The sequence below is a fragment of the uncultured Cocleimonas sp. genome, from assembly GCF_947495625.1.
GTDB lineage: Bacteria > Pseudomonadota > Gammaproteobacteria > Thiotrichales > Thiotrichaceae > Cocleimonas.
The window spans coordinates 1-115,343 of record NZ_CANLZW010000004.1 but is presented as its reverse complement, the minus strand read 5'-3'; the positions used below and the strand labels follow the sequence as shown (position 1 = coordinate 115,343).

Genomic DNA, 115,343 nt, shown 5'->3' with positions numbered 1-115,343 from the left:
TCCAGAATATTCTGTTTTCCAGACATGCCTGTTAACAGTATGAAATAGATATAGTTTTTGAATTTAGCTTTTCTGACTTTTTTACAAAGCTCTAAACCATTCATGATTGGCATTTTCCAATCACTAATAATGACTTGATACTCATTTTTTGTTATTTTCTCCCAAGCTTCGCCACCATCGACTGCTAAATCGACATTATGATCAAACTTGGTAAGATAATGTTTGATGATTAAACGTATTTCAGTTGAATCATCAACGACGAGTATATTCATATTTTTGTTTATTATTTTATTAAAAGTATACTTTGGTGCTCAATCATATAAACACTGTGTTATATGTAAAACTACTCAATATTTAAGAGATTGATATGAAAGATATAAATTTTAATAAAAGCGAATTCTTTAGCCTGGCAGAAAGTATGGATGAAGTATTTCCTGAACTTGTTGAAGTTTTCTTTCAGGAAACCGAATCATCTATTGATAACATGAAAAATCATATTCAAGATAAGGATTGGGCGTCTGTTAAAGATATTGGCCATTCCCTTAAATCCAGTTCGAGGACTTTTGGTGCTATCGGTTTATCTGATATCAGTTTTAAGATTGAACGTTCTGAGCATAGTTCTGAAGATGAAGTAAATTCATTATTCCAGGATTTTGTTTCAGAATATGAAGAAGTCAAAAAGCTGATTCTTCAATTACAATCTGAGTCTAATTAATTCGCATTACTCCTTTTGTTATTTATATTTTAAAAACTAATGTAATTAAAATGTTGTTTTAAAAAAACCGCCCAAAAGTAGGGGGGTGACCTTTTCATTTATTTCTGTTAGTTAAAGTTAGTTAAAGTTTGTTAAAGCTACTTTAATTTGTATTTATACGTTAAAGAGAAGAACCCTTTTCTAAAGTTAGTTTCACTGGTTGGATTGGATTCATAGTTCGTATATTCAAAACCAAACGTTCCTGGATGCCAGTCGTCATAACCGAATAAATAGTTCCAATAGGGTTTTCCATTCTCCAGCGGCATAATCAAAATACCTTTAATAAACCAGTATTTTTTTGGTGCCCATTGTAAAGATGTAGAAAGCTTGGTATCGCCATCAGTTCGCTTACTCAATGTGATTGTAGATTTCATATTGAGTTTTTGTAATTGTTCGATTTTGGTTTTGTACCCAACACTCACAATAGCGCTATCCAGGTTTAGACCACCTTCTCCGATTTTTAAACTATCATAATTATTAATCTGTACAGTCCAGGTGCCTTCATGCCAATCATCATAACCAAGGCCATAATTGTAGGTAAAACCTTCATCGCCTTTATCAAAATTATGTTTGGCCGTACCTTTAATATACCAATAGTCTTTCGAATCTGGCTTCCAGGTAGCGCTTCCACTAAAGCTTACTTTACTGTCGTGAATTCTATCTTTTAATGTTAACTGTCCACCAAGGCTGTATTTGGTTTTCTTCTTGGTTTCAACGCTAACTTTCTTTTTTACTTTTGGCGCATAAAAGCTGGTTTCAGCTACTGCCGTTTGTTGAAACGAAGCCAACATACAAAACGCTAAAAGTGTTATTGATTTTCTATACATGTTTAGTTTGACTCACACAGGTTTTTATTTTCATTATTAGCAGCCAACAGTTTTGATTTAGCGCTAGGTCGACATTTCTGGCAAATTTGATGCATTGAACCGTATTTTTTATAAAGTAGCGCACTTAAAATAACGCCATTGGTATTCGCCGTTGTCGAAGAATTATATCCTTCCCCGTTTTCATAAATACCTGAATACCAACCCTTTTTAGGATCGTAGGCACTTTTTACTTTATTGAATAACACTTCACTGTAGTTATCATCTGGGTACAGTAAAGACATCGCGATAGCGGCTTTATTAGAAACCGTTTTATGCTCTGTCAGGATAGCGCCTTTTGACGATTTAGCGACCCAGGTTTTTCCACCAGAAAAGATCGTGTTATAAACAAAGTAGGGCTTTTTATTGATATTGTCTTCCGAAACCGCTGTAACAATGCCTGTCTCTTCCCATCTTTTCTTTTGTACCTGGTAGATATTATTGATCAGAGGTGTATTTTCATCATCATAGCCATTTTCGATGGCATCCATGATGTATGACTCAGAAACAACAGAGTTATTAGAATGGTATTCTTCAGGTGTACGGTTATCAGTAGCAACAGTAATGCCATAGATATCGATATCTTTTCTGTCTACATTATTATAAGTAGAGGAGACATTTAAATTATGGCCTTCACGCTCTAAAATTTTAGCCGCATACTGTTCATAACCTAATCGTCCTTCCTGGAATGATTTAATCTCCCCCGTTTCTGGATAGCGTTTGAGACTTTGCATTCTTCCATCTTTAATTAAGGTATCAAAATTCCAACGCTTTAATGCTAAATCAATCTGATGTGAAAACTTGGGATGTTTACACGATAATGTTCGAAGCCACGAAACCAAACGCGCTAAATCCAATACTGAAACACCAACACCATCAGGAGTAACTTTATTAGCATAGGTAACCATCTTCATGGTTTTAGTGTTGTAAACCTTATTCGGTGCTATTCCTTTGAATAAATCCATAGTAATTAAGGTTTTAATCAACGCGGTGATTTTGTCATCAAATTCTTTATCATCAATAATGCCAAAATCTTCTGCTGCGATTGTTGCCGCCAATGCAGAACCTGTATCCCACATCGTGGTAGAAGGGTATTGGTTGGCGGCGTTGAATAAGCCCGTTTTTTCCTGGTAATTGTTTTCGTAATAAGTCCAGGCTGTTTTAGCGATGTGCTCATCGATTTCAGTTAACTCTTTTTTCGGAACAAAACAGGAGCCTAGATTGACTTTGTTGTTAGATTCAGCGATTTCCATGTTCTCTTTTTTTATTATTTTTGCTTCTTCTTTGTTAGGTAATAAGAGACTTCCTAATAGTTCACTTTTTGCCTTATCTTCCAGACTAACGTTTTTATTCGTTTGTGAAATTACAAAGATTGATGATCCAGCTAATACTGCACCCAAAGATAAAGGTACGACCAATCCAGTAAGAAGGCGTTTTGACATCGTTTCTTTTACTACTTTATTGCTCATTTTGATGCCTCCTTTTTGCTAAAAAATGTTTTAAATTTCTCATTCACTTTTGATAAGTCGTACGTTAATTCTTTTTCATTCCATTTCTTTAAGGTGTAATCAATTGAAGAAATAATGGATAAAACAGTTTCTTTTGTGACCCTTTCATCTTTTCTGTTTTTCCAGATAAGTCCTTTGAATTCTGTTAGCGCTGTTGAAGCTGCTTCAATAGAACCCTGCTTATGTAACTCATTTACACTATTCAGTTTTTTTGTTAATTCCAGTTCTGCGTCAGCATTATCAGGCTTTTTAGGCATAGTTTTTTGTGGTGCTTCCGCTTTCTGCTTAGCAGGTGGTTTTGGTTTAGCAGGAGCTTTTGGCTTAGCCGCTGGTTTAGGTTTAGCACTTGGTTTTTTCTTTGCAGCAGGTTTTTTTGTAGCGATTGTTTTTTTCAATTTATCTACAGCGACTTCCACTTTTGATATTTTGTCTGCTACAGACTTAATCGCTGATTCAGAAGCTTTGTTATTAGTAACTAATAACTTCATTTGTTTGTCAGCATTTTGAATGATGGTCTCTTGTTGCTTTTTTAGCTCACCCTGCAATTCAATTAATTTTGTATTTTGCGCCATAATATATTGGTTCTTGTTAGTGAGTACATAAGTACTCCAAGCCAGTAATATAAAAGTGCCAATCAGTAATATTTTTGTAAGCATATAAAGTTTTTTCAGTTAGTTATCAGTAATTAGTTTGTTGTAGCTACTTTGGGTTTATCAGTAACTTCATTCGTTGTTAGTTTTCCTGACGTTCTATCAGCAAAAGGTAAAGGTCCCAATCCAATAGTCCATGCAAGCAATGGAATCTTGCTGATCAGAATAGACAGCGCTAGAACAACACTTAACGTCAATGTGTATTTAAATAAAACAAGTTGATAAGGTGCCATCTCCACACCTTTCAGGAATATATCTATAATATCTATGACAGCAGGGTGCATAAGGTAGGTGCCAAAAGTGAATTTTGAGAAATCACTTATCTTTTCTGGCCAATTGAAATGTTGAGTACCCAGGAATAACAGAATGACACCTATAGGGAGTAAATTATGCGCATAGTAAATGGCACCCATTTTCGGAACAAACGATCCTGCTTCAATACTTAAAGCCGCATGTGTCAGTTTTATAATAAAGAAAATACTGACTGCCAATAAGCCGAACATGAATATCTTTTTAGAGAGTTCTTTATCGAATTTTTGCTGCCAAAGGCCCAGAATGCTATAAGCCGCGAAACCGTAACCAATATATGAAAGTACTTTTATTCCACGAATCAAATATTCGAGTGTGTTTCTATCGTTAACATTTCCCCAGATCCAGGTGCTCATACTCAAGTTAAATGCCAGGAATGGAACCACCAGCAAACCCAGAATAGGGGCTTTCAATGCTAATTTGAATACAGGGTGAAATAAAAATATTAAGAATATGGTGGGAATGAAGTGCATGTGATACTGCGATTTACCCAATAAGAAATAGCTAGCCCAGGTTTCAGGTTGAGTTAATTTCTCTAGCATCGGATCAAGGTAGCCAAATGCATTGGCTTTAATCAGTACAAAAAATGCATAAAAGAATGTCCAGAATACGAACGGAACCAGTAGTCGACGCATCTGCAACTTCATTGTTGCGCCATACGGCATTGGTTTTCTTTCTAACTTAAATGCCAATAAAAATAGGGAAACCAGAATGAAGAATTCAGTACTGGCTAATTCAGCTGTGGTTCGCATCAATACAGGGAAAACTCTTTCACTGATATCATAATCAATGAATGCCTTTCCCTTAGGATCGGTAGTCGTGTGGATTCCAATAATACTGAAAGCTGCGGCTAGTCTTGAAATATCTAGCCAGTTCATTCTCATCGAACTCATTGTTTTTGCACCCTTAAATTCGCTACCACATGATCTATTTTGAGGTCTCGAATTCCCGGATATTGTCCCGTTTCACGTGCTTTTTTGAACCAGTTTTCAATGGTGCTAGATAATTTTTCATCAGCCATAATTACCTGAAAAGAGGAAAAAGTATTCTTTTTCGCTCTGTTTGATAATTCTTTAGTCCATGTGTTTTCTTTGTTACCGAGAGAATATTTCGGCCAATAATTTTTTTCACGATATTCTAGTAAGTAATAGGAATGCTTTTCTAATGGTGTACTTAGAGTTCCTGTGATTTTGAATTTCTTACCCACAGCAGATTGATTCTTAGGTGTGATAATTTCGGCATACTCTGTTTTTACTCCAACGGTATTAAAATTAATGTCACTAATTAGCACCACTAACAAAAAAACGAATGAAGATAAAACAATAGGAAATAAAAAAATGCTTAATAATAATAAGCCGCGCTTTATAGAATTATTTCTATTCTCCATAAATGCCATTGGATCGGATGTTATTGGTAAAGTCATAATTATTAGTTACTTGCGTTTATATTAGGAAAGCACTTTATTTATATTTTTTATACATTGAGGTGCTTTATTAATACTAATTCTTGTATACAAACTAGTTTACACGATTAGTATGAATCGTGACTTAACTGATGCTGTTTTATGATATTTATATTAAATTATTATTTGGTCGATATTTCTTTATTATTTTTATAAAACCAGATGGTTATTCTAATTGAAATTAGATGATAGCCATTTTAGTATTCTTTCATCTGCCCAATAGTTTGCAGCCCAGGGGTATTTTCCCGATATAAAACCAACATGCCCCCCCGACTTGGAAAGCTCAAAACTTATATTCACTGAAATCTCATCAGCTGTAGGTGGTGAACTTTTCCACATAAAGGGATCATCCTCTGCATGTAGAATCAAGGTCGGTTTTTCGATAGCTGATAAGTACTGATGACTGCTAGATTGCGTATAATAATCATCTGCATCTTTGAAGCCATGAAGTGGCGCAGTGATCTTGTCATCAAATTCAAAAAAAGTCTTTACGCTTTCGATATCTTTTACTAAATCCAAATTAAATTTAGCATCTTTTTGTTTGTACTTGGTTTGACAACTATTGATTAGATGCTTCTGGTATACGCGTGAAAAACTTTTTTCTAATCTATCTGCCGCGTCTCTTAATTTGAACGGTACTGAAACAGCAACAGCAGTGGTTGTACTGGCATTCTGCTTTTGTTCGCCAAGCCATTTGAGTAAAACATTTCCGCCTAATGAAAAGCCAATGATGGCAAAAGGTATTTGCTGGTACTTTGTTTTAATATGCTCGATAACCGTTTGTAAATCTGCGCTATCTCCGCTGTGATAACTTCTTTTTAAACGATTAATTTCCCCACTACAGCCTCTGAAATGCATGAAGCAAACACCATAACCATTTTCATCGAGAAGTTTGATGAGTGGTTTTGCATAATGTGATTCTAATGTGCCTTCTAACCCATGCAATATAAGAACAATAGGTTTTTGCTGGATGTCCTTAGTTGATGAAATATCAATAAAATCACCATCGACCAGTTCAAGTCGATCTGAATTTAAGTCGAGTTCAGGTCTTTGTTTAAAAAAAGTAGACCAAAGCGTTTGTAGATGTGGGTTATGTAACCACCACGCAGGTTTAAAGTCACTTTTAACGATTGGCATTTATCTTTCTGCTTATTAAAAAATATCTACTTATATAAAGAATTACTATGAATCAAATTCGAAGGTATAAATATTAATATCATAATCATCTTTAGAAGCACTCTTTTTAAAGCCTAAAGATGCCATCAAATTATCCATAGAGGTATTGTTTTTAAGCACTGTGCCTTCGATTATTTTTAAATCACGATCTTTAACGTGCTCGATAAGAATTAACATTAACTGTCTTGCTAATCCAAGTCCCTGGTATTTATCTGCTATACCAATGGCAAATTCACAACTTTGTTTATCAGGATTAATCGCATAACGACTAACGCCTAATAATTTGTCTTTATTCTTTTTCTGTATAAAAGCGCCAAAAGCCATTTCACGATCGTAATCTAGCTTGGTAAATCTGGATAACATTTCAGGTGTAAGATCGTTGACAGCATGCATAAACCTAAAATATTTTGATTTGCTCGACATGCTATCTATTAGCTCTATTTCAGCTTGCGCATCTTCACTACGAATAGGACGTAACTCAACTTTCTTATTACCTTTTATCGTAATACATCGTCGCCAATCTGAAGGATAAGGGTGTATGGCTAAATGACTAAAATGTTTAGCATCACTGTTAGATTTCTGTACGACTATTTGAAGATCATTAACAATAGCTTCATTTTCATCGAGTATTAACGGGTTAAGTACTAATTCGAAGATTTGAGGTAGGTGTATTGCCATCTCGGAAACTCTAATAAGCACCTCACGTAATTTGTCTTTATTAGCTGCAGGCAAATTGCGATATTTATCTAATATAAGACTGACTTGAGTATTATTAATTAAATCTTCAGCCAGTCTTCTATTGAGTGGTGGTAATTGAATAGCTCGATCTCTAATAGCGGGTGATTGAGTGCCACCGGGACCAAAACTGATGACAGGTCCAAAGGCAGGATCATTTAAAATACTGATATTTAATAATCGCCCTGAAGAGGGAGCATGCATTCTCTCAACGATGATGCCATCAATGATAATGTTTGAACGTAATTTAGAAAGGCTCGTTTTTATCTGTAAAAATGCTTTTTTAAGCATTTTGGAATCTTGTATATTGAGTTTTACACCCTCGACATCAGATTTATAAGTAATATGTTGAGAATCAATTTTCAAAGCAACGGGGTAACCAATATTTTTGGCGATTTTTAACGCTTCTTCAACGGTTTCTGCATGCAATGATGGATTACATTTAATATGAAACGCTTCTACCAGTAAGATAGAGTCTTTTCTTGAAAGTACATTACGTCTTTGCTGAAGGTTCCTATCAATAATTTCTTTTGCTACGTCTATATTTGGCGGTATTGATTTGTTGAGTGGGAAAGGTACTTGTAACAAACGTTTTCTATTTGCCAAGTGATTGCATAAGAAGCTGAACCCATCCATTGCCGCTTCAGGAGATCGATAATTAGAGACATTATTTTCTGTAAATATGCGACGACCTTGTCCGCCAGATGCCGTACCTAACCATATAGCAGGGCTTGGTTTCTTGGCATTTTTAACAACATTTGATATTTCAGTCGCTAGTTTTTTGCTATCTATCATCGCATCAGGTGCGAAAATAATACCTATGCCGTCAACCTCTTTACTAGCCAATAAAATTTTAATATTTTCAGCATATAATTCTGCGGTATTTTTTCTGTCAGAAATGACAATAGCATTTTCACAACTATATATATTTTTTGAAGTGCTCTTGAGCTCTCCTATAAGTTCTTTACTTAAAATAGTTGCTTTAAAACCGAGATCTCTGAGTCTGTCATTGGCCAACATAATTGGCCCGTAACCATTAGAAATAAGGGCTAAATTATTGCCTTTGGTTCGTCTATTATTCGCTAAAATTTTAGCAGCGGTATATAAATGAGATAAGGTAGTTACATGGTCTGCACCTGCTCGCAAGACTGCGGCATGGAAAACATCATCCATGGCTCTAACATCTTTGGTTTTCGCGATAGCGTCACTGTAACTTCCATTGTCATGAGAAGATTTCAAGATAACCACGGGTTTACGCATGGCCGCAGCTTTCAAAGCACCCATGAAAGCCCTTGAGTGGGTTACCTGATTTATATGAATGATGATGCTACTGGTTTTGTGATCGTTCGCCAGAAAATCAAGAATATCTGAGAATTCGAGATCGATACCAGAACCCCGAGAAATAATTGAAGAGAAACCAACTTGTTCAGTTTCAGCCCAATCAATAATGCTGCTACATATCGTTCTGGAACGCGCTACAACTGCCAATTTCCCCGGTAGAATTTTATTGTCGGTAATACTCGCATTGAAGTTAGTTGATGGTCTAATGAGAGCTGCAGCATTGGGTCCTAGTATTCTTACATTAGCTTCTTTGGCAACATTTAATAATGACTTCATTGCAGAAGTAATTTCTGATTTGTAAGTATTAGGATACTTAGTCATCACAAATGCATTGCCGATTCCTTGTTTGCCGCATTCGCGTATGACTTTTTCTACCGTTCTTAATGGGCTAACAATGATTGCAAGATCAATAGGTTCTTCAATGGCTGTAACTTTTTTAAAGCACTCGGTTTCTAATAACTCCTTATGTTTCGGATTAACGAAATAGAGTTTGCCGGTAAATTGATTATGTAATTTACTGGTGATTAATGCGGCTAGAGTGTCTTCAGTTTCACTGGCTCCAATAATTGCTATTGAAGTGGGATCAAATAATCCTTTGAGGTAATGACCAGGCATAATTTTATCGTCGTTTTTATAAGGAATAAAGCATACCAAATTTAATGAAAATTAAATGTAGTACTTGCAACGTTTTATGTGAGTTTTATATGACAATAATCAAATCTTATACACTTATTTAATTTGCACAGTAAATATCTCTTAAGGAAGTTGGCAAAAAACAAAAATAGCGACTAGTCTCTAGTATAAATAAGAACAAGAATAACTATTAAACAAAAATTACAGCCTAAAATAGCGAAGGAGAAAATATTTTATGCCAACGGCTTATATCACGCATCCTGATTGTTTGAGACATGAGATGGTTGAATTTCACCCTGAATGTCCTCAACGCCTAACGGCAATTGAAGATCAATTATCCGCTAAGGGATTGATGGATTTTTTACGATATTACGAAGCACCGAATGCAACTATTGAACAATTGGAAAGAGCGCACGATAATAAATACGTAGAAGAAATTTATAATCATTCACCGCTCGAGGGTTTGCGTCACGTTGATCCTGATACCTGTATGAATCCGTTTACTCTGGAAGCAGCTCAACGTTCTGCTGGAGCCGGTATTTTAGCCACCGATTTAGCCGTATCAGGTGATGCCAAAAGAGCTTTTTGCAATGTTCGACCTCCAGGACATCATGCTGAAAAAGATGCTGCGATGGGGTTTTGTTTCTTCAATAATGTCGCTATAGCGGCATTGCACGCGATTGAGCACCATAAATTGAAGCGTGTAGCTATTGTCGATTTTGATGTGCATCATGGCAATGGCACTGAAGATATTTTATCGCATAATCCTCATGCTTTGTTTTGTTCAACTTACCAACACCCTTTTTATCCGGGGTATGCCGGTAAGACCATGGAAGAATTAATGGTCAATGTGCCTTTGCCAGCAGGCACCAAAGGCGCTGATTACAGGAAAGCTGTAGAAGAAACATGGATACCCGCTTTAAGAAAATTCAAACCGGAAATCATTTATATTTCAGCGGGCTTCGATGCGCATATTGATGATGAAATGGGTGGATTTAGTCTGATGGATAGCGACTACATCTGGGTTACTGATCAGATTTGCAAAGTAGCCGATGAGTTTTCGCAAGGCAGAGTTATTTCAATGCTCGAAGGTGGTTATGATTTAGTTTCATTAGGGCGTTGTGCAACAGAACATGTGCGTGTTCTTATGGGGCTTCATCATATCTAGAAAAAAGTGCCTAAAAGTAGGGGGGTGACCTAAATAGGGTACCTGCTTGCTGTAATGATTCTATGATGGCTATTTACCAGCTATCTTCAGGTTCACCCAGATCACATTTTACACAATTTAGCGCATGACCTAATTTGCTATTTCTTCCAGTCTCAGAAACCACCCAGGGTCTATTAATAAAGGGTGGTTTGTGGCGCACATGCTGTCCGTGATGGCACTCAAGTTCTGCAACCCAGTCATTGTCTTCATCTAAGTGAAAACCTCTGATTTGTTTTTTCATAATTTGAAGGTTAGTCTCAATAACTTAAAGTGTGTGAGTTGTTAATAAGTGGCATGCATTTTAAAAAAATAATTGTGCCTTTTTTAGAACGCTAAATCCAATTAGACTACCTTTTCTAGTTAAGTCAGGAATGGAGTTGTTATGTCAGCGAATCTAAAAGAAGAATCAAACTATCAAGCACCCAGCGTGTGTCCTTTAGATTGTCCTGATGCCTGTAGCTTCAATGTAGAAGTTAAAGACGGCAAACTCCTGAAAATTAAGGGCTCTACTGCCAACCCTATGACTAAGGGTGTTATCTGCGGCAAGGTCACAAAATTCTATCCTGATTTTGTTCACGGCAAACGTCGCTTGAGTAAACCGTTAAAAAGAGTAGGCGCTAAAGGTAACAATAAATTCGAACCAATCTCCTGGGATGAAGCAATTGACCTTTGCTACGAAGGTATTCAAAAAGGTATTAAAGAATACGGCACGGAATCGGTAATGCCATTGAACTACGCCGGTCCACATGGGCAATTATCCGGTGGATCAATGGATATGCGCTTCTTTTATAAGTTAGGCGCAACACAACTCGATAGACCTCCTTTATGTGCTGGCGTTCGTGGACTTTCCTACAAGTCATTGTTTGGCTTGCACGTGTCTATGTCACAAGAACAGGCTGAACATTCTGACTTGATCGTCCTATGGGGTACCAATACCAGTACCACTTATCTTCATTTGATGAAAATCATCAAGAAAGCCCGTGATAAAGGCGCGAAAGTTATCGTAATCAACCCAGAGAGAATCAAGGTTGCAGAGAGCGCAGATTTATTTCTACAGATTACCCCATCTTCCGACGCCTATTTTGCGTTAGCGATGGCAGCTGAATTCAATAAACTAGGAATGATCGATAAAACTCAATTAGTAGATAAAGTTTCAGGCGTTGAAGAATATCTGCAGGCTGCTACTCAATATTCTTTAGCATCAATATCCGAAATTTGTGGAATCGATCATTCACAAGTCACTGCATTCATCGATTTATTTAGAAATGCCAAAAGAATCTCGATGCAAACCGGAGTAGGGCTTGAGCGTTCTAAAAATGGCGGTTCTGCGATTCGTTCTGCAATGACTCTACCTGTGTTATTAGGACAGTTTGGGCAGCTAGGGCAAGGGCAGATTGGCTATCACTCCCCAGCTTATCCCAAGACCACAAATAAATTACAACGACCTGATTTATTAGAAAAACCAACGCGTACATTTAATATTGTTGATTCTGCCGATCATATACTGGATAAAACTTGCTCTGGAAGTAGTGAGGTGCCTATTAAGTCAGTATTTATCTACAATCATAACCCTGTTGCAATGCACCCCGATCAAAACAAGATGATAAAGGCGTTGAGTCAGGAAGATGTTTTTGTGATTGGTTGTGATATCAATATGACCGATAGCATGAAGTTTGCTGACGTAATACTACCGGCGTGCAGTAGTTTTGAGCATAATGATGTTTATCTGGGGTATGGTCATAACTACGCACAACGTGCCGAGCCCGCCATTCAGCCTATTGGTGAGGCATTACCTAACACCGAGATATTTAGACGTCTTAGCAAGCGCTTTGGCTTTGATGAAGCGGCTTTCACTGATACTGATGCTGAGCTACAAGAGCAGGCTCTGGATTTATCATCAGACACTTATGCTGTGAATTCGATGTCAGATGTGTCTACACAATCTGCGTTAAGTACTATCGATAAAGATCACATCTGGCTCTCAGACATGTCTGATGATGAGAAGATCACACTTTATAATGAAGAGCTGGAAAATGAGTTTGGTTATGGTTTGCCACGTTATGAGCCTATTGATAAAGATAGACCATTCACTTTGGTAACAGCTGCAGCTTTCAATCGTTCTAACTCAACTTTTGGTGGAAGCGATACCGAACTGGAAAAAGTATCGATCAACCCCATCGATGCTTCAAATCTAAAAATACAAACAGGCGATCAAGTTAAACTCCACAATAATAAAGGTGAAGTGATCCTGCTTGCTAATGTAACTGATAAAGTCGCTTCGGGCGTTTTATTCAGTCCCAAAGGCGCATGGTGCGAAAGTAGCCCTACAGGGCAAACGGTTAATGCTTTGATTGATAGTCACTGTAAAACGGATATTGGGAACGGTGCGGCATTCTATGATACTTACGTTGATGTTAGCGTGATTTGACTGTCATTTAACTCTGATTCGACATTGATTTTGTTTTGATTTAGTTTTGAATTGATTCAGCTTTGTCAGATGCAAAAACCGCATATAAGTAGGGGGGTGTATTTATAATAAAAATAAACCACTTACGTGGGTTTAAAACCACGTATTTCAGTACTATTTCTGTGTCATTCTGATATACTCGCCAGCAGTTTTTTAAGAAGCATATTTCTTCTTAAAATAAGCAACCAAAATCGTACAAAATACTCAAAAAAGAACTCCAAATAATATGGCTGAATTCGCGAAAGAAATTATCCCGATTAATCTTGAAGATGAGATGCGTAAATCCTATCTAGAATACGCGATGAGCGTAATCGTAGGGCGTGCATTACCCGATGTTCGAGATGGTTTAAAACCTGTTCATCGTCGTGTGTTATTTGCGATGGGCGAGCTTCGCAACGACTTCAACAAGCCTTATAAAAAATCAGCACGTATCGTCGGTGATGTTATCGGTAAATATCACCCGCATGGTGATACTGCTGTTTACGACACCATGGTTAGAATGGCACAGCCATTTTCAATGCGCTACATGCTCATTGATGGTCAGGGTAACTTTGGTTCTGTCGACGGTGATTCGCCTGCTGCGATGCGTTATACGGAAGTCCGTATGTCGAAGATCGCTCATGAGTTAATGGCCGATCTGGAAAAAGAAACGGTTGATTTCCAGGGCAACTACGACGAATCTGAATTCGAGCCAGTGGTTTTTCCTACTCGCTTACCTAATCTACTATTAAATGGCTCTTCTGGTATCGCTGTAGGTATGGCGACCAATATTCCGCCACACAATATCACAGAAGTAATCAATGCCTGTGTAGCTCTGATTGATGATTCAACACTCAGTATTGACGATTTGATGCAGTACTTACCAGGCCCAGATTTTCCAACGGCTGGTGTCATTAACGGTGCACATGGCATCAAACAGGCCTATCACACCGGTAAAGGCAGTGTAAAAATTCGCGCTGTAGCGGATTTCGAAACCGATAAGAAAGGCCGTGAAAAAATTGTTGTTACACAGCTTCCTTATCAGGTTAACAAAGCACGTCTTATCGAGAAAATTGCTGAACTCGTAAAAGAGAAGAAGATAGAAGGAATTTCAGAACTACGCGACGAGTCTGACAAAGACGGTATGCGCATGGTTATCGAGCTTAAGCGGGGTGAAGTCGCTGAAGTTATCTTGAATAACCTCTACAAACAAACACAGATGCAGAATAGTTTCGGCATCAATATGGTAGCGTTGATTGATGGCGCACCAAAGCTTTTCAACTTAAAAGAAATCATCGAAGCCTTTATTCGTCATCGTCGCGAAGTGGTTACACGTCGTACCATTTTCTTATTAAGAAAAGCACGCGAACGCGCACATATCTTAGAAGGTCTGGCTGTTGCCTTAGGCAATATCGATGAAGTCATCGCATTGATCAGAGCATCGGCAAACCCTGCTGAAGCGCGTGAAGCGCTACTTAGTCGTTCATGGAAAGCTGATATCGTTTTAGAAATGCTGGAACGCGGCGATTCAAGTGTGGCACGTCCTGAAAACCTTGATCCTCGATATGGTCTTAAAGATGATGGTTACTGGTTAACCGATGTTCAAGTAAAAGCAATTTTAGATTTACAACTACATCGTTTAACAGGTCTTGAAAAAGACAAGATACTGGGCGAATACAAAGAGTTACTCGCAACGATTGTTGACTTGCTTGATATCTTGGCGAGTCCAGAGCGTTTAATGCGCGTTATTCGTGAAGAACTTATTGAAATGCTTGAAAAGTACGGCGATGAACGTCTTACTAAAATCAATGCTGTTGGTGAAGATCTGGGTGATATTGATCTGATTCCAGAAGAAGATGTTGTTGTAACGTTGTCTCATGAAGGCTATGCAAAAGCACAACCCATTGATACTTATCGTGCACAACGTCGTGGTGGACGCGGTAAATCAGCCACCAAAATGAAAGATGAAGATTTCATTGAGAAACTCTTCGTCGCAAGTACTCATGACACAGTTTTATGTTTCTCATCCAAAGGTAAAGTCTACTGGTTAATGGTGTATCAATTACCCATGGCGAGTAGAACCTCTCGTGGTCGACCCATTGTTAATTTATTACCACTTGATGAAGATGAAAGCATCCAGGCCATTTTGCCTATACGTGAATATGAAGATGACAAGTACATCTTTATGGCCACTGAAAACGGCACAGTCAAGAAAACAGATTTGAAAGCATTCTCTAATCAACGTGCTTCAGGCATCATCGCCATCGATTTGCGCGATGGTAATAAGCTGGTTGATGTTGCTCTCACAGAAAAAGATGATGAAGCGATGCTATTTACCTCACAAGGTAAAGCCATTCGCTTTAAAGAATCTGATGTACGTGGCATGGGTAGAACTGCTGCTGGTGTACGTGGTATCAAGATGCCTGAAGGTCACAAAGTAAATGCCTTAATCGTTCTTCGTGAAGGTCGCCTATTAATGGCCACTGAAAACGGCTACGGTAAACGTACTGAAGTCGAAGAATTCTCTGCGCAGAATCGTGGCGGTAGCGGTGTTATTGCAATCCAGACTTCTGAGAGAAATGGTGCAGCGATTGGCGCAGTTCAAGTAACCGATGATAACGAAATCATGTTGATCACTAACGGTGGTATTCTGGTTCGAACTTCAGTGGTTGATGTGTCTGTCGTTGGCAGAAATACTCAAGGTGTTCGTCTGATTAAACTGGGTAAAGGTGAAAAACTAACTCAGTTGGAACGCATTGAAAGCATGGATGATGATGCTGAAGATTTGGATGAAGCTATAGATAGTTCTGCTGATGATATTGATAATGAGTCTGATGTTATCACTAGTGATAGCGCTGTAGATGCAGATGTTGATGTGGATTCTGACGATACAAATGATAGCGACGAGACTAACGACGAATCTCCTGAATAAAAAAAGCCTAGCGCCGCGTAAATATCATTCAGCAAAGCATAAGTTCCTTTGGTCATTTTAAACAACAAAATGAAAAGTCACTTAAAAGTAGGGGGGTGACTTCCAATTTAATTGGATCACCCCTAATTCATTTATGGATAATAGTGTCGATAAGACTATCGAATATATTAATCAAGTAGACGCATTTGGTTATCTGCTGATTGGCGTTAATTTACTTTTGCTGATCTTCGCAAAGGTCATTCTGAAGGCTGTTTATCATCAGCCAGAAAAAGCTGATAATATTTCACGTAAAGTCATGATTTTCAGGGCTTTAAACCTGTTAATTATTCTTGCCTATGGCTATTTTCGATTCTTTCAAGACAAACAAAACAAAGATTTTCTGATTCATATCATCGCTGTTCTGGCGGTTATTTATTTCTCATATTTAGCGATGCATATCGCGCATGGTTTTCTGGTTCGATATTACGGTAAGGAGCGAGAAATTAATGGCGTAAAACGTTTTTCATCTACTTATCAAACACGCCTATTAAGCATATTCACCAGTCTTTTCATTGCGGTTATTGCGCTGATTAGCATCATACGTTTACTGGGTTTTGATTCAGTATTAGAAGCGGGCGGTGTCATTGGAATAATAGGTGTTTTCCTCGCTTTAACATCAAGCATCTGGGCACCTGATATTTTTCATGGTCTGATTATTTTGAATAGCGACATGTTAACCGAAGGTGACGTTATACAGTTTAATGATAGTGATACCGTTTACGGGCTAGTCTATAAAACAAAAGTTTTTCATACGGTAATATTGAACATCCCAAATAATCATAGAATCATGATTCGTAACTCCAAATTAAGGGATTTCACGGTACATAATTTATCCAAGTTTGCATCAGCTCGAGGTTTACGTGAAAGCCTGACGTTTAAAATTTCATACGATACATCAATAGAAGCAGTGGAAGATTTGTTTTCAAGCGTATACGATGCTGCCAAGACGGATAACGGTATCTTCATAGAGCCACAATATGATATAGAATTTGGTGTTAAAGAAACCGGAGACCATGCCGTTGAGTGGATATTTTATTACTTCACCAAAGAAGTTGATAAACTATTATTAACGAAACAACGCTTATTACAATTGATGCTAAAAACATCTATTGAAAAAGGTATTTCTTTATCGACTCCCATTACTATTAGCAATGTAAATGATGTATCTGAAATGGTCAGAAATAATGTTACAGATTAAACTTTAGTAATCAAAGAACAAATACTTAACAACGCTCTTATGAAATAATCCTAGAGCAAATACATAATTAGAAATTTAGAGAATAAGGATTAAGCCATGACTCGTAAATACAATTTTAGTGCTGGGCCAGCAATGCTCCCACAAGTAGTTTTAGAGCAAGCTCAGGCTGAACTTCTGGATTGGGAAGGTACTGGTCAATCGGTGATGGAGATGAGTCATCGAGGCAAAGAATTCATGAGTATCGCTGAAACCGCAGAAGCGGATCTTCGCCAAGTCATGAAAATTCCAGATAATTATAAAGTGTTATTTTTGCAAGGTGGTGCAACTTCACAATTTGCTGCAATTCCTCTCAATTTATTGCGCGGTAATGAAGGCGCTGATTACGTGAATACCGGTATTTGGTCGACTAAAGCGATAACAGAAGCAAGTCGCTACTGTTCTGTTAATGTCGTCTCCAATTCAGAAACAACAAATTATACTTCAATACAGCCTTATGAAAGCTGGAATACCAATTCTGATGCTGCATACCTTCACTACACAATCAATGAAACAATTGCGGGTGTTGAGTTTCCATGGATACCTGATACAGGTGATGTTCCTTTAGTTGCAGATATGTCGTCTACCATATTGTCACGTCCGGTAGATGTCAGTAAATTTGGTCTTATTTATGCCGGCGCGCAAAAAAATATCGGACCCGCTGGTTTAACTATAGTCATTGTTAGAGAGGACCTTATTGGTGATGCGATGGATATCACACCTACCATGCTGAATTATGAAGTTCATGCCAAAAATGGCTCTATGTATAACACACCATCTACTTATGCCTGGTACTTAGCAGGATTGGTATTTAAATGGTTAAAAGATCAGGGTGGACTTGATTATATGGAAACTGTAAATCGTCGCAAAGCTGAACGACTTTATAATTGTATTGATAACAGTGATTTTTATACAAATCCGGTAGATAAAGAATATCGATCTTTGATGAATGTGCCCTTTACTTTAGCTAATTCTGAATTAAATGATAAATTTCTTGATGCCGCAGCAGCTCGTAATTTAATCTATCTAAAAGGCCACAAGTCTGTTGGTGGCATGCGCGCCAGTATCTATAACGCGATGCCAGAACAAGGGGTTATCGAGTTAGTGGATATGATGCAGACGTTTGAAGCAGAGTTCGGTTAATTTCCTAATTATGATTATGATAAATATCAAAACAAGCCAACTAGCCTTATAGAAGAATCACTAGACGCTTATAATAATACTTTGTATTTTATTGGGTAAATTATAAAAAGATGGAAGATTCAGATGTAATGTTTAATTTGGTTTTTGGTTGGGGCATGGTGGTTTTAGCTGTTTTACTTGTAGCTGTTCTTGTTGTTTATATCAAAAGTTTATTAGTGTTTAAAAATGCAAAGGTAATCAAAGGCAAGGTTATTGATTTAATGGATATTGGTGAATTGAATTTACCAACAATTGAATATCAATTAGATGGGGAAACATTGCATTTTCGATCAAAAACAGCCATAAAGAACCTTGTTGTTGATGAAGATGTAGATATAGAAATTGGTGTTGCTAATGAGCCTAGAATTTACGAAAAAAACAGCACTATAAAATTACCAATGGTTATCTATGTGATCTTTGCTTTGGTAATTATATTTGGTATTAAAGCGGTTGCATTTTTACAATCTCTTGCAGCTTAAATTTGACACATAAAAAATATATAATTTTTGTTTTTACTTGGATATTGAATGGATAATAACGACGAAAAAATATCATCTGATAAGTTGATAGATAAAGCAGATGATGCAAACGCAAACATCAATAAAAAGTTATTAGAAATTCGTGATTCAATCGATGCTATTGATGATCAGTTTTTAGAGTTACTCTCTCAACGTGCTGAGTGCGCAGAAAAAGTTGCGCAGATAAAACGCGAAGCAGGTGAAGTTGATCTCTGGTTCTACCGACCAGAAAGAGAAGCTCAAATCTTAAATCGTATGAGTGAGAATAATCGTGGTCCTCTTAAAAATGAGAGAATCACTGCGATTTATCGTGAGATTATATCTTCCTGTTTGGCATTAGAACAAAGCATCAAAGTTGCTTTTCTTGGCCCTAATGGCACATTCTCTCAAGAAGCGTCGAAAAAGCATTTCGGTCATGCCGTTGAAACTGTCCCAATGGGATCAATAGGCCAGGTTTTTAAAGAAGTAGAAAATGGTACTGTGGATTACGGTGTTGTGCCGATAGAAAATTCTACAGAAGGTGTAATTTCATATACCTTAGATGTATTCATGCATTCACCCTTAAAAATTAGTGGTGAAGTTACCCTGCGAATCCATCAAAATTTAATGACAGTTAACAAAAACTGGCAAACCATTAAACGCGTTTACTCACACCCGCAATCATTGGCACAATGCCGCCAGTGGTTAAACGACAATCTACCAAATATTGAACAAATTCCCGTTTCGAGTAATACAGAAGCAGCCAGAAGAGCAACAGAAGACCCAGACTCAGGGGCAATTGCAGGTGCTTTGGCAGCCAAAATCTATAAGCTGGATATAGCGCACAGCAATATCGAAGACAGTAAAGACAACACCACCCGTTTCCTGGTGATTGGTAAACAGGACGTACCAGTTTCTGGCAAAGATAAAACAACCTTGATGATTTCAGCAAAGAATCGTTCTGGAGCGCTTTATCATTTGTTAGCACCATTAGCAGCTCACGGTTTGGATATGACACGTATCGAATCGAGGCCATCAAGAAATGCAAATTGGGAATATTATTTCTTCATGGATATCGATGGTCATTCAAGCGAACCTAATGTGGCGAAAGCACTGGAAGAGTTAGCAGAGGAGTCTGAACTCATCAGGGTTCTTGGATCCTACCCAAAAGCCATTCTTTAATGTATTTAATCTAATTTAGATAACGCAAATATGACTATTAATTTTAAATCACTGGCGGTCAGTGGTGTTCAAAATCTACAACCTTACTTACCTGGTAAACCTATTGATGAATTAGAAAGAGAATTAGGTGTAACTAATACACTTAAACTTGCTTCTAATGAAAATCCTATGGGGCCAAGCCCGTTAGTGATAGCTGCGTTAAACAAAACTCAGGAAAATATCGCCTTATATCCTGATGGTAATGGTTTTATTTTGAAACAAAAGCTGTCAGAAATTCTCAAAGTTAATCAACAACAAATTACGCTGGGTAATGGTTCTAATGACGTTTTGGATATGGTTGCCAGAGCTTTCTTGTGTGAAGGCCGTGAAGCCATTTATTCACAGTATGCTTTTGCGGTTTACCCAATCAGTATTCAATCTGTAAATGCGACTGGTAAGGCCGCTGAGGCTTTACCGGTAGATCACGAAACCAATCCTTACGGTCATGATTTGACAGCAATGAAGGGATTAATTACTGATAAAACGCGTGTCATATTTATAGCCAATCCGAATAACCCAACCGGCACCTGGTTAAAGTCAGATGAATTACATGAATTTATCGCTGATGTACCTAAGGATATTGTCGTAGTGGTTGATGAAGCCTATTTTGAATATGTAAAAGAGGACGAATATCCTGATACAGTGCAATGGCTAGAAGAATTCCCTAACTTAATCGTTACCCGCACCTTCTCAAAAATCTATGCTTTAGCAGGACTACGTGTTGGATACGCTATTTGCAGTGAAGAAATTGCGGATTTATTAAATCGTGTAAGACATCCATTTAATGTAAATTCCATGGCAATAGACGCAGCGACGGCAGCCTTAAATGACCAGGCTCATCTTGAGAATTGTGTAGATATCAATACCAAAGGGATTAAGTTCTGGCGAGCTGCTTGTCAATACCGCGGGTTAGATTATATTCCAACGGTGGGGAATTTTATTACCATAGATATGGAACAGAATGCAGTCCCTCTTTATGAAGCAATGCTAAGAGAAGCAGTTATTGTTCGTCCGATTCCTAATTATGGTTTGCCTAATCATCTACGTATAACGATTTCTACTGCTGAAGAAAATCAACGTTGTCTTGATGCTTTAGATGTTGCCTTGGAACAATACCCTATCCCGGATTAGTGCTACACCTTCGTTATAAAATCATATCAATAAGACACCTATAAAATAAGGAATGTAGATAAGGAATGAGCACAGCATGATTAAAAAGTTAACCATATTTGGTGTTGGACTCATTGGTGGTTCACTTGCATTAGCGCTTAAAAAAGCAGGCTATTGTGAAAAAATTGTAGGCTGTAGTCGTAGTGAAGATCATCTGAAAAGAGCGATAGAACTGGGTGTTATAGATGAATATACACTAGACCCAGTAGCAGCAGTGGAAGGTGCGGATATTGTATTACTTGCAGTTCCTATTCGTGCAATACCACATATCCTTAAAACTATTGTTCCTCATCTTGAAATTAATACAATTGTCACAGATGCAGGAAGCGCTAAAGGAAGTGTATTAGCTGCAGCAAAAGAAGCTTATGGCGGAACACTTCCCGCTAACTTTGTAGCAGGACATCCGATCGCAGGTCGGGAAAAGAGCAGTGTAGAAGCTGCGATTGATGACTTATATATCGATCATAAAGTTATCCTAACCCCAACCAGCGAAACCAGCAGTGAAGCCGTATTAACTATAAAAGAAATGTGGCAAGTCACTGGTGCGACAGTTGAAACACTGGATGTAAAACAACACGATGATGTTTTAGCTGCTACCAGTCATTTACCTCATGTTCTGGCGTTTTCATTTGTAAATGCCTTATCCAAATCTGAATACGGTGATGCTGTTTTTGATTACACAGCAGGTGGATTTGAGAGTTTTTCTCGAACAGCTTCTAGTGATCCTGTAATGTGGCGAGATATTTGTTTAGACAATAAAACTTCTATTCTTGCAGCATTAGATAACTTTCAACAAGACTTAGCTGGTCTTCGTGACTCTATTCAAGATGACAACGCAGAAGAAATTGAATCACTTTTTCTCCATGCAAAAACTACTCGAGATCGGATAATCAAAAAATCTTAATGATAAATTTTGAGGGAGTTTAAGGAAGTTGTTTCTGCAAAGTTAAATTGTGGGCAAATGTAAAATTGAATCCAGTACTTTCTTAGGCTTATCTTTCTATAATCGACTCAAATAGGTCAAAATAGGTCGGAAAAGTCTTTGCTGTACAACCCGGGTCGTTAATCGTTATTGGGCTTGTACCTAATGCCGCGAGAGATAAGCACATTGCCATACGATGATCGTCATAGGTATCAATGGTCGCCGATGATATTTCGATAGGTGGCTCGATCACAATATAATCATCACCCTCAATGATAGTTGCCCCGACTTTGCGCAATTCAGTTGCCATCGCGCTTAATCTATCAGTTTCTTTTACGCGCCAGTTGTAAATATTGCGAATAGTCGTCGTTCCTTCCGCGAATAATGCCGCCGCCGCAATTGTCATCGCTGCATCTGGGATGTGGTTTAAATCCACATCGATCGCTTTCAGCTTACCTGCGTTTGAAACGGTAATGGATTCTTCTTCCCATTCTACTGTTGCTCCCATCGTCTCAAGTACGTTGGCGAATTTCACATCTCCCTGAACAGATGAAGTTCCTACGCCATTGACTTTAACCGTGCCGCCTTTAATCGCCGCCGCCGCCAAAAAATACGATGCAGAAGATGCATCACCCTCGACCATTATACGTCCTGGTGATTGATATGTTTGACCGCCTTTAACTTTAAACGATTCGAAGTTATTGTTTTCAACTTCAACACCAAAGACTCTCATTAAATGTAGCGTGATCTCAATGTAAGGTTTAGAGACAAGCTCGTCAATCACAACGATTTCCATATCACCTTTAGCGAGGGGAGCTGCCATCAGTAAAGCGGTTAAAAACTGACTGGAAATACTGCCTTGTATCTCAATACGGCTACCTTGTAAGCCATTGCTATGTATTGCTAGAGGTGGGTAACCTTCGTCTTGCAAATATTCAATATCCGCACCTGCTTGGCGAAGAGCATTGACAAGGTGAGCGATGGGACGCTCAAACATGCGTGGTTCGCCTGTCAAAGTGAAATTACCCTGCCCAAGGCATAAAGCCGCTGTGAGAGGGCGCATTGCTGTTCCCGCATTTCCTAAGAATAATTCAATAACATCGTTGTTTGAATTAATTGGACCACCCAGACCTTGGACGGTACACAAGCTTTTATCTGCTGAAAGTTCAAAACTAACACCCATTTTTTTTAAGGCAGTAAGCATAAAATTGATATCGTCACTATCAAGGAGATTGCTTATTTCGGTTTCTCCTTTCGCGAGTGTGGCGAGTAATAAAATACGATTCGATAAGCTTTTTGAGCCAGGAATAGTGACTTCGCCGTTGACGCGAGTGATGGGTTTTATTGTGAGACTATCCATGAATACTTAGGTACTTTTTGAGTTAGCTAGATCGAGAATTTATTATAACGTGGTGCGAGTACAAATCTACCTAGTATTTATATATAACAGTTTTAAATAGAAGTGGTTAAAGCTGGTGGTGAGTACTGTTTGATAAAATTTAATACAACGGTGGCTCTAATCAATCATACTAATAGTGATATTAGTTGTTAATTTTAAAAAATAGCCTAAAAGTAGGGGGGTGTCTTTGTAAAAAGACCCTCCTACTTATTTTATTTCTTCATGGAAACGTTTCTAAAAGCTAAACAGAGCGCCAGACAACTGCAATCTCATTGATCTGCACATCCGTTTTTCTTGGTTTTATGCTGTAATCTTCGATTTCAACTTCGTCGATAGAATATTCTTCAGCAAGATCATCAATCTTATCTTCCAGTTCTTCTTCAAGATCTCTCAAATCTTCTTCAACGTTAGCGACTTTTTCTTTAGCGCGCCCAACATCACCTCTTTCTTTAAGAACACGTGATCCAGCTCTGCCAATCGAAGCTTTAGATTTTCCGAATAGGGCACCTAAAACAGTAATACCCACGTTTAAAAATGAACTCGTAGTATCTGATTCTTCTTTTTCGAGACTCATGGCATAACGATCTAACCGATCTGTTAATACCTTTTCTTTTTTGGCGTAACGCTCCTGCAATACTTCAATCGCTTGTTCTTTTTCATCATTTAAAATATCGGCCACACGTACTTTGAAATCACCTAATGATTCATAAGGTTTAGATAAAAGCTTAGGTGAGTCGCATTGATAGAGTTCTAATACGTGCTCGTAATACAACCAGTCAGATAATGATTTTGTCGCTTTACGAAGTTGTTTGTCTTTAGAGATGAAGTCAGGAACTACTGCGTAATGTGCTTCTTGTGGTGCTTTACTTGGGAGTTTTGCAAAGCAGTTTTCTACGCCTTCTTCACTCATGGCATGATCCCAATCAGCAGAAGAATCATTTTCTGATAACTCTAAAGTGAGACAGTAATTTTCTTCTTCATCTATACCTTTAGATTGATTAAAAAAGTTAAGCGTACAATCTGCCATTAAACTTGGAATATATTGCTTAGATCCCGTTAGGTCTGGCATATAATACTGAGGAATACTGTTATCAAGCGTTGTGTAACTATCAAAACCTTCTGGAATTATAGGTACACTCACTTTTTCTTCTTGTTGTTCCTGTTTCTTTTCAGAAAAGGCTTTTTGGTCATGCATCAATGAAGAAATTTCATCGCGCTTTAATGGTCCTTTAAGATAACTAAGTACCCAGCGTGTACTGAACAATCGAATATCATCAAGATGCGCGCTCTTGAGGAAGAAAGTACGTTTCTTTAAATTTGCTAATAAGGCGCGTATTTCATCTTTATTGAAACTGGAACCCACTTTTCCGCCCAGACCATCAATCACTCGATCAATATCCTGCGTGGTTTGTAAACGACCGATAAACCAGGTTCCCATATTCGACAGACCTTTATAATCAAGGTCGACAGGGTTTTGTGTACTCAATACAACACCGACACCATAGGCTCTGGCTTGTTTGAGTAATATCAGCATCGGTTCTTTACTGGGTGGATTTTTAGTTGGTGGGAAGAAGCCGTATATTTCGTCCATATATAGCAATGTTTTTAATGCAGATGTACCGCTTTGGCGTCTCATCCAGGCGACAAATTTATTCAATAGTAATGTCACAAAGAACATGCGTTCTTCATCACTTAAATGAGATATGGAGAATATTGCTATCTTGGCTTTGCCATTTTCATCATAAAGTAATTTCTGTATATCCAGTGTTTCACCTTCTAACCAGCTTTTAAACGTCGGTGAGGCAATTATTGAATTGAATTTTGTGGCAAATTTAAAACGTTCTGATTGAGGATAAAAAGCATCTAAGGGTAATACACCAATCTTTTTAAATGGTGGGCTGATAATTCGACCGACCAAATCTTCTAGACTCAGATCATTGCCATCCATCCATGAATGAGAGATTAGCTGGGCGAGCAAAATGTATTCTTTCGATTCAACCGGGTCAGCTTCTATCCCTATTAAAGATAGCAAACTACTAACGGTAGAGTTGATATAGGATGAAAAGGAATCAGTATCATCTATCACTTCTGAAGGAGGGGTTTCCAGTGAACTTAGAACATTAACACTTATTCCGGAACTACTACCGGGTGTGTAGATTGTTTTCTTAACATCGGTAAATTTAGCAACTCGTTTACTGTCCTGATGATGACTTTCAATGCCTTCTTTCCACATCTTGGAAATCTTTTCGGCATACTCATTAACATCTTGCTCTTTATTTTTAGCTTCATCTGCTACCCAGGGGGCAAAAGAACTCGGAGAAAACTCAGGATCAGTTAAACAAAGATTACCCATGTCACCTTTAGGATCGATAACAATAGACGGAATATTATCAATCGCGGCTTCTTCAATAATGCCAACGCCTAAACCCGTTTTACCGCTTCCGGTCATACCAATAATGGTGGCATGCGTGGTGAAATTCTTATTTTTTAATAAAGTAAGGGCTTCGGTAGCTTCCTGAGTGGTTTTATCAATATCTTGACCTAGATAAAAAAGACCCAGTTTTTCGTATGTTTCTACCATTCTATGTATTCCTTACACTTGTTTATGATTAGGTTTATTAGTGCAACAATAACCCATCATACGTTCAAATTAAAGACACAAAAAAGCCCGCTAAAAGCAGGCTTTTTTGTTAACTGTTTTGCAATAAATATTACAAAGCAATTTACCAATTTAAATCAATTAGCGAACAAGACCTAAAGCGCGGAAAGTATCTTTAGAAAGAACGCCTACTGGTAAACCACGTGAACTCTGGAATGCCTTCAAAGCTGCTGCTGTGCTTGGCCCCATTTTTCCGTCTAGCTTGCCGGGGTTGTAACCTTTTGACTTAAGTGCAGCTTGAATACCATAAACGATATTCTTCTTAATTGCTGTTTTGCTCGGCTTTTCCGTAGTACCTGCTGCTTTAGCTGGCGCTTTTGCAACTGGTTTAGCCATTGTTGCTTCTTGTTTCGTGACAGCCTTTACTTCTGGCTTTGTGACTGCTTTAGTCATTGGAGCCGTTTCTACCTTCTTTGATATAACCTTTTTAGGCATACTCTTTTTAGGTGCTGCTTTTGCTTTGCTTTTGCTCGGCATTGGCGCATTCATTACTTTTAGGTATTGCTGATGAGTGATGCCTTGAGCTGGGCGTCTGTATTGAGTCTTATGCATTGCTTTAGAGCGAACAACTGCTTTACGCTTAACTGCAGCATGACGGTAGTTCTTAGGTGCATTTGTTTTACAAAGAATTGGGCGCCATACATATCGTGCACCAGCTACTTTTACACGGTAATTTTGTGTTGTGTAACGAGCAGGGCGGTTTACTGTCTTGTACAAAGCTCCAGAAACACGTTGCTTTTGTTTAACTGTTTTGTAAACAGCAGGAATCATTTTTCTGATATTTTGTGCTTTTCTAACTAATACACGCTGAGATACAGTTTTGTATTGAGCAGGGATCGTTACTCGACACATGATTTGACCTGTCATATTGTCGATACGTGTAATCGCACCATGGCCTTTACGCCATGTGTTATAAGCTGGCTTAACCATGACACGTTTATTTTGTGTGCGGTATTGAGCAGGTATATGACGATTCTGGTAAGTCGCTTTTCTTACGAGTACTCGCTTGTTAACCCAACGATACTGAGGGGCTCTTACTAATACGCGCTTAGATGTGGCTTTTTGAATAAGAACTTTACGTTGCTTAGTTATGTATTTTGCTGGATTCTTAACTTTAGCAAAACATTGACCTGGCTTTGCTGGTGGTAAACCCATTCCAGAGCGTTTAACTGAATGTGCTGGACGAGGCATAGGACCACGAGAATAAACTCTTCGAGGAGCAGGTCGTTTTGGTTGATAAACTCTAGCAGGTGCCCTTTTAACTGCAGCTTGCATGGGTTGCGCCATGACAACTGGAGTAGCAGCTTCAACTTGCTGTTGTGATCCGCCGGCTTGTGAACTACCAGCTACCTGTGAACTTCCACCAGCTTGTTGTGAACTTCCGTTTACAACTTGCGAACCACCAATCACTTGCTGTTGGCTACATCCTGATAATACGGCAGCGAGTATTACACTCGATACAGATAGTTGCGTAGTCATTCTCATGTAAATTTCCTTTAATTTCTTTAATGTCGAATTATATGTCTTGTCATCTAAGTAAGTGCTTATAGCTAATAAGCCATTTAAAATGAAGCTTTTAACTTATAAGTAATCTAATAACAATGAAATAAACAACGAATCCCCAGCAAACCCACTAAATTGCATATCAAGTGATTCGTATACTTGATGTCAGTATATGTCGATATGGTGGTCCTAAATATATAGCTAATAGAATAAACGGTAGTCTTTTTCTGTTGAGCATCATTAGATCACCCTTAGTCAAAGCGATCTTAAATAGATCATCACTAAACATATGTGAATAGTCAAAATTGTCATCCATCTATTTCTTTCATCTAATTGTTTCTAAAGACACTTACTTAAAACTTACATAAACCTGTAGGGAACGTTATTATTGTTTGATGAGAATAAATCCAGACCAACTAAGTTCATTTCTACAGCAAAAAAGAGAAAATCAGAGTGTGTTCCTGCTTTCTGGGGATGAACCTTACCAACTTATGGAAGCGGCTGATTCTGTCCGACAATTTGCCAAGCAGCAAGGCTTCAGCGAACGTGATATTTTGCACGCAGATGGTCAGTTTGATTGGGGAAGCTTACTAGGTTCATCCAATAGTCTTTCATTGTTCAGTGAACGTAAACTAATCGATTTACGTGTCGAAACTAAAGGACCTGGTAAAGCAGGAAGTCAGGCTATTCGAGATTATATGGATAATCCGCCAGATGATAAAATCCTGTTGATTCAAATGCCAAAACTGGTAGGCAATGCCAGAAACGCGGCGTGGGTGAAAGCCATCGACAAACAAGGTGTGGTGATACAGATCTGGGATTTATCTGCACCGCAGACCATGGCATGGATTAATAAACAGATGCGCGAGAAAGGCATGCGAGCGACCTCTGATGCCGTGCGATTATTAACAGAGCGTGTTGAAGGTAACTTGTTAGCGGCAGCACAGGAAATTAATAAACTTAAATTACTCTATCAAGAAAACGATCAACAGCAAGTTGAGATAGATGAAGAGCAAGTGCTCGCAGCGGTCAGTGATAGCTCGCGCTTCTCAATATTTGATCTTTCCAATGCAGTAATGCTTGGAGATTTACGTCGAATACAGCATATACACCACAACTTGAAGGAAGAAGGTGTACCTGTTCAACTTATTTTGTGGACGTTATCTGACTTAACCCGACAACTTTATACAGCAGTGCACAGTTTAAATAGCGGTATGCAGATGTCACAGGTGATGAATAAAATCCCAAGACCAAGACAAAAGCCTTTTCAACAGGCATTACAACGCATGCAAAGAGCGGACTGGTCCGATATTATTAAGATGAATGGCAATATAGATCGTTTATCAAAAGGTCAGGGAGATATTGCCACTAAAGGTTTAGGTAGAGTGTGGTTAGAGTTGTTAGAATTGGCTTTAACTTTAGCGGGTAATAAAGCGATTAAAACGTAAAGCCTTTATAATTCGTACATAATTAAACGTGTATTTACATAAAATATGTCTAAAGAAAGTATGCCTAAATATATTTATAAGGCCACCCCCCTACTTATGGGCACTTTTTTATTAATAGGCACTTTTTAAGATTACGATAAAACAATTATTTAGAAAAACTAATAACCAAGAAAGACTATGAAACAAGATATTAATGTCTACATGCAAGAATTAGGAATCAAAGCGCGCAAAGCGGGTGCGATTCTTTCTGCTGTAGAGTCAAAGACAAAGAATGATGCATTACATGCGATTGCAGATAAGTTAATCGAACAGACAGAATTGCTTAAAACTGAAAATGCAAAAGACCTGGAAGCCGGTAAAGCGAAAGGACTGGACAATGCCATGTTAGATAGATTGGCATTAACTGATGCAGGTATTCAGCAGATGGCGGAAGGTTTACGCCAAATTGCAGCATTGGCAGATCCCGTAGGTGAAATATCTGATTTAAAGTATATGCCGTCAGGTATTCAAGTGGGCCAAATGCGTGTGCCTTTAGGTGTTATCGGCATTATTTATGAGTCTCGCCCGAATGTAACAGCAGATGCTGCAGCACTTTGTTTAAAATCAGGCAATGCCACTATTTTACGCGGTGGATCTGAAGCGATTCATTCGAATAAAGCCGTGGCTCAATGTATTCAAGACGGACTAAAAGAAGCTGGTTTACCGTCTGAATGTGTACAAGTCGTTGAAGTAACGGATAGAGAAGCCGTTGGTGAATTACTGCGCTTAAAAGAATATGTTGATGTCATTATTCCACGCGGTGGTAAAGGTCTTATTGAACGCGTCAGCAATGATTCACTGATCCCCGTGATCAAACATCTGGATGGTATCTGTCATGTGTACATTGATGATGACGCCGACAAAGAAAAAGCATTAAAAGTCACCTTCAATTCCAAAAGTCATCGTTACGGAACCTGTAACACTTTAGAAACATTACTTGTTGCAAAGTCACGCGCTGCTGAGATCCTGCCTGAATTAAATACGCTTTTTGTTTTAGAAGGCGTTGAACTTCGTGGCTGTGAGCAGACACAAGAAATTATCGATTGTAATCCTGCACAAGAAGAAGACTGGACGACTGAATACCTTGCACCCATTTTAGCGATCAGAGTCGTCGATAATCTGGACCAAGCCATCCGTCACATCAATACTTACAGCTCGCAACATACTGAAAGTATCATCACCCAAGATATCACCAAGACACGACGCTTTATGCGAGAAGTGGATTCTGCCTCGGTGATGGTAAACGCCTCAACCCGTTTTGCAGATGGTTTTGAATATGGTTTGGGCGCTGAAATTGGTATCAGTACCGATAAACTACATGCACGCGGACCTGTTGGTTTAATAGGTTTAACCTCGTTAAAGTATGTGGTTTTTGGTGATGGCCATATTCGTCAGTAAAGGACATTCAGAATGAGTAATGTACTTTGATTGCAATTATAGGTGGTACTTTTGATCCCATTCATTTTGGCCACTTACGTCCTGCGTTAGATATCGCTGAAAAACTGTCTTTAACGGAAGTTAGATTTATTCCTAGTGCAACGCCGCCGCATCGCTGGCAGCCTGAAGCCAGCGCTGAAGATAGAATCAATATGGTTAAATTGTCTATAGAAGGCACAAAACCTTTTATTCTTGATGATCGTGAGTATCATCGCGAAGGCGCTTCATATACCATAGACACTTTGAAATCTATCCGATCTGAAATTGGCAATGATCAATCTTTTTCAATGATATTGGGGCTCGATGCGTTTCAATCTTTTACCAGTTGGAAAGACTGGAAAGACATTGTGGAAACCTGCCATATTGTGATTGCTGCGCGACCGGGCTATCAAATTGATGCGACGCTTGATGAGTATTTGGCAAAGCGCGTGACTGACAATATTGATGACTTGAAATCATTGGCCGCGGGAAAAATCTATTTTTGTGATGTAACGCAATTAGATATTTCTGCCACCATGATCAGGGATAAATTAAAAAACCAACAATCATGTGATTACTTAACACCTGCAAAGGTCTGTGATTATATTGAATCAAACAAATTATATGGGTCTGATAAGTAGTTATTCTAGATAACCATCTAGATAATGAGTACACACTTAGATCTTAACCAAAGTAGATAAAATATGAAATTAAATGAAATAAGCGATCTGGTACAAAACGCGCTTGAAGACATGAAAGCTGTAGATATTGTTTCCGTAGACGTTACTGGCAAATCTTCAATGACAGACAAATTGTATATCGCCACAGGTAATTCAACCCGTCACGTAAAATCTATCGCAGAGAATGTTGTGATAGAAGCTAAAAAAGCCAACCTTGATGTTATCGGCACTGAAGGCAAAGGATCATCAGAATGGGTGCTTGTTGACCTTAATGATGTGATTGTTCATGTGATGCTGGAAAATACGCGTGACTTCTATCAATTAGAGAAATTGTGGTCTGCTGATGATGCAAACGACAAAAGTGTCGAACAAGCAGTCGCTGACAAAAACGCCTAGTCATATCCAAAGCACTTCTCGCACAGATGAATATCTTCCTGCTTGCTGTTGGAACCAAAATGCCAGACTGGGTAACTCAAGGTTATAATGAGTACGCCCAGCGCTTACCAGCAAAGTGCGCTTTAGTCCTTAAAGAAATACCCGCCGAAAAACGACTAAAGAACAGTAATATAAATGCGATTACTGAGAAAGAATCCGAAAAAATCAAAGCAGCTATTCCTAATAATTGCCGACTGGTTGTGCTCGATGTAAAAGGAAAATCGTGGAGTACCGAACAGCTGGCGACTCGTATGCAAGACTGGATGATGGGTGGTCAGGATGTCGCGCTGGTAATTGGTGGTCCGGATGGCCTGAGCAAGGATATTCTATCAATGGCTCAAGAAAAATGGTCATTGTCTGCACTCACGTTTCCCCATCCATTAGTCAGAGTGATCCTCGCAGAGCAGATATATCGTGCGTATACAGTCACAGAAAATCATCCTTACCATCGTGCTGGATAAGCGGTAATTAACACTATGAGCCAGATTATCCTTGCTTCTGCATCTCCCCGACGCGCCGAATTACTCGATCAGGTTTGCATCACTTACGATATTCAAAGTGTCGATATCGATGAAAGCATTAAACCCAATGAATCAGCAGAAGACTTGGTGCAACGTTTAGCTATCGAAAAATCACAAGCTGTAACAAATACAGATAAACCTGTTCTTGGTTCTGACACCTTAGGTTTAATAAATGATCATATCCTAGTTAAACCGACTGATTTGGATCATTCCATCAAAATGTTATCGGATATGTCAGGAAACTGGCATGAAATTTTATCGGCAGTAGCGATCAGTTATAACGGAAATACCCACGTAAAACTAAATCGTAACCGCGTATTATTTCGTGAAATAAGTCAGGATGAGATGATACGATATTGGAAAACAGGAGAACCTCAGGATAAAGCAGGTTCTTATGCTATTCAAGGAATCGCTGCGATGTTTATTCAGCGAATCGAAGGTTCATATTCTGGCATAATGGGCTTGCCTTTATTTGAGACAATGCAATTGCTTAATGACTTGGGTATCAGTAATCTAGAAACAAACGAATAAAACGAACATCAAAATAACAAACAACTTTCAGGTTAATCGATGAGCACAGAAATACTAATAAATGTAACACCACAAGAATCACGAGTCGCATTGGTTGAAAACGGTATTCTGCAAGAATTGATGATCGAACGAAGCTCTAATCAGGGTATCGTGGGTAATATTTACAAAGGAAAAGTGAGTCGTGTACTTCCCGGAATGGAAGCGGCTTTCATTGATATCGGACAGGAAAAAGCAGCATTTTTACATGCTTCTGATCTACGCTTTCCTAAAGCGCAAATTTTTAATGGTGACTCGCCAGATGAAGACATCCAGCTTCCTCCCATTTCAGAATTACTCCACGAAGGTAAATACGTTTTAGTACAGGTCATCAAAGACCCGTTAGGCACTAAAGGCGCGCGTTTAACCATGCATGTGACGATACCTTCGCGTTATGTGGTACTTATGCCAGATACCAATACCATTGGCGTATCCAGCAAAATAGAAGATGAAGAAGAGCGTAAACGTTTAAAAAACATTATTTCAGAATCTCGTGAGTCTGTTGATGTTGATAATACTGACCTCGATTTAATCAAAGAACAAAAATTCGGCTATATTGCCCGAACTGCTGCTGAAGGCATTGAAGAAGATGCAATTGCAGCTGATATCCTATTCCTGAATAAACTCTGGAAGAAAGTAAATGATGCTTCTGGGCAAAAGTCTGAAACGAGAAAAATATATTCTGATTTGCCGCTAGTACAACGCGCGCTTCGTGACTTGGTTGCTGAGGATATAGAGTCCATCAAAGTTGATTCACGAGAGACTTTTAACAATTTAATTGAATTTTCCAAAATTTATATTCCGGAACTATCAGATAAAATCGAATATTACATCGGTAAGCGTCCAATATTCGATCTGCATTCTGTAGAAGATGAAATACAAAAATCTTTGAAACGCAAAGTAAGTTTAAAGTCTGGTGGTTATCTGATTGTTGATCAAACAGAAGCGATGACTACCATCGATGTAAATACTGGCGGGTTTGTCGGACATCGAAATCTGGAAGAGACTATCTTCAAAACCAATCTTGAAGCTGCCCAAACACTGGCCAGACAATTACGTTTAAGAAATCTTGGCGGTATCATTATTCTTGATTTCATCGATATGCAGCAAGAAGATCACAAAGAACAGGTACTCGCAGCATTAGAAAAAGCATTAGAGAATGATAGTGCTAAAACATCGGTAACTTCCTTATCAAGCCTAGGCCTGGTAGAAATGACACGTAAACGCACCAGAGAATCTCTTGAACATATCTTATGTGAATCTTGTTCAACCTGTGAAGGTCGTGGCTATATCAAAACAGCAACGACAGTATGCTATGAGATTTTTAGAGAAATCCTCAGAGAAGCCAGACAATTTGATGCGCGCGAATTATTGGTATTAGCATCGCTCGATGTAACTGATTTATTACTCGATGAAGAATCTGACAGTCTGGCTGAACTTCAAGAATTCATCGGTGTACCTATCCGTTTTCAGGCGGAATCTCTGTATACGCAAGAACAGTTTGATGTGGTTTTGTTGTAAGTTTAAAATTATTTACAGTTTAACTTAAGTAGAATTTTACAAAACTACATATAGAAAACCGCCTAAAAGCAGGGGGTGACTAAATAAACTATTACTGCGATAGTTAATAGTCTGTTACCTAGTCACCCATCTTTATTTGTTAATTAATCAACTTCTAAGGGATCAATTTCGTTAACAATTTCCTGACGTTCTGTTTTTCCGGTATAACGACTAATTGCGAAGTTATCACTCAAAATTTCCGGATCTTTTCCGCATACGATATCCGTTGAAACACGCGCCGAACCAAAACTCATAGTCCATCCTAAAGTACCATGACCGGTATTTAAAAATAGATTACTGATTTCAGTCTTTCCGATAATAGGTGTTCCATCAGGTGTCATAGGACGCAGACCACACCAGAAATTATCTTCGGTAAGATTCGTACCATTCGGGAATAAATTCGAAATAACATAACGCATCGTTCTGCGTTGTCTATCGCCTAAACTCAAGTCGTAACCTGTAAGTTCTGCAATCCCCGCAATTCTAATGCGATTACCTAAACGCGTTATTGCCACTTTATAGGTTTCATCCATAATAGTAGAAACGGGTGAAGCATCTTCATTGGTAACCGGAATGGTTAAGGAATAACCTTTAACAGGATATACAGGGCTATCAATGCCAACGTCTTTTAATAATGCGGTTGAATAGCAACCCAGCGCCATAATATATTTATCAGCCGTTAAATCGCCTGCACTTGTAGAAACCGAAGTGATTTTGCCGTCGCTCATATTAAGCTTGTCGATTGAAGTATCGAACTTGAATTCGACACCCATTTCACGACATTTTTCCATTAGTTGAGTAGTGAGTTTGAAACAGTCACCCGTCATGTCATTGACCAGACGTAAACCACCCACGATATCTTTTTTAACATCTGCAAGACCTGGCTCAACTGCTACACACCCATCAGCATCGAGTAATTCATAAGGTACATTAATTTCTTCGAGCACTGCAATGTCTTTAGCCGACGCTTTTAATTGCGCCTGTGTTCTGAATATTTGTAATGTACCTTTGCGTTCATGGTTGTAATCAAACTCTAATTCATTATCCAGCTCTAGCAAACAAAGTCTGCTGTATTCAGCGAGGCGCACCATGCGATCTTTATTGATGCCATAAGCAGTTGTTGTACAGTTGGACAACATGCGTGAAATGAATTTTATTTTATCCCACTCAGGTTTGAAATTGACAATCAATGGTGCGTATTTACTCAAGATCCATTTGAAAGATTTCTTTGGCACACCAGGAGCCGCCCAGGGGGCAGAATAGCCGGGTGAAATCTGCCCTGCATTTGCAAAACTGGTTTCAAGACCCGCACTCGATTGGCGATCAACCACCGTTACTTGATGGCCTTCTTTTGCCAAGTAATAAGCGTTTGTTACACCGATAACACCACTGCCAAGAATAAGAACGTGCATAACTACATAACCTGAATATAAGTATTAAAAAGTTACATAAGAATAGTTAAGTTTTTAAAATATATTCTACTGAATTTCGTTTAATACCAGAAAATTATGCGTAAAAAGTAATTTGCTCAGTAATTGTTATGGTTAAGAGATAAATCGACATTCAACTCCAGATTAGATATATGTCTAAATACAGTAAGTCCTGTCAAAAATATTCAAAAAACCCCTTAAAGTAGGGGGGTGTGAAATTTAAAGTTTAAAAGGTAATAGTGAATAAACCGTCAAGAATTGCCCTGCTAAACGAATGTAATAAAGGTAGCCCTAAATATGTATAATTGTTATGTATCAAAAACTAATTGTTTCTGCCAAATCCTGTTCTGATATGTCCGTATCCGTATATACGACTAGGGTCAACAGTCACTTTATGTTGCCCTTTACCACGTAATTCCTGAACTTTTTCACCCAGAGATTCAACAACGTGTCCTGGCAGTGATTTAAGCTGATCTAACTTTCCCTTGACTGCCCAATTTTCAGTAGCGATTCCTTTGGCCTTTTCCATATTAGCGATTTCGAAGCGTGACTCTTGAATGTAGGTTCGTGATCGTTCTAAAACAGGTCGAACTTTATTGATCAATTTCTCTGAGTCGAAAACAAACTGCGGACTTCCATAATCTGCGACTGCCATATTAATGATAGTGCTATGATCCTGGATAACAAGGTAGTAGCAGCCAAGTATGGGGCAGACTCTGAATAGATCTAAATTTAGATAACCGATACGTAGTAGTTCGTTAGCACGATCTACTTCAAGAAGATCCCTTACATATTCTACTATTGTTTGAATAATTTCAGCGAGAAGCTCCAACAAGCCGACAACAGGTCCAGTTACCGCACCTGCATCACAAAAAAAGCCTAGTGTCTTACCAGTGAATGCAACGGTAGATTTACTGGCCGCGACAGTTTTAGATGCAATTTCACGATTTAACAGTGTCAGTATGGCATCGAAGGCTGCAGATGGATCTTCAGGGGCAAAGGCATAGCGAGAATCTGTCATTCCTTTCTTGTCATAGACTGTTTTGGCAACTCCTATCCAACCTATCACTGCTTTTCCACCACTCGTTACCAAACCTACCACTGGCATTACTTCGGCGGTAAATTTGCTGGTGCCTCCCAGCCCGAGACCCTTGAGTACTTTATCAGGATCTTTACCTGGACAAAGATTCTTGAGTAAGTTCTCTATATTCTTCTTCATTTTCGCGGCGTCAGCAGCATTGCTGGCAATCTTTCCCCCATTGCCTGCAACATCAACTAGACCTGAGATGTTTTCTAAAGTACTTTTGGTCGTAGTGCCTACTGTCTTTGCCCCTGAAAGACCTAATTTCAGAGTGTCCATTTTGTTCTTTGCACGTTGTTGGTACATGCCCACTAGATTGTTGCTTTTAAAACTTAATTTTTTACCTTCAAATTGTTTACAAAGAGCAAGTTTCTGTTGTCGGCCAATATAGTCCATTGCTTCAATTTCTTCCTTGCTGAGATTTCGATTATCATAAACAGCTCGGTAAAGTTCCGTAACAGCACCTTTAGAATTACGAACGCTTTCACGCCAGTCTTTCGCTTTACTTTTTTGGTCGAAGATCCAGCGATCAAGAGCGACCTTTACATTTTCCTTAATTTGCGGTGCTTTCAGAGAATCATCGAGAGCCACAAGAAATTCGCTCCGCTTGCGCGTGCGGGAATAAGTCGATGCCATCCACTGATCATAAGAAGGTAACTGAGTCATGCTGTTCTCCGTTTATTGAAGGGTAATTCAAACTTAAATTTCAAATTAAATACACTAGCCACTTTGAACATGCCACAATAAAGTTTTAGAGGCGAGGTATTCCTATCCTATGTTTCTGCCACAGTAAACTAAATTGATGAGTATACGTATCATATATTTCCATTGAAGCCGACGAGAGAAATCCCCAAATTAGCATCACTTCGGGAGTCTTTAACCCATTTCCCAGCATTAACTGAAGACTTAAACTATCTAAATGATAGTAATCCACTCACGATTTTTTGTGTTTGCCTAAACAGCACAAATGTTCGTAATGCAACAGTAAGCCATTAAGACTTATTGGTAAAATATTCCTGTTTAATATACGGAGGGCATGTTTGCAGCCGACTTGATTTATAGCCATACTTAGTTTGTGAAGTGTTTAATGTCATTAAAGAACAGTTCTTCGGATAATTTTATAAACAGCAAACGATCATAATCATTCAAAATGCAATCTAAAGCTTTTCTTGGTACAGATCGGTGATTTCTATCCAGTGCTGTTCGCAATAACCTAATGCAATGCCATTAGTCGTAAAAGACAGCGCAAAGTTGTTGACGAGATAACATTCTGAATTAAAAAATGAACGCCACACTAAAAGCTTCTTTTAAAAAGAAATAACAACCTATAAACAAGGTAAAATCTTGATTTATAGGTGCGAACAAACCATTTATGAAATAAACGAGTCACCTTATTTAATAATTAGTCTTTATAATTTTTACTTAATATAGAAAAGTAGAGAGTATTTTGTATATAGTAAATTAGTACTAATTTGTAATTTTTTAAAGTTACTTTTACAGTTATTTTTACTAGGCTTTCTTGTCATCTACTCAGTCAGATCACATAATAATCATACTCATAACATTGGATGTTATATGCAGCTTTCTAATTTTTCGTTTTCTTCATTTCGATTACTTTTAATTCTGGTTTTATTGTCACTTAGCCCATTATTAATTGCTGAAATAAACTCCTCAATAGATAAATTACAGGGCCGTAATAAAAGCAGTGTCACTGATGAAATCAAAAAGAAAATAGAAGCTGATCAAGAAGCTACTGAAACAGTTGATAATAAAGCTAGTAATAAGACTGATAGTGATACTGTTGATACAGCAAAAGAGAGACCTGAGCCTGTTCTGGGTATCAACACAGCAGATGTAAGAGAAGACACATCAAGCGTGCAGTTTCTCGATCTGTTTAAATCCTCTATTCCGTTTAAGGAAACAGTTCCATGGGGAAGCAGTAAAGGCCTTGAATACGATAAGAATGGTTGGCCAACTGACTTAAAAGAGGGGCAGGCTGGTACCAAATTTTTAAATAGATTACCTGAAGAAACGGTTGAAGATGGTTTCTTTACGGTGCTATATGATGGTGAAGGAACAATTTTTTACGGTAACGATGCGCGTTTAATAGTGCACCGACCTAATAAAGACATCATCGAAATTAAAGCAGGCAAAGATAAGATTTTAAATGCCTCTTTGTTTATTAAAAAATCTAACCCTGATGATTACATCCGTAATATTCGAATATTGCCTGAAGGTGGTATTTGTAAAGGTGTGCCACACATTCGTGTTAAATCAGATTTAGATTGTGATAAGGGTAAATATCTTTCTTTTGAAGACAATCATTTAAACCCATTAGCGACAGAACAACGTAGTGATCAGTTAAAAGAAGAAACAGATGAAAAATCAATGGTTGAAAAGTCATCTAATACAAAAGGTTCTAATGACACTTCAAAAGAATCGGTAAAGGCTAAGCCTGATGATGAAAAGGAAAAATCAGTAGTTATAAATAAACAAGATAATGATGACGATAAGAATAATAAAGAAACTAAAACTATAGAAAACACAGTTACTGATACTACGAAACACAAAACCAATAAACCTGAAATAAAAGGTTATTCAGACGTTGATAAAGCAATCGTTTTTAACCCTGATTATCTGGATTTCATGAAAGACTTTCAGGTGGTTCGTTTTATGAATATGTCTGGAATGACACGTAACCCTGTAGAAAAATGGGAAGATAGAAATACCCTTAGAAAAGCGAGTTGGGGTGGCAAGTATGGTTCTCGTGGTGCACCCGTTGAGGTAATGGTAGCTTTATCTAACAGGAATAAAGCTGATCCCTGGTTTTCAATGCCGTACAAGGCTAGCGATGAGTACATTAGAGAATTCGGTGAGTACGTAAATACTCATTTGGATAAAGACTTAAAAGCCTACATTGAATACAGCAATGAGGTTTGGAACCCGATTTTCACACATCACGATTATGCGATTGCCGAAGGCATGAAACTAAAACTGGATGAAAAAAAATCCATTGCGGGCTACAAATGGTATTCATTACGCAGCGTTGAAACCTTCAAGATATGGGAGAAGATCTTCGGTGGTACCGATAGGTTAGTGCGAGTATTGGGAAGCTGGGCGAGCAACCAAACCATGTCGAGCACAATTCTTTCCTACAAAGATGCGTTCAAACATACCGATGCAATCGCGATTGGTCCGTATTTTTCTGCGCATCCCAGAGTGCTAAGGCGTGCCAAGACTGTTGATGATGTTTTTAAAGCGATGCTGGATAAAACCACAAAATGGGGGATGGATTCGACCTTAAACTACATCAAAAAACAGGCCAATGTTGCCAAATCTTATGGCGTTGATTTAGTTGCCTATGAAGGTGGTCAGCACCTGGTAGATTGGAATACACGTAAGGTAGATGAGCATCCTAACAAACTCCTATATGCCGCCAATCGTGATCCTAGAATGGGAATCTTATATGATGAGTTAATGGAAGGATGGCAGCGTAATGGTGGTAAATTATTTGTTGCCTTTAGTGCGCCCAGAATCTATAGCTGGTATGGAAGTTGGGGACTTAAAGAGCATATACGACAACCACGAAGCGAAGCGCCAAAATATGACTCCTTGCTACGCTATTTAAATGCGCGTTTGTATCCTGAAGAACAGCCGGACACAATCGATTCATCTTCCATGAAATCCCTAAATGGTGAAATCCCTGAGATCCCCGTCATTTACGCCAAAGCACCTAACGATATTTGGAGTTTGAAGAATCCGCATATTATTAAATCAACCCTCAAAGATAATAGTAAACGTGATATTTCTGCTAGCTGGCAAGCGAGTTGGGATACAAAACACCTGTATATTAGTCTCGCTGTCAATGATGACGATTTAGAGACAGGTGATAGTGTCAGACTAACTCTGGACACTACAACCGATGAACAAATCAAAGCTAAGAAAATAGCTCAGGAAAAAATAGATATACAAACAGAGAAAAAACTATTAGCGAAAAAGAAAGAAGAACAAGCTGCGCGAAAGAAAGTCTATGAAGCTAGAGCTAAGGCTCAAGCTAAAAAAGAGCAGGAGAAAAAAGGCAGAGAACAAGAAAAAGAAAAGAACAAATTGGAAGATACGAAAACAGATACTAACAATACAGATTCTTATCCAGTTAAAGAAGAAAAAAGTAATACCTCGATAACAAAAGAAAAAAAGGATGAAGAATCTGCAAACAAAACTAAAGAAACTTCAACTAAGTCAGTGGATGAACCTGAAAAAACTGTAGTTAAGAAAGAGAAAGAAAAGCTTGAAGTAATCAATGATAAGGTTGAGGCTACATCCGAAAAAACTATCTCAGCAACTGAAATAGCAACACAAAAAATCGAGAAAGAAATAAAAGAATCTTTAGAGACAAACAATGTGGCTAGTAAATTTACTAGTAAAGAAAAGGAATTAGATTCTAAAGACAAAACAGTTTCAAAAGAGAATTCCGAGTCTTCGAAAACAGAAAAAGTTATATTTAAAGAAGAAATTGAATCGAAAATAGTAGAACCTAAAACAAAAGACTCGAAAACAAACAGTTCAAACATAGATAAGGCTGAAAAAACTGATTTAAAAGATCAAGAAAGCACTGAATCAAATAATGACCAAGAAACTGTCAAATCAACCAACGAAGAAGCGAATAATGAATCACCAAAAGTAATTAGCAAAGAAAACGCTATAAGCTTTATCTTTACACCATTTGATGATGCAACATCTCAAGCAAGGACTATCAAAACTGATGCAGGATATTTATTAAATCTGGCAATACCTTGGAATCAAATCTATTCGAATAATGACTCATACGAAATTGAAGACAAAGAAGTTGATGGCATTAAAGATAAAGATCAGAATAAAGACAAATCGGAGAAAATTACTGAAGTATTTCAAGCAAAGCCTGGTGATAAATTAGGTATCAATTTTGTAATATCAGACGTTGATATTGACGAGAAAGGTAGCAAAGAATTACGTTCGGCAGATACTAATCTTCCTTTACCGAAGATAGTACTGAAGAACTCGTTAGTAGAATAAGACTAAGACTGCTTTATATATAGCAAAGTAATTTAGTTTTAGAATATTTGTACTGCTTTAATCATTTGAGGAGCTAAAGTGACAACTTATAGAGGACAATGTCTGTGCGGATCGATCAAATATGAAGTGTCAAAGATTGAACCAAAAATGGGACATTGCCATTGTTCAATGTGTCGTAAATTTCATGGTTCTGCTTTTGCAACTTTTGGTGAGGCTAAGAGTGAAAACTTTAAATGGGTTTCTGGTGAGACACAAATACAGAGTTTTACTGCCGAAAATGGCACAATCCGCAAATTTTGTCCCAAATGTGGTTCCAGTCTTATTTTTCAGGATTCTTTAGATACTACTGATGTTGTTGAATTTGCACTCGGTACACTGGATAGTGATATAGAGATTAAACCCGATGTGCATATATTCGTGTCCTCAAAAGCTAACTGGCTGGATATTCGTGATGATTTGCCGCAGTTTTCCAGTCATCGCAGCAGTAAACAATTAAACGATAACTGAAAGCTTATTTAAACTTAAGGTTTCACACTTAATAAAAAGTGCCCAAAAGTAGGGGGGTGACTTAATTTTTAAAATCTAGTGTTTTCATCATCTCAATAATCCTTCTTTTTCCAAAAAAGATAACATTTAAAACATTATTCAAATCTGCACTGTTAATTATGAAATAAGTAACAATATTGAACTTATGAATGTTTTTGAGTACTTAATAAGTATCAGATTATTTAGTAAGTACTAATATTCTTAAGTATCATTAGAATTCAAATGAATTATTTGGTCTAAGTTACTTTTAATTAAAGAGAAAAACTCTATAATCCGCTCAATTTAATTTTACATATTTAATAATAGTTTAATAAAGGACTTAGTTTAATGAAATTTTCATACGGTGTGGTTTGTTTAGTAATGGCATTAGGTTTATCTGCTTGTTCGGATGATAAAAACGATAAATCTTCAGAAGCGACAGACACGGCTACAAGCGTCGTTGATAAAGCGAAAGAAGCAACAACTAAAGCTGCGGACGCAACCAAAGATGCAGCTGGTTCGGTTGCAGATAAAGCAAAAGAAGTGACAGATTCAGCGGTAGATAGCGTTTCTAACGCAGCTGATACTGCAGTAGATAAAGTAAAAGAGACCGTAACTGAGACAACTGAAGCCGTTAAAGAAAAAGCTGCTGAAATGAAGACAGAAGCTGTAGAAAAAGCAACTGAAATGAAAGACAGCGCGGTAGAAGCAACTAAAGAGAAAACTCAGGAAGTTATGGATGCTGCAAAAAGTACTGGTACTGCAGCGATGGACAAAGCGTCTTCTATGACTGAAAGTGCTAAAGAAGCAGTTACAAATACAACTGATAAGGTGATGGATAAAGCTAAAGCAGCTGGTAGTTCTGTTATGGAAAAAGCGGCAGAAATGAAAGATTCAGCGGGTAATCTTATCAAAAGTGATGAAGCTGCTCCTGTTACAAGTGACTAAAAATCATTAATTTATGATAGTTTTTTTAAATACCGGCTTTATGTCGGTATTTTTTTTACTAAAAAAATACTGCCTAGCTCTGCATAAATTCTATTTACGTTTATAAAAAAACATAAACGTAATATCATTCAAAGTAGGGGGGTGACTTATACTTTATTCAAGATACCTAGCAAGATTCTAATATCACCAAGGATTGATACATGCTTGAACTACGACCTAGTTGTGAAAACTGCAATATATCGCTTCCAGCAGACTCTGAAGCGGCAATGATCTGCACCTATGAATGTACGTTCTGCAAAAGTTGTGTTGATGAAGTATTGAAAGGTGTTTGCCCGAATTGTGGTGGAAACTTTTGCCAAAGGCCTGTTCGCCCAAAGGATATGTTGATTAAGCATCCGGCTAGCAAGAAGGTAGTGTTTAAACCTGTAATCAATAAATAAGTGCTTCAACACATTAGTGTTTTTTAATATTTGGTCACCCCCCTAGTTTAAGTCACTTTTTTATTTCTAAATAGCTATAGCGATACACGCTCTTTAATCGTGTTTGATATATCGATAAACTCCCTCATAGTAATACATTCAAAATGACTAACTCAAACTGTCACTCTTATTATCATCAAAGGAAACAAACATAATGATTTCTGGTTTTTTACAGGGAATGAAATATGCGTTTAGCGGATTTTCACTGATTACCAAGAAAGGAATTCGTCCTTTTGTATTGATCCCTTTGATTATCAATATCGCCGTTTTTTCATTAGCGATCTGGTTAGCGTCATCTCAATTTGAATCGTTAATGAATTATTTAACAGGCTGGTTGCCAAGCTGGATGCCTGATTTCATTAGGACTGGGTTAGAGTGGATACTCTGGCCATTGTTTGCCATTCTCATTCTGATTGCGGTTTATTACACCTTTACCATCATAGCCAATCTGATTGCAGCTCCATTCAATTCTATACTTGCCGAGCGGGTTGAACAAAAGCTCAAAGGTTTACCCATTACTGAACAGAAAGGCTTTAAAGCCATGATGGCGACCTTAGGTAAAACCATGGGCAGTGAAGTGCGAAAAGTAGTGTATATGTTGAAATGGGTGCCACTGCTATTGTTGATTAGCATTATTCCGGTGATAAATTTTATATCGCCATTCGCCTGGGCTATTTATGGTGCCTGGATGTTATCGCTGCAATACACTGATTTTGCTATGGGAAATCATCAACTCTTCATCAAGGAAGAATTGCCACTACTGCGCAAAAATCGGTCGATGGCTCTAGGTTTTGGCGGTGTGTTAACGGTGTTAATGATGATTCCGTTCGTTAATTTCTTCGTGATGCCCGTGGGTGTTGCGGGTGGAACACGATACTGGGTTGAATCACTTTCAAAGCATTAGTGTATAATTTATCTAAGTTACATTCATGCTTACTACATCCACACTTACAAAAAAGCCTGCAATGATGCAGGCTTTTTTGATGGTGAAATAAATAAGTGTCTAAGAAATGACTGTTACATTTCCACACTATGATAAACATTCTGCACGTCATCATTGTCATTGAGTAAGTCGAGCAACTGTCCAAACTGCTCTAGATCGTCTCCCGTTAAAGGAGCCATATTTTGAGCAAGATATTGAATTTCATCGACTTCAAATTCATCAACTAAGGGCTCTAGTGCCTGTTTAGCTTTGAAGTATTCTGTATTTGGTGCAAAAACAGAAATCATTCCGTCTTCATTTTCGATATCAGAAACATCCACATCCGCTTCCATCAGTGCATCAAGTGCAGCTTCTTCATCATCTCCCTTAAATACAAAAATAGCAGAATGATCGAACATATGACTAACGGTACCAGGTGTTCCTATTTTACTTTTAGTCTTGGTGAAGCACTGACGAACATCACCAAATGTACGGTTAGGATTATCGGTAAGACATTCAACCAACACCATGCTGCCAGCAGGGCCGAAGCCTTCATAAAGTGCAGGAGAGAAGTCTTCTCCGCCGCCACCTTGTGCTTTATCGATTGCTTTATCAATGACGTGAGTAGGTACCTGATCTTTCTTCGCGCGATCAATCAAACTGCGTAACGACAGATTGCCATCAGGGTCAGGACCGCCAGCTTTTGCACAAACGTAAATCTCACGTCCATATTTGCTGTAAACCTTTGCCTTCATGTCTGAAGTTTTGGCCATTGATTCTTTACGGTTCTGGTAGGCTCTGCCCATTACAATCTCTCTGTTAAATTATTAGAAATAAAAAAATGCAAAGCTTACAGATAACTCGGCATCTTGTGAAGGGTCACGTGGAATTTGAATATGGATAAAAAAGTCATGCCTAGGTTCAATCGAGGTCATGTTGAGCTTTTTGACGATAACCCACGGGTATGGTTTTTATTCAATCATGAAAAAACCTGCTAAAAGTAGGGGGGTGACTTTATGAAATCTCTAAAAGCCAGAAATTACTAGTTAAATAAATAGGCTATTTACGATTCAAACTACAAAAAGCGATACTCTAAAAAAGCAATATTCTATTAAAGCTCATCTCAAATTCTGCATAAATTTTAATCAGTCGAGTTCTTTAGTTGTGTCGTACACATGTTGCTGTAACTTCGGATTGCGCTCCAGTAAACGTCGAAACTTTTTTTCGTCCAGAACCAGCAGCGTTGATGGAACAATAGTACGAACCTTAATACGTCGATGCTTGCCGGGTAAAAATGTCATAACGCCGAATATTTCTCCGCGTCCAAGTCGAGTTAGTCGACCCGCAGACTCTATTTCGACTGCCCCTGATGCAATGAAATAGACTTCCTTTACAACAGTATTTTTATTGATGATCACTGTATCAGTGTTGATATAGCGTGATTGCAAATTGCGCGCAAGCTTTTGTAAGCTTGTATCATCGAGATCGGCAAACAAAGGATACTGTTTGATCAGTTCAGCTCGTTGAAAAGAAAGATCAATCGATAGCCGCTGTTCTGCGATTGCACGACGTGAGGCGATGTCTTGAATCAGAGTAATATGTAGTTCCTCACCCACGAGGCTTTGTTCCAGTAACGAATTGTACTCTTGCTCTTCAAGACGCAATGCGGTTCGCTGAATAATATTTCGACCAAGTTCTTCAGCATATCCAGGGAATTGCAGGCGTAACCCTTCAAGCGCTGTTTCTACCATAGTCTTGCGACGTTCAAGCAACTCATGCAGCAGTTCCGCCACGCGTCGACCATGCAAACGCTTGATTCGCGCATTTATGAAGCCTTCCAGATCACCAAATATAACGCTCTGCGATACTAATACCTCAAAACGCTCTTCAATGATGCGTGCCAGCGGTGCTGACCATCGTAAACGGTTGTGCAGAAACAATGCCACCCGGTAAAAACGTCGATAATCGACACTTTTCTTCGCAGCGCGTTGATAACCCGTGCGACCTGAACTTCGAGCCCCATCAATGAGTCGATCCGCATCTGCCACGGCTCGTTCAGCAAGACGTAACGGAAACGTCCGTTCCCTTACTCTTTCCAGAACTGCGTTACGCTCTGCTACTGCCAATGCAACCAATCCGAGTGTAATACGGTCACGCGCACTGACGCCTTTATCTCCCTCTGCCAGATGTACGGCCTGATCCAGCCTCAATGCGAACCTCTTGGCTTCACTACGCACTGTTTCGTGGGGCAGTTCGAACACCTTGGTTCGTTCAACCATGTCTTCGCGAACAGTTTGTAATGCCACTGCCACCACCTGATTGGATAATGCCGAATCAACAGGCGATAAGCGATCGAGTTTTAGCAGGCTGATAACCCAACGGAGTGTTGTGCCCTGAACTAGCAGTGTGAACACGGTAAAGCCAGTTGCCAGAATTCCGACAAGACGCTTGATTTCAATTGGCACTGCCTGACTTTCGGTGACCGCCAGCGCAAGAGCCAGGGTCACAGCTCCTCGTAATCCTCCCCACAGAATTGCTGCGCGATAGGGCAATTCAACAGTAGGAGAAAGACGCAGGCTGGACATTAAAGGCATCAGGCCAAACAGAATGGCTGCTCGCGCCAAAATAGCCGCTGCGATAACCACCATCACCAAAAAGATATCATCCAGACGTACAGCTTCGAGCATTCTAGGAATCAGCAATGCTGCGAGTATAAAGATCAACGCGCCAGCCCAATGTGCCAACAGGTCCCAGGTTTCACGCAGGTTGGTCCAGGTAAAAGGTGATACCCGACTAGGTCCCACAAGCTTCAAAGTAAGTCCGGCAGTAACTACGGCAATAACACCCGAAGCGCCAATGGTCTGCTCTGCGCCTATATAAGCCATGTAGGGAAGAGCAACTGATACAGAAATAATTGCGCGATCATACTGCGCGAACAAAGTCATTATCCAAAGTGCCACATACGTTGCTACCAAGCCTGTCAAAACTCCGCCTAAGATCAAAACCGGGAAGTGTGACAGGGCACTCGTCATGGTGGGGTTTGGTAAGTTAACTGTCACATAGGTGAGAAACACACCAGATAGAGCGATAGCAGCTGCATCGTTTAATAAACTTTCACCTTCGATGATGCGTGCCAGTCTTTTGGGCGCCGCGATCGAACGAAAGATACTTATCACGGCCGAAGGATCCGTGGTGGAGACAATAGCACCAATCAACAAACAAGCCATCAACGGTAACGGACTGGCCCAGGCTAATGCGTAACCAACCGAGAAGGTTGCCACGACCACCGCTACAATAGCTAACACCAGAATCGGTACCCAGTCATCCAGCATGCGACGCAGATTCATCCCAAGAGTGGCCTGGAACAGCAGTGTCGGTAGGAATACATATAAGAATATGTTTGAGCGTATGGGAAAGTTAAGTATTGCTTCTGCAACCGGATTCAGGGCATCAGTTAGCTCGGTATTAAGAAAGAACGTCGCGCCAACACCAATGAGAATGCCAAGTACGGCCAGAATTGCAGTGTAGGGCAGACGTAAACGTGCAGCTAGCGGTTCAGCAGCTGCAATGACCAGAAATAAAGAACTGATAATGGTGGTTACAACGACTATATCCATAGGTGTTCTAAATCTATCCCAGAATTTTTAAGAGAATTAAATATATTCGACCCATTGATACAATGAGAATTTAATAAAAACAGTTTGTAGAAAATAAAGCAGGCTTGCCAAACATTGTCTTTGTTATAACGTGGCTTGGTACTTTTTTGGCTTTTTCTTTGTAGCTACATAATACCCGCTGTAACTCACTTTTTAGAATGTCTAAGCTTCGACAAGTTCAGCATAACTATCACTATTTAAAAGCAACTTCTCGTAGTTGACTGATTTGGTCACGCACTGCGGCTGCTTCTTCAAATTCAAGATCTTTTGCATGTTGGAACATTTTCTTTTCTAGTTTTATGACTTCTTTCGCTGCTTTGTCAGGTGAAAGCGCAGCATAATTAGCTGACTTATCTGCAACTTTATCTAGTTTCTTGCTCGCACGTCCACGCATCGAACTGCCGTAGGCGCCTTCCATAATATCCGAAACTTTCTTCGCGATACTGGTTGGCGTAATACCATGTTCTGTATTGTGTTCAATCTGCTTGCTGCGACGTCTATCTGTTTCGTCAATTGCAGCTTGCATCGATTTAGTAATCGTATCTCCATAGAGGATGGCTTTACCGGATGAGTTACGTGCTGCACGGCCTATTGTCTGTATCAACGAACGCTCTGAGCGTAAGAAACCTTCTTTATCTGCATCTAAAATCGCTACCAGACTGACTTCTGGCATATCTAATCCTTCCCGCAATAAGTTGATACCGACCAATGCATCAAATTCACCCAAACGTAAATCACGAATGATTTCGACGCGCTCTACGGTATCAATATCTGAATGCAAATAACGTACACGTTTCCCGTGGTCAATTAAGTAGTCAGTTAAATCCTCAGCCATGCGTTTAGTTAAAGTTGTAATTAATACGCGTTCGTTTTTAGCCGCACGATCAGAGATCTCTGACATCACATCATCGACCTGAGTAAGTACCGGTCTGATTTCTATGGTTGGATCGAGTAAACCCGTTGGGCGAACTACTTGCTCTGCGACATTATCACTGTGCTCATTTTCATAGTTACCGGGGGTTGCAGAAACATGAATGACTTGTGGAACGAGTTTTTCAAATTCATCAAAACGTAATGGGCGATTATCTAATGCAGACGGTAATCTGAAGCCATATTCAACCAGATTTGTTTTACGCGAGAAATCTCCTTTGTACATGGCACCTATTTGGGGAATAGTGGCATGAGATTCATCGATAATTACTAATGCTTCATCAGGTAAATAATCGAGTAAACACGGAGGTGGAGCTCCCGGAGGTCTGCCCGATAAATAACGCGAGTAGTTTTCTATACCAGAGCAATAACCCACCTCTACGATCATTTCGATATCGTATTGTGTACGTTCTTTTAAACGCTGTGCTTCTACTAAGCGATTTGCATCATAGAGCACTTCTAGTCGTTCTTTTAATTCTACTTTTATTTTTTCTACAGCCGCCAGCATGATTTCTCTTGGTGTTACATAGTGGCTTTTTGGGTAAACAGTGAGTCTCGGCACTTTACGTAATACTTCGCCGGTTAATGGATCAAAGTAGCTCAGTGTTTCAACTTCATCATCAAATAATTCAACACGTACCGCTTCAATATCAGAATCAGCCGGGTAGATATCAATAACATCACCACGAACTCGATAGGTACCGCGAGAAAGTTCTAGATCATTACGGGTGTATTGTATTTCTGTCAGTCGATGCAGTATGGCTCGCTGATCTGTTTTGTCTCCACGATCAAGATGCAACATCATCTTCATATACGATTCTGGATCACCCAAACCGTAAATAGCAGACACTGTCGCAACGATGATGGTGTCTTTTCTTTCCAGCATTGCTTTAGTTGCAGATAAACGCATTTGCTCGATGTGCTCGTTTATCGATGCATCTTTCTCGATGTATATATCAGAGGCAGGCACATAGGCTTCTGGTTGATAATAATCGTAGTAAGAAACGAAATACTCGACAGAGTTTTCAGGGAAGAATTCTTTCATCTCTCCATACAATTGCGCAGCGAGTGTTTTATTATGCGCCATGATGATAGTTGGCCGCTGTGTTTGCGCAATAATATTTGCCATGGTAAAGGTTTTACCAGAGCCAGTTACACCGAGCAGAGTTTGATGCATCAGGCCATCATTGAGTCCATCGACTAATGATTTTATTGCGGTAGGTTGATCGCCAGCAGGCTCAAACTTGGTTTCTAAATTAAAAGTGGATTGCATACAGATTCTTGTTTACTCATTGGTAGGATAGAGTATATTTCAAACTATTCTTGTTTCGGAAATTTTTTATGGCTATTCAATTGTCCGACCGCGTACAGCGAGTCAAACCTTCTCCTACTTTAGCAATGAGCGCACTGGCTCAAAAGATGAAAGCAGAAGGTAAAGATGTTATTAATCTAGGTGTTGGTGAACCTGACTTTGCTACCCCAGAACACATAAAAGCGGCTGGTATAGCCGCAATCAATAATAATAAAACAGGTTACACCGCTGTTGATGGTATTGCCGAATTAAAAACAGCTATTATCAATAAATTCAAGAATGACAATCAGCTTGAATATAATGCTGATCAAATCCTTGTTTCCTGTGGTGGTAAGCAGAGCTTTTCTAATCTTTGCCAGGCATTATTAAACGATGGCGATGAAGTAATCATCCCCGCACCTTACTGGGTTTCATACCCAGATATGGTTTTACTCGCTGGTGGTAAACCTGTGATTGTAGAAGCAGACCAGAAACATCACTTTAAACTGACGCCTGAATTACTTGAAAGTTCAATTACAGATAAAACTCGTCTGTTTGTGATTAATAGTCCTTCAAATCCTACGGGTGTTAATTATTCTTTTGATGAATTAGCTGCTTTGGGAAAAGTACTTTTAAAATACCCAGATATCATTGTTGCTACCGATGATATGTACGAACATATTCTTTTTAATAACGCTGAATTTTCTAATATTTTGAATGCAACACCCGAGTTATATGATCGTTGTATTGTTCTAAATGGTGTTTCAAAAGCTTATGCCATGACAGGTTGGAGAATAGGCTACGCTGCAGGGCCTGCTGATCTGATTAAAGGCATGAAGAAGGTTCAAAGCCAAAGTACATCTAACCCTACATCAATTTCTCAATATGCATCTGTTGTTGCCTTAAATAGCGATCAAGATTGTATTATTCCGATGCTAGTTGAATTTAAAAAACGCCATGACTATGTGGTAAGTTCTCTAAATGCTATTGAAGGTATCGAGTGCCTAGAGTCCGATGGAACATTTTATAGCTTTCCTGATGTTAGTGGCTTAATTGATCGTATAGATGGCGTGTCAAATTCTGCTGAATTATCCGAGCGTTTATTAAGTGAAAAAGGAGTCGCTCTAGTTCCTGGAAGTGCATTTGGCCTTGAAGGTCATATCAGATTATCATTTGCAACAAGTATGGAAAATCTTGAAAAGGCAATTGAACGTATCGCCTCTTTATAAGTTCGTAACAGTTCTTAATCGGCATTACTAAATAAGAAAAACCCCTCTAAAGTAGGGGGGTGACTTATTCATTTCTGTATCTGCTTATGCTTAATAAGAAAGCTGATTACTCGTTGCTTGTATTCAAATTATTTCGTAACACCATATTTAATTCGATAGTTACTTATTTTCTCTAATAAAGCCTCATCATCTGCGCTTTCCTGTATATGCTGAATCACATTATCCAAACCAATAATATTGATTACTTTGATGCCATAACTCTTTTCAACTTCCTGTACTGCAGATAATTCACCGGTGCCGCGCTCTTGTCGGTCCAATGAGATACAGATTCCTGCTAGTTCAGCGTTATGGGTTTCAACAATATCAGCTGCTTCTCTACAAGCTGTTCCTGCACTAATGACATCATCAACAATGAGCACTTTTCCTGATAAAGGTGCGCCAACAATATCTCCGCCTTCGCCATGATCTTTTACTTCTTTGCGGTTATAAGCATAGGGAAGGTCAATTCCGTGTTTTTCATAAAGCGTTGCGCTGACTACCGCTACCAGAGGAATACCTTTATATGCCGGACCAAAAAGCATATCAAACTCAACACCTGAATCGACTATAGCCTGTGCATAATAATCACCAAGTTTTGCAAGTGAAGAACCCGTTTGAAATAAACCAAAGTTAAAGAAATAAGGACTTAAGCGACCAGATTTAAGTGTGAATTCACCGAATTTAAGGACGTCATTGGCAATAGCAAATTCAAGGAATTCTTGTTGATATGTTTTCATGATAGTAAAAGAGTCTGTAATAAAACGTTAGTATAGCGAAGCTTTACTGTTTAGCGAATGTTTCGTTCGTCGGGAATTTATCTCATTAATTCAAGGTTATGATAAAGTGTCTATATATAATTAAAATAAACATTAGAAAGTTAAAAGGTAAGAAAAAAGATGAAAAAGATAGTTGTACTAGGTTCTGTTCTATTAATTGCATTATCTGCACAAGCGGGTCTATACCGCTGGGTTGATGACGCGGGCAATGTCCATTTCTCAGACAAAGTGCCAGCAGCAGCATCTAAAAAATCCCATTCAGAACTTAATAAAACGGGTGATGTAACTAAAACTGTCGATCCTTCTTCGCTTCAAAATGAAAAAGAGTTGGAAGAAATAGCAGCTAATGAAAAAGCTAAACAAGAAGAAATCAGACGAATTAAACAAGAAGCTATGGACATTGTTTATAAGAGAGATGATTACCTGCTAGCGACTTATGAAAACGAAGATGAAATAAAACATTCTTTTGAAAGTAAAATTAAAATGCTGAAGGGCAATTCAAGAATCCTTGAAGCTCAAAATAATGTGCTAAGCAAAAAAATTGTTAAGTTAGAAAAGAAAGTATCGACAGTTAAACACAAAGATACCTTACTTTCATTATCGGGCAAAATTGTCAATATTAACAAAACGATTGTGCAATATAAGCAGGCATTAGAAGAAAACGAAACTCAAATCGCCAAATTAAGCGCTAATTACAAGATAGATTTAGAAAGATTTATAGAGCTTACTAAGTAAGTTTTTCTTTAAAAAACAATAATAATGAGAAATTTTAAACACAAATATTTAATAGCGTTTTTATGCTTATATTTACCCGTAGAAGCAGCATATTACCGCTGGACAGATGATAATGGTAAAACCCATTACTCATATAGTGTGCCTGCTTCAAAATCTCAATTAGGTCATGTTGTGATTAGCAAACAAGGCATTGAAACTGAAAAAGTTATCTCTGCAAAAAAGAAAAGGCAATTAAAAGAACTTGCAGATTTGCGAGCGTTGAAAAAGCAAGAGGCCGACAAAGAAAATAAAATTAAAGAATTTCAAGAGGCTGAAGATAACTTATTACTTTCTGTTTTCAGTTCTAAAAAAGAATTAATAAAAGCATACGATAGTAAATTGCAACTTGCCCAAGTCACCATTGATTTGTTAAAAGGTAGACACAAAAAACAATCCATCAAATTAGAAGTATTAGAACAAAAGCACGAGAGAATGGTGGACATCAAGCATAAGCAAGCTTTAGAAAAGCAAATTGATGTTGTCCTTGATAATCTTAAAATATACCAACAGGCTATTACTGAAAATCTGATTGAAAAAGATAAAGTTAAGGGTGAGTTTGAAATAACCTTAGCTAGATTTCAGAAGCTAATGGTTAAATCAGCTTCTGAATAATCGAGACTGTAACTAATTCTGTGTAACTGCCCGTTTTAAGTATTTATAATAAGATTTTAAGAAAGACTATTTCGAGTCTTTCTTTGGCTCATCTTTAGCTGATTTAGTCTCTGAACTGTCTTTACCTGTTAATTGACGTAATTGCAGTTTTTGGCCCATTACACGCACGCCTTGTAGATGTTTTTCAATCTCTTTAGGCATTCCTTCAGGAAGATCTACAGTTGAATAATCACCACTGATGTCTATGTTCTGAATATACTGACTTTCTACACCTGCTTCATTAGCAATAGCGCCTACGATGTGTCTTGGCTCGGTTCCATGGCTTTTACCAACATCCAGGCGGTAAGTAACCATTCCTGCCTGTGTTGGACCACGTTTACGTTTTGATCCTTGTGATCTTTCGCGATTTTCACGGGTACGATCGCCCTTTTCACGACGATTACTGTTACGGTCATTGCGGTCGTTACGATCTCCACGATCATTTCTGTCACGGCCTTCACCTAATTTTCCATCAGGAATTTTACTTTGTGGTGTAACTAATAACGGACGGTCTTGTTGTACTAGAAACGCTAATGTAGCTGCGATCTGTGAAAGTGTTAGCTTATTTTCTTCTTCAAGATCAGCAATGATTTTTTCGTAGAAGTCTAGTTTCTGTGATTCTGCCGTTTCATTGACCATTTCTTTGAAACGATTAATGCGAGCTTCACTGATATCTTGTGGAGAAGGAAGTACTAAAGGCTCGATTGTTTGTCCAGTTGCACGCTCGATGCCTTGTAACTGTCGACGACCGTTAGGTGGAATAAACAGTATCGCAGTACCTTTACGTCCCGCGCGTCCCGTACGACCAATACGGTGTACGTATGATTCATTATCTGCGGGCATATCGTAATTGATAACGTGAGTTATGCGTTCAACATCTAAACCACGTGCAACAACATCGGTAGCCACGATGATATCGATAGTGCCTTTCTTCAAACGATTGATGACTTTCTCACGCATTGACTGCTGAATGTCGCCATTCAAAGGAACCGAAGCATAACCGCGTGCTGATAACTTTTCAGATAATTCAGTGGTCATATTTTTAGTACGAACAAATATGATAATGCCACCGGTTTCTTCCGCTTCTAGATATCGGGTTAAAGCATCTAATTTGAAAGATGTTTTACCTGACCAGTAATACTGGGTAATTGTTGAAACTGTTGATGTTTCTGTTTTTACCTTGATATCAATTGGATTGTTTAAATATTTTTGTGTAATGCGTTTTATAACGCTCGGCATGGTTGCTGAGAATAAAACAGTCTGACGCGAATCTGGCGTTTCTTTTAAAATAGTTTCGACATCATCGATAAAGCCCATGCGCAGCATTTCGTCGGCTTCGTCTAATACTAGTGCTTTTAAATTACCTAATTTCAGTGTTTTACGGCGTAAATGATCCATAACACGACCAGGTGTTCCAACAACAACATGCACACCACGTCTTAATTGTCGTAATTGGATATCAATGCTTTGACCACCGTAAATAGGCATTACGTGGAAACCTTTGAGGTGTCTTGCATAACTTTGCATTGCTTCAGCTACTTGAATAGCAAGCTCGCGAGTTGGTGCAAGTACAAGAATTTGAGTGTCTTTAGAGTTCAGATCTAGTCGGCTTAATAACGGTAAAGAGAAAGCAGCAGTCTTGCCTGTTCCTGTTTGCGCCTGTCCAATTAGGTCTTTTCCTTCCAGTAAATGGGGGATGGTTTCAGCTTGTATGGCTGATGGGGCTTCGTATCCGGCTTCTTCGACCGATTTGAGGACGAGTTCATTCAGATCAAGGTCTGAGAACTTAATGTTTGATTCGTTTGACATAATATAGTACGGAGTAATTCGAAGAAGGTCGCGCAGTATATGCTTATTCTGACCTTTGTGTAGTTATTTTAGCATTTCTTTCAGGTGTAACAACGCCTAATGACATAACAAGTTTTAATGCATCTTCAACATCCATGTCCATTTTCTTCACTTCATCCTTAGGGACGAACAAAATAAAACCAGAAGTTGGGTTAGGAGTAGTAGGTACAAATACAGTAATTAAGTCCTGTCCGGTTGCATCACTAAATATTTTTGGACTGTCATTTGTTTTAAAACAAATAGTCCAAACACCTGTCCTGGGATATTGTATTAAAAGTACTTCATTGAAAGTGTTGTTGTCAGATGAAAGAAGTGTGGAAGTAACTTGTTTGACTGATGAGTAAATGCTTCTTACTAAAGGGATGCGATCTAATAGGTTTTCCCAAAAGTTAATTATTCTGCGGCCAGCTAAGTTGGTTAGGAAGAAGCCCGTTATAAAAATAATCATCGCGCTAATGACTATCCCAAGGCCAGGTATATTAAAGCCAAATAATGCTTCTGGGCGCCACGCTGGTGGCAGTAACACAATGGTATTATCCATTAGGTTGACCAATAATTTGATCACAAAAATGGTTATCCCCAATGGTATCCATATGAGTAGCCCAGTAATAATATATTTTCTAAGTTTACCGAGCATCGGGTGAGTTAAAGTCCTTAATGTGTTGTTTTTACCAAGCGGAAGTAAATTAAATGGTTTTAAAAGTTAAAACCATTTTAAACGAAATTTATTTTTCGGTTTTAGCTGGCTTTTTTTCAGGAGCTTTTTCTTTAGAAACCTTATCTGTAGAAGCTTTTTCTGGTTTTTTATCTGCAGAAGATTTATCGCCTTCAGTTAAATTCTTTTTATTTCCAGATTTAAAATCAGTTTCATACCAGCCTGAGCCGCTTAGACGAAATGCAGCAGCAGAAACTTTCTTTTTCATATCTGACTTACCACAAGCACTGCATTCAGTAATATGTGGATCACTGATTTTCTGGATAACTTCTATCTCATTGCCACAAGACTGACATTGGTATTCGTATATTGGCATAACTGATTCCGCTAAACTTTTAGTAGTATATTAATTTGAATTAATGAATGGTTTTATCTCGATTAAAGACAAGATTTAGTCTTAACAAATATGGGGATATAGATAACTATTTACAAGAATAAAAAATGATTAAATTATTAAAAAACTATTAATAAATAATTTTGTGATTATTACCATTGATATATCTTTAAACTAAAGGTTATCGCATAAACAATTGAAGAGGAATTTTTAGCTTGGTTCTACCTTGTCGTAATACTTCTAGCATAACCGTATCATTGATTTGGTGTTGTTCAATGATATCGAGAAAATCATTTAAATCTTCTACTGTTTTTCCATTAACAGCTTGCACAACATCACCCAATATCAGATCACCATTAACCAATTTAGAGTCAATTAAACCTGCTTTATCAGCTGGCGAATCTCTTTCTACTTCCAGAATTAATAAACCTTTAATGCCGAGTTCTTTAATCAGAAGTTTATTGGCAGTGTCGTTAGCTGTGATTCCAACATGCGGTCGTATATAACGTCCATGTTTTATCAGATTGGGTACCACTCTGTTTACCTTGTCTACAGGAATAGCAAAACCTATGCCTGCAGAGGCACCTGAAGGACTGTAAATAGCGACATTCATACCAATTAATCGTCCAGCGCTATCTAATAGTGGCCCACCTGAGTTTCCCGGGTTGATAGCTGCATCAGTCTGAATCAAGTCATCCATATTAAGTGTGCTATTTTTTATGGTTCGGCCTAATGCTGAGATGATTCCGGTGGTGAGTGTATGGTCGAGTCCAAAGGGATTACCAATAGCGTATACTTTTTGGCCTACGATCAATGATTTGCTTGATCCTGGCTGGATGGGTCGCGGCAGGTCTTTAATGCCTTCTAATTTAAGTACGGCAATATCATGACGTTTTGATCGACCAATAATACGAGCGGTATAAGTTTTTTTATTATTTAACCGTACTCTGGCCGTCTTGTTCTGCTCAACAACATGATAATTGGTAATGATGTGTCCTTTTTTATCCCACAAGAAACCAGTTCCGGTGCCGCTGGGAACTTCTGCAATATCTCGGGTCCAGACATTTATAACTCGTTTTACCGTAGAAATGTAAACCACGGAGGGATTGTTATGCCTGAATATGGCTATCGTGCCTTTTTCTTCAGGAGTTAAATCAGCTCTACGAGCAATGTTTGCAGGGATAGACTCTGCTTCTAAAGTGTTGTTACTAAGGCTTGGGACAATAGATGAAATAAATAGCGCTATAATAGCTAACAAAGCAAAGCTAATAATGATGGTTTTTGATGTTTTAATTGATTTCTGTGTCATCTAATACACCCCTGAAACTTATATTTAGCAACGATTTAAACGAATATAACTTATTTATTACACTCTATACTGTTTTCTTTCAGGATAGTTGCAAAAATTTAGATATCAAGTATAAAGCACCCATGAAATTTATCCCTACAAATATTCCAGATGTCATTTTGATTGAACCGACTGTGTTTGGCGATCATCGTGGCTTTTTTATGGAAACCTGGCAGCGTAAGACCAGTGCAGAGAATGGCATTGATTATGACTTTGTTCAGGACAATCACAGTAAATCAGCACAAGGCATACTACGTGGTTTGCATTATCAAATAGAACAAACACAAGGTAAGTTAGTTCGTGTTGTTCAAGGTTCTGTATATGATGTTGCCGTTGATATGCGCAAAAGTTCTCCAACATTTGGCGAGTCAGTCGGCCTTGAATTATCCGAAGAAAATAAAAAAATGCTTTGGGTTCCACCAGGGTTCGCACATGGCTTTTATGTGATCAGCGAAACGGCAGAATTTGTCTACAAATGTACCGATTATTATGCCCCAGAACATGAAAGAAGCCTTTTGTGGAATGATAAGCAGCTCAATATAGCTTGGCCACTGGTCGATGGAAAAGAACCAATTCTTTCTGATAAAGATGCGGCTGCTCCAGGGTTTGCTGATGCAGAAACTTTTGCTTAATTTTTTCATCATCTAACTATCACTAGAGACTTATTTAAATGAAAAAAGTACTGATTACTGGAGCAGATGGTCAATTAGGTTTCGAATTACAAAGAAGTTTACCTGATGGATTCGAATGTTTAGCTACGGATAAAGATGCTTTAGACATCACTGATGCTCAAGCGGTGAACGCATATATTCAGCAACAAAAGCCTGATGTGATTATTAATTCCGCTGCTTACACGGCTGTCGATAAAGCAGAAGAAGAAACCGACCTAGCAATAGCAATCAATACCACGGGTGCCAAAAATCTGGCGCAAGCAGCGAAAGATAATCATATAAAACTCGTACAGATTTCAACTGACTTTGTCTTTGATGGGAAAGCCTGTTCACCTTATAAGGTTGATGCAGTTACCGATCCAGATGGTTATTATGGCAAAACCAAACGCGATGGAGATAATCTGGTTGCAGAAATACTGGGTGATGATGCTTTGATCATTAGAACATCCTGGTTGTATTCATCCCATGGCAGTAACTTTGTTAAAACCATGTTGCGCTTTATGCAAGAAAGAGAAGAGCTTGGCATTATTGCAGATCAAATAGGTACACCTACCTGGGCAAACTCTTTAGCAAATGCGGTATGGAAAGCAATAGAGTTAGACACAACAGGATTCCACCATTGGTCTGATGCCGGCGTGGCTAGTTGGTACGATTTTGCCTATGCCATTATGGAAGAGGGCGTATCACTAGGTCTATTGGATAAAGAGATCACTATCAACCCCATTACAACAGCTGATTATCCAACGCCAGCAAGTCGACCTTGTTACAGCGTATTAGATAAAACAGTGACATGGAAAGAGCTTCGGCTAAAGAGTGATCATTGGCGGGTAGCGTTACGCAATATGATGAAAGAGTTAAAAGCTAATTAGTTATTTGTTGATAAGTGCTAGAAAAGGCTTAAAAGAGAGAATATAAGAATGAGAAGATTATTAGTCACAGGTGGCGCTGGTTTTATTGGTGCAAACTTTGTTTATTACTGGATGAGAAATTATCCTGAAGATCATATGGTCGTATTGGATGCGCTTACTTATGCAGGTAATGAACCTAGCTTAGATGCCTTAAAAGACAAACCTAATTTTAAATTTGTAGAAGGCAGTATTGCGGATCAGGCTTTGGTTGAAAAACTATTAGTAGAAGAAGATCTGGATACGATTGTAAACTTTGCTGCGGAAAGTCATGTGGATCGCTCTATCTCAGGTCCTGATATCTTCCTTGAAACCAATGTCATCGGTACGCACAATATCTTGAAAGCTGCACGTAGAGTGTGGATTGAGAACGAAGACACGGCTAAACCCAATCATCGTTTTCATCATGTATCCACAGATGAAGTGTATGGCGAATTAGACGATGATTCCCCAGGTTTTACTGAAGAGCATGTATATGCGCCAAATTCTCCGTATTCAGCGAGTAAAGCGTCATCAGACCATATTGTACGTGCATATCACCATACCTTTGGATTGAATGTCAGTACTACAAACTGTTCAAATAACTATGGCCCTTATCAATACCCTGAAAAATTGATTCCACTATTTTTGACTAATATTCTGCGTAATAAAAACTTACCGGTATATGGTACTGGCAAGAACGTACGTGACTGGTTGTACGTAGACGATCATGCAAAAGGAATTGATCTCATCTTAGCCAGCGATAAAGTTGGCGATATCTACAATATCGGTGGTAACAATGAGTGGAATAATATGGATATTATTCATCTGCTTTGTGAATCGATGGATAAACGTTTTGCCGAGAATCCTGAACTGGCAAAACGATACCCGGAAGCAGCTCCGGCAAATGGTAAAAAATCAGCCGATTTAATTACCTTTGTAGAAGATAGAGCAGGGCATGACTGGCGTTATGCAATTGATGCCAGCAAGTTCAAGAAAGAACTGGGCTATGAGCCTGATGAAACGTTTGAAACCGGAATTCAAAAAACCATTGACTGGTATCTTGATAATGAAGAATGGTGGAGACCTTTGCTTGTTAGCTGAGCCTAGCTAACATCTGTAAGCTAGTTAAGTAAGTAAATTATTATAAAATGACACCCCCCTACTTTTAGGGGGTTTTTGTTATCTAACTAAACCACATGTGTTTTAAATTAACCCAAAACAGATATTATTCTATAAATATTAATTGATATAAGTCGCTAATATTACGAGTTTAGAAGCAAGTTACTCTAAAGTAAGCTATTAATAAGACATACAAACTCATTGAGAGATGAGGAATCGTATTTGATACATATATTTAATATTTTTTAGGAGTTAAACCATGTACGACAATATTCTAGTTCCCGCAGATTTTGCCCATGATCAGCAAACTATAGAATCTTTACAAAAAGCAGAAAAACTTCTAAGTAATGGCAAAATTACTTTATTGCACGTGCTAGATGATATTCCTGCATATGCATTGATTGAACTACCGGATGATATCGAAGTTGATCACATTGCTTCGGCTAAAGCAGACCTACAAGCGATTGCTGATAAAGCAGGTGTTAAAGCTGAAATAGAAGTGCGTAAAGGCGGTTCTTACGCAAACATTATTGAGTCTGCAGAAGAAAACGAAGCAGGCCTAATCATTATAAATTCACATCGCCCGGGTCTTAAAGATTACTTACTTGGCTCGACTGCGGCGAAAGTGGTTCGTCATGCACAATGTCCAGTATTAGTAGAACGTTAGAATTTTATTCTGGGTTTACTTACTCTGAAGATATGCGAGTAAGAGAAGCATAGTTTACAGATTTAGGTTAAGTCCGCATAATGTTGGCAAATGACCGCCAAAAAGAAACTATTGATTGTTGCACATATGCCTTCGGCTAATACTCAGTTATTAGCCGAAGCTGCTTTACGCGGAGCATCACATCCCGACTTTGATTCCGTTCAAGTAAAACTCACTCAACCTCTAAAAACCACTGCAGATGATGTTCTTGACTGCGACGCCATTCTATTAGGAACCACCGAAAATTTCGGCTATATGAGTGGTGCGATGAAAGATTTTTTTGATCGTATTTATTACCCTTGTCTGGAACATACCGAAGCGCTTCCTTACAGTATTTTTATCCGGGCAGGCATAGATGGTTCGGGCACAAAACAGGCTATGGAAAAAATCATTACAGGATTACGCTGGAAAGCTGTTCATCAAACTGTAATTCTGCAAGGGGATTACCAATCTTCGTTTTTACAAGAGGTAGAAGAACTGGGAATGACGATGGCGGCAGGTCTGGATGCTGGTATATTTTAGTATCTGTGTTTTAAGATTTGAATTATAAATTAAGTCACCTCCCCACTTTTAGGCGTTTTTTTTATAAATGAGATAAAAAGTGCCTTAAAGTGTGGGGGTGACATTCTAATGTTATTTTCTAAGAGTAATAAATATTAATCGCTCGACCTATTTTTTCTAATGTTTTAGTAAAAATCTCATCGTTTTCCTGAAGCAGGGTCATGCGGAAACCATTTCTATCAGAACTAAAGCCTGTTAATGGCACTACGCAGATACCTTCTGAACCCATAAGCTCATAAGCAAATTGAAAATCTGTATTTTTAGAAAGGCTTTCAGGCGTCTGTTCAAGATCATCAAGAAACAATCGAACTTGCTTATTTACTGAATCCAGTGTGTTTCGCGGTAAATTTAGTAGCTCCACCACTAAGTAGAAAACACCTTTGGGCTTATTTACGCGAACATGCGGAATGTGGCTGAAAAACTCACAGGCTTCATTGGCACGCTCTTCATATTTTCGGATGCGGCCTTGCAAATAACACTCATACTCGGGGTGTTCATATAAATGCGGTAAAACAATTTGCGGTAAGGTGGTTGAGCAAACTTCAAGCATTTTGGTAAGCAGTATAATTTCGATAAAGCCTTTGAAATTTATATCTTTTTCAGCGTTATAGACTTCAATCCAGCCACAGCGAGAACCGGGCCAGGGAATGTCTTTACTGATTCCTTTCATGCTTATGCCAGGAACATCCTGAACGATTTCATGTAAAAGCGTGGTTTTAACGCCATCAAATATCATGTGATGATAGATTTCATCAAAGATCAGAAAACAATCGTATTTTTTGGCAATCGCGACAATTTTTTCCAGTGTTTCACGTTTGTAAACACTGCCTGTTGGATTGTTTGGATTAATTACCAGAATACCAACGACATTGTCATTATATTTAACCTTATTTTCTATTTCTTCGACATCAGGTTCCCAATTATTTTCAGGGTCCAGCGAATAGCTGAGAAAGGCACAACCGGCATGCATAGATTCTGCAGTAGCGTGCGATGGGTAAGTGGGTGAGGGCACCAGTACGCGTGTTTCTTTGGGTAGATTGTTCATCACCTTATTAATCGCTTCACCCAAGCCATTAAAAAATAGAATATCTTCGACGGTGCATTTCTTTTTATCAGAGAAGTGTTCCAGCACGTATTCGCGAGCGGCCAAAGCGCCTTTGGTTTCGGTGTAGGCAAAGCTTCTATCGGTAGCGACTTGTTCCTGAATCACATCGTGCATCCAGGCAGGTACGGGTTCGCCGGCAGCTACAGGGTCTCCGATATTTTCCCAGATCATGGAAAAATCTCCGAGTTTTTCGAGTTGTTTCCCGATAATGACAACTTCACGAATGGGATAACTTAAAAGAGCGCTGTCAGCGCGTAATAGATTCTGTCGCACGATAGTTTAGTTTGGGAAGTTAATAAATAGGATGAAGATCATAGCAAATTCTCAACTGCTGTTGATTAGTTTTAGTCGGTAGTTGCTGTCTATTTTGGGATATGTCTGAGAATCAAACAGTTACGATGATTCTGTTCAGCGTGTATTCGTTTAACCTTGGTTACAATTATCCAGAATTGACCGTAAATAATTAAAATAAAACCCAAAACAGAACTTAAAAAAAGAATCATAGAAATCAATGTCAGAACTATCAAAACCCACATATAAAATTTTAAGCTTCTCGGTTAAATTATTTGCTGCGTTATTCGTTTTTGCACTTTGTATATTTATGTTTCCCGAAATAGCACATCATTTGATTCTAATGATTGGCGCTGCAATGGTGTTTTACTCATTACGAATTTTAAAACGATATGGTGATCTACAGAGTTGGAATCTGGAAAAAGCAAAAATTGAGTCAATTCGTGAAGTTACTGATGAGCAAACAGAAGGCACTTCAGGTTCGGTAAAGTACTTTTATCCCGAGATTAAATATCACTACATAGTCAACGACAATACCTATGCCAGTAAAACCGTTTCATTAGAAAAACAAAATATCTGGTGTGCTGAATCCAATATCTGGGGAGAGACCCTTACAGAAAACGAAAAATGGTGGTCGGCGTTAAAGGTGGGCTATGAATTATCGGCTTATATCAATCCGAAAGATCCGGAAGAATCTGTATTAATCAGAAATTTAAGGAATTCACGTCGATCCCATCATTTAGCAATTCTGTCTGGCGGCATATTAATTTGTTTTTTATGGTTATTGGTGGTTTTACTTAACTTCTAGCTCCTTGCAATTTATTAACGTGTTAACTCAGAATATTGATCTCAGTTATAAATTTTTATTTTATTAAAAAATACTGTATCTCGCTTGTAAACTGAACTAATCAGCCATATATACTCTCTAGATAAGTAACGCTTAGTTATTATTAATCACACAATTAATCACATAATTAAAATTTACCCGGTTTTTTTATTTTTATAGAAACCGACTTTTTACTAAAGAGAGACACGAACACTATGAAACGAGTATTTTTACTACTAGCCACTAACTTCGCAATCATTGCGGTGTTGGGACTTGTTTGGAATATTCTAGATGCCACTTTTGGTATTTCAGGAAAGTTGGCAGAAATGGGCTTGCCGGCACAGTTTGGCTATATCGCCGTTATGTCTATTGTTTTAGGCTTTGCTGGTTCTTTTATCAGTTTGTTGATGTCAAAAGGCTCAGCAATAAAAAGCATGGGTGTTCAATTAATCGAAAATCCAACATCAAGACAAGAACGCTGGTTGTTTGATGTGGTTAAACGTCAGGCAGACAAAGTAGGTATTGATATGCCGGATGTGGGAATTTTTCACGCTAACGAACCGAATGCGTTCGCTACAGGCGCTCGCAAAAATAACGCGCTAGTAGCCGTTAGTACCGGTTTGCTAGAACATATGACTGCTGATGAAGTAGAGGCTGTGCTGGGTCATGAAATGGCTCACGTAGCGAATGGCGATATGGTGACACAGACCTTATTACAAGGTGTGATGAATACCTTTGTTATTTTCTTCTCCCGTGTGATTGCTCACCTGGTTAACTCAGCACTCAATCGCGGTAGCCAGAACAGCGGTTCAAGCTATGGCGCAACTTACTTCATTGTATCAATGGTCGCTCAAGTATTACTTGGTTTCCTCGCGAGCATGGTGGTGATGTGGTTCTCACGTTATAGAGAATTCCATGCTGATAAAGGTGGTGCAGAATTAGCCGGCCGTGAAAAAATGATTGCGGCATTACGCAAACTTCAGCAAGTTAATCAGCCACATGATCTACCCGGTGAAATGGCTGCGTTTGGTATTGCTGGAGGCATGGGTGATGGCTTGAAAAAATTATTCATGACGCATCCACCACTAGAAGAGCGTATTGCTGCACTAGAAAATACCAAGTACTAATCAAGGTTCTAATTTGAAGTACTCATTGTAAATGCAAAAACAATTTATTTAATCATTTTTAGTCACCCCCCTACATTTGGGCAGTTTTTTAAGATCTAAAAAAAACATGCTAATAGTAGGGGGGGGACAAAAAAATAACCTTAAATTTAAAGTCACGTTATACTCCGTTCCCTATGACGAAAAATCCCGCTAAAACATCTGCTTGGCCAACACATGTAGATTCTGAGAAAACTCAGGATTTATTTAATAAAGGTGATGGTTACGACTATGCCGGCACACATCTATTATTGGATTGCTGGGATGCTTCACAATTAGATGACTTGCAACATATAGAGCAAGCTTTGCGTGATGCTGTTGCTATCAGTGGTGCGACGTTATTACACATTCATTTGCATCACTTTACACCCAATGGTGGTGTTTCTGGTGTGGCAGTATTAGCCGAATCGCATATCAGCATCCATACGTGGCCAGAGCGAGATTACGCCGCTCTAGATGTATTTATGTGCGGTGATACAGAACCTCAAAAAACCATTGGTGTTTTTGCCAAGGCATTTAATACCGATAATATTGAAGTGACTGAGCACCTACGCGGTCGAGTTAACGACAAGCTTAAGCAAAAAGAGATAAAAGACTAACTATGCAGGATTCTCCAGACAGCACATTCGCAGGTTCTTTCAAACTATTAAGAGAGATGGAAACCTCCGATATTGGCAAGGTTTTTAAAATCATTGAATCTCACGAAGAAGATGATGCGGAAGAAGCAGTAGCAGGCTATCAGGAAATTGGTGGCGTGATGGATCAATATGTTTTGGAGCATGAAGGAAAGATAATTGGTGTCACTGGTTATATGTCACCACCAGCATGCGATCAAACGCATTGGTTGTCATGGACTTATATCGACGAAGATCATGTCAATCAAGGGCATGGTCGTAAAATGCTGCAAGAACTCATTTCTCATCTAAAAGCGATTGGTGGCAGAAAGCTTTTTGTTAAAGTCAGTGACTATGTGGATGATGAAGATGGTGCAATCTACGCAGCAGCTTTACATCTTTATCAGTCAATGGGATTCAAACTCGAAATCACGCATAAAGATTATTATGATGATGGCGAATCTCAGCTGATTCTGGGGTTGCGTTTAAAAGACAAAGAGCCGGGTGCAGTATCGGCGCCAATGGAAGATCGTAATGTTAAATTCAATGCGGTCTATGAGGTAGCAGAAACAGATGATACTTACAGTTTTGGATGGACCGATGAGGGTGAAGAACCATTGACGGTAGAAGATGTCGAAATTGGTCTGGATCATGTGAGACAGAATGAAGGGAGAGCGGTATTCCTTTCTTTTCCAAGTAATTACAGCGGTGTGAGTGAAACAATACTCGCAGCAGGATTTACCAATGCTGGCGTTTTAGATGACTATTTTGAAGATGGTCTTCACGAACAGCATTTTAGTTATCGTTTTTAAAAATAAACGTTTTATATAAAACTAACAACACTAAAGTATTAATAACATTACACAATATAGTCTAATTGACAATTTAGATAAAACATAGATAAATAGAATCAATCAAGGATTAAGGGACAAATTATGAAATTAGCAAAAATCGGAACGTTCGCTGCAACGACAATCATTTGTAGCACCGTGTTACTGGCAGGTTGTGATCAAACGAAATCAGCGACTGCAGATTTAGATCGTGTATTAGGTGTAGCATCTGACTCTATGACTAAATTTGAAGGTACTGAAGATGTTAATAAAGATAATGTTATGGAGAAGTTTTCAAGCACTTATCAAAGCAACCTGAATTCAGCACAACCACCATTACTTCCTGGAACGATTGGTGTAACGCCTGCAAAAGATGGTTCTTTACTGAGTTTTGAAGATAAAAACAATAACAATATCCAGGATGAAGGTGAACCGGATCTGTTTAAACTTGAAGTTGATTCAGAGAATAATCGTCTGGTTGCATCTTCTCAGGAAGAAGTTAGAGAATCAGGTTTTTCTGGAACTGGCTTATTGATGGGTATGTTGATTGGTAATATGTTGAGCCGTCAGCGTGCAACGGGTGCTAATCCTGCTGCGAAACGTGCGACACCTCGTAAAGCAGCTCCAAGTGCAAAATCACGAGCTGGTTCTGGAAGTCACTCTCGCGGAAAATAAAAACAAAACGAGTAAATAATTTATTTACAATTGCTCTATGACGCCTTTTTATTACTCTGAATATATAATTTAGAGTGTAAAAAGGCGTTATTTGTTTAAGCTATTGCTGTTTTACAATACAAATGATTCGTGATTTCGAGGCTTAGTCACAGAGTTATAAACTAACACTCCATTCCAGCGGTTACCATCTTGCATATCTACTCAAAAATATCCAAACAACAAGTCGCTATTCTGCTGTTTTCGATTTTAATCGTTGCGCTTTGTGGTATTGCTTATCAACTAATCATTAGTACGGTTTCTAGTTATCTATTAGGTAACAGTGTTTATCAGTTTTCATTGACGATTGGCTTGTTCATGTTTTCCATGGGTGTCGGCTCGTATTTATCGAAACTGCTCGGTGATAATGCAATACAGAACTTTATCAGCGTTGAAATTGCCATCTCTCTATTTGGTGGAATCAGTAGTTTATTGTTGTTGATGTCATTTCCCTATGTTCGGGCTTTATATGATACGGTAATGTTCGGCCTGATATTTATCATCGGCGCCTTGGTGGGAATGGAAATACCGATTCTTACCGGTATTTTAGCGAAGAAACAAAGCATGCGTGATTCGATTGCCAATGTAATGTCATTAGACTATGTGGGTGGACTCATTGGTGCTGTTGCATTTCCACTGTTATTGTTGCCACATCTTGGTTTATTGAAATCATCGTTTGCAATTGGGCTGGTAAATATCATTACCGCTTTGATTAATATTCATTTTTTCCGTGATTATCTTTCTCGACCTAGGTTGATGACAGCTATTAGTTTTGCGGTATTGATCATGCTCACAGCCTTTACTGTATATGGCACGAGAATCAGTAGCTTCGCAGAAAAGCATTTGTACTTTGATCAGATCATTTATAAAAAACAAACGCCTTACCAACGCATTGTGGTGACACAATCCGAGTCTAATAAAGAAAATCGTTTGTATATCGACGGTCATATCCAGTTCTCATCACGTGATGAATACCGTTATCACGAGTCTTTAGTGCATCCTTTAATGAGCATTGCTGGCAGCAGAGATAATGTATTAATTCTCGGTGGTGGTGATGGTTTGGCAATTCGTGAAGTGCTAAAATACGATGACGTAAAGTTGATTCACTTGGTCGATATTGATCCTGAAATGACCGATATAAGTTCGACACTGCCTATATTAACCAAGCTCAATGAAAACAGTTTTAAACATGAGAAAGTCACTGTTTATAACGAAGATGCATTCAGTTTTATCAATCAGGCTGGAATTTTATACGATAGAGTCATTATCGATATGCCAGATCCGCACAATGAGGCGATCAACAAATTATACTCGCGTGAATTTTACAGAATGATTCGTAAGCGTATGTCTGATCAGGGCTTTGTTGTATCTCAAAGCTCTTCGCCATATTTCACCCATAAAACCTTCTGGGGTATCGAAAAGACCTTGGATTCTGTGTTTGATACTACGCTAAGCTACCACGTAACCATTCCATCTTTCGGTATCTGGGGATTTAATCTCGCTAGTGCGGGAACTTCTATCCCTGAAAGTTTTCAATTCAATGTGGATACACGATTTATTAATCAAGAGACTATGCAGGCAGCGATGGTATTTCCGAAAGATACTCAGAAAATTGATGTTCCTGTGAATTCGATAATGGAACCTAAACTTTATCAGCTTTATTTAGAAGACCTTAAAATTTAGAAGAACTTAAAATCTAGCTGAGATACCAATCACATATCTTAATGATATAATTAACAAATGATCAAAAGAATCTTTCATTATCTTGTACTCGCTAGCCTTATTTTTGGTGTGAGCTACATCAGTGCGGCTGATACGAGCAATGCATCTAAAAAGCTAGAGCATAAGCAGGTCGTTGATTATTTAACCGGTAAATTCCAACCTTCCAAGCATCCAGCTTTTTCCCGTGTTCCCAAGAAATATGCGAATCGTTCAGGTTTTTATTTAAGAACAGAAACGTTTAATGCTTTTCGTAAAATGCATGCTGCAGCGAAAAAACAAGGCATTAACATAGTGATTAGATCGGCGACTCGTAATTTTACCAACCAGCACTATATCTGGGAAAGAAAGTGGAAATCTAAAAGTCGAGCAAATTTAAATGCATCAGCACGTGCTTTAAATATTCTTAAGTTTAGCTCTATGCCTGGTACGTCAAGGCACCATTGGGGTACTGAGATAGATATAAACTCCTTCAATAATAGCTGGTTTACCTACGGTGAAGGTTTGCGTTTGTTCAAATGGATGAATAAGAATGCCGCTAAATATGGTTTTAAAAGACCTTATACGGCTAAGAACCAAAACCGACCCAACGGATATAATGAAGAAAAATGGCATTGGTCATACACACCACTCTCTATTCCAATGTTACGCGATGCTACGAATGCACTCACAAATAATGATATCAGAGGCTTTTCAGGTAGTTCCACTGCAGCCAAAATTAACATTAAAGATAACTATATTCTTGGTGTTGATAAAAGTTGCCGTTAATTTTAACTTATTCTTTAGTTTGTCCTGAATAACGCCATCCATACGCACTCAAAAAATGGTCTAAATTCAGTAAGATAGCTTGATTGATATTCACTTGTCAGAATTTCTTTTATCCTGAATAAGACTACTTTAAACTTGTCATCTCTAGTCCAATAAAAGCTCATTGCTAATGTATAAGCTGATCCGAAAGATCCTTTTTCTATTTTCTCCCGAAGTCGCTCATGATTTAAGTCTTCCCGCATTATCTCTAGTGAACAAATTCGGTTTACTTACTTTGTTCAAATCAAGCGCAAAGACTAAACCCGTAAAGGTCATGGGTATAGAATTTCCAAGCAGAGTCGGTTTAGCAGCGGGATTAGATAAAAATGGTGATTATATTCAAGCTTTATCAAATTTAGGTTTCGGCTTTATTGAAATCGGTACCGTTACGCCGCTGGCCCAACCCGGTAATGATAAACCGCGAATTTTTCGTATTCCGCAAGCCAATGCGATTATCAATAGAATGGGTTTCAATAATGACGGTATCGATCAATTAATTGAAAATGTGAATACCGCCAGAGGTAAAGGTTTTGATGGCGTTCTTGGTATTAATATTGGTAAAAATCTCAAAACCAAAGTTGAAAATGCCACCAAAGATTATCTGATTGGTTTGAGACAAGCTTATTACTACGCTGATTACATTACCGTTAATATTTCATCACCCAATACCCCAGGGCTAAGAACATTACAATACGGCGATGAGCTCAATGGATTATTGTCGGCGATAAAAAATGAGCAGATGAAACTGGCTTTAGAGCACAAAAAATATGTGCCAGTAGCGATCAAAGTTGCCCCCGACCTGACTGAAAAAGAAGTTGAAGCAGTGGCTGAATCTATCTTAGCTAATAATATGGACGGTTTAATAGCAACTAATACGACTCTGTCACGTGAAGCGGTTAAAGGATTGGCTCATGGGAATGAAGCAGGCGGATTAAGTGGTGATCCTGTTAAAGTACAATCTACGAAAATCATTGCAGAATTTCACAAGTATTTAAAAGGGCAGGTGCCCATTATCGGTGTTGGTGGAATTTCTTCCGCTAAAGATGCGGAAGATAAATTAAATGCTGGCGCATCTTTGGTTCAAATTTACACAGGTTTTATCTACGAAGGACCGGGATTAATTCGAGAGATTCTTGAATCAGATGCTATTAATAATCACAAATATAATGAGAATAAGGCAGAGGCAGAAACAGAGCCAGAGCCTAAAACATAAAAAAAGCCCCATAAAAAAAGCCCTAAAAGTAGGGGGGTGTCTTAACGATTAATCTATCTATGATTATTCAATAGAGACTAATTAATTTCTCTGCATGCGTTGTTTCAAACGCTGTTTTTGTCTTTCTTTTAATTGCTCGCGAAATGACATCAATTGGCTGTATTGTTGTTGATCTAAAACGGCTTCAATTTTCATACGCATCTCGCCACTTTCTACAACCATTTGTTCAACACGTTTAGCATTCACATCTGCTAAAGCAAAGATGTCGGCTTTATAACTCGGAGAGCGTGAGTCCATTGTGTTTAATTGCTGGTTGAACTCCAAAACCTCTTCACGCAGCGGTTGCATGATCACTTCTTTTTCTACAATTAGTTCTTTTATTTTAGTAATTTGCTCGTCACTTAGTTTTAATTGATATAACTGTGGTGGAGGTAATCTCAAATGACGGGCTAAAGTTCTGAGTTCTATTTGCGCTGATTGTTGGTTTGCTTTATTACTATTGTTACTAGCTTTTTCTTTAGTATTTTGCTGATTGCCATTGCCTTGATTATCACCATGCATTTGCTGGTAATGCGCTTGATAGCCTTCAGGTGCTTCGAGTTTTCCATCGAATATATATGCCGCAATACTTTTTGCGTCTTCTTTGGGTACTGAAATTGGAGGCATCAAATTAAAATGTCTAATCGCCCCCGGCATCAGGCTTTTACTAGCATCAGGTTTTTCTAACCAGGTGGTCACTGCATTTACAAATGAGTCTCTGTCTTTATGTACGCTGAGATAATGCATTCTAACCCCAGCTATTGGCGGAGCAATTCTTTTTTCCATATTCATACCACCTGTTAAGCCATGACAGACCTTACAGTGTTGATCGAATAGTTTTGATGCTTTAGTTAACGATGATGATGCTTGTTTAGTTTGGTCATTTTCGTCGGCGAAAATAGTAACCGCAAAGAATATGACAGTTACGGCAATGAAAGTCTTCAGTACATACATTTAAATCTATCCCAACTCAGTGATCGATTACTTATTTATAGACTAAATAGTATATGACTGCTGTGATAAATGTTGATTTGAAATGATTAATATAAACACAAAAAAAAACCCCCTAAAAGTAGGGGGGTGACTTAATTTCTTATAATTTTCTATCGTTATACTTTTTCTTTTTCTTTCTCTTTTGCTTCACTAGGAACAAAACAGTCATTCATAATATCGATAAAGCGCTCAGCAGGAGTAGACAGGAATTTGCCTTTGCGAGTCACGATACCGTAGCTACGCTTAGGGAAATATTTATCCAGTGGCAATACAGTAAGATCTTTTCTATCCTCTGCTGTTAAGCAAACATCAGTAACAATAGAAACGCCCATTCCAATTTTTACATACTGCTTGATGACTTCCCATCCGCCAGCTTCAAGGCTCACTTTGTAATTAGTATTGTTTTGCGCGAATACCATTTTAACAATACGCCAGGTACTTAAATGACGTGGAGGTAATATCAATCCGTAAGGGCTGATATCTGAAAGAGCCAGTGTTTTTAATTTTGATAAAGGGTGATCTTTTGGTGCGATTAATACAGGGTTGTACGAAACAATCGGCTTGTATTCGATATCATCTGGTATTTCAAGCATAGAACCAATAGCGATATCTATGTCGTTGTTTCTAAGCATTTCCAGACCATCACGACCTGTTTCATTTGCTAAACGTAATTTAATACCAGGGTATTCTGTAGTAAATTTTTGAACTGGTTCTGGTAATACATAGAGTATTGTAGACTCTCCAGCTGCAATAGATAATTCGCCCGTACTTAAATTGCCACAATGCGCACTAAACGTTTCATGGAGATGATCAACATTCTGTACCAATGGTTCAGCAAGATCGTAAAGGATTTTACCTTCAACGGTCAGCATTATTTGTGGTCCGTTACGCTCAAACAGAGATACTTCCATCTCTCTTTCTAGCGCTTGAATCTGTAGCGATACTGTTGGTTGGCTGGCGAATAATTTTTCAGCAGCTTTTGTTACACTGCCATGTTTCGCCACCTGACAGAAGGCACGTAATTTTTTAAGCCTATTTTGCTTATAGTATATAGTGGTCATGTATATCTCTTCTTAGCGGGAACTTAATATTAAACACGTAAATGATTAAAATGTCCAATTATTAGTTTTTGGTATGTTGAAAATGGTTTTTATCACTCCTTTTAAATAATAAGTAAATCCTAATATAAGAATTTAAAATTCAAAGGTCACAAGTGATATTCCGCCTGTACTTCGACTGTATATTCTTAATGCTTATCAGTTTATAATCTGTCATCAAAACTTCATGGGACATCTACTTGATGCTTAGACTTGTTGCTTATAAATGGAAAAGTAAATGATAAATAGTCGTCAGCGATCTGTTTTTATCGTCTCAGAAAGTACCGGTATTACCGCTGAGACAATGGCGCACAGCTTACTTTCACAATTCCCACATTTAGAGTTTACCTATCATCAACGTTCGTTTGTAGATAGTGAAGATAAAGCGCGCGAACTCGCAGATGAAATCTATGAAGTCGGAGAAGCACAAGGCTTTAAACCGCTGGTTTTTGCAACCATGCCAGAAACCAATGTAAATAATATTCTCGCATCAGCGAACTGTCATTATTACGAAATATTCGAAAGCTTCCTGGATAAAATAGGCCACGATTTGCATACTGAGCCTACCCGTGAATCGGGTTTAAGCCACGGCATGATCAATCATAAAACCTATGATGCACGAATCGACGCACTAAATTTCACCTTAAAACACGATGATGCAATGGTGTTAAAAACCATCGATCAGGCAGATATCATTATCATCGGCGTTTCAAGATCGGGCAAAACGCCCACGTCACTGTATTTAGCATTAAAATTTGGTATTAAAGTAGCCAATTATCCAATTACCGAAGATGACTTTGAAAGAAACGAGTTACCTCAGATATTACTGGATAATAAGCACAAGATATTTGCAACCTCAATAAAAGCAAAACGACTGAAGCAGATAAGAGAAAAGAGAATACCAAACAGTGATTATTCATCACTAAAAACCTGTAAAGAAGAAATTGCTAAAGCCACCAAACTTTATAAAAAGTATGGCTTTGAGCCTATGGACGTTACCAAACGATCTATAGAAGAATTAGCTGCCCAAATCATTAAAACGTTTAAGGGTAAACAAAAAATTACATTACACCCCTCGAAGGATATATAGAGTTTAATTAAGGAATACTAAAGATGAATACCTACAATGTGATCTGGTTAGATCAACTTGGCATAAATGATATTGACAGAGTAGGGGGCAAGAATGCCTCTCTCGGAGAGATGATACAAAACCTTGGTAATTTAGGCGTAAATGTACCAGGTGGATTTGCAACAACAGCAGATGCCTATCGAGGGTTTCTTGAGCATGAAGATCTTGGCAATAGAATCAATGCTTTATTGGATGAACTTGATGTAGATAATCTTGAAGATTTAGCTAGAACCGGTAAACAGATTCGTGACTGGATTATGGAAATCCCATTACAGGACGATCTGGAAAAAGACATTAACGAAGCATATGAAAAACTCGTTGGGCAATACGGTGAAGAAGTTTCATGGGCGGTACGTTCATCAGCAACCGCTGAAGATTTGCCAGATGCATCATTTGCAGGACAACAAGAAACGTTCTTAAATGTTTCTGGAATTGACGATATCAAAGTGGCGATTCGTAAAGTATTCGCTTCATTATTTACAGATCGCGCTATCTCATACCGTGTTCATCAGAACTTTGATCATGCAGGTGTAGCTTTATCTGCGGGCATCCAGAAGATGGTACGTTCGGATATTGCAGCCAGTGGCGTGATGTTTACACTGGATACTGAATCTGGTTGCGACAAAGTTGTGTTTGTAACGGGTAGTTATGGTTTGGGTGAAATGGTCGTGCAGGGCGCTGTAAACCCTGATGAATTCTACGTTTACAAACAGAACCTAACAGACAATAAACCGGCAGTTCTTGGTCGTACCTTAGGTAGTAAAAAAATAGAAATGATCTATGACATCGGTGGCGAAGAGCCGGTCAAGATTATCGATGTTGAAGAATCAAAACAGACAAAATATTGTATTACAGATGCTCAGGTAGAGGAACTGGCACGCCAGGCAATGACTATCGAAAAACACTATAAACGTCCAATGGATATAGAGTGGGCATTAGATGGCAATGACGGTGGTTTGTATATCGTGCAGGCACGTCCAGAAACAGTACAAAGCCAGGCAACCAATGTGGTTGAAAGATTCGCATTAAATAAAGCAAGTAGAGATGCGGCAGAGATTATTGCTGAAGGCCGTTCTATTGGTTCTCGCGTCGGTGCGGGTAAAGCTAAAATTATCATGAGTCTGGACGATATGGATCAGATTCAACCGGGTGATGTGTTAGTCACTGATATGACGGATCCCGACTGGGAACCAATCATGAAACGCGCATCAGCGATTGTGACTAATCGTGGTGGTCGTACCTGTCATGCAGCAATTATCGCTCGCGAGCTAGGTGTTCCAGCCGTTGTAGGTTGCGGTGATGCGACTAAAACAATCACTGACAATACCGATGTTACGGTTTCCTGTGCGGAAGGCGACACGGGTTATACCTATCAAGGCTTAGTGGATTTCGAAGTGACTAAAACCGAAATCAATACGATGCCTGAACTTGATTTGAAAGTCATGATGAATGTGGGTAATCCAGAACGTGCATTCGATTTCTGCCAGCTGCCGAATGAGGGTATTGGTCTGGCTCGTATGGAATTCATTATCAATAATATGATCGGTATTCATCCGCGTGCTTTACTTGAATATGATCAGCAATCTGAAGAACTTAAAGCAATTATCGCACCTAAAATCGTGGCTTATGAAAGCCCAAGAGATTTCTTTGTGCAAAAAATAATCGAAGGTGTTTCAACACTTGCAGCGGCGTTTGCGCCAAAGCCTGTGATTCTTCGAATGTCAGACTTTAAATCGAATGAGTACGCCAACTTAATTGGTGGCACAGACTACGAGCCACACGAAGAAAATCCAATGATTGGTTTCCGTGGTGCGGCGCGCTATATCGATGAAACGTTCCGACCATGTTTTGAAATGGAATGTGAAGCGATTAAGTATGTCCGTGATGTGATGGGGCTGACCAATATCGAAGTAATGATTCCATTTGTACGTACTCTGGAAGAAGCGAAAAGTGTCACAGAGTTGCTTGCAGCGAATGGCTTAGGTCGTGGTGAAAATGGTTTACGTCATATTATGATGTGTGAATTACCCTCGAATGCAGTGCTAGCCAAACAATTCCTTGAGTATTTCGATGGTTTCTCCATTGGATCTAATGATATGACCCAGCTTACTTTGGGATTAGATCGTGATTCTGGTCTGGTTGCAGAAAGCTTCGATGAGCGTAATCCTGCCGTCAAGAAGATGCTGAAGATGGCTATCAAAGCGGCAAAGAAACAAGGTAAATACGTAGGTATTTGTGGTCAGGGACCATCAGATCATCCTGATCTAGCAGAATGGTTAATGAAGAAAGGCATTGACAGTGTTTCGTTAAATCCTGATACCGTTATTGAAACCTGGAAGCGTTTAGCTGCTAAATAGCAGTATCTACCAACAGGTTGGCCCAATATAATTAACTAAATAAACAGACAGTCACACACCCTCTTACTTTAATAAAAAAGTGCCAAGCCGAGTGTAACGAGACAATGTTGGAGAGTAGCGACGACTACCCGAAGGGCGCGGCGAAAACCGCGTAAAAGTAGGGGGGTGTGTTATCAGTTAATAGACTACCCATAGCATTTAATTCTTTGGTAATAACAATCTCTGTTCATAAGCAGTGTTATTTCATTCAGTATCCAGATCAATAGATTCTGCCTGTTGCATATGCTTGATAACTTCATCGAGCTCTAATTGGGTTTGATTTTTTGTGTTGTATTTTCTAAGCGTTTCAAATAATTCTTTTTGTTCAAGAATATATTTCTCCCCAGTTTTTAACTGGATAAAAGCTGCCCATGGAATGAATTTAGTAAGCACATAATCTTGATTCATTTCTGGAGATATATCGACATTTAACCCAGATATATAAAGTAGATTTCGACCCTGATATGCAGGTTCTTGTGAAATACTCCTGAAAGCGCGGTCAAACTCAGCTTCTGTGTTAGCTTGTGCTGCAGTCAACATGGGATTCATCGACGTTACTATCCACGGCATTGCGCGTAATATATTTTGCTCTATTTGATGCAAACCTTCGTAGTCTGTATTCAATTCTTTCTTGTAAGTAAAATATTCGGGAAGTAAAGCATCGCCTATGGGTTGTTTTCCAGAGTTTTTTTCAAAAAACCAGTTCATATGTTTAAACAGCGATTTTGTGCCCATGAAGGTTCTGGAAGTGCTCTGGATGGAAATTGGTATATATTCACCTTCACTATTATCATCATCGAAATGCATTTCAATCATTTTCTCAAGTGCTAACATCAAGGTCAGTTCACGACTTAAAGAGAGATATTGGTTATCTATCGTAATTAAGCAATGATCGCTTTGCATATCAATAAATATATGATTTTTTGCGAATTCATACTCTTTTAAGTACCAATCAAGAACGCCAAAAATTTTACCGCAATTACTTGAATACTGATCAGTGCCACTATGAATACGACGATATTTACCATAGGTTTTGCTTGATGGGTCATAACCCACATGACTGGCGTGTAAAATGACCAAATCTTTACCGTGATTCGAGTGTGGACCATGCCTTTCACAAGACATAATGCCACCCACCTGACCATGATTAAAAGGAAAAGCACCAAAATGTTTGGCTAGTAATATTATGGGATAACCTTGACTCTCATCCGAGCAAAATGCGCGGGAAGGCATTATTTTTCCCTTCTCGAAACCTAGATCTAATACCCAATTGTAGAGACGTGGAATGAAATTACTGTATCTGAACCAATAATGGTCCATTCGGAAATTGCCGATACGGGCTTGAACATTATCGCGTACGTTATACATAATCAGTTTTTACCCGTTAAATAGTAATCTAGTAAATCGACAAATATAGTATTCGTACTTTAACAATATTTTGATAGCTTAAATAGAATAAATACATTATTAATTATCAGAATTATTAAATAGATAGGGCTGTTAATTCGAAAAAATTCTTGATTCTGTTAAATCTGCTTAATTGAGTGTTAACTATCTAGTTTTTTTAGATTTATTTTTATAGATGACAATCTGTATTCTATAGTTTTATGTTGTTTTTTTCCTATAGATTTCTAATTTATTATTCGTTTCTTCACGTAAAGTTCTTGTACCGTCATCAAGTAAAAATTCAAGGAATTTTTGCGCTGTTCGGGATAGTTTTTTCTCCTTGAGGTGAACGGCATACCACTTTCTTTTGATGGGAAATTGCTCAACATCTAACACTGTTAATAAACCTGCTTCAAGCTCAAGTTGTAAATTATGTAGGGATAGAACAGAGATTCCTAAACCAGCCATTACAGCTTGTTTGATCGCTTCTGCGCTTCCCAATTCCATGTAGGTGTTAGCTTTCAAGCCACTTTCTTTAAATAAGTGAGTTCTAAAAGCTCTTGTTCCTGAGCCCTGTTCTCTAGAAATGAAACGCTCTTTAGCAATGGTAGACAAGGGAATATTTTTTTCATTAGCTAATGGATGATCGACTGGTGCGACAAGTACCAAAGGATTATCTAAAAAATATTCTGCCTGAAGTTCAATGTTTAAAGGAAATGTACCCATGATGAAAATATCATCTAAATTTTCAACTAATCGTTGGGTAACTTTTGTCTGATTTGTAATCGTTAGTGAAGGTTCTACATCAGGGTAGGTCTTCAAAAAACGACCGAGTAAATGTGGCATGAAATATTTAGAGGTTGTTATGCCAGAGATCCTTAAAGGGCCTTTGATGTTTTCCCCCATGTCTTGTATATCACTGTTGAGTAAATCGAGTCTATTTAATATGTCATCTGTGGCGGCATATAATTCTTTTCCTGCATCAGTTAAATAAATCTTTTTACCAATCTTTTCAATCAATGGAATCCCCACACTTTCTGCTAGTCTTTTAATCTGAATTGAGACACCTGATTGTGAAAGATGTAATTCTTTTGCGACCGCAGTAAATGATAAATGAGTTGCAAGGCTGTGAAAAAGGCGCATTTGATGGATCGTAATATGTTTAATATTCATAGGTTTAAGTATCAATTTGTATATTAGTAATATCTAATATTAACTATAGTTAATGGGAGCTATGATATCTATTAACTTTTAGTTTTCCAAACTTTTTTCTATTATCTCCTCCACCGAAACAAGCCTCGTTGAGGCACATATACCTAACTGAATAGAAGGAAGGAGAAAAAAATGGCGAAACAATACAACGCTGGTGTTCAGGATTACCGGCAAACATACTGGCAGCCAGATTATGTCCCACTAGATACTGATTTGCTAGCCTGTTTCAAAATCACTCCACAAGCAGGGATTGACCGTGAAGAAGCAGCAGCAGCGGTTGCAGCTGAATCATCAACAGGAACCTGGACTACTGTATGGACTGATCTATTGACTGATATGGATTACTACCGCGGACGTTGTTACAGAATTGAAGACGTACCAGGTGATGACTCATGTTATTACGCATTTATCGCGTACCCAATTGATCTTTTCGAGGAAGGTTCTGTTGTAAACGTCTTTACTTCATTAGTAGGTAATGTTTTCGGATTTAAAGCGGTTCGCGCACTTCGCCTTGAAGATGTTCGTTTCCCGATTGCATACGTTAAAACCTGTAATGGACCACCGCATGGTATCCAGGTTGAACGCGATCACATGAATAAATATGGTCGTCCGATGTTGGGTTGTACTATCAAGCCAAAGTTGGGTTTATCTGCAAAGAACTACGGTAGAGCTGTATATGAAGTTTTACGTGGTGGTTTAGATTTCTCAAAAGATGATGAAAACATCAATTCGCAGCCATTCATGCGCTGGAGAGATCGTTTCTTATTTGTACAAGATGCAATTGAAACAGCTGAAGCACATACAGGTGAGCGTAAAGGTCACTATCTTAATGTTACTGCACCTTCTCCAGAAGAAATGTATGAACGTGCCGAGTTTGCAAAAGAGATTGGCTCTCCAATCATTATGCATGACTTCTTAACAGGGGGTTTAACCGCAAATACAGGTCTTGCTCGCTGGTGTCGTAAAAACGGTATGTTGTTACATATTCACCGTGCAATGCACGCTGTACTCGATCGTAATCCACACCATGGTATTCATTTCCGTGTATTAACTAAAGCACTTCGTTTGTCAGGTGGTGATCATCTTCATACAGGTACGGTAGTTGGTAAGTTGGAAGGTGACCGTGAATCAACGCTAGGTTGGATTGATTTGTTACGTGAATCATATGTTCCTGAAGATCGTTCTCGCGGTATTTTCTTCGATCAGGATTGGGGATCTATGCCAGGCGTTTTCGCAGTCGCATCCGGTGGTATCCATGTATGGCATATGCCTGCTTTGGTTAACATATTTGGTGATGATTCTGTACTTCAGTTTGGTGGTGGTACCTTAGGTCATCCATGGGGTAATGCAGCAGGTGCTGCTGCTAATCGTGTTGCACTAGAAGCCTGTGTTGAAGCACGTAACCGCGGTGTTGAACTAGAAAAGCAAGGTAAAGAGATTCTTACTAAAGCCGCTCAATCAAGCCCTGAACTTAAAATAGCCATGGAGACATGGAAAGAAATCAAATTTGAATTTGACACTGTCGACAAACTCGATGTTCAAAATCGTTAATTATTAAGGAGTTAAATCATGTCATCTGTAGCAGATTTTAAACAGGAACAGCAGTTTGAGACTTTTTCTTACCTGCCCGCATTAACCTCGGATGAGATACGCGCGCAAATTCAATACATTATCTCTCAGGGATGGAACCCTGCAGTGGAGCATGTAGAGCCAGAAGGTGCTGGTCGTAATTACTGGTTTATGTGGAAGCTTCCATTCTTTGGTGAGCAGAGCGTTGATACCGTTTTATCAGAAGTAGAGGCTTGTCATCGTGAATACCCAGATCACCATATCCGTTTGATTGGATATGATAATTACACCCAGAGTCAAGGAACGTCCTTCGTAGTTTACAGAGGGTAATTTTATTCACCTAAGTGAGGATTACTATGCCTGCACAATCAACAACAAGTGCTAACAAGAAGCAACAGGCTCAACAGGCCAGGCGCAAAGCTGCACTAAACAGTGCCAGTAATCGCCGTGGGCGGCAGAAGCTATCAACTGCTCCTGCTATTGAGTCCAATAATGTTTCTGCGTCTGTCTCTGATTCGAATATTGTTTCCTCTGTTCCTGAAAAGGAATTAGAGGATCACTTCCTATCACCTGATACCGCTACTGTGAATAAATCAGAATCTGTAGCTGAAGCAATCTCTAATAGTATTAGTAGTGATGATTCTTTAAGTGAAGAGATTGACGCTATTTGTGAGATCGCTGAATCAAACCCTGGAGTGCTTGGATCTGATCTCAATAATGTTCGTCAGCTTTGCCGTAATCGACGCAAGGCTATGTCATCACGGGGTAAGGCTGCTGTTCCAGGTAAGAACAGTGCTTCCAGAAATGGTGGAAATGCTGCAAGGGCTATGGCTTATGCAGCAGGCCAAATAAATGGTAGAGATCTGGCGAAATTAAGACGTCAGGAAATGGCGAATAAAGGACGCGGTGATTCACCTGCTACTCGCCCCAGTGGACGTGTTAGACCGAAATCAGCTCCACCAAAGGTGGAGACGGGTACAACGCTCTCTGGACAGGAAGTTACTGGAACACAGGTTGAACGTATAACGTCAGTTACTGGTAATGAATCCGGTACGTGTCGATCAATTACTGGAACTGAATATGTAGGTAGTGAGCAGTTTGCAACATTCTGTGGCGTTCAACCAGAACCTAATCCTCCTAAAGTTGGAATCAGTGTAACTGGAGCAGGTGAGCCTATTAGTGGTACTGAAGTTGGGAGATCAGAAAAAGTAACTGGAGACGAATCAGGAAGTTGCGCTAGTGTAACTGGCTCTGAATATATCGGTGCTGATAGTTTGGCGAATTTCTGTGGAACTAAACCATCCGCAAAGCCAGCCAAGGTAATGAGTAGCCGCACTGAACAGAAAGCTATCCCTGTGACCGGTGCTGACGAAGCTCGCATGAATGCAACTACTGGTAATGAAGCTGGATCACAGCAGAAAGTTACGGGTTCTCAATATGCTGATACAGGTGCAGCCAAGATGACTATTAATGGCCCTTCGAAGGTAGCACTCACCCATACCATTGCTGGTCAGTCTATAACAGGTACCGAAGTGGGTAGATCTGCAAAAGTCACTGGTGATGAATATGGTAGTTGTCGTCCAGTTACAGGTACAGAATATATTTCCAACGAGCAGTTTGCATCTGTTTGTGGAACCATTGCTGTACCACATCCTGCTAAAGTTGGTGTGGATAATAGTCAACAAGGGCAACGTATAACCGGTGCTTTGGTTGACCGTACCGATAAGGTTACAGGTAATGAGCCTGGTTCGTGTTCTCACCTTACCGGTTCACAGTATGGTGAAAGCAAGATTTGTGGTGGCGTAGCTCCTAAAGTAAACAATATGCATACCTTAAGTGGTAATAATCTCACGGGAAACAGTATTGATCTTTCCCCAAAGATGACAGGTGACGAGCAAGGGGGGTGTTTGCCCGTCACCGGAACAGAATATTATGGACAAGAGCAGTTTGCTCAATGTTCTAATGCCCCACAAGCAGCACCTGCCAAAGTAGGTATCGACCATACACCAAAAGGTGAACATGTGTCGGGAACTATGATTGGTGCTGTTGGTAATGTAACAGGTAATGAACATGGTGTTCAGCTTCCGGTAAGTGGTACACCATATGCAGGTGCTCAGGTGCCACATAATCATGGGGCTTGTTGTGATGGTTGTGCAGTTCGTGATGCAGCAGAAGCAGCTGGTCTGGTAGCATCGTCTAACGTAGCACAAGCTCATGCTCCGCAAGCCCATGTTGCACATCACATGGCAGCACCAGCTCATCACTATCCAGTTCAACAAGCTGTTCCAATGGCTCCACCAGTGTCGCCTGAAGATTTCAGTATTGTTTCTCCAGCGCGTGCTGCACAGGTTACTGGAAATAATTATGGTGGTAACAGAGTAACTGGTCCTGGAGACTTAGCTACAAACCGTGTTTCAGGAACGCCAGAATTTCGTTATCCGGAAACACGTCAAATGGCAGCGCCTGCACCTGCTCCAATAATGGTAGCTCCTGCACCGCAAGCAACATTTGCACCAGCAGAACCGGCTCCTTTTGCACAACAAGCACAAGCAATGGAATCAGTTGCAATGCATTCGCAACGAATTACTGGAGAAGGGCGTGAAGATGGCTTTTCTGTTTCAGGTGATAACTGGAGTCGTACTCCTGGCATGACAGGTACTGAAGGTCATGTAGCTCAAGGCCGCAATCCAACTTTACGAATGGGGGAAATGCAACAGCCTATAAATAATGCTCACCATAATAAAGGGATGGAGCGTCCAGATGTACCAGCGGCAAGAGTAACAGGAAGCAGTGGCAATACACATGAAGGTGCTGTTATTACAGTATCTGGTGGGGCCCGAGGCTAAAATCTATGAATACTCGTGGTGCATACAATATTCGAGCAAAGTCGTCGGCAGATCGACGCAGCGGTAATAGTCAATCACGTGGTGGCTATGTGGCTCCTGCAAGTCTGGCAAACCCTATGTTTATCCCGGAAAAGAAAACTGTTAAAGCAGCATCATCAGCTTCAGCAGCAGAACAATTCCATAATAATCGTAGGATGCCAGCAAAAAGTAGTCAACATCCATTAACAGATGGTTATACCAATGCTCGTTTGGCGCACTGTGAAGATTCAGTAAAGGGTAGGTTTGATGCAATTGTGCCGACTCTAAAAGAAATTGCTGGTTTACCTTATGGTTCTGATTTTGTTGTACAAGCCAAGAAGATTGCTGCAAAGTCCCTAGAATTCGATCTGCCTGAAAATCTTCTGGATAATGCCTGGATAGGTGGACCAGACATGAAAGCATTGTATGCACATTGTTCGTTTTCTGCTCTTAAGGGGGCTACCGAAAAGTTTGTGAATGACCTTAATCAGCAGGTTGAGATAGTTCAGGATACCAAGAACTTCTTTCTAGATTGTGGTTTTCATGCGGTTAATATTAGCCCTTGCTCCGATGGTCGTCTCAAAGGATTGACGCGCTATATACTCAGATTGCCATTGTCTTCCTTCATGCGTCGTTCTTCATATGCTGGTACTTTGTTTGATGTTGAAGCAGATGTTCATCACTGGGAAGAAGTAGAATTGCGCCGCTTTCGTGAGGGTGTACCAACAACTATAGATTCTGGTACCCGCTACCTGAAAATTGCGGTTTATCACACGAGTTCTAGCGATCCAGATCATCAAGGATGTGCTGCTCATTGTAACAATGAACATAAGGCACTTGATGCAGCGCTGGAACGGCTTTATCAGTTCCGTGACGCAATAGAAAATTCATTTTGCTGTGGCGCCAGTACTGATATTTTATTAATTGGTGTAGATACTGATACAGATGCGGTCAAGATTCATATTCCAGATAGTAAGGGTGACTTATCACAACATCGCTTAGTTGATAACGCACAATTGTACAAAAGCACAGTAAATATGACAGAAGATCAGGCACGAGTTGCTGTTTACGAAGCAATAGGTAATCCGAATCAGGAATCTCCAGGATGGGGCGCAGGTGAAGGTCAACCTCACGAAGGAATGAGAAAGCTAATTGCAAATCTGTTGATTAACAATTTATCCCAAATTGAGTATGTAGCAGATTTGTATGACGGGTGTTATCCCGATATTGGCCATGCCGAGCGCTTTATCAGTGTTGGCGATAGCTTTGATGAAGTACAGATGCGTAATATTACCTACTACGCGCATATGGACACGCTGGAAGAAGGTGTGGCTCATATGGATATAGGAATCAAAATTTTTAGCAATTTGAATGTCAAAAAGGGATTACCAATTCCGGTGGCCGTTCATTATCGCTATGACGCTAGAGTACCAGGCTCCCGGGATCGTGCCATTCTAAAGGCGCAGAGAGTTGAAGAGGCGATCCATAGCCGCTATGTGAAATTATATGAGAAAGGCAAGCTGTATTGTCATCTCTCGGTACAAGACAAACCAACTGGTAGTCCGATTGAAACGGTAGAGGCTTAATAATGAGAATAATGAAGGTTGAAAAAACCCTGGTTTCTACCAACAGACAAGCTGAACTTGGACATAAACCTTTACTGGTTGTACGAGATAAAGAAGGAGCAGTTCCACTGGTTGCAGTGGATGCAATAGGCTGTATACCAGGAGACTGGGTGATTTGTGTAAGTTCATCAGCTGCTCGTGAAGCAGCGGGTAGTAAATCCTATCCTTCAGATCTTACCATTGTAGGAATTATTGATCATTGGGATCCAGAAAACCTACCAACCGGAGTTTGAGATGGAAATACTCCAGGTAGTCGATGAATTAGTGACAACTCGACGCGTACCAGGACTTAAGCAAATGTCCTTGCGTGTTTTAACGGATCAAACAGGCAAGATTAGTGTAGCCACAGACCCAATTGGAGTTCCACCAGGTAAGTGGGTTTTTACATCAGGTGGTTCGGCGGCACGATTTGGTACGGGTGATTTTGAGATTTATACAGATCTCACAATTCTCGGAATTATAGATTTTTGGGATCCCAGTGACTGGGATTAGTAATTGGTTTTTAGTTTGGTCATTTCAAGATTAAACAAAAAAATGATAAATGAAAGTATCTTAAAGTAAGGAGCATAAAAATGGCAGAAGTGACGGGCGTAGCCCTTGGAATGATTGAAACACGTGGATTAGTGCCCGCCATAGAAGCGGCGGATGCTATGACAAAAGCGGCTGAAGTAAAACTGGTAGGACGACAGTTTGTCGGAGGTGGGTATGTGACAGTTCTGGTTCGTGGTGAAACAGGTGCTGTCAATGCAGCAGTAAGAGCAGGCGCGGATGCTTGTGAACGAGTTGGGGATGGAATTGTTGCTGCACATATTATTGCGCGTGTTCATTCAGAAGTTGAGTCTATTTTACCTAGTGATACTAAATAGATTTTTTAATAGATTTTTAATAGATAGAGATAAGTAAGAGGAAATTATAATGGCTGAAGCTACAGGAATAGCCCTAGGAATGATTGAAACTCGCGGTCTGGTACCTGCTATTGAAGCAGCAGATGCCATGACTAAAGCGGCGGAAGTTCGTTTAGTTGGTCGACAGTTTGTTGGCGGTGGATATGTAACAGTTTTAGTGCGCGGTGAAACGGGAGCAGTAAATGCTGCAGTCCGAGCAGGTGCCGATGCATGTGAACGTGTTGGAGATGGAATCGTTGCAGCACACATCATTGCACGTGTTCACTCTGAAGTTGAAAGCATTTTGCCAAAAGCAGGTGAAATTGCGGATCAAGCAACTGTTGGTTAATATTTTTTAATAGGAGATAAGACAATGGCTAGTGTTACTGGTATTGCATTGGGAATGATAGAAACTCGTGGGTTAGTTCCTGCGATTGAAGCTGCAGATGCGATGACTAAAGCTGCAGAAGTGAAACTTATTGGTCGCCAATTTGTTGGTGGCGGTTATGTAACGGTTCTAGTACGTGGAGAAACGGGAGCAGTTAATGCAGCCGTTCGCGCTGGAGCTGATGCATGTGAGCGTGTTGGAGACGGTATTGTCGCTGCCCATATCATTGCTCGCGTGCATTCTGAAGTAGAGTGTATTTTACCTACAGCAGTTGATGCATAAACTATTTTTTTGGTAATGATTGTAAGTATGTTATTTAAAAAGCATCTTAAATAGACTGTTTAGCCATAGTTGATCGATGTAAATACTGCATACAAGCAATAACTTTGACATTACCTTAAGAAAGGGGGTCAGCATTTGTTGACCCCCACCTTATCTAGATAAGTCACAAATTGAATATTCTAACTTAAGCTCAAGTTATAGGAGATCATCATGTCAAACTTTGAAAAATTAACTGACTGGAGAATAGACAGCAAACCACCAGTAATGACAAAACAATATATGTTTGAATCATATGAAAAGACTCGCACATTTATGAGTGATTTGGCTGACTTATCTGAAAAAACAGGGTACTACCCGAATCTGACATTCAATCAGTCCCAAGCGACAGTGACAATTTTTACAGATGAAAAAGAACTGGGTGAAGATGAATACGAATTCGCGCAACAAACAGATTTAATCGGAGAGTTATATAGTCAGCAGGGGAGAGCATCTCATGACTGATTCCAAAAAAAATAAAACATCAGTCAATACTAATGCTTCAACTAAAGCCAAAGTTACAGATGCTGGAGCAAAAGCAATACCCAAAAAGAAGCTAACAACTAAAACAACAACCAAGGTTCACTCTGACACAAAATCACAAAAGACAAAAGGTGCAACAAAATCGAAGGCCACGAATAAGTTGAATTCGTCAGTAAAACCTAAAACGTCACTAAATGGTGTACCCGATTTAAACAAAAATAAAGGCTATCCAGTGCATCCAGATCGTATTTGGCCTGATTAATTTAATAGATTTTTACACCAAGATTATCCAATGCTGATAGAGACATAAGATGGCCATTCATTTAAGTGATTACCAGGAAGAATTAGATTCACTCAGTGAAAATGCCCATGATGTGCTTGAAGCTAATTGGCAGGATGCTGCTCGAGTCTTCTCGCCCCGTGGTTTAGATCATTATTTGAAAGGTGCTTCTGCACTCAGTTCACTTGGCAGAGGTGAGGATCTGGTATTTTCTTTTCTTGAAAGCGCTCCAGTTGTAGCTCGTGAAATTGGTGAGGATGCTGTTAGTGAATTACTCTCATCGGCGATAAAAATGTATTCAAGAACCAGTGCTGAAGTGTTGGTTTTACTATTTTCCACTTCTCATGTTGTAGCACAACGTCTCAATGAAATTGGTTTATTCAAAGGTTATCTAAATCTACTCAATACTCTTTTGGCACAGGCACCACGAGCACTTCGTCCAATGCTTTCTAAGTTAGATATTTTGTTAGAGTATCTAACCCTTGGTGGTCTACGACGTTGGGCAATGTGGGGAGCATCCGCTTATAGAAATGACTTTGAAGCTCAGGTTGCCTATTTTGGTCTAGCAAGTGATGAATCTCAGGCAATGATGAACAAAGAACAACGCGGAGTTCTCTTTGTTGATGTACAACGTCGGTTGATTATGTATTTACGCGCGTTGTGGGGACAGGACTTTTTTATGCGTCCAACCTCGGGAGATTTTGAAACAAGAGAAGGTTACCGCCCCTTTATCGAGCATGGTTTTATTCATCTACCTGATGCATTTGATGATATAAAAGTTAACTCTAACGACCAAACAAATGATAAAACGGTGAATGGTCTTGAGATATATCGTGCAGCTGCCGCACACTGCGCTTCTCATATTAAGCATTCTATTTATCTTGAAAATAGTGAAAATTATTCATCGTTACAACAAACACTTATTGGTATTTTTGAAGATGCTAGAATTGAAAAAATTGCAGTAGATGAATTTCCTGGACTTCGACCATTGTGGATAAGCCTGTTAAAAATAGGCACTGAAAATTCTGATACTGGAATATTGTTCGATAAGATTGGACGTGGGCTAGCTGATGTAAATTTTATCTGTGATGACAATCTGGTAACAGCAGCCAGAAAATTATTTTTTGATGCTAACGATCGAATAAATGACGAACGACTTGCGGTTGAGTTGGGACTTGAACTAGCAGAAATATTTACAGCACAAGGTTTAACTTTTAACCCCAATCAAGATCGTATGTCTAACCCATATCGAGATGACAATCGTTATTTGTGGCAAGACCCAGAGGAAGAAGATTTCACCGTTTTACTTCCAGGGCAAGTTAAGCAAGTTAGAAAATACGTCAGTGTGATGGAGATGCTGAATAATCTTGATGTGCAAGAAGCCTCCGATGATGCACAAGAAATTTGGGTTTTGAAGACTGAATTCTTTCATGATGATGGTACTTCTTTAAATGAGACAGAAGGAAAAGAACCGATGGCTTCTCCGGTTCATTATTCAGAGTGGGATTATCAAACCCAATTAGAAAGACCAAATTGGGTTACGGTACTGGAAAAGCGCCCCAAAATGGGTGAGCTAGAAGAAATTGAAAAAACCATCGAAAAACATAAACCAATAATCTCACGTTTAAAGCATATGATTGAGGCGGTTCAACCTCAAGGCTTGGTTCGTGAACGCAAGATGGAAGATGGCGACACTATTGATATTAATGCAGCTGTTGCTTCCATGGTTGATATGCGTATGGGTTTTCAGCCTGATCCCAGAATAAATATACGTACACATCTACAAGTTCGTGATTTATCCGTTTTATTACTTATTGACCTCTCTGAGTCAACCAATGATCCGGTCAAAGGTGCTTCTTTAGAAGGCGAAGATGAAGTCACAGTCCTTGATTTAGCGAGAGAAGCTTCTGTACTTCTGGCAGAGGCATTAGCCAAAATAGGCGATCCATTTGCGATTCATGGTTTCGATTCGGATGGTCGTCATGATGTTGAATACTATCGATACAAAGATTTTGATGCTCCTTACAATGAGACAGTGAAGTCACGTTTAGCTGGAATGACAGGGCAATTATCTACGCGAATGGGCGCTGCCTTGCGCCATGCTGGCTCAATCCTTGCGGAAAAAGTTAGTCAAAAAAAATTGGTTATAGTGCTTACGGATGGAGAACCTGCAGATAACGATGTACGTGATCCTCAATACTTACGTCATGATACAAAACATGCGGTTGAAGATTTGGTGAAGCAGGGGATACGCACATTTTGTTTGAGCCTCGATCCTTATGCTGATGATTACGTATCTAATATTTTTGGTCAGAAAAACTATCTGGTTCTGGATAACGTGAAACGGTTACCGGAAAAATTACCCGCGCTATATCTCGGTTTGACGCGCTAGCAGGATATGTAATGAACTCTATGTATTTTAAACAGACAACAATTTTTCTTGCATGTAAAAACGGAAAAAGGGATTTCTAAGAATGGATAATGTAAATCTACGTGTCTATTCGTTTATAGATTCGTTACAACCTCAGCTAGCCTCTTACCTCGGCACTAGTTCACAAGGGTTTCTTCCTATTCCTGGAGATGCTTGTTTGTGGATTGAAGTCTCGCCCAGTATGGCTGTACATCGCCTCAGTGATATCGCACTTAAACAAACTAATGTGAGACTAGGGCAACAGGTTGTTGAACGCGCTTTTGGTTCAATGGAAATTCATTACAGTAATCAAAGTGAAGTTCAGGCAGCTGGTGGCTCCATCCTTAGTGAAATAAAACAAAATATTTCGCAACGAGATGAATGCAAAATTGCATGGAAAGAAATTATCTGTTCAGTTACGCCAGATCATGCAACCTTAATTAATCGTCAGGTTCGTATGGGCTCTATGATGATTCCGGGTAAAAGCATGTTTATTCTGGAAACTGAGCCTGCTGGTTACATTGTTTATGCAGCAAACGAAGCTGAAAAAGGTGCTCATGTCACATTAGTAGATATGAAGGCTTTTGGTTCATTTGGGCGACTCATAATGATGGGTAGTGAAGCTGAAACACAACAGGCTATGTATGCAGCCGAACGTGCCATAGCCAATTTGAATCAGCAAGCTGGGCTTTAAAATGTAGACCATTTCTATGTAAATTCTGAAAGAAACAGAGCAGAATTTAAAAAAGTTTAGACTTATTTAATATTGCCCATAAGGATTTTACTACCCCAAGCATGATATCTATATTTAATGAGATTAATTTACGAAATATCCGTGGTGATGCGTTTGGTGGCATAACAGCCGCTGTTATTGCATTGCCGATGGCATTAGCGTTTGGTGTAGCTTCTGGGGCAGGGGCTGAAGCGGGTCTTTATGGTGCAATACTCGTTGGGCTCTTCGCATCTCTTTTTGGTGGCTCTCCAACTTTGATGTCGGAACCAACAGGACCAATGACTGTTGTGTTTACTGCTGTAATTGCAAAGCTTATTGCTTCTGATCCTGAAAATGGTCTATCGATGGCTTTCACTGTAGTAGTGATGGCGGGACTTTTCCAAATGGCATTTGGTGCCATGCGATTGGGTAAATTCGTTACTATGATGCCTTATAGCGTGGTATCTGGGTTTATGTCTGGAATCGGAATAATCCTTATTATTCTTCAGATTGGTCCATTGTTAGGCCACGCAAACCCCTCTGGAGGGGTTATCACGATTCTACAAAAAATACCTGATTTGTTTACCGATATAAAAGTCCATGAGCTTATTTTAGGTGTTATTACTGTAGCAATATTGTTTTTAATGCCCAGTCGATTTAAACGCTATTTTCCACCACAATTATTGGCGCTCGTTGTTGTTACTTTGATTTCAATTCTCTTATTCACTAACAGCGATATTCGACGCATAGGTGAAATACCTACTGGATTGCCTGAGTTTAGAGTTCCCGTATTCAGTGTGGACCAATGGCAGATTATGTTTGTCGATGCTATTGTTCTTGGTGTACTGGGTTGTATCGATGCATTACTTACTTCTGTTGTTGCTGATAGTCTCACACGTACTCAGCATAATTCAGATAAAGAATTAATCGGACAGGGAATAGGGAACATCATGTCTGGCTTATTTGGAGGATTACCAGGAGCAGGGGCGACGATGGGAACAGTAGTTGGAATTCAGGCTGGCTCACAAAGTGCACTTGCTGGACTTGTTAGAGTTGCATTACTGGTTGTTGTCGTTTTCTGGCTTGCGGGTTTGACTGCAATTATACCGCTTGCAGTACTTTCGGGTATCGCTCTAAAAGTAGGGATAGATATTATTGATTGGGGTTTTCTGAAACGTGCCCATCGAATATCTCTCAAGGGCACAGTAATAACTTACAGTGTCATTGCACTTACCGTATTTGTAGATTTGATTGTTGCTGTAGGTATAGGCTTGTTTGTTGCGAATGTCATGACAATTACGCGTCTTTCAGAGTTACAGGAAGTTAATGTGAAAGCTGTACTGGATCCGGATGAGTCAGACTTGAAGCTTAATGATCGTGAATATGAAATGATGAAAGCTTCTAACAACAGAATTCTTCTTTTCTACATGCGCGGCAAAATGATTTTTGGAACTTCTCGAGTTATTAGTCGTAGAAATTCTGAAGTAGAGGGCCGCGACTCGCTTGTGGTTGATTTAACCGATGTCAGTTACTTGGGAGTATCAGCTGCGTTAGCGTTAGAAGAAGCCATTCTTGATATGCTTAGGGCTAAACGTGCTGTCTTCATTGCGGGGGCAAATGAGCAATCCATGAATCGTTTAAATAATTTAGGACTAATATCTAAATTGCCAGCTGGTAGTATTAAACAAAATAGAGAAGCTGCGATTGAAGCGGCTTCTTTGTAATTGAGTCACAGATTAAGAATTTAGTGAGAAATGAAAGTGTTTGCAAATCCGCTACTCTGTATCAAATACTGTATTTAACATAATATAGATTATGCGTACTTATAGGTATCTACAGTCATAGCCACCCTAATTGTAGTTTTAACACAAATATAGCTGTAATGCTTTATTCTGTGGGCTTTACTGGATCTCAAAATTCTTTGTTAAATGTATTTAATTTATAGTAAATCGTTATTTACAATAATGTGTAAGTTATTAAATTAAACTTTCGTTATTACTATGTCCACAGCAGACTTTAATTTTTTGAAGCAATAGATTCAGATTAATAATTAACGCTTAGGTTATGTTTATGGATATTTTATCTATTAATGTTCTTATTAAAATTAACATAAGAGACACACTCTTTATTTTACTACTGTACTGTTAGTAACGCAGTTTTTTCTATGCAGCTTTCTTTTGCTAAAAGCGTTTCAGATTCTACTGGACGAACTATAGAGTTTCCAGAAAACGTTCAGCGTATATATGCGGCTGGTAGTTTATTATTTACTTAGTATTATCCTATGCTGATTTTCTGTTAAAAGTCTGAATCTCAGTATCAATTAAATCGCAAGTAGAAATAGCAATCATCGCTTGCTCATTGGTTGGAATAATATGGACATCGATAGTAGATTGATCACTGCTTATCTTAGTGTGATTATTTTCATTTGCATTATCATCTAACTCTACTCCAAGCCATGCTAATGGCTCACAAATAAGTTTTCTAATTAACGCAGAATTCTCACCAATACCGGCAGTGAAAACTATCGCATCGAGACCACCCATAACGGCTATTTGAGATCCTATTTCTTTTACCGCTCTATAGCAGAATAATTCGATAGCTTCTTTGGCTTTAGGGTCATCACTTTCTGCAAGAATGCGCATATTATTACTGATGCCCGAAACACCTAATAACCCAGATTGGTTATAAAGAATATCTTGAACTTCATCGACACTTAAGCCTTTTTCATTTAATAGATTTAAAATCAAACCTGCATCGATTGAGCCACAGCGAGTTCCCATGATTAATCCATCTAGCGTACTAAATCCCATGCTAGTAGCAACACTGCGTTTATTGTGTAGTGCACACATGCTTGAACCGTTACCAAGATGAGCCACAATAACTTTACCATCTGCTTTTTTACCCAGATTTGCTGATAAGCATGAAGCGATATATTGATAGGAGATTCCGTGGAATCCGTAACGTATCAGTTCATCTTCAGTATATTTACGAGGAATCGCATAGATCTTCTCTAAACGGTTTTGTGTGTGATGAAAAGCGGTATCAAAACAGGCAACTTGAGGTAATTCTGGTGAATGATCTGTTATCGCTTGTATCGCGGCTAGGCAGTGCTGCTGGTGTAATGGCGCTAACGGAATATAGCTTTTCAAAATCTCCATATTATCGTCATTGATAACGATCGGCTGATGAAATTCACTGCCGCCATGTACGACTCTATGTCCTGCTGCAACGGGGTGAAACGAAACATAGCGACTATATAGTCGTTCTAATAGGTTGGTAATTAACCATTCGTGGGTTGCATCTTTAGGAATATGATCAAAAGGTTCGGTAACTGTTAAAGCTTCATGACCGATAGAAGCCATAAGCTGAGGATCTGTACCTATTCTTATGACTTTTCCCACCATAAGTGGTTCAGTCACTTCTGTGCTGACAGGATATAATGCGAATTTTAAACTTGATGAACCTGAATTTACTACTAAGACGACATCAATCATGACTAAAACTTTCCTTTAAAAATAGTATCTTACTATTCGATCTAAGGTCACCCCCCCTACTTTAGAGAGGTTTTTATTGAATGTATTATGTTATTTCAATATTTTCAAAGATCGAATATTTGTGAATATGCTTGTTAATTTTTACTTATAGCTTAAATAGTCGATTAAAATTATCTGTCGATACTTTAGCAATATGTGAATAGCTACAGCCACGTAAATCAGCCATCTTCTCGGCCACATACTTAACATATGCAGGTTGATTAGGTTTGCCACGTTTCGGCACAGGCGCTAACCAGGGAGAATCAGTTTCTATCAGGAATTTATCTTCAGGTACTTTCTTCGCAACTTCTTGTAACTCTTTAGCACTATTGAAAGAAACGATGCCTGAAAAAGAAATATAGAAATTAAGTTCCATGGCTTGTTGAGCAGTTTCCCAGTCTTCTGCAAAACAGTGCATGACACCCCCCACCTTTTCGGCATTTTCTTCAGCCAGAATACGAATCGTATCTTCTTTGGCTGAACGGGTATGGATAATGAGTGGCTTCTGAGTTTCTATCGCTGCTCTTATATGCGTTCTGAATAGATCATGTTGCCATGTCATATCATCGTCTTCGCATCTGAAATAATCGAGTCCAGTTTCGCCGATTGCGATAACTTCTTTGTGCTGTGCGAGTTCAATTAGCTCTTCAACTGTCGGCGCATAAGAGTCTTGATGCGTTGGGTGAACTCCTACAGAACAATAGATATTTGAATATTGTTGAGCGGGTTTCAACACATCCTGGAAGTGTTCCGTGTCAATGCAAACGCATAAAAACTGGCTGACATCAGCCTCTTTAGCTGCATCTATCATATTTGAGAATTGATCATCGAAATGACTCAAATCAATTTTGTCGAGATGACAGTGCGAATCGGTAAGCATATTAGGAAACTACATAATTAAATAATTAAATAATAATATAATACAATAGCTATTTATTGCAATAGTACAAAGGCGCGAATTATCTGGTTTAATGTAATTTTGATTGATTTCAATTATATAAAACACACTAAATATCATCAACTTACAGCATATTGGATCTTTTTTTAAAGAAGTAATATTTTTTAATGAAACTGTTAGTGCAATGTTATAAATGATAAGTTAATAAGACTGTTGCTGATACTGTAACTGATAATAATGAGCAATCGCAATCAACGATATAAAACGACTAACCGAATTGATCGTTATTGTAGTATTTAATAATTACGCACTAACGGTGGTACGTTTGCTCTATTGCCCAGCATAGTTTCAATGATCAATTTTACTTTGGCTTTTGTTGTGCCTATGAACTGAATACCTAAGCCTTGTGTTCCACGCTCACATGATTCAGGCGCAATCCACATGACTTTACCCGGAATGGCGAGTTTCTTATCCGTTGATTTGAGGTGCATAGAAACAATGATTTCATCCCCAAAATTGAATGTTTCACTTTTAGTGGGAACAAAGATGGCTCCACCTCTAACAAAAGGCATAAAGCTAGAATGAAGTGCCGCAACATCGTTGAGTGTCAGTTTTAAAATGGTTCTTTGTGGCTTTTCTTCTTGTTCTTTTGCAGCAACAGCGTTTGTGTGTTTGATGTTATCTTCTTGAATATCCATAATTATACGCGACTATATTTTGTTGTAATTATTGTTTTAAATGCGGTTAAGTGACTGAAATTATGTATTTTTATTTATCAGTTTTATCTACCTGCTTCTAGCCATAACAGTAACATGTTTTCAATAAACATCAGAGTATTAACAGACGTATGGATATACTGTTTTTGCTTAATCAGTTGTTGATATAACTGCCAATGTTTATCGGGCTTTATTTGTGAGAATAAGGCATGTTGAATTTGATTAAGCCTGTCTGTTTCATTATTGTTATTATTTTCTGACGTTGAAGAACCACATTCAGCTTCTTTTATCAGTTGTTGTGCCCAGGTGATTTGCCAATTAAGAATCAACTCAAGATTGATTTTTTCCCACTTTTTAGCGGTAGCAACAACACTCAAATTGCCGTTAACTATATTGCTTAGATCCTCCAGAAAGTTTGATCTTTGGGTGATATCTTCATCAGTAATACTCAATGCTTTTAACGGTTTATAAGCCGCTATATTTAAACGCAATTCAGCTTGTTCCACTTCAGCATGATTCTGTTTAAACCAATCTAAAGCCTGATTGTGTGTTGGACTAGCAACTGAAATTAATTGGCAGCGACTTTTGATGGTCGGCAATATTTTACCTAAATGAGAAGCCACCAGAATGATGACACTGTTATTTGCGGGTTCTTCCAGTGACTTGAGTAAGCTATTGGCCGCATTATTATTCATCCTTTCTATTGGATTAATAATGGCTACGCGATGTGTGTTAAAACTTCGGCTATAGGTTAAAAACTCACTCAATTTTCGTATTTGATCAACACTAATTTGTTGCTTGTCTTCAGCCAATTCTATTTTAGTGTAATCAGGGTTCGCCCCCGATTCATAGGTCTTGCATGACTGACAGTTACCACAGGCTTCGAATGCTACTGGTTGTATGCAGAGTAAAGATTTAGCCATTCTTTCAGCTAAAAAATATTTACCAATACCCTCTTCCCCTACCAGTAATAAAGCATGTGGTAGATGATCCGAAGTACGAGCCTGGGTAAAATACTTCCAGTTTTTTTCATGCCAGGGGAATGATTTAGCATTTGGTTGTTGGGCTTTAACTGGATTGTGAGTGCTATCTTGCATTATAGAATCTGACTCAATAATTTATCTATTTGAGTTTGAACGGTTTGCAAATCATATTGAGCATTCACGATACGATAACGTTTTTGGTTTTCATCTGCCATTTTCAAGTAGGCAGACCTTACACGATTAAAGAAGTCTATATGCTGCTGTTCGAAACGATCTGTCTCTCCCCTGCTCCTTGCCCTTGCTAAGCCAATATCAGCATCAATATCAAAAAGGAAAGTGTAGTCAGGTCGTAAAGTTCCCTGTACCAGGTTCTCTAATATTTGTATGTTATCCTGATCAATGTCTCGTCCTGCTCCTTGATATGCATAAGTCGCATCTGTAAAGCGGTCACATAAGACCCATTTACCTTGTTCTAGTGCTGGAATGATTTTGCGTTGTAGGTGCTCGGCTCTTGCAGCAAACATCAGTAATAATTCAGTATTGTGATGCATTTCTGGAAATTCTTTAGATATCAGTAATTCACGAATCGCTTCACCTAATTCAGTTCCACCCGGCTCTCTGGTTAGCAGTATTTCATGTCCGGATGCTATTATCTTTTCAGCTATATACTCAATATTAGTTGTTTTACCCGCACCTTCAACACCTTCGAATGTGATGAACAAACCTTGGCCGTTATTTGTATCAGTTATCTGATTCATTGACTTCCTTTGTAGCGACTTGCCTTGCCACCTAGCAAGTATTTAATAACGGCTTTTTTATGTTCTTTATAGGTCTTAGAAAAGTGAGAGTAACCATCGCCCTTGGCGACAAAATATAACATATCGCCTTCAGCTGGATTAAAAGCGGCTTTAATAGAAGCAGCACTGGGTGTAGCAATAGGCGTGGGTGTTAAACCTTTTCTGGTATAAGTGTTATAGGGAGTATCTTTTAGCAAATCTTTTTTTCTAATATTTCCCTGGTATTTATCACCCATGCCGTAAATTACTGTTGGATCTGTTTGCAATAGCATGCCTTTTTTTAAGCGATTGATAAACACGCGTGCTACTTTTCCACGATCATCAGGAGTACCTGTTTCCTTTTCAATAATAGAGGCAAGGATCAATGCATCGTAAGGTGTTTTTATCCCTTTAAATGGCTTACGTTTTCCCCATTCCTTATTGAGTAATTTAAGCATCGCATTATGGCTACGCTGTAGAAATTGTAGGTCTGTGGTATTTCTTGGATAACTAAATGTATCAGGGTAAAACCAGCCCTCTGGTTTATGATGCTGATACTTGGTTTTAAGTTTTGACATGATATTTTTATAATCATCATCGGTCAGTGTTTGTTTTAAATTTTTATCACTTTTAATTATTTCAACGATTTCACCAAACTTTGTTCCTTCAGGAATTCGTGTTTGATATTGAATGGTTTTGCCTGATGCAAATAATGTTAAAACATCATTGGGTGTCATGTCTTTTTTAAGAGCGTATTCACCGGCTTTGATTTTGGTGTCTTGTTTAGTAATTCTGGCAAGAATTCTAGTGAGAATGGCGGGTCTAAGAATTTCGTTTTGTTCTAAATTCTTTGCAACTGTTTTTATATTGCTGCCTTTTTTAATTTCAAAGCTAGCTACATCGTTAGACAGTTTAGTTGCTTTGAAGGCATTGAATTGAGTGTAGGCATAGAATGATGCTGCACCCGCAATTATAAGAAAAAGAGGTAAGAACACTTTAAAAAAGAATCTCATGTTTCCTCTCTATTTATTCGCTATAAATACCGGAAGAAGCTTTAAAAGCTTCTTCTAATTACTTGTTTAATATGATTTTAATAAAAATATCAAATAATACGTTAACTGATTAAATTAAATCTTTTTAAAGATTAACGTACCATTTGTACCACCGAAACCAAATGAGTTACTCATCGCAACTTCAATTTTGGCATCACGCGCAGTATTAGGGACATAATCTAAATCACATTCTGGATCTTGATTGTCTAGGTTAATCGTAGGTGGAAGAATTTGATCTCGAAGTGCCAGCACACTGAATACTGCTTCAATACCGCCTGCAGCACCTAGTAAATGACCTGTCATAGATTTTGTTGAGCTAACAGCTACTTTCTTAGCATGATCGCCTAAGGCCAGTTTAATGCCATTGGTTTCTGCAACATCGCCAGCAGGTGTAGAAGTACCGTGTGCATTGATATAATCAATATCTTCCGGGTTCAAACCAGCATCTTTGAGTGCGTGATTCATACAACGCGCTCCACCTTCACCAGTCGTTAGTGGTGCACTCATATGATAAGCATCACTACTCATGCCAAAACCAGCAAGTTCACAGTAAATTTCAGCACCACGCGCTTTAGCGTGTTCATATTCTTCTAAAATTAATACACCAGCACCATCACCAAGGACGAACCCATCGCGATCTTTATCCCATGGGCGACTTGCTGCTTCTGGATCATCGTTACGTGTTGATAGCGCACGCATCGCTGCAAATCCACCAATTCCTAATGGGGTTGAACACATTTCTGCACCACCGCCGAGCATCACGTCTGCATCACCATAACTAATCATACGCGCTGCATCACCAATACTATGGGTTGCTGTTGCACAAGCAGATACAGGAGACATGTTATGACCTTTTAAGCCATGCATGATAGATAAGTTACCTGCAACCATATTTACTATGGTACTAGGAACAAAGAAAGGTGAAATCTTACGTGGTCCACCGTTTAAAAAGGCTTTGCTGTTCTTTTCAATAGAGCCTACACCACCGATTCCAGATCCGACAATTACGCCAATTCTATCTGCATTCTCATCGGTTACAATTAAACCAGAATCTCTAAGTGCATCAGTTCCAGCGCCAATACCATAATGGATAAATGGATCCATTTTTTTCTGGTCTTTGGGGGTGATGTAATCGGTAGGATTAAAGTCATCAACGTTTCCTGCAATTTTTACAGAAAAGTCAGTCGCATCAAATAAATCAGGTGATATCTTATTGATACCGCTGACACCTTCAATGATATTTTTCCAGGCTTTCTCTATTTGAGAACCTACGGGAGAAACAATTCCAAGACCTGTAACAACTACTCGACGTTTTGACACTAGAAAATCCTATTTTTGATAAAACAATATAAAAAAACCGCAGCGACTATAGAAGCTCAAGTAACTCTCAAGGCTAAATAGTTCTGCGGTTTTCTCACAGCTTTTGTGACTAATAATTAACCTTGGTTATTATTTACGTAGTCAATCGCTAACTGAACTGTAGTAATTTTTTCTGCTTCTTCATCTGGAATTTCAGTTCCGAATTCTTCTTCAAGAGCCATAACTAACTCAACAGTATCTAATGAGTCCGCGCCCAAATCATCGACAAAAGAAGCTGCATTTGTAACTTCAGACTCATCAACTCCTAATTGTTCTACTACGACACCTTTAACGCGTGCTTCAACATCACTCATGATTGTTTATTCCTTTAATTTAAAAAAAACATATTCGTACTGAATATATGATTAGGCTATTGTAGAGAAATTCAAGCATCGACACAATTATATTGTGCCGATTAATTGCCTAATATTTAAGACATATACATGCCACCATTGACGTGCAGTGTCTCTCCTGAAATATAAGCACCCATATCAGAAGATAAAAACAGTACTGCATTTGCAATATCTTCTGATTGTCCTAGTTTGCCCAGAGGAATGTTCTTTAGCAGAGCATCTCTTTGATCATCTGATAATTCACGTGTCATATCGGTATCGATAAAACCAGGCGCAACCACATTGACGGTAATTCCTCTAGAGCCAATTTCCTGTGCCAGAGATTTTGAGAAACCTACTACGCCAGCTTTTGCTGCCGCATAATTTGCCTGACCTGCATTACCGGTAGCGCCAACAACAGAAGAGATTGAAATGATGCGTCCCTGCTTGGCTTTCATCATGCCTTTTAAGCAGGCTTTGCTAAGTCTGTAAACAGAAGTAAGATTGGTCGATATAATATCGTTCCACTCATCTTCTTTCATTCTTAACATCAAGTTATCGCGAGTGATACCAGCATTGTTTACAAGTATTGTGATAGCTCCAAATTCAGTAGTGATGTCTTTTATTAAGCCATCAATAGAATCAGTTTCCGTTACGTTTAAAACTTTGCCGACACCATTGATTCCAGCTTCTTTAAAGTATGCACTAATCGAATCAGCCCCTGATTCGCTGGTAGCAGTTCCGATAACCGTTGCGCCCGCTTTACCCAGTGATTCAGCAATGGCTTTGCCGATTCCTCTGCTGGCGCCTGTTACAAGTGTTACTTTTCCTTCTAAATTAATCACGTATTCTTCTCCTATCTATTAAGCGGTTTATTCTGTGCTGGTTCTTATATGATTTCTTTTACAGTTTAGTTATGCGTTACATGCCTCAAGTGCTTTGTCTAGTGATGCGGGATCACTCACATAAAAGCTACCGAGCGCTCTGTTAATTCTTCTGTTTAAGCCAAACAACACTTTACCAGGACCAAATTCAATAATGGTGTCAGCGCCTTGCACTTTATTTAGATTGTTGACGGTATCAGTCCAAAGCACTGGCTTATAAAGTTGTTTTGCCAATGCTGATTGTTTTTCTGAAGCATCTGCGTAACTTTTCGCTTCAACATTCTGTAAAACTTCAAATTCAGCATTGTTAAAAGTAGTAGCTAATAGGCTTTCGCTTAATTGTGTAGCTGCATCTTTCATTAGGCTACAGTGTGACGGAACACTAACAGGAAGTTTAATCGCACGTTTTGCACCAGCTTTTGTTAATTTTTCAATCGCCACATCCACAGATGCTGTGTTACCTGCAATAACAACCTGACCGGGTGAGTTGAAATTAACTGCTTCAACTATTCCTTCCCCTACTGAGCCACAAATTTCTACAATCTGATCATCTTCCAGACCAAGTATTGCAGCCATTGCACCTTCGCCAGCTGGAACTGCCTGTTGCATCAAGCTAGAACGTTTTGCCACTAATTGCATAGCGTCTTTAAAATCTAATACGCCAGCAGCAACTAAGGCGGAATACTCACCTAAGCTATGGCCTGCCATACCAACTGGAGTACACCCCCCTACTTTTAGCCATAAATTCCAGACTGATACGCCTGCCGCTAACATAACTGGCTGAGTGTTTTCAGTGTTATTAAGTTCAGTCGCGTCATCTGCAATAGTCATCGACCACAAGTCTTTACCGATTGCATCTGATGCTTCTTCGAAAGTTGCTTTTATTTCTGGGTATTCTGTTGCCAATTCACCTAACATGCCTATTGACTGAGAACCTTGACCTGGAAAAACCGCTGCAAATTGCATTATAAAATCCTTGTGATGTAAAATTCCGCCCATATGATATATGTATTAGGTGATTATGCACACTCTAATATGTTGAAGATTAAGATTATAAGTATCACACAGTTACTGTGTAAACACGGGTTAAATGCATAAATTCAATTACACTCACTTCGTATCAAAATCTCCTCAGAACAGAACTTATCACAAGCTTTAATCAAGTTTGGTATTTATAATGGAAATAAATACAGGGTTAAGCTCTGGATTATCATAATAGGCAGAAATTACTTGTTAAATATAGTAAGTAATGGATAATACGCCGACTCCAAAAGGAACTAGATTTAAAAGCATGGCAAAAGAAGAAAGTATAGAAATGGAAGGAACAGTAGTTGAAACACTACCTAATACTACATTCAAAGTTGAGTTGGAAAATGGACATATTGTAAATGCCCATATTTCTGGTCGTATGCGTAAGAATTACATTCGCATACTTACGGGTGACCAAGTCACTGTCCAGTTAACACCTTATGATTTGACTAAAGGTCGTATCACCTACCGTAGTAAATAAGGCAGTAAACTTTAACTGTTTTAATTTAACACAGCTATAACATAGCTTTAAAACAGCAAGTCATATCCCCTCCACTCAAACTCAGAATTATTCGGCTATCAATTTAGCCCCATATTCATTACATAGACTATCAGTTTTCTAATAGCCTACATGTATTCTATTGCCTGTTTAATCTCGCTTTAGACGGAATTTTTGTGGATACGGGAATACATCTTCAAAAATACCATTCTTGATATTTTCCTGTTTTTGAATCCAGAAGTTAGCATCCAGTAAATCAGCATGATATTTCATGAAAGCTGCTTTTATGTGGTCGTTACCTAATAAAAATCGCGCAAACTCTTCAGGGAAAACATCGTCAGGCCCAACACTATACCAAGGCTCTGCAGCCATTAGTTCTTGGGGATTTCGTGGTGCGGGAATCTTTCTGAAGTTGCAATCGGTTAGGTAGACAATTTCATCGTAGTCATAAAACACTACTCGACGTAAACGCGTTACGCCAAAGTTTTTATATAATAAATCACCGGGAAATATATTTGCCGCACAGAGCTCTTTGATTGCATCGCCAAATGATAAAATCAGTGTATCGATTTCGTCTAAACGACCTTTGCGTTCTGCTTCTTCCAAAGCCATATTCAGTGGTTGCATGCGTCTTTCAATATACATGTGTTTAATATTCAGTTGTTTCACGCCGTTGCGATCTTCAACAATGCGAATACTACTTTTACACGTTGATTCTAAGTCTTTCAGTAAATCTTCTGTGAAGCGATTTAGTGGTAATAATACTTCTGAAAATTCAAGAGTGTCTGCCATTCTGCCAACACGGTCATGCTGTTTTACTAATTGATATTTTTCTTCAACTTGTTGACGCGTTATTTCTTTGGGTGGCGCAAAATGATCTCGAATCAGCTTAAATACATAAGGATAAGAAGCCAGAGTAAATACTGACATAACCATTCCCGGTATACCCGGGGCCAGGATTAAGTCGTCGTCTGAATAGTCTAAATGATGTAGAAAGCCTCGGTAAAAATCAGTTTTACCTTGTTTGTGTAAGCCGATAGAAGAATACAAAGCTTCCTTTTTTCTTTGTGGCATCAGCTTTTGCAAAAAACTAACAATAGCCGAAGGAACTGGGTGTTCCACCATAAAATAAGCATACGAAAAACTGAAAAGTCGTGATACTGAATCTTCGCCAATTAACAATGCATCCGTATAAATGCCGCCTTTTTCATTATTCAGTAAAGGAATTGCAAACGGATATTCGTTATGCCCATTGATCGCTTTGCCTACAATGTAAGCGGCTTTGTTTCTGTAGAAAAGCGCATTGATAACCTGAAACTGAAAATTCAGATCCGCATCACGCTTACCATGCTTCATATATTTGCAGATAGACTTTGCCATATGACGGCAATCTCTATGACAGTTTTCAAACGGTATGGATAAAGTTGAATGATTGAGAATCAGCTTGATCGCTTTGTAAAAACTTGTATTGGCAGGGTAATACGCTTCGTAGGTAGGCACTTCAGAATCAATATATTCAGTAGCAACAGAGCTTCTGAGAAATATATTCAGGTTGGTGTAAAATTCAATGGGGAATATTCGACAGAAAACTGAATTAAAGAAAGTTTCTGCAAGTTCTGGCTGTTGATGATTTTGTAACAGCAGTATGAAGTGCCCTTTTACTTTTTTCCAACAATCCTGATCAAATGTTTCTGGACGGGTATCAAAATTCTCTTTTAAGTATTTGACGGTTTCTTTTACACGAGAATCGTAAAATTCAATTCTATGTCGAGATGCCAATCGATCCGCTTTCCAGTCACACGTTTCAAATCTGGCTTGAGCGCCTGCGGTAATTTCAGTAAAAATTCTAAAGTGTTTATTGAATCCTTTAAGGATTTTTTTGGCAATCGTTCGGGATAGATTCATGCTGTGACTTAAGGCTCAGTTTAATTAATGTTTTTAGCTGTAGTTTGGTATTACTATTTTGACTCTACTATAATTGTATATATCTCTATCTCTCACCCCCCTACTTTAGGGGTATATTTTACGATTTTTACGCTATTTATATCTCTAATTGATAATAGGAACATATTTCTTATTACATATGAACACTGTTATAGCTTTAATAAACCAGATTACTTAATTCAATCTTACTTGCACATAGCATTGAATAAGCTAATCTATTAGGTGATTCAGATATCTATCTAATTAGATTACCCATAATAAATTAACAGAAAAGTAATTAATATGACATCAAACGTACAGAAAGATAAATTACAAATAAGCCAAGCTATTTATGATTTGGTAACTAACGAAGTTCTTCCAGGCACTGGTGTTGAGGAAGATCAATTCTGGGCAGGTATGCAAAATGTTCTAGAAGAATTCGCCCCAAGAAATAAAGAGTTGTTGGCTAAACGCGATAGTATCCAGGAGCAGATTGATACATGGCACAAACAGAATAAGGGCCAGGAATTTAGTCATCAGGAGTATAAGCAGTTCTTAAAAGATATTAATTATATCGTCGATGAAGTGCCAGATTTCAGTATTACTACTGAAAATGTAGACCCTGAAATTGCAACGATTGCCGGTCCGCAGTTAGTTGTGCCTATCAACAATGCACGTTTCTCATTGAATGCAGCAAATGCTCGATGGGGAAGTCTTTTTGATGCATTCTACGGAACAGATATCATTCCAGATGAAGGCTCACTGGCTAAAGGTTCTGAGTACAATCCAGAACGCGGCAAGAAAGTTATAGAACTAGCCAATGTTTTTCTTGATAAGGCATTGCCTCTTACAACGGGTAGTCACAGTGAAGTATCAGCTTACAGCCTAACGAACATTGATGGCAAAGAAGGTCACAAAAATCTTCAAATCTATCTTAACAATGGCCACATAGCCGAACTACAAAATGCAGATGCATTTGTTGGTTCAACTGAACAAGAAACTACTTCGACGCTGTTATTTGTTAACAACGGTTTACACATTGAGATTCAAATAGACCCGACTTCAGTCATTGGTGAATCATCAACATCTGGTATTAAAGACGTCATCATGGAAGCAGCGTTAACCGCTATCCAGGATTGTGAAGATTCAGTAGCAGCGGTAGATGCCGAAGATAAAGCATTAGTTTACAGAAACTGGCTTGGTCTTATGAAAGGCACCTTGGAAGAAAAATTCGAAAAGAACGGTAAAACGCTTAGCCGTAAACTAAATCCTGACCGTGAATACACCAGCCCTACTGGTGAATCATTTAGCTTATCGGGTCGTAGTGTTTTACTAGTAAGAAACGTAGGTCATCTGATGACCACAGATAGCGTCTTACTTAATGGCGAAGAAGTACCAGAAGGTATTTTGGACGGTTTAATGACTGCGCTAATTTATATCCACGATATAAAAGGTGACAGCCAATTTAAAAACTCTAAAACCAACAGTCTGTATATCGTTAAACCTAAAATGCACGGTCCTGAAGAAGTGCGTTTAACGGTTGATTTGTTTACAGCGATTGAAAAAGCCGTAGGTTTACCTAAAAACACCATGAAAGTTGGGATCATGGATGAAGAAAGACGCACTACGGTCAATCTAAAAGCCTGTATTTATGAAGCACGTGATCGTTTAATCTTTATCAATACTGGTTTCCTCGATCGCACCGGTGATGAAATTCACACCAGTATGGAAGCGGGATCATTTTTACCTAAAGCAGAACTTAAAGGCGAGCCATGGATTGCAGCTTATGAAGACTGGAATGTAGACATCGGTCTTGAGTGTGGTTTACGCGGTAAAGCGCAGATCGGTAAAGGTATGTGGGCAATGCCGGACCTAATGGCGGATATGCTAGAGCAAAAAATCCAACATCCATTAGCGGGTGCAAATTGCGCCTGGGTACCTTCTCCTACTGCGGCGACTTTACACGCAATGCATTATCATTATGTTAATGTTGATGAAGTACAAGAGCAGTTAGCGAGCCGCGAAAATGCCAGTCTGGATGCTATTCTTACTATTCCATTAACGCCTTCATCATATGTTCTTAGTCGTGAAAAACTCATCGAAGAACTGGAAGATAATGCTCAGAGTATGTTGGGTTATGTGGTTCGCTGGATTGATCAAGGCGTTGGTTGTTCTAAGGTTCCTGATACGCGTAATGTTGGCTTGATGGAAGATAGAGCAACATTGAGAATCTCTAGTCAGATTATCGCAAACTGGTTGCATCACGGTCTTTGTACTGAAGCACAAATTACCGATGCCTTTAAGAAGATGGCAGTTTTGGTTGATGAGCAGAATGCGAATGATCCGTTCTATACGCCAATGGCTCCTGATTTTAATGATATTGCTTTTCAGGCAGCGCTTGATTTGGCAATAAAAGGTGCAGAACAGCCAAATGGTTACACTGAGCCTCTATTACACCACTATAGAAAAGTAAAAAAATCTGCATAAAATTCTAATTAATAATGAATCGTTTTCTTATTAAATAATTATGAATTTTATTGTTAATAAATAACACCTGCTTAAATTTGGTCTACTATAATATTTTTATATAGACCTGTTTTTTCAAACCAGTAATTTAAGCAAATTATTTAACCAGATAAGAGGTGAGTTATTAACACGCAGTTACCTTTGTCTCCATTCTTTGATGCAAAGTCGAAGAATGGAGAGAAATACCTAGAAGTATATTCCCGCGGCATTGAAGTCTTACGTTTAACAGCGCTAAACAAAGGCACCGCATTTTCTCATGAAGAAAGAATCGAATTGGGCCTGGAAGGTCTACTTCCTCCTGTTGTTCTAACCTTAGAACATCAAGTAACACGATTGCATAACGGCTTTACTGAACAGCCTGATGACTTATCTAAATATCAATTCTTACGAGCAGTACAAGAACGTAATGAAGTGTTGTATTACGCACTGATTTCTGAACATTTAGAAGAAATGATGCCGATCATTTATACCCCAACTGTGGGTAAGGCCGTACAAAAATATAGCTCCATGTATCGTTCTCCTCGTGGTCTAACCTTCACTGCAGAAAATATTTCGCGTGCCGATCAAATCGTTAATAACTATCCGTGGAATGATGTACGCATGATTGTTGCGACTGATTCATCTGCTATTCTTGGTATTGGCGATCAGGGTCATGGCGGACTTGCCATTTGTATCGGTAAAATGGCGCTTTACACTGCTGGTGGTGGACTCAGTCCATTCAATGCATTACCGGTGGATTTGGATGTTGGAACTGACAGAACAGACTTAACCGAAGACCCGGGTTATCTTGGAGTGCGTGATAAACGTCTCACCGGTAAGGCCTATTACGATTTGCTAGATAGCTTTGTTGCAGCAGTCCATAAACGCTGGCCTAAAGCGATTATTCAATGGGAAGACTTTGCCAAAGATACAGCCTTTGCCGTACTAGAGCGTTACCGTAAACAGATCCCAAGTTTCAATGATGATATTCAAGGCACTGGCGCTGTGGTACTCGCAGGATTGTTAAATGCCTGTAAATTAAAAGGTGAAACACTATCGCAACAACGTATTGTGGTAGTTGGTGCAGGCGCTGGTGGTGTGGGCGTATCAAAAGTCATTCAGGATGGCTTGGTCCACGAAGGTTTAAGTCGTGAACAAGCACGTAGCCAAATGTTTATTGTTGATGAGTTCGGTTTAGTCATTGAAGGCATCAGTCCTGATGAATACAAAAAACCTATCATGCAATCACCTGAAAATTGCGCAGACTGGGATACTAAAGGTGAAATTCCTTCGCTGCTTGAAGTCATTCATAATGTAAAACCAACAGCTATGTTAGGTCTTACTGGCGTAGCTGGTTTGTTTACAGAACGTGTGATTCAAGCGGTTGCAGAATACAATAAAAACCCAATTATTTTCCCATTGTCTAACCCTACGTCTAATGTAGAAGCAGTACCCGAAGATATCTTTAACTGGTGCTCAATGATTAATACTGGCGCTGATGCTTATCCAATTATTGCCTCTGGTAGTCCTTTTCCGGATGTTGATAGCCGTGGTAAAACACACATTATCGGGCAAGGTAATAATGCCTTTATTTTCCCTGGATTAGGTTTTGCCTGTTCGCTGGGTGAGTGTGAAGAAATCACCGAAGGTATGATCATTGAATCAGCGCATGCGTTGGCTAACTACACCAGCAAGCACCATTTGGAAGCCGGCAGAATCTACCCACCAATTGCAGAGTTACAGGCGGTAAGTCAGGATATTACAGAACGTGTAATGCGATTAATGCTTGATCAAGGTTTGGTACATAATAAAGAAATTACGTTTGAAAACTATATAGAGAAAATTGCAGAAAACTCCTGGAAACCAGAGTATTTACCGTTTGTCGCTGCTGAGAAATACGAATCTTAGTTTGTTCTAGCAGATAGAAAAGTGCTTATAAGTAGGGGGGTGACATTACAAGGCTAAGAAATAGTCTGTAAAGTCACCCCCCTACTTTAAGGCATTATTTAAAATGCTACACAGTAACAACTACACTGTAATAACTACTTTGAAATAATTAATACAAAGAACTGAATCAATAGTTTCTACGCCCATCAAAGGCATGTGAAAGTGTGCTGCTATCGACATAATCCAACTCGCCGCCAACCGGAACACCGTGAGCGATTCTGGTAGTATTTACATTATATTTAGCCGCTAATTCGCTGATATAGTGTGCAGTTACTTCGCCTTCTACGGTAGGATTGGTGGCTAAAATCAGTTCTTTAATCGGTTCATCTTCAAGTCTTTTTTCTAATAAATCCAGCCCTAATTCATCTGGCCCAATGCCATCTAATGGGGATAGTTTTCCCATCAACACAAAATAAAAGCCACGATATGCAGTCGCTTGTTCGACTGCAAGTACGTCGGATGGATTTTCAACCACACACAGTGTTTCAACTGAACGTGATTTATCTGAACAAATTCTACACACAGCATGCTCGGTCAATGTTCGACATAAAGAGCAATGCCCAATATTTTCAATCGCGTTTTGCATTGCTGCTGCCAGTCTAAGCCCATTTTCCCGATCATGTTCGAGCAGGTGAAATGCCATGCGTTGCGCGGTTCGTGCGCCCACACTGGGTAAACATTTAAACGCTACAACGAGCTCATTCAGCAAAGCTGACTCAGAATCTGACATAGGGGTTACTGTGGTTATAGATTAGAAAAGGTTTACTGAATTAAGAATACTATTAATTTAATACCTAGAGCTTAGAACGGTAGCTTCATTCCAGGTGGTAAATTCATGCCTTCTGTAATGCCAGACATCTTACTCTTACTTGTCTCAGCCATTTTGTGTGAAGCATCGTTGAATGCAGCTGCAACGAGATCTTCGATCATTTCTTTATCATCATCTGCTAGAAGACTGCCATCAATATTTACACGCTTACATTCGTGTGCACCATTGATAGTGACAGAAACCAGACCTCCACCAGATTCACCTGTAACTTCCATTGCAGCTATTTCTGCCTGCGCTTTTTGCATATCTTCCTGCATTTTTTGCGCTTGCTTCATCATTCCGCCAAGTCCGCCGCCTTTAAACATTGTTATATCCTCTATTTGCTAAATTTAAATACTAAATACTAGGTTGTTACTGTGATTTGGGTTCTATTGAACCAGGCACTATTTGTGCATTAAATCTGTTTTGAAGCTCAATTACAAAAGGGTCTGACTGTATATTCACTTCAGCCTGCTGTTGAGTTTCATCGACTTTTCTCTGGGCTCTTTGAGCGGGAGTTTCACTGCCACTGCTAGCAGAATCGATAACATCATCCGTTTGTGTATCTTGAACTACTAACTCTAATCGGTAATCTGCATTGAAGTATTTACATAATGCAGTTTTGATTTCCTGCTCAATACTATCTGCTAATAATCCTTCACTACCCTTATCAAGGGTTAAGCCAATAATACCATCTTCCTGGCGCGCTAACAGACAGTGTTTAATAAGCTCAGCAGCTCTACCACTTAAACCTAAATTGGGGACAACTTCGTGCCATGCAAGTTTTAGTCTGTTTTTAACAATCTCTGGATCGAGTTTTTCTGCTTGAAATGCTGGTGGTTCTTCTGGCCTATGTTCTGTTTGTTGTTCTGATTCTTGCTCTTTTGTCTCTTGAGATGGTGGTGTATTTGTAGCGGGCTCATTTGCGGTTATTTCTTTTACTTCCGATTTCTCTGCAGCAGTGATTTGTGGTGCTACTGCATTTTTATTATGAAGAGGAGGTGTAGAAGAGAGGCTTTCGTAATCTGGTGTTATATCCCAGGGTGGTGCTTCATCCATAGGTGGCGATGGCAGATTATCAGGTGCGGAGTGTTCAGACATAGCACTTTCTATGCGCTTCGCTGGAGTATCAGAATTGCTAACAACCGCATCACTGGAAGCAGTAGCTTGTTTTGTAGACTTAGTATCAGTGCTTGTATTGATTTCAGTTTTTGCTAAAACTTCGTCATTCCTTACTGTTTTTTTTTTGCTCGAGTCTATATCTACGCTTATATGAGTAGCAGCTTCAGCTTTCGATGTATCCAGTTGCATACCGGCTTTCAGTGGTCTAAACGATAGCATGCGCAACAGTATCATCTCAAAACCACTTTTAGGATCAGGAGATAGAGATAAGTCACCTCTTCCCTGTAACGCGATTTGATAAAATAACTGAACGTCTTCTTTGCTTAATTTCTGTGCAAGATTTTTAATGCTTTCTTCATCATTAATTGCATCAGGAACGACCTGTTGCACAGCGACTTGATGCAATACAGAAATTAAAGCATCACAACTAGCGTCGAAGTCAGGACTTATTGAGGCTAATTCATCCACTTGGCCTAAAAGAGTTGCTCCATCACCTGTTGAAACGGTTTCCAGGATCGACACCAAAGGTTCGTGAGAAACCGTGCCCAGCATGTCGCGTACTGCTTTTTCGGTGACTGTTTCACCAGAATAAGCAATAGACTGATCTAACAGGCTCAAGGCATCGCGCATACTACCATCAGCGGCTTTACCTAATAACTTAAGCGAAGGCTCTTCGAAAGCAATGGACTCCTGTTCTAATAAATAAGACAGATGTGAAGTGATTTTCTCTAAAGGCATACGCTTTAGATTAAATTGCAAACAACGTGATAATACCGTGGCTGGCAATTTTTGTGGATCAGTTGTCGCAAACAAAAACTTAACGTGTGGCGGTGGTTCTTCCAGCGTTTTCAACAAGGCATTGAAACTATGACCGGTAAGCATGTGAACCTCGTCAATCAGATAAACTTTGAAACGGGCTCTGGTGGGTGCGTATTGAACATTTTCGAGTAATTCGCGGGTGTCTTCAACCTTAGTACGTGATGCCGCATCGACTTCGATCAAATCAAGGAAACTTCCAGCAGCAATTTCTAGACAGCTATTACATTTACCACAGGGTTTTGAGGTCACGCCAGTTTCACAATTCAGGCATTTGGCCAGAATTCTGGCGATGGTCGTTTTGCCGACACCGCGAGTTCCGGTGAATAAATACGCGTGATGCAGACGGTCGCTGTCCAGGGCATTTATTAAGGCACGTAATACGTGCTCTTGGCCGACCATTTCAGTGAAATTTTGCGGTCGCCATTTTCTTGCTAGGACTTGATAACTCATAGAAGAATCATAAATGAATCAGGAGAATAACAATAGTAAAATCAGTTATTTCAAATGAAAAATGTCACCCCCCTACTTTTACGTGTTTTTTTATTCTTTGATAACGAAAATAACGTACTACAGGCTACGTCATTGCATTCCAACGATAACTACGCTGAGTCATGGCTAATCATTTTTTCTAAATTCTTTAAAATGAATAATAAGCTGGAAAGATCGTGAAACACGAATCAGGGATAATGATAAAGAAATAAATGAGGTAAAAAAGAAGAATAAAACTAGAGACATAAGTTAGTTGGAGGAGGCCCACACCAGCTACACCTCGGCACCCGAATCCACTACTACCGTTGCTCCCTTCCGGGCCTGGCGGGGTTCGCAGTTTATCGTCGCGAGGGAACCAATGTGAGTCTCCACTGAAAGATAACTAACCTACAATATAACCGTTAAAACAGGTGAATATTGCAGAGCGGCGAATTATGAGGGAAGATGACTTTTTTCACAATAGCTCAATAACTAAAAAACGCATAAATGCCATTTACTGTCTCACATACTGTCGCTGTTATCCCCTTATATAAGTATTTGGGCAAGTACGGCGCCATGTCTCCATTGATTATTGGTAGCATGACTCCTGATATTGCGTATATCACTCCATTTCTGGTTCATCAGCGCATGGATAGTCATTCCTTGATTGGTTTATACCTGTTTTGTATTCCAATGGGATTAACCGTGTATTTCTTGTATCACTTTTTAATGGCACCCGTGATTGCATCTGTTTTACCGAAATTAGTGCAAAATCATCTTGGAAATAATTTATTTCAGGGGAAGTTGCCAGAAATACCTAGTCATATACTGGTGTTCTCGCTAGTGCTAGGTGCGCTTACACACATTATTTGGGACTTTTTCACCCATCATACGGGATTACCACAGTTCGTTCACTGGATGGATGTGCCATTAACTTCTGTTGATGGCTATGACATTATGCCGTACCGGGTATTACAGCATTTCAGTTCATTATTTGGATTAGCGTTACTGATGTTTTGGGGTATGAAATGGTTAAACAGAAATAAAGATCAATCTAAACAAGCCTGCAAAACTAATAGTGTACCGGGTTGGCGAGCACCAAAGTCCCTAGCCATACTGGCTTTTGTCTTTATTGCTGTCTCAAGTATTTTGGGTGGATTGTTTTTAGGTGCTATGAAGATGCCCGAGACGGATGTTATGTATGGCTTATATGGCGCACAAGTGTTTTTGAGATATGCCATTGTTGGTGGAGCGGCTGCATTTTTGGCGAGTACCATAACAATGGGCATGTACTATCAATATCGGATTCGATCAGGTTTTTAATCGAGCTTTGATTACATCCATCAGCACATCAAAATCAAATTTTCTTTTATTATCAAGAATCGTTTGGTGATGTGCTAAATCTGCCATCAATACCTGAATGTTCTCTTCGGCTTTGGACTTTTGTTCAACCGACATGTGATTCGCGTCCTGAGAAATTTTTTCAACAAACTGCTGCAACGCATCAAGTGTATGTATAAAGAAGGTGCGCATGCTATTAATCACATAGTCTTTTTTATCGTTTGCGTTCTTTTTATCTTCATTGATTGAGGCTACTTTAAAAGCCAATTCATCTAAGATTTGTTTCGTTTGTGTGGTTAATGGTTGTAACTGTAATGACCATTCTCTGGGTAGTTTGTCAGCTGTCTGACTAATATTGTCATAGGTTTCAAAGCCCTTTTGCAACATGTAGGGAAAGTGCTTTTTATTTTCTTTATCTTTCCATTGTTGCTGTTTCTCTGCAGCGAGCGCAGCACTTTTCTCATAGGCGGAGCGAATTATATTTTTTATTTTTCGATAAATGAAATAGGAGACTAATCCAAACAACAAGGTGCCGAATATGATTAGAATAGGGAAAAGTGTAAATCGAAACATATCAGTAGTATAAGGTTAAATTGCTCAGTATCAATGTTCTGCATTTATCAATTGCCATATAGCAGGGAGGGATTAAAACTAAAGTCACCCCCCTACTTTAAGTGATATTTCGTTTATGTTTTTAAAAACGTAAATAAAATTTATGCAGAGCTAGGCACTACTGTCCCACAGTTTACCATTAGAAAGCGAACTTCATCTGAGGCTCGCTTTTCTTATGTCTGGGAGGATCTGG

At 39.0% G+C, this 115,343-nt stretch carries 100 protein-coding genes and 1 other RNA gene (1 of these 101 running past the window's edge); 58 read left to right on the top strand and 43 right to left on the bottom strand.

The genetic code is table 11. The features are described 5' to 3' along the window. Positions 1-272, bottom strand: the beginning of a protein-coding gene (locus Q1A31_RS03655) for a fused response regulator/phosphatase (protein WP_299872509.1). It extends 901 nt beyond the left edge of the window; 272 of the gene's 1,173 nt are visible here — the first part of the coding sequence; its start codon is at positions 270-272; the stop codon falls past the left edge of the window. 95 nt (positions 273-367) lie between these two features. On the opposite strand from Q1A31_RS03655, the gene Q1A31_RS03650 reads away from it, so the two are divergent. Beyond that, a complete protein-coding gene (locus Q1A31_RS03650; protein WP_299872506.1) occupies positions 368-715 on the top strand; it encodes an Hpt domain-containing protein in 348 nt (115 codons plus the stop codon). Positions 716-852: 137 nt separating this feature from the next. On the opposite strand, the gene Q1A31_RS03645 is transcribed toward Q1A31_RS03650, so the two are convergent. The 7 genes from Q1A31_RS03645 to Q1A31_RS03615 form a co-directional block, all read right to left on the bottom strand. Then, positions 853-1,545 (bottom strand): hypothetical protein, encoded by a 693-nt coding sequence (locus tag Q1A31_RS03645; protein WP_299872504.1) that lies wholly within the window; start codon positions 1,543-1,545, stop codon positions 853-855. 38 nt (positions 1,546-1,583) lie between these two features. Then, complete coding sequence (locus tag Q1A31_RS03640) at positions 1,584-3,086, bottom strand: DUF3131 domain-containing protein (RefSeq protein WP_299872501.1); 1,503 nt, start codon at positions 3,084-3,086, stop codon at positions 1,584-1,586. Beyond that, positions 3,083-3,781 (bottom strand): hypothetical protein, encoded by a 699-nt coding sequence (locus tag Q1A31_RS03635; protein ID WP_299872498.1) that lies wholly within the window; start codon positions 3,779-3,781, stop codon positions 3,083-3,085. The genes Q1A31_RS03640 and Q1A31_RS03635 overlap by 4 nt, the downstream gene beginning before the upstream one ends. 29 nt (positions 3,782-3,810) lie before the next feature. Then, positions 3,811-4,977, bottom strand: coding sequence for an acyltransferase (locus Q1A31_RS03630; RefSeq protein WP_299872496.1), 1,167 nt, complete (start codon positions 4,975-4,977; stop codon positions 3,811-3,813). After that, the gene (locus Q1A31_RS03625) at positions 4,974-5,507 is read right to left on the bottom strand and encodes a hypothetical protein (RefSeq protein ID WP_299872494.1); all 534 of its coding nucleotides are present in this window, start codon (positions 5,505-5,507) and stop codon (positions 4,974-4,976) included. The genes Q1A31_RS03630 and Q1A31_RS03625 overlap by 4 nt, the downstream gene beginning before the upstream one ends. Positions 5,508-5,717: 210 nt before the next feature. Then, positions 5,718-6,683 carry a hydrolase gene (locus Q1A31_RS03620; RefSeq protein ID WP_299872492.1) on the bottom strand — a complete coding sequence of 322 codons (966 nt, stop codon included), beginning with the start codon at positions 6,681-6,683 and terminating at the stop codon, positions 5,718-5,720. A 45-nt stretch (positions 6,684-6,728) separates the two neighbouring features. After that, positions 6,729-9,413, bottom strand: a complete 2,685-nt coding sequence (locus tag Q1A31_RS03615) for a bifunctional acetate--CoA ligase family protein/GNAT family N-acetyltransferase (RefSeq protein WP_299872490.1) — start codon at positions 9,411-9,413, stop codon at positions 6,729-6,731. Between the two features lie 253 nt (positions 9,414-9,666). On the opposite strand from Q1A31_RS03615, the gene Q1A31_RS03610 reads away from it, so the two are divergent. Further along, a complete protein-coding gene (locus Q1A31_RS03610; protein WP_299872487.1) occupies positions 9,667-10,599 on the top strand; it encodes a histone deacetylase family protein in 933 nt (310 codons plus the stop codon). A 73-nt stretch (positions 10,600-10,672) separates the two neighbouring features. Here Q1A31_RS03610 and Q1A31_RS03605 read toward each other — a convergent pair whose 3' ends face one another. Further along, the gene (locus Q1A31_RS03605) at positions 10,673-10,879 is read right to left on the bottom strand and encodes a DUF3565 domain-containing protein (RefSeq protein WP_299872484.1); all 207 of its coding nucleotides are present in this window, start codon (positions 10,877-10,879) and stop codon (positions 10,673-10,675) included. Positions 10,880-11,020: 141 nt separating this feature from the next. On the opposite strand from Q1A31_RS03605, the gene Q1A31_RS03600 reads away from it, so the two are divergent. From Q1A31_RS03600 to Q1A31_RS03565, 8 genes are all read left to right on the top strand, one after another. After that, entirely contained in the window at positions 11,021-13,066 is a 2,046-nt protein-coding gene (locus tag Q1A31_RS03600) for a molybdopterin-dependent oxidoreductase (RefSeq protein ID WP_299872481.1), read from the top strand. 265 nt (positions 13,067-13,331) lie between these two features. Beyond that, positions 13,332-16,016, top strand: a complete 2,685-nt coding sequence (gene gyrA, locus Q1A31_RS03595; protein ID WP_299872476.1) for a DNA gyrase subunit A — start codon at positions 13,332-13,334, stop codon at positions 16,014-16,016. A 133-nt stretch (positions 16,017-16,149) separates the two neighbouring features. After that, positions 16,150-17,253, top strand: coding sequence for a mechanosensitive ion channel family protein (locus tag Q1A31_RS03590; protein ID WP_299872473.1), 1,104 nt, complete (start codon positions 16,150-16,152; stop codon positions 17,251-17,253). A gap of 96 nt (positions 17,254-17,349) precedes the next feature. After that, entirely contained in the window at positions 17,350-18,432 is a 1,083-nt protein-coding gene (gene serC / locus Q1A31_RS03585; RefSeq protein WP_299872470.1) for a 3-phosphoserine/phosphohydroxythreonine transaminase, read from the top strand. A gap of 110 nt (positions 18,433-18,542) precedes the next feature. Further along, positions 18,543-18,950 carry a hypothetical protein gene (locus Q1A31_RS03580; protein ID WP_299872467.1) on the top strand — a complete coding sequence of 136 codons (408 nt, stop codon included), beginning with the start codon at positions 18,543-18,545 and terminating at the stop codon, positions 18,948-18,950. 48 nt (positions 18,951-18,998) lie between these two features. Continuing rightward, entirely contained in the window at positions 18,999-20,150 is a 1,152-nt protein-coding gene (pheA, locus tag Q1A31_RS03575) for a prephenate dehydratase (protein ID WP_299872464.1), read from the top strand. Positions 20,151-20,180: 30 nt separating this feature from the next. Next, positions 20,181-21,320, top strand: a complete 1,140-nt coding sequence (gene hisC, locus Q1A31_RS03570; protein ID WP_299872461.1) for a histidinol-phosphate transaminase — start codon at positions 20,181-20,183, stop codon at positions 21,318-21,320. Between the two features lie 76 nt (positions 21,321-21,396). Further along, the gene (locus Q1A31_RS03565) at positions 21,397-22,263 is read left to right on the top strand and encodes a prephenate dehydrogenase/arogenate dehydrogenase family protein (RefSeq protein ID WP_299872458.1); all 867 of its coding nucleotides are present in this window, start codon (positions 21,397-21,399) and stop codon (positions 22,261-22,263) included. 88 nt (positions 22,264-22,351) lie between these two features. Here Q1A31_RS03565 and aroA read toward each other — a convergent pair whose 3' ends face one another. The 3 genes from aroA to Q1A31_RS03550 all read right to left on the bottom strand — a co-directional run bounded on the left by aroA (position 22,352) and on the right by Q1A31_RS03550 (position 27,824). Continuing rightward, the gene (gene aroA / locus Q1A31_RS03560) at positions 22,352-23,641 is read right to left on the bottom strand and encodes a 3-phosphoshikimate 1-carboxyvinyltransferase (protein WP_299872455.1); all 1,290 of its coding nucleotides are present in this window, start codon (positions 23,639-23,641) and stop codon (positions 22,352-22,354) included. Positions 23,642-23,921: 280 nt separating this feature from the next. Next, entirely contained in the window at positions 23,922-26,261 is a 2,340-nt protein-coding gene (locus Q1A31_RS03555) for an ATP-binding protein (protein WP_299872453.1), read from the bottom strand. 159 nt (positions 26,262-26,420) lie between these two features. After that, on the bottom strand, positions 26,421-27,824 hold the full coding sequence (locus Q1A31_RS03550; protein WP_299872450.1) for a peptidoglycan-binding protein: 1,404 nt from the start codon (positions 27,822-27,824) through the stop codon (positions 26,421-26,423). Between the two features lie 413 nt (positions 27,825-28,237). Here Q1A31_RS03550 and holA point away from each other — a divergent pair, with 413 nt between their 5' ends. The 7 genes from holA to rng all read left to right on the top strand — a co-directional run bounded on the left by holA (position 28,238) and on the right by rng (position 34,469). Continuing rightward, on the top strand, positions 28,238-29,290 hold the full coding sequence (gene holA, locus Q1A31_RS03545) for a DNA polymerase III subunit delta (RefSeq protein WP_299872448.1): 1,053 nt from the start codon (positions 28,238-28,240) through the stop codon (positions 29,288-29,290). A gap of 177 nt (positions 29,291-29,467) precedes the next feature. After that, the gene (locus tag Q1A31_RS03540; RefSeq protein WP_299872446.1) at positions 29,468-30,727 is read left to right on the top strand and encodes a glutamate-5-semialdehyde dehydrogenase; all 1,260 of its coding nucleotides are present in this window, start codon (positions 29,468-29,470) and stop codon (positions 30,725-30,727) included. 26 nt (positions 30,728-30,753) lie between these two features. Further along, positions 30,754-31,386, top strand: a complete 633-nt coding sequence (gene nadD / locus Q1A31_RS03535; RefSeq protein ID WP_299872444.1) for a nicotinate-nucleotide adenylyltransferase — start codon at positions 30,754-30,756, stop codon at positions 31,384-31,386. 63 nt (positions 31,387-31,449) lie between these two features. Further along, positions 31,450-31,821 (top strand): ribosome silencing factor, encoded by a 372-nt coding sequence (rsfS, locus tag Q1A31_RS03530; RefSeq protein ID WP_299872441.1) that lies wholly within the window; start codon positions 31,450-31,452, stop codon positions 31,819-31,821. A gap of 26 nt (positions 31,822-31,847) precedes the next feature. Next, positions 31,848-32,321 carry a 23S rRNA (pseudouridine(1915)-N(3))-methyltransferase RlmH gene (rlmH, locus tag Q1A31_RS03525; protein ID WP_299872439.1) on the top strand — a complete coding sequence of 158 codons (474 nt, stop codon included), beginning with the start codon at positions 31,848-31,850 and terminating at the stop codon, positions 32,319-32,321. Between the two features lie 15 nt (positions 32,322-32,336). Further along, positions 32,337-32,912 (top strand): nucleoside triphosphate pyrophosphatase, encoded by a 576-nt coding sequence (locus Q1A31_RS03520; protein WP_299872436.1) that lies wholly within the window; start codon positions 32,337-32,339, stop codon positions 32,910-32,912. A 39-nt stretch (positions 32,913-32,951) separates the two neighbouring features. Beyond that, on the top strand, positions 32,952-34,469 hold the full coding sequence (rng, locus tag Q1A31_RS03515; protein ID WP_299872433.1) for a ribonuclease G: 1,518 nt from the start codon (positions 32,952-32,954) through the stop codon (positions 34,467-34,469). 143 nt (positions 34,470-34,612) lie between these two features. Here rng and Q1A31_RS03510 read toward each other — a convergent pair whose 3' ends face one another. Beyond that, positions 34,613-35,920: a D-amino acid dehydrogenase gene (locus Q1A31_RS03510; protein ID WP_299872430.1), complete on the bottom strand. Its 1,308-nt coding sequence runs from the start codon at positions 35,918-35,920 to the stop codon at positions 34,613-34,615. 340 nt (positions 35,921-36,260) lie between these two features. Next, a complete protein-coding gene (locus tag Q1A31_RS03505) occupies positions 36,261-37,685 on the bottom strand; it encodes a hypothetical protein (RefSeq protein ID WP_299872428.1) in 1,425 nt (474 codons plus the stop codon). A 909-nt stretch (positions 37,686-38,594) separates the two neighbouring features. Here Q1A31_RS03505 and Q1A31_RS03500 point away from each other — a divergent pair. The 5 genes from Q1A31_RS03500 (at position 38,595) to cysZ (ending at position 44,927) form a co-directional block, all read left to right on the top strand. Then, entirely contained in the window at positions 38,595-42,071 is a 3,477-nt protein-coding gene (locus Q1A31_RS03500; RefSeq protein ID WP_299872426.1) for a hypothetical protein, read from the top strand. Between the two features lie 78 nt (positions 42,072-42,149). Beyond that, positions 42,150-42,578, top strand: a complete 429-nt coding sequence (locus tag Q1A31_RS03495; RefSeq protein ID WP_299872423.1) for a GFA family protein — start codon at positions 42,150-42,152, stop codon at positions 42,576-42,578. 366 nt (positions 42,579-42,944) lie between these two features. Further along, positions 42,945-43,544: a hypothetical protein gene (locus Q1A31_RS03490; RefSeq protein WP_299872420.1), complete on the top strand. Its 600-nt coding sequence runs from the start codon at positions 42,945-42,947 to the stop codon at positions 43,542-43,544. A gap of 200 nt (positions 43,545-43,744) precedes the next feature. Beyond that, on the top strand, positions 43,745-43,984 hold the full coding sequence (locus tag Q1A31_RS03485; RefSeq protein ID WP_299872418.1) for a DUF1272 domain-containing protein: 240 nt from the start codon (positions 43,745-43,747) through the stop codon (positions 43,982-43,984). Positions 43,985-44,177: 193 nt separating this feature from the next. Then, positions 44,178-44,927 carry a sulfate transporter CysZ gene (gene cysZ / locus Q1A31_RS03480; RefSeq protein ID WP_299872415.1) on the top strand — a complete coding sequence of 250 codons (750 nt, stop codon included), beginning with the start codon at positions 44,178-44,180 and terminating at the stop codon, positions 44,925-44,927. A 113-nt stretch (positions 44,928-45,040) separates the two neighbouring features. Here cysZ and Q1A31_RS03475 read toward each other — a convergent pair whose 3' ends face one another. The 3 genes from Q1A31_RS03475 to uvrB form a co-directional block, all read right to left on the bottom strand. Then, entirely contained in the window at positions 45,041-45,751 is a 711-nt protein-coding gene (locus Q1A31_RS03475) for a YebC/PmpR family DNA-binding transcriptional regulator (protein WP_299872413.1), read from the bottom strand. Between the two features lie 339 nt (positions 45,752-46,090). Next, positions 46,091-48,562 carry a cation:proton antiporter gene (locus Q1A31_RS03470; RefSeq protein ID WP_299872410.1) on the bottom strand — a complete coding sequence of 824 codons (2,472 nt, stop codon included), beginning with the start codon at positions 48,560-48,562 and terminating at the stop codon, positions 46,091-46,093. A 232-nt stretch (positions 48,563-48,794) separates the two neighbouring features. Further along, on the bottom strand, positions 48,795-50,804 hold the full coding sequence (gene uvrB, locus Q1A31_RS03465) for an excinuclease ABC subunit UvrB (protein WP_299872407.1): 2,010 nt from the start codon (positions 50,802-50,804) through the stop codon (positions 48,795-48,797). Between the two features lie 68 nt (positions 50,805-50,872). Here uvrB and Q1A31_RS03460 point away from each other — a divergent pair, with 68 nt between their 5' ends. Next, a complete protein-coding gene (locus tag Q1A31_RS03460; RefSeq protein ID WP_299872404.1) occupies positions 50,873-52,051 on the top strand; it encodes a pyridoxal phosphate-dependent aminotransferase in 1,179 nt (392 codons plus the stop codon). 128 nt (positions 52,052-52,179) lie between these two features. Here the strand turns inward: Q1A31_RS03460 and pyrE are convergent, their stop codons facing one another. Continuing rightward, positions 52,180-52,827, bottom strand: a complete 648-nt coding sequence (gene pyrE / locus Q1A31_RS03455) for an orotate phosphoribosyltransferase (RefSeq protein ID WP_299872402.1) — start codon at positions 52,825-52,827, stop codon at positions 52,180-52,182. A gap of 159 nt (positions 52,828-52,986) precedes the next feature. On the opposite strand from pyrE, the gene Q1A31_RS03450 reads away from it, so the two are divergent. After that, the gene (locus Q1A31_RS03450) at positions 52,987-53,601 is read left to right on the top strand and encodes a DUF4124 domain-containing protein (RefSeq protein WP_299872399.1); all 615 of its coding nucleotides are present in this window, start codon (positions 52,987-52,989) and stop codon (positions 53,599-53,601) included. Positions 53,602-53,625: 24 nt separating this feature from the next. Further along, on the top strand, positions 53,626-54,252 hold the full coding sequence (locus Q1A31_RS03445) for a DUF4124 domain-containing protein (RefSeq protein WP_299872396.1): 627 nt from the start codon (positions 53,626-53,628) through the stop codon (positions 54,250-54,252). Positions 54,253-54,318: 66 nt separating this feature from the next. Here Q1A31_RS03445 and Q1A31_RS03440 read toward each other — a convergent pair whose 3' ends face one another. The 4 genes from Q1A31_RS03440 to Q1A31_RS03425 all read right to left on the bottom strand — a co-directional run bounded on the left by Q1A31_RS03440 (position 54,319) and on the right by Q1A31_RS03425 (position 58,497). After that, on the bottom strand, positions 54,319-56,100 hold the full coding sequence (locus tag Q1A31_RS03440) for a DEAD/DEAH box helicase (RefSeq protein WP_299872392.1): 1,782 nt from the start codon (positions 56,098-56,100) through the stop codon (positions 54,319-54,321). Positions 56,101-56,143: 43 nt separating this feature from the next. Continuing rightward, positions 56,144-56,680 (bottom strand): DUF502 domain-containing protein, encoded by a 537-nt coding sequence (locus tag Q1A31_RS03435; protein ID WP_299872389.1) that lies wholly within the window; start codon positions 56,678-56,680, stop codon positions 56,144-56,146. Positions 56,681-56,864: 184 nt separating this feature from the next. Further along, the gene (locus Q1A31_RS03430) at positions 56,865-57,170 is read right to left on the bottom strand and encodes a zinc ribbon domain-containing protein (RefSeq protein WP_299872386.1); all 306 of its coding nucleotides are present in this window, start codon (positions 57,168-57,170) and stop codon (positions 56,865-56,867) included. 199 nt (positions 57,171-57,369) lie between these two features. After that, positions 57,370-58,497, bottom strand: a complete 1,128-nt coding sequence (locus Q1A31_RS03425) for a S1C family serine protease (protein ID WP_299872383.1) — start codon at positions 58,495-58,497, stop codon at positions 57,370-57,372. A gap of 122 nt (positions 58,498-58,619) precedes the next feature. On the opposite strand from Q1A31_RS03425, the gene rfbC reads away from it, so the two are divergent. The 5 genes from rfbC to Q1A31_RS03400 all read left to right on the top strand — a co-directional run bounded on the left by rfbC (position 58,620) and on the right by Q1A31_RS03400 (position 62,441). Continuing rightward, complete coding sequence (rfbC, locus tag Q1A31_RS03420; RefSeq protein ID WP_299872380.1) at positions 58,620-59,168, top strand: dTDP-4-dehydrorhamnose 3,5-epimerase; 549 nt, start codon at positions 58,620-58,622, stop codon at positions 59,166-59,168. Positions 59,169-59,206: 38 nt separating this feature from the next. Further along, the gene (rfbD, locus tag Q1A31_RS03415; RefSeq protein WP_299872377.1) at positions 59,207-60,076 is read left to right on the top strand and encodes a dTDP-4-dehydrorhamnose reductase; all 870 of its coding nucleotides are present in this window, start codon (positions 59,207-59,209) and stop codon (positions 60,074-60,076) included. 48 nt (positions 60,077-60,124) lie between these two features. Further along, the gene (gene rfbB / locus Q1A31_RS03410) at positions 60,125-61,195 is read left to right on the top strand and encodes a dTDP-glucose 4,6-dehydratase (protein WP_299872374.1); all 1,071 of its coding nucleotides are present in this window, start codon (positions 60,125-60,127) and stop codon (positions 61,193-61,195) included. A gap of 277 nt (positions 61,196-61,472) precedes the next feature. Beyond that, the gene (locus tag Q1A31_RS03405; RefSeq protein ID WP_299872371.1) at positions 61,473-61,880 is read left to right on the top strand and encodes a universal stress protein; all 408 of its coding nucleotides are present in this window, start codon (positions 61,473-61,475) and stop codon (positions 61,878-61,880) included. A gap of 90 nt (positions 61,881-61,970) precedes the next feature. Further along, positions 61,971-62,441, top strand: coding sequence for a flavodoxin family protein (locus Q1A31_RS03400; RefSeq protein WP_299872368.1), 471 nt, complete (start codon positions 61,971-61,973; stop codon positions 62,439-62,441). 118 nt (positions 62,442-62,559) lie between these two features. Here the strand turns inward: Q1A31_RS03400 and Q1A31_RS03395 are convergent, their stop codons facing one another. Further along, positions 62,560-63,858, bottom strand: a complete 1,299-nt coding sequence (locus Q1A31_RS03395) for a pyridoxal phosphate-dependent aminotransferase (RefSeq protein ID WP_299872366.1) — start codon at positions 63,856-63,858, stop codon at positions 62,560-62,562. 238 nt (positions 63,859-64,096) lie between these two features. Here Q1A31_RS03395 and Q1A31_RS03390 point away from each other — a divergent pair, with 238 nt between their 5' ends. From Q1A31_RS03390 to Q1A31_RS03355, 8 genes are all read left to right on the top strand, one after another. After that, a complete protein-coding gene (locus tag Q1A31_RS03390; RefSeq protein ID WP_299872363.1) occupies positions 64,097-64,684 on the top strand; it encodes a DUF3592 domain-containing protein in 588 nt (195 codons plus the stop codon). Between the two features lie 233 nt (positions 64,685-64,917). Beyond that, positions 64,918-65,829 carry a protease HtpX gene (gene htpX, locus Q1A31_RS03385; protein ID WP_299872360.1) on the top strand — a complete coding sequence of 304 codons (912 nt, stop codon included), beginning with the start codon at positions 64,918-64,920 and terminating at the stop codon, positions 65,827-65,829. Positions 65,830-66,002: 173 nt separating this feature from the next. Then, positions 66,003-66,464, top strand: coding sequence for an adenosylmethionine decarboxylase (gene speD / locus Q1A31_RS03380; protein WP_299872357.1), 462 nt, complete (start codon positions 66,003-66,005; stop codon positions 66,462-66,464). 2 nt (positions 66,465-66,466) lie between these two features. Then, positions 66,467-67,291 (top strand): GNAT family N-acetyltransferase, encoded by an 825-nt coding sequence (locus Q1A31_RS03375; protein WP_299872354.1) that lies wholly within the window; start codon positions 66,467-66,469, stop codon positions 67,289-67,291. A gap of 123 nt (positions 67,292-67,414) precedes the next feature. Then, positions 67,415-67,984 carry a hypothetical protein gene (locus tag Q1A31_RS03370; protein ID WP_299872351.1) on the top strand — a complete coding sequence of 190 codons (570 nt, stop codon included), beginning with the start codon at positions 67,415-67,417 and terminating at the stop codon, positions 67,982-67,984. A gap of 189 nt (positions 67,985-68,173) precedes the next feature. After that, entirely contained in the window at positions 68,174-69,703 is a 1,530-nt protein-coding gene (locus Q1A31_RS03365) for a polyamine aminopropyltransferase (protein ID WP_299872348.1), read from the top strand. Between the two features lie 57 nt (positions 69,704-69,760). Beyond that, the gene (locus tag Q1A31_RS03360; RefSeq protein ID WP_299872345.1) at positions 69,761-70,507 is read left to right on the top strand and encodes a M15 family metallopeptidase; all 747 of its coding nucleotides are present in this window, start codon (positions 69,761-69,763) and stop codon (positions 70,505-70,507) included. A 169-nt stretch (positions 70,508-70,676) separates the two neighbouring features. After that, positions 70,677-71,759: a quinone-dependent dihydroorotate dehydrogenase gene (locus Q1A31_RS03355; protein ID WP_299872342.1), complete on the top strand. Its 1,083-nt coding sequence runs from the start codon at positions 70,677-70,679 to the stop codon at positions 71,757-71,759. Positions 71,760-71,840: 81 nt separating this feature from the next. Here Q1A31_RS03355 and Q1A31_RS03350 read toward each other — a convergent pair whose 3' ends face one another. Then, complete coding sequence (locus Q1A31_RS03350) at positions 71,841-72,752, bottom strand: hypothetical protein (protein WP_299872339.1); 912 nt, start codon at positions 72,750-72,752, stop codon at positions 71,841-71,843. A 155-nt stretch (positions 72,753-72,907) separates the two neighbouring features. Beyond that, on the bottom strand, positions 72,908-73,852 hold the full coding sequence (locus Q1A31_RS03345; RefSeq protein WP_299872336.1) for a LysR family transcriptional regulator: 945 nt from the start codon (positions 73,850-73,852) through the stop codon (positions 72,908-72,910). Positions 73,853-74,126: 274 nt separating this feature from the next. On the opposite strand from Q1A31_RS03345, the gene Q1A31_RS03340 reads away from it, so the two are divergent. Together Q1A31_RS03340 and ppsA are read left to right on the top strand one after the other, a co-directional pair. After that, positions 74,127-74,978, top strand: coding sequence for a pyruvate, water dikinase regulatory protein (locus tag Q1A31_RS03340; protein ID WP_299872333.1), 852 nt, complete (start codon positions 74,127-74,129; stop codon positions 74,976-74,978). 23 nt (positions 74,979-75,001) lie between these two features. Beyond that, positions 75,002-77,374: a phosphoenolpyruvate synthase gene (gene ppsA / locus Q1A31_RS03335; protein WP_299872330.1), complete on the top strand. Its 2,373-nt coding sequence runs from the start codon at positions 75,002-75,004 to the stop codon at positions 77,372-77,374. Between the two features lie 243 nt (positions 77,375-77,617). Here the strand turns inward: ppsA and Q1A31_RS03330 are convergent, their stop codons facing one another. Both Q1A31_RS03330 and Q1A31_RS03325 read right to left on the bottom strand, forming a co-directional pair. Beyond that, positions 77,618-78,781, bottom strand: a complete 1,164-nt coding sequence (locus Q1A31_RS03330) for a hypothetical protein (RefSeq protein WP_299872328.1) — start codon at positions 78,779-78,781, stop codon at positions 77,618-77,620. 237 nt (positions 78,782-79,018) lie between these two features. Next, positions 79,019-79,972: a LysR family transcriptional regulator gene (locus tag Q1A31_RS03325; protein ID WP_299872325.1), complete on the bottom strand. Its 954-nt coding sequence runs from the start codon at positions 79,970-79,972 to the stop codon at positions 79,019-79,021. Positions 79,973-80,143: 171 nt separating this feature from the next. Here Q1A31_RS03325 and Q1A31_RS03320 point away from each other — a divergent pair, with 171 nt between their 5' ends. From Q1A31_RS03320 to Q1A31_RS03255, 14 genes are all read left to right on the top strand, one after another. Beyond that, positions 80,144-81,562 (top strand): form I ribulose bisphosphate carboxylase large subunit, encoded by a 1,419-nt coding sequence (locus Q1A31_RS03320; RefSeq protein WP_299872322.1) that lies wholly within the window; start codon positions 80,144-80,146, stop codon positions 81,560-81,562. A gap of 18 nt (positions 81,563-81,580) precedes the next feature. Continuing rightward, positions 81,581-81,910: a ribulose bisphosphate carboxylase small subunit gene (locus tag Q1A31_RS03315; protein WP_299872319.1), complete on the top strand. Its 330-nt coding sequence runs from the start codon at positions 81,581-81,583 to the stop codon at positions 81,908-81,910. Positions 81,911-81,936: 26 nt separating this feature from the next. Next, complete coding sequence (locus Q1A31_RS03310; protein WP_299872316.1) at positions 81,937-84,426, top strand: CsoS2 family carboxysome shell protein; 2,490 nt, start codon at positions 81,937-81,939, stop codon at positions 84,424-84,426. Positions 84,427-84,431: 5 nt separating this feature from the next. Further along, on the top strand, positions 84,432-86,030 hold the full coding sequence (locus Q1A31_RS03305) for a carboxysome shell carbonic anhydrase (protein ID WP_299872313.1): 1,599 nt from the start codon (positions 84,432-84,434) through the stop codon (positions 86,028-86,030). 2 nt (positions 86,031-86,032) lie between these two features. Next, positions 86,033-86,302 carry a carboxysome peptide A gene (locus tag Q1A31_RS03300; RefSeq protein ID WP_299872310.1) on the top strand — a complete coding sequence of 90 codons (270 nt, stop codon included), beginning with the start codon at positions 86,033-86,035 and terminating at the stop codon, positions 86,300-86,302. A gap of 1 nt (position 86,303) precedes the next feature. Continuing rightward, positions 86,304-86,561 carry a carboxysome peptide B gene (locus tag Q1A31_RS03295; RefSeq protein WP_299872307.1) on the top strand — a complete coding sequence of 86 codons (258 nt, stop codon included), beginning with the start codon at positions 86,304-86,306 and terminating at the stop codon, positions 86,559-86,561. An 80-nt stretch (positions 86,562-86,641) separates the two neighbouring features. Further along, positions 86,642-86,935 (top strand): BMC domain-containing protein, encoded by a 294-nt coding sequence (locus tag Q1A31_RS03290; RefSeq protein ID WP_299872304.1) that lies wholly within the window; start codon positions 86,642-86,644, stop codon positions 86,933-86,935. 49 nt (positions 86,936-86,984) lie between these two features. Continuing rightward, on the top strand, positions 86,985-87,302 hold the full coding sequence (locus Q1A31_RS03285) for a BMC domain-containing protein (RefSeq protein ID WP_299872301.1): 318 nt from the start codon (positions 86,985-86,987) through the stop codon (positions 87,300-87,302). A 24-nt stretch (positions 87,303-87,326) separates the two neighbouring features. Then, positions 87,327-87,623, top strand: a complete 297-nt coding sequence (locus tag Q1A31_RS03280; protein ID WP_299872299.1) for a BMC domain-containing protein — start codon at positions 87,327-87,329, stop codon at positions 87,621-87,623. A gap of 210 nt (positions 87,624-87,833) precedes the next feature. Next, complete coding sequence (locus tag Q1A31_RS03275) at positions 87,834-88,124, top strand: 4a-hydroxytetrahydrobiopterin dehydratase (RefSeq protein WP_299872296.1); 291 nt, start codon at positions 87,834-87,836, stop codon at positions 88,122-88,124. Further along, positions 88,117-88,404 carry a hypothetical protein gene (locus Q1A31_RS03270; protein ID WP_299872294.1) on the top strand — a complete coding sequence of 96 codons (288 nt, stop codon included), beginning with the start codon at positions 88,117-88,119 and terminating at the stop codon, positions 88,402-88,404. Before Q1A31_RS03275 ends, Q1A31_RS03270 begins: the two co-directional genes overlap by 8 nt. A gap of 49 nt (positions 88,405-88,453) precedes the next feature. Then, positions 88,454-90,814, top strand: a complete 2,361-nt coding sequence (locus Q1A31_RS03265) for a nitric oxide reductase activation protein NorD (protein ID WP_299872291.1) — start codon at positions 88,454-88,456, stop codon at positions 90,812-90,814. 82 nt (positions 90,815-90,896) lie between these two features. After that, positions 90,897-91,526 (top strand): hypothetical protein, encoded by a 630-nt coding sequence (locus Q1A31_RS03260; protein WP_299872288.1) that lies wholly within the window; start codon positions 90,897-90,899, stop codon positions 91,524-91,526. A 101-nt stretch (positions 91,527-91,627) separates the two neighbouring features. Then, complete coding sequence (locus Q1A31_RS03255) at positions 91,628-93,268, top strand: SulP family inorganic anion transporter (protein WP_299872285.1); 1,641 nt, start codon at positions 91,628-91,630, stop codon at positions 93,266-93,268. A 555-nt stretch (positions 93,269-93,823) separates the two neighbouring features. On the opposite strand, the gene Q1A31_RS03250 is transcribed toward Q1A31_RS03255, so the two are convergent. The 10 genes from Q1A31_RS03250 to fabD form a co-directional block, all read right to left on the bottom strand. Then, on the bottom strand, positions 93,824-95,038 hold the full coding sequence (locus Q1A31_RS03250) for an acetate/propionate family kinase (RefSeq protein WP_299872282.1): 1,215 nt from the start codon (positions 95,036-95,038) through the stop codon (positions 93,824-93,826). Between the two features lie 145 nt (positions 95,039-95,183). Then, on the bottom strand, positions 95,184-95,957 hold the full coding sequence (locus tag Q1A31_RS03245; RefSeq protein ID WP_299872280.1) for a TatD family hydrolase: 774 nt from the start codon (positions 95,955-95,957) through the stop codon (positions 95,184-95,186). A 314-nt stretch (positions 95,958-96,271) separates the two neighbouring features. Next, complete coding sequence (locus Q1A31_RS03240; RefSeq protein ID WP_299872277.1) at positions 96,272-96,673, bottom strand: PilZ domain-containing protein; 402 nt, start codon at positions 96,671-96,673, stop codon at positions 96,272-96,274. 83 nt (positions 96,674-96,756) lie between these two features. Beyond that, positions 96,757-97,788: a DNA polymerase III subunit delta' gene (gene holB / locus Q1A31_RS03235; RefSeq protein ID WP_299872274.1), complete on the bottom strand. Its 1,032-nt coding sequence runs from the start codon at positions 97,786-97,788 to the stop codon at positions 96,757-96,759. Then, positions 97,788-98,432, bottom strand: coding sequence for a dTMP kinase (gene tmk, locus Q1A31_RS03230; protein ID WP_299872271.1), 645 nt, complete (start codon positions 98,430-98,432; stop codon positions 97,788-97,790). The genes holB and tmk overlap by 1 nt, the downstream gene beginning before the upstream one ends. Beyond that, positions 98,429-99,463, bottom strand: coding sequence for an endolytic transglycosylase MltG (gene mltG, locus Q1A31_RS03225; protein WP_299872268.1), 1,035 nt, complete (start codon positions 99,461-99,463; stop codon positions 98,429-98,431). The genes tmk and mltG overlap by 4 nt, the downstream gene beginning before the upstream one ends. 114 nt (positions 99,464-99,577) lie before the next feature. Beyond that, positions 99,578-100,822: a beta-ketoacyl-ACP synthase II gene (fabF, locus tag Q1A31_RS03220; RefSeq protein ID WP_299872265.1), complete on the bottom strand. Its 1,245-nt coding sequence runs from the start codon at positions 100,820-100,822 to the stop codon at positions 99,578-99,580. A gap of 116 nt (positions 100,823-100,938) precedes the next feature. Further along, complete coding sequence (acpP, locus tag Q1A31_RS03215; protein ID WP_131905194.1) at positions 100,939-101,175, bottom strand: acyl carrier protein; 237 nt, start codon at positions 101,173-101,175, stop codon at positions 100,939-100,941. 116 nt (positions 101,176-101,291) lie between these two features. Continuing rightward, positions 101,292-102,035: a 3-oxoacyl-ACP reductase FabG gene (fabG, locus tag Q1A31_RS03210; RefSeq protein WP_299872659.1), complete on the bottom strand. Its 744-nt coding sequence runs from the start codon at positions 102,033-102,035 to the stop codon at positions 101,292-101,294. A 72-nt stretch (positions 102,036-102,107) separates the two neighbouring features. Beyond that, positions 102,108-103,043: an ACP S-malonyltransferase gene (gene fabD / locus Q1A31_RS03205; protein ID WP_299872260.1), complete on the bottom strand. Its 936-nt coding sequence runs from the start codon at positions 103,041-103,043 to the stop codon at positions 102,108-102,110. A 325-nt stretch (positions 103,044-103,368) separates the two neighbouring features. Here fabD and infA point away from each other — a divergent pair, with 325 nt between their 5' ends. Beyond that, positions 103,369-103,587 carry a translation initiation factor IF-1 gene (gene infA, locus Q1A31_RS03200; protein WP_131905196.1) on the top strand — a complete coding sequence of 73 codons (219 nt, stop codon included), beginning with the start codon at positions 103,369-103,371 and terminating at the stop codon, positions 103,585-103,587. 168 nt (positions 103,588-103,755) lie between these two features. Here infA and aceK read toward each other — a convergent pair whose 3' ends face one another. Further along, positions 103,756-105,510 carry a bifunctional isocitrate dehydrogenase kinase/phosphatase gene (aceK, locus tag Q1A31_RS03195; protein WP_299872250.1) on the bottom strand — a complete coding sequence of 585 codons (1,755 nt, stop codon included), beginning with the start codon at positions 105,508-105,510 and terminating at the stop codon, positions 103,756-103,758. A gap of 321 nt (positions 105,511-105,831) precedes the next feature. Here aceK and Q1A31_RS03190 point away from each other — a divergent pair, with 321 nt between their 5' ends. Both Q1A31_RS03190 and Q1A31_RS03185 read left to right on the top strand, forming a co-directional pair. Beyond that, positions 105,832-108,015, top strand: coding sequence for a malate synthase G (locus Q1A31_RS03190; RefSeq protein ID WP_299872247.1), 2,184 nt, complete (start codon positions 105,832-105,834; stop codon positions 108,013-108,015). A 180-nt stretch (positions 108,016-108,195) separates the two neighbouring features. Continuing rightward, complete coding sequence (locus Q1A31_RS03185; protein ID WP_299872244.1) at positions 108,196-109,941, top strand: NAD-dependent malic enzyme; 1,746 nt, start codon at positions 108,196-108,198, stop codon at positions 109,939-109,941. Between the two features lie 166 nt (positions 109,942-110,107). Here Q1A31_RS03185 and recR read toward each other — a convergent pair whose 3' ends face one another. The 4 genes from recR to ffs all read right to left on the bottom strand — a co-directional run bounded on the left by recR (position 110,108) and on the right by ffs (position 113,579). Next, on the bottom strand, positions 110,108-110,710 hold the full coding sequence (gene recR / locus Q1A31_RS03180) for a recombination mediator RecR (protein WP_299872242.1): 603 nt from the start codon (positions 110,708-110,710) through the stop codon (positions 110,108-110,110). A 71-nt stretch (positions 110,711-110,781) separates the two neighbouring features. Next, a complete protein-coding gene (locus Q1A31_RS03175) occupies positions 110,782-111,114 on the bottom strand; it encodes a YbaB/EbfC family nucleoid-associated protein (protein ID WP_299872239.1) in 333 nt (110 codons plus the stop codon). A gap of 46 nt (positions 111,115-111,160) precedes the next feature. Continuing rightward, complete coding sequence (gene dnaX / locus Q1A31_RS03170) at positions 111,161-113,179, bottom strand: DNA polymerase III subunit gamma/tau (RefSeq protein ID WP_299872236.1); 2,019 nt, start codon at positions 113,177-113,179, stop codon at positions 111,161-111,163. Between the two features lie 303 nt (positions 113,180-113,482). Beyond that, positions 113,483-113,579: signal recognition particle sRNA small type (ffs, locus tag Q1A31_RS03165), an RNA gene on the bottom strand. Between the two features lie 125 nt (positions 113,580-113,704). Between ffs and Q1A31_RS03160 the strand changes: the two genes are divergently transcribed. Then, entirely contained in the window at positions 113,705-114,520 is an 816-nt protein-coding gene (locus Q1A31_RS03160; RefSeq protein WP_299872233.1) for a DUF4184 family protein, read from the top strand. Here the strand turns inward: Q1A31_RS03160 and Q1A31_RS03155 are convergent. Then, positions 114,509-115,111: a hypothetical protein gene (locus Q1A31_RS03155; protein ID WP_299872231.1), complete on the bottom strand. Its 603-nt coding sequence runs from the start codon at positions 115,109-115,111 to the stop codon at positions 114,509-114,511. The two genes, Q1A31_RS03160 and Q1A31_RS03155, sit on opposite strands and share 12 nt — an antisense overlap. Between the last annotated feature and the right edge of the window lie 232 nt (positions 115,112-115,343).

What these genes read in the sequence shown, in the direction of transcription:
- Q1A31_RS03650 (WP_299872506.1), top strand. Translation starts at nt 368, where the DNA reads ATGAAAGATATAAATTTTAATAAAAGCGAATTCTTTAGCCTGGCAGAA.
- Q1A31_RS03645 (WP_299872504.1), bottom strand. Translation starts at nt 1,545, where the DNA reads ATGTTGGCTTCGTTTCAACAAACGGCAGTAGCTGAAACCAGCTTTTAT.
- Q1A31_RS03640 (WP_299872501.1), bottom strand. Translation starts at nt 3,086, where the DNA reads ATGAGCAATAAAGTAGTAAAAGAAACGATGTCAAAACGCCTTCTTACT.
- Q1A31_RS03635 (WP_299872498.1), bottom strand. Translation starts at nt 3,781, where the DNA reads ATGCTTACAAAAATATTACTGATTGGCACTTTTATATTACTGGCTTGG.
- Q1A31_RS03630 (WP_299872496.1), bottom strand. Translation starts at nt 4,977, where the DNA reads ATGAGTTCGATGAGAATGAACTGGCTAGATATTTCAAGACTAGCCGCA.
- Q1A31_RS03625 (WP_299872494.1), bottom strand. Translation starts at nt 5,507, where the DNA reads ATGACTTTACCAATAACATCCGATCCAATGGCATTTATGGAGAATAGA.
- Q1A31_RS03620 (WP_299872492.1), bottom strand. Translation starts at nt 6,683, where the DNA reads ATGCCAATCGTTAAAAGTGACTTTAAACCTGCGTGGTGGTTACATAAC.
- Q1A31_RS03615 (WP_299872490.1), bottom strand. Translation starts at nt 9,413, where the DNA reads ATGCCTGGTCATTACCTCAAAGGATTATTTGATCCCACTTCAATAGCA.
- Q1A31_RS03610 (WP_299872487.1), top strand. Translation starts at nt 9,667, where the DNA reads ATGCCAACGGCTTATATCACGCATCCTGATTGTTTGAGACATGAGATG.
- Q1A31_RS03605 (WP_299872484.1), bottom strand. Translation starts at nt 10,879, where the DNA reads ATGAAAAAACAAATCAGAGGTTTTCACTTAGATGAAGACAATGACTGG.
- Q1A31_RS03600 (WP_299872481.1), top strand. Translation starts at nt 11,021, where the DNA reads ATGTCAGCGAATCTAAAAGAAGAATCAAACTATCAAGCACCCAGCGTG.
- gyrA (WP_299872476.1), top strand. Translation starts at nt 13,332, where the DNA reads ATGGCTGAATTCGCGAAAGAAATTATCCCGATTAATCTTGAAGATGAG.
- Q1A31_RS03590 (WP_299872473.1), top strand. Translation starts at nt 16,150, where the DNA reads ATGGATAATAGTGTCGATAAGACTATCGAATATATTAATCAAGTAGAC.
- serC (WP_299872470.1), top strand. Translation starts at nt 17,350, where the DNA reads ATGACTCGTAAATACAATTTTAGTGCTGGGCCAGCAATGCTCCCACAA.
- Q1A31_RS03580 (WP_299872467.1), top strand. Translation starts at nt 18,543, where the DNA reads ATGGAAGATTCAGATGTAATGTTTAATTTGGTTTTTGGTTGGGGCATG.
- pheA (WP_299872464.1), top strand. Translation starts at nt 18,999, where the DNA reads ATGGATAATAACGACGAAAAAATATCATCTGATAAGTTGATAGATAAA.
- hisC (WP_299872461.1), top strand. Translation starts at nt 20,181, where the DNA reads ATGACTATTAATTTTAAATCACTGGCGGTCAGTGGTGTTCAAAATCTA.
- Q1A31_RS03565 (WP_299872458.1), top strand. Translation starts at nt 21,397, where the DNA reads ATGATTAAAAAGTTAACCATATTTGGTGTTGGACTCATTGGTGGTTCA.
- aroA (WP_299872455.1), bottom strand. Translation starts at nt 23,641, where the DNA reads ATGGATAGTCTCACAATAAAACCCATCACTCGCGTCAACGGCGAAGTC.
- Q1A31_RS03555 (WP_299872453.1), bottom strand. Translation starts at nt 26,261, where the DNA reads ATGGTAGAAACATACGAAAAACTGGGTCTTTTTTATCTAGGTCAAGAT.
- Q1A31_RS03550 (WP_299872450.1), bottom strand. Translation starts at nt 27,824, where the DNA reads ATGAGAATGACTACGCAACTATCTGTATCGAGTGTAATACTCGCTGCC.
- holA (WP_299872448.1), top strand. Translation starts at nt 28,238, where the DNA reads ATGAGAATAAATCCAGACCAACTAAGTTCATTTCTACAGCAAAAAAGA.
- Q1A31_RS03540 (WP_299872446.1), top strand. Translation starts at nt 29,468, where the DNA reads ATGAAACAAGATATTAATGTCTACATGCAAGAATTAGGAATCAAAGCG.
- rsfS (WP_299872441.1), top strand. Translation starts at nt 31,450, where the DNA reads ATGAAATTAAATGAAATAAGCGATCTGGTACAAAACGCGCTTGAAGAC.
- rlmH (WP_299872439.1), top strand. Translation starts at nt 31,848, where the DNA reads ATGAATATCTTCCTGCTTGCTGTTGGAACCAAAATGCCAGACTGGGTA.
- Q1A31_RS03520 (WP_299872436.1), top strand. Translation starts at nt 32,337, where the DNA reads ATGAGCCAGATTATCCTTGCTTCTGCATCTCCCCGACGCGCCGAATTA.
- rng (WP_299872433.1), top strand. Translation starts at nt 32,952, where the DNA reads ATGAGCACAGAAATACTAATAAATGTAACACCACAAGAATCACGAGTC.
- Q1A31_RS03510 (WP_299872430.1), bottom strand. Translation starts at nt 35,920, where the DNA reads ATGCACGTTCTTATTCTTGGCAGTGGTGTTATCGGTGTAACAAACGCT.
- Q1A31_RS03505 (WP_299872428.1), bottom strand. Translation starts at nt 37,685, where the DNA reads ATGACTCAGTTACCTTCTTATGATCAGTGGATGGCATCGACTTATTCC.
- Q1A31_RS03500 (WP_299872426.1), top strand. Translation starts at nt 38,595, where the DNA reads ATGCAGCTTTCTAATTTTTCGTTTTCTTCATTTCGATTACTTTTAATT.
- Q1A31_RS03490 (WP_299872420.1), top strand. Translation starts at nt 42,945, where the DNA reads ATGAAATTTTCATACGGTGTGGTTTGTTTAGTAATGGCATTAGGTTTA.
- Q1A31_RS03485 (WP_299872418.1), top strand. Translation starts at nt 43,745, where the DNA reads ATGCTTGAACTACGACCTAGTTGTGAAAACTGCAATATATCGCTTCCA.
- cysZ (WP_299872415.1), top strand. Translation starts at nt 44,178, where the DNA reads ATGATTTCTGGTTTTTTACAGGGAATGAAATATGCGTTTAGCGGATTT.
- Q1A31_RS03475 (WP_299872413.1), bottom strand. Translation starts at nt 45,751, where the DNA reads ATGGGCAGAGCCTACCAGAACCGTAAAGAATCAATGGCCAAAACTTCA.
- Q1A31_RS03470 (WP_299872410.1), bottom strand. Translation starts at nt 48,562, where the DNA reads ATGGATATAGTCGTTGTAACCACCATTATCAGTTCTTTATTTCTGGTC.
- uvrB (WP_299872407.1), bottom strand. Translation starts at nt 50,804, where the DNA reads ATGCAATCCACTTTTAATTTAGAAACCAAGTTTGAGCCTGCTGGCGAT.
- Q1A31_RS03460 (WP_299872404.1), top strand. Translation starts at nt 50,873, where the DNA reads ATGGCTATTCAATTGTCCGACCGCGTACAGCGAGTCAAACCTTCTCCT.
- pyrE (WP_299872402.1), bottom strand. Translation starts at nt 52,827, where the DNA reads ATGAAAACATATCAACAAGAATTCCTTGAATTTGCTATTGCCAATGAC.
- Q1A31_RS03450 (WP_299872399.1), top strand. Translation starts at nt 52,987, where the DNA reads ATGAAAAAGATAGTTGTACTAGGTTCTGTTCTATTAATTGCATTATCT.
- Q1A31_RS03445 (WP_299872396.1), top strand. Translation starts at nt 53,626, where the DNA reads ATGAGAAATTTTAAACACAAATATTTAATAGCGTTTTTATGCTTATAT.
- Q1A31_RS03440 (WP_299872392.1), bottom strand. Translation starts at nt 56,100, where the DNA reads ATGTCAAACGAATCAAACATTAAGTTCTCAGACCTTGATCTGAATGAA.
- Q1A31_RS03435 (WP_299872389.1), bottom strand. Translation starts at nt 56,680, where the DNA reads ATGGATAATACCATTGTGTTACTGCCACCAGCGTGGCGCCCAGAAGCA.
- Q1A31_RS03430 (WP_299872386.1), bottom strand. Translation starts at nt 57,170, where the DNA reads ATGCCAATATACGAATACCAATGTCAGTCTTGTGGCAATGAGATAGAA.
- Q1A31_RS03425 (WP_299872383.1), bottom strand. Translation starts at nt 58,497, where the DNA reads ATGACACAGAAATCAATTAAAACATCAAAAACCATCATTATTAGCTTT.
- rfbC (WP_299872380.1), top strand. Translation starts at nt 58,620, where the DNA reads ATGAAATTTATCCCTACAAATATTCCAGATGTCATTTTGATTGAACCG.
- rfbD (WP_299872377.1), top strand. Translation starts at nt 59,207, where the DNA reads ATGAAAAAAGTACTGATTACTGGAGCAGATGGTCAATTAGGTTTCGAA.
- rfbB (WP_299872374.1), top strand. Translation starts at nt 60,125, where the DNA reads ATGAGAAGATTATTAGTCACAGGTGGCGCTGGTTTTATTGGTGCAAAC.
- Q1A31_RS03405 (WP_299872371.1), top strand. Translation starts at nt 61,473, where the DNA reads ATGTACGACAATATTCTAGTTCCCGCAGATTTTGCCCATGATCAGCAA.
- Q1A31_RS03400 (WP_299872368.1), top strand. Translation starts at nt 61,971, where the DNA reads ATGACCGCCAAAAAGAAACTATTGATTGTTGCACATATGCCTTCGGCT.
- Q1A31_RS03390 (WP_299872363.1), top strand. Translation starts at nt 64,097, where the DNA reads ATGTCAGAACTATCAAAACCCACATATAAAATTTTAAGCTTCTCGGTT.
- htpX (WP_299872360.1), top strand. Translation starts at nt 64,918, where the DNA reads ATGAAACGAGTATTTTTACTACTAGCCACTAACTTCGCAATCATTGCG.
- speD (WP_299872357.1), top strand. Translation starts at nt 66,003, where the DNA reads ATGACGAAAAATCCCGCTAAAACATCTGCTTGGCCAACACATGTAGAT.
- Q1A31_RS03375 (WP_299872354.1), top strand. Translation starts at nt 66,467, where the DNA reads ATGCAGGATTCTCCAGACAGCACATTCGCAGGTTCTTTCAAACTATTA.
- Q1A31_RS03370 (WP_299872351.1), top strand. Translation starts at nt 67,415, where the DNA reads ATGAAATTAGCAAAAATCGGAACGTTCGCTGCAACGACAATCATTTGT.
- Q1A31_RS03360 (WP_299872345.1), top strand. Translation starts at nt 69,761, where the DNA reads ATGATCAAAAGAATCTTTCATTATCTTGTACTCGCTAGCCTTATTTTT.
- Q1A31_RS03355 (WP_299872342.1), top strand. Translation starts at nt 70,677, where the DNA reads ATGTATAAGCTGATCCGAAAGATCCTTTTTCTATTTTCTCCCGAAGTC.
- Q1A31_RS03350 (WP_299872339.1), bottom strand. Translation starts at nt 72,752, where the DNA reads ATGTATGTACTGAAGACTTTCATTGCCGTAACTGTCATATTCTTTGCG.
- Q1A31_RS03345 (WP_299872336.1), bottom strand. Translation starts at nt 73,852, where the DNA reads ATGACCACTATATACTATAAGCAAAATAGGCTTAAAAAATTACGTGCC.
- Q1A31_RS03340 (WP_299872333.1), top strand. Translation starts at nt 74,127, where the DNA reads ATGATAAATAGTCGTCAGCGATCTGTTTTTATCGTCTCAGAAAGTACC.
- ppsA (WP_299872330.1), top strand. Translation starts at nt 75,002, where the DNA reads ATGAATACCTACAATGTGATCTGGTTAGATCAACTTGGCATAAATGAT.
- Q1A31_RS03330 (WP_299872328.1), bottom strand. Translation starts at nt 78,781, where the DNA reads ATGTATAACGTACGCGATAATGTTCAAGCCCGTATCGGCAATTTCCGA.
- Q1A31_RS03325 (WP_299872325.1), bottom strand. Translation starts at nt 79,972, where the DNA reads ATGAATATTAAACATATTACGATCCATCAAATGCGCCTTTTTCACAGC.
- Q1A31_RS03320 (WP_299872322.1), top strand. Translation starts at nt 80,144, where the DNA reads ATGGCGAAACAATACAACGCTGGTGTTCAGGATTACCGGCAAACATAC.
- Q1A31_RS03315 (WP_299872319.1), top strand. Translation starts at nt 81,581, where the DNA reads ATGTCATCTGTAGCAGATTTTAAACAGGAACAGCAGTTTGAGACTTTT.
- Q1A31_RS03310 (WP_299872316.1), top strand. Translation starts at nt 81,937, where the DNA reads ATGCCTGCACAATCAACAACAAGTGCTAACAAGAAGCAACAGGCTCAA.
- Q1A31_RS03305 (WP_299872313.1), top strand. Translation starts at nt 84,432, where the DNA reads ATGAATACTCGTGGTGCATACAATATTCGAGCAAAGTCGTCGGCAGAT.
- Q1A31_RS03300 (WP_299872310.1), top strand. Translation starts at nt 86,033, where the DNA reads ATGAGAATAATGAAGGTTGAAAAAACCCTGGTTTCTACCAACAGACAA.
- Q1A31_RS03295 (WP_299872307.1), top strand. Translation starts at nt 86,304, where the DNA reads ATGGAAATACTCCAGGTAGTCGATGAATTAGTGACAACTCGACGCGTA.
- Q1A31_RS03290 (WP_299872304.1), top strand. Translation starts at nt 86,642, where the DNA reads ATGGCAGAAGTGACGGGCGTAGCCCTTGGAATGATTGAAACACGTGGA.
- Q1A31_RS03285 (WP_299872301.1), top strand. Translation starts at nt 86,985, where the DNA reads ATGGCTGAAGCTACAGGAATAGCCCTAGGAATGATTGAAACTCGCGGT.
- Q1A31_RS03280 (WP_299872299.1), top strand. Translation starts at nt 87,327, where the DNA reads ATGGCTAGTGTTACTGGTATTGCATTGGGAATGATAGAAACTCGTGGG.
- Q1A31_RS03275 (WP_299872296.1), top strand. Translation starts at nt 87,834, where the DNA reads ATGTCAAACTTTGAAAAATTAACTGACTGGAGAATAGACAGCAAACCA.
- Q1A31_RS03270 (WP_299872294.1), top strand. Translation starts at nt 88,117, where the DNA reads ATGACTGATTCCAAAAAAAATAAAACATCAGTCAATACTAATGCTTCA.
- Q1A31_RS03265 (WP_299872291.1), top strand. Translation starts at nt 88,454, where the DNA reads ATGGCCATTCATTTAAGTGATTACCAGGAAGAATTAGATTCACTCAGT.
- Q1A31_RS03260 (WP_299872288.1), top strand. Translation starts at nt 90,897, where the DNA reads ATGGATAATGTAAATCTACGTGTCTATTCGTTTATAGATTCGTTACAA.
- Q1A31_RS03255 (WP_299872285.1), top strand. Translation starts at nt 91,628, where the DNA reads ATGATATCTATATTTAATGAGATTAATTTACGAAATATCCGTGGTGAT.
- Q1A31_RS03250 (WP_299872282.1), bottom strand. Translation starts at nt 95,038, where the DNA reads ATGATTGATGTCGTCTTAGTAGTAAATTCAGGTTCATCAAGTTTAAAA.
- Q1A31_RS03245 (WP_299872280.1), bottom strand. Translation starts at nt 95,957, where the DNA reads ATGCTTACCGATTCGCACTGTCATCTCGACAAAATTGATTTGAGTCAT.
- Q1A31_RS03240 (WP_299872277.1), bottom strand. Translation starts at nt 96,673, where the DNA reads ATGGATATTCAAGAAGATAACATCAAACACACAAACGCTGTTGCTGCA.
- holB (WP_299872274.1), bottom strand. Translation starts at nt 97,788, where the DNA reads ATGCAAGATAGCACTCACAATCCAGTTAAAGCCCAACAACCAAATGCT.
- tmk (WP_299872271.1), bottom strand. Translation starts at nt 98,432, where the DNA reads ATGAATCAGATAACTGATACAAATAACGGCCAAGGTTTGTTCATCACA.
- mltG (WP_299872268.1), bottom strand. Translation starts at nt 99,463, where the DNA reads ATGAGATTCTTTTTTAAAGTGTTCTTACCTCTTTTTCTTATAATTGCG.
- acpP (WP_131905194.1), bottom strand. Translation starts at nt 101,175, where the DNA reads ATGAGTGATGTTGAAGCACGCGTTAAAGGTGTCGTAGTAGAACAATTA.
- fabD (WP_299872260.1), bottom strand. Translation starts at nt 103,043, where the DNA reads ATGCAATTTGCAGCGGTTTTTCCAGGTCAAGGTTCTCAGTCAATAGGC.
- infA (WP_131905196.1), top strand. Translation starts at nt 103,369, where the DNA reads ATGGCAAAAGAAGAAAGTATAGAAATGGAAGGAACAGTAGTTGAAACA.
- aceK (WP_299872250.1), bottom strand. Translation starts at nt 105,510, where the DNA reads ATGAATCTATCCCGAACGATTGCCAAAAAAATCCTTAAAGGATTCAAT.
- Q1A31_RS03190 (WP_299872247.1), top strand. Translation starts at nt 105,832, where the DNA reads ATGACATCAAACGTACAGAAAGATAAATTACAAATAAGCCAAGCTATT.
- recR (WP_299872242.1), bottom strand. Translation starts at nt 110,710, where the DNA reads ATGTCAGATTCTGAGTCAGCTTTGCTGAATGAGCTCGTTGTAGCGTTT.
- Q1A31_RS03175 (WP_299872239.1), bottom strand. Translation starts at nt 111,114, where the DNA reads ATGTTTAAAGGCGGCGGACTTGGCGGAATGATGAAGCAAGCGCAAAAA.
- dnaX (WP_299872236.1), bottom strand. Translation starts at nt 113,179, where the DNA reads ATGAGTTATCAAGTCCTAGCAAGAAAATGGCGACCGCAAAATTTCACT.
- Q1A31_RS03160 (WP_299872233.1), top strand. Translation starts at nt 113,705, where the DNA reads ATGCCATTTACTGTCTCACATACTGTCGCTGTTATCCCCTTATATAAG.
- Q1A31_RS03155 (WP_299872231.1), bottom strand. Translation starts at nt 115,111, where the DNA reads ATGTTTCGATTTACACTTTTCCCTATTCTAATCATATTCGGCACCTTG.